General features: G+C 60.5%; 84 protein-coding genes and 5 tRNA genes. 41 read left to right on the top strand and 48 right to left on the bottom strand.

Translation table 11 applies throughout. The annotated features are described in order from the left end of the window. The first annotated feature begins 600 nt into the window (after positions 1–600). Positions 601–1215: a PEP-CTERM sorting domain-containing protein gene (locus tag DES49_RS11810; RefSeq protein WP_133736626.1), complete on the top strand. Its 615-nt coding sequence runs from the start codon at positions 601–603 to the stop codon at positions 1213–1215. Positions 1216–1312: 97 nt separating this feature from the next. Here DES49_RS11810 and prpD read toward each other — a convergent pair whose 3' ends face one another. The 12 genes from prpD to DES49_RS11750 all read right to left on the bottom strand — a co-directional run bounded on the left by prpD (position 1313) and on the right by DES49_RS11750 (position 13664). Further along, a complete protein-coding gene (gene prpD, locus DES49_RS11805; RefSeq protein WP_133736625.1) occupies positions 1313–2800 on the bottom strand; it encodes a 2-methylcitrate dehydratase in 1488 nt (495 codons plus the stop codon). A gap of 211 nt (positions 2801–3011) precedes the next feature. Then, positions 3012–4136, bottom strand: coding sequence for a bifunctional 2-methylcitrate synthase/citrate synthase (gene prpC, locus DES49_RS11800; RefSeq protein WP_133736624.1), 1125 nt, complete (start codon positions 4134–4136; stop codon positions 3012–3014). A gap of 29 nt (positions 4137–4165) precedes the next feature. Beyond that, on the bottom strand, positions 4166–5047 hold the full coding sequence (gene prpB / locus DES49_RS11795) for a methylisocitrate lyase (protein WP_133736623.1): 882 nt from the start codon (positions 5045–5047) through the stop codon (positions 4166–4168). Positions 5048–5117: 70 nt separating this feature from the next. Further along, on the bottom strand, positions 5118–6152 hold the full coding sequence (murB, locus tag DES49_RS11790) for a UDP-N-acetylmuramate dehydrogenase (protein ID WP_133736622.1): 1035 nt from the start codon (positions 6150–6152) through the stop codon (positions 5118–5120). Further along, on the bottom strand, positions 6149–6634 hold the full coding sequence (locus tag DES49_RS11785) for a low molecular weight protein-tyrosine-phosphatase (protein ID WP_133736621.1): 486 nt from the start codon (positions 6632–6634) through the stop codon (positions 6149–6151). The genes murB and DES49_RS11785 overlap by 4 nt, the downstream gene beginning before the upstream one ends. A gap of 27 nt (positions 6635–6661) precedes the next feature. Continuing rightward, positions 6662–7429, bottom strand: a complete 768-nt coding sequence (kdsB, locus tag DES49_RS11780) for a 3-deoxy-manno-octulosonate cytidylyltransferase (RefSeq protein WP_133736620.1) — start codon at positions 7427–7429, stop codon at positions 6662–6664. A gap of 16 nt (positions 7430–7445) precedes the next feature. Then, on the bottom strand, positions 7446–7637 hold the full coding sequence (locus DES49_RS11775) for a Trm112 family protein (protein WP_133736619.1): 192 nt from the start codon (positions 7635–7637) through the stop codon (positions 7446–7448). Further along, complete coding sequence (gene lpxK / locus DES49_RS11770) at positions 7630–8655, bottom strand: tetraacyldisaccharide 4'-kinase (protein WP_133736618.1); 1026 nt, start codon at positions 8653–8655, stop codon at positions 7630–7632. The genes DES49_RS11775 and lpxK overlap by 8 nt, the downstream gene beginning before the upstream one ends. 16 nt (positions 8656–8671) lie before the next feature. Next, on the bottom strand, positions 8672–10444 hold the full coding sequence (msbA, locus tag DES49_RS11765) for a lipid A export permease/ATP-binding protein MsbA (protein ID WP_133736617.1): 1773 nt from the start codon (positions 10442–10444) through the stop codon (positions 8672–8674). Further along, a complete protein-coding gene (locus DES49_RS11760; protein WP_133736616.1) occupies positions 10431–10859 on the bottom strand; it encodes an ExbD/TolR family protein in 429 nt (142 codons plus the stop codon). Before DES49_RS11760 ends, msbA begins: the two co-directional genes overlap by 14 nt. Then, the gene (locus tag DES49_RS11755) at positions 10856–11491 is read right to left on the bottom strand and encodes a MotA/TolQ/ExbB proton channel family protein (RefSeq protein ID WP_133736615.1); all 636 of its coding nucleotides are present in this window, start codon (positions 11489–11491) and stop codon (positions 10856–10858) included. Before DES49_RS11755 ends, DES49_RS11760 begins: the two co-directional genes overlap by 4 nt. A 67-nt stretch (positions 11492–11558) precedes the next feature. Then, on the bottom strand, positions 11559–13664 hold the full coding sequence (locus DES49_RS11750) for a ComEC/Rec2 family competence protein (protein ID WP_166646070.1): 2106 nt from the start codon (positions 13662–13664) through the stop codon (positions 11559–11561). Between the two features lie 56 nt (positions 13665–13720). Between DES49_RS11750 and DES49_RS11745 the strand changes: the two genes are divergently transcribed. Further along, a complete protein-coding gene (locus tag DES49_RS11745) occupies positions 13721–14257 on the top strand; it encodes a DUF2062 domain-containing protein (protein WP_208297036.1) in 537 nt (178 codons plus the stop codon). Here the strand turns inward: DES49_RS11745 and DES49_RS11740 are convergent. Together DES49_RS11740 and DES49_RS11735 are read right to left on the bottom strand one after the other, a co-directional pair. Further along, complete coding sequence (locus tag DES49_RS11740) at positions 14235–14927, bottom strand: ABC transporter ATP-binding protein (protein ID WP_133736613.1); 693 nt, start codon at positions 14925–14927, stop codon at positions 14235–14237. The two genes, DES49_RS11745 and DES49_RS11740, sit on opposite strands and share 23 nt — an antisense overlap. Continuing rightward, the gene (locus DES49_RS11735; protein ID WP_133736612.1) at positions 14920–16164 is read right to left on the bottom strand and encodes a lipoprotein-releasing ABC transporter permease subunit; all 1245 of its coding nucleotides are present in this window, start codon (positions 16162–16164) and stop codon (positions 14920–14922) included. Before DES49_RS11735 ends, DES49_RS11740 begins: the two co-directional genes overlap by 8 nt. Positions 16165–16394: 230 nt before the next feature. Here DES49_RS11735 and DES49_RS11730 point away from each other — a divergent pair, with 230 nt between their 5' ends. The 8 genes from DES49_RS11730 (at position 16395) to DES49_RS11695 (ending at position 23013) form a co-directional block, all read left to right on the top strand. Further along, the gene (locus DES49_RS11730; RefSeq protein ID WP_133736611.1) at positions 16395–16751 is read left to right on the top strand and encodes a hypothetical protein; all 357 of its coding nucleotides are present in this window, start codon (positions 16395–16397) and stop codon (positions 16749–16751) included. A 50-nt stretch (positions 16752–16801) separates the two neighbouring features. Beyond that, positions 16802–17857 (top strand): agmatine deiminase family protein, encoded by a 1056-nt coding sequence (locus DES49_RS11725; protein WP_279591382.1) that lies wholly within the window; start codon positions 16802–16804, stop codon positions 17855–17857. After that, the gene (locus tag DES49_RS11720) at positions 17850–18752 is read left to right on the top strand and encodes a carbon-nitrogen hydrolase (protein WP_133736610.1); all 903 of its coding nucleotides are present in this window, start codon (positions 17850–17852) and stop codon (positions 18750–18752) included. Before DES49_RS11725 ends, DES49_RS11720 begins: the two co-directional genes overlap by 8 nt. Positions 18753–18757: 5 nt before the next feature. Next, positions 18758–19669: an AAA family ATPase gene (locus DES49_RS11715; protein ID WP_133736609.1), complete on the top strand. Its 912-nt coding sequence runs from the start codon at positions 18758–18760 to the stop codon at positions 19667–19669. A 68-nt stretch (positions 19670–19737) separates the two neighbouring features. Then, positions 19738–20682 carry a thioredoxin-disulfide reductase gene (trxB, locus tag DES49_RS11710; protein WP_133736608.1) on the top strand — a complete coding sequence of 315 codons (945 nt, stop codon included), beginning with the start codon at positions 19738–19740 and terminating at the stop codon, positions 20680–20682. A 9-nt stretch (positions 20683–20691) separates the two neighbouring features. Then, entirely contained in the window at positions 20692–21405 is a 714-nt protein-coding gene (gene aat / locus DES49_RS11705; RefSeq protein ID WP_133736607.1) for a leucyl/phenylalanyl-tRNA--protein transferase, read from the top strand. After that, positions 21402–22112: an arginyltransferase gene (locus DES49_RS11700; RefSeq protein WP_133736606.1), complete on the top strand. Its 711-nt coding sequence runs from the start codon at positions 21402–21404 to the stop codon at positions 22110–22112. Before aat ends, DES49_RS11700 begins: the two co-directional genes overlap by 4 nt. Positions 22113–22164: 52 nt before the next feature. Beyond that, positions 22165–23013, top strand: a complete 849-nt coding sequence (locus tag DES49_RS11695; RefSeq protein ID WP_208297035.1) for an EAL domain-containing protein — start codon at positions 22165–22167, stop codon at positions 23011–23013. Here DES49_RS11695 and DES49_RS11690 read toward each other — a convergent pair. The 4 genes from DES49_RS11690 to DES49_RS11675 form a co-directional block, all read right to left on the bottom strand. After that, positions 22991–24292, bottom strand: coding sequence for a tetratricopeptide repeat protein (locus DES49_RS11690; protein ID WP_133736604.1), 1302 nt, complete (start codon positions 24290–24292; stop codon positions 22991–22993). The genes DES49_RS11695 and DES49_RS11690 overlap by 23 nt on opposite strands. A 105-nt stretch (positions 24293–24397) precedes the next feature. After that, positions 24398–24865 (bottom strand): hypothetical protein, encoded by a 468-nt coding sequence (locus tag DES49_RS11685; protein ID WP_133736603.1) that lies wholly within the window; start codon positions 24863–24865, stop codon positions 24398–24400. 56 nt (positions 24866–24921) lie between these two features. Next, positions 24922–25611 (bottom strand): anti-sigma factor family protein, encoded by a 690-nt coding sequence (locus tag DES49_RS11680; RefSeq protein ID WP_166646069.1) that lies wholly within the window; start codon positions 25609–25611, stop codon positions 24922–24924. A gap of 13 nt (positions 25612–25624) precedes the next feature. Beyond that, positions 25625–26215 carry an RNA polymerase sigma factor gene (locus tag DES49_RS11675; protein ID WP_208297034.1) on the bottom strand — a complete coding sequence of 197 codons (591 nt, stop codon included), beginning with the start codon at positions 26213–26215 and terminating at the stop codon, positions 25625–25627. A 285-nt stretch (positions 26216–26500) separates the two neighbouring features. Between DES49_RS11675 and DES49_RS11670 the strand changes: the two genes are divergently transcribed. The 4 genes from DES49_RS11670 to infA all read left to right on the top strand — a co-directional run bounded on the left by DES49_RS11670 (position 26501) and on the right by infA (position 33402). Next, positions 26501–29614 carry a hypothetical protein gene (locus DES49_RS11670; protein ID WP_133736600.1) on the top strand — a complete coding sequence of 1038 codons (3114 nt, stop codon included), beginning with the start codon at positions 26501–26503 and terminating at the stop codon, positions 29612–29614. An 82-nt stretch (positions 29615–29696) separates the two neighbouring features. Next, a complete protein-coding gene (locus tag DES49_RS11665; protein WP_133736599.1) occupies positions 29697–31604 on the top strand; it encodes a DUF1302 domain-containing protein in 1908 nt (635 codons plus the stop codon). A 33-nt stretch (positions 31605–31637) separates the two neighbouring features. Continuing rightward, positions 31638–32993 (top strand): DUF1329 domain-containing protein, encoded by a 1356-nt coding sequence (locus DES49_RS11660; RefSeq protein ID WP_133736598.1) that lies wholly within the window; start codon positions 31638–31640, stop codon positions 32991–32993. A gap of 190 nt (positions 32994–33183) precedes the next feature. Next, positions 33184–33402 (top strand): translation initiation factor IF-1, encoded by a 219-nt coding sequence (gene infA, locus DES49_RS11655; protein WP_077531475.1) that lies wholly within the window; start codon positions 33184–33186, stop codon positions 33400–33402. Positions 33403–33469: 67 nt separating this feature from the next. On the opposite strand, the gene clpA is transcribed toward infA, so the two are convergent. Beyond that, complete coding sequence (gene clpA / locus DES49_RS11650) at positions 33470–35752, bottom strand: ATP-dependent Clp protease ATP-binding subunit ClpA (RefSeq protein WP_133736597.1); 2283 nt, start codon at positions 35750–35752, stop codon at positions 33470–33472. A gap of 13 nt (positions 35753–35765) precedes the next feature. Continuing rightward, the gene (gene clpS, locus DES49_RS11645; protein WP_133736664.1) at positions 35766–36143 is read right to left on the bottom strand and encodes an ATP-dependent Clp protease adapter ClpS; all 378 of its coding nucleotides are present in this window, start codon (positions 36141–36143) and stop codon (positions 35766–35768) included. Positions 36144–36406: 263 nt separating this feature from the next. On the opposite strand from clpS, the gene DES49_RS15720 reads away from it, so the two are divergent. Next, complete coding sequence (locus DES49_RS15720; RefSeq protein WP_133736596.1) at positions 36407–36733, top strand: cold shock domain-containing protein; 327 nt, start codon at positions 36407–36409, stop codon at positions 36731–36733. Between the two features lie 146 nt (positions 36734–36879). Here the strand turns inward: DES49_RS15720 and icd are convergent, their stop codons facing one another. After that, positions 36880–38139, bottom strand: coding sequence for an NADP-dependent isocitrate dehydrogenase (gene icd, locus DES49_RS11635; protein WP_133736595.1), 1260 nt, complete (start codon positions 38137–38139; stop codon positions 36880–36882). 144 nt (positions 38140–38283) lie between these two features. On the opposite strand from icd, the gene DES49_RS11630 reads away from it, so the two are divergent. The 6 genes from DES49_RS11630 to DES49_RS11605 all read left to right on the top strand — a co-directional run bounded on the left by DES49_RS11630 (position 38284) and on the right by DES49_RS11605 (position 44545). Continuing rightward, positions 38284–38724 (top strand): NUDIX hydrolase, encoded by a 441-nt coding sequence (locus DES49_RS11630; protein WP_133736594.1) that lies wholly within the window; start codon positions 38284–38286, stop codon positions 38722–38724. A 258-nt stretch (positions 38725–38982) separates the two neighbouring features. Continuing rightward, on the top strand, positions 38983–40137 hold the full coding sequence (gene mnmA / locus DES49_RS11625; RefSeq protein WP_133736593.1) for a tRNA 2-thiouridine(34) synthase MnmA: 1155 nt from the start codon (positions 38983–38985) through the stop codon (positions 40135–40137). Positions 40138–40149: 12 nt separating this feature from the next. Beyond that, complete coding sequence (hflD, locus tag DES49_RS11620) at positions 40150–40776, top strand: high frequency lysogenization protein HflD (RefSeq protein WP_133736592.1); 627 nt, start codon at positions 40150–40152, stop codon at positions 40774–40776. Positions 40777–40845: 69 nt separating this feature from the next. After that, the gene (purB, locus tag DES49_RS11615) at positions 40846–42237 is read left to right on the top strand and encodes an adenylosuccinate lyase (protein ID WP_133736591.1); all 1392 of its coding nucleotides are present in this window, start codon (positions 40846–40848) and stop codon (positions 42235–42237) included. 167 nt (positions 42238–42404) lie between these two features. After that, positions 42405–43589 carry a cupin domain-containing protein gene (locus DES49_RS11610; protein ID WP_133736590.1) on the top strand — a complete coding sequence of 395 codons (1185 nt, stop codon included), beginning with the start codon at positions 42405–42407 and terminating at the stop codon, positions 43587–43589. Further along, on the top strand, positions 43586–44545 hold the full coding sequence (locus DES49_RS11605) for a GNAT family N-acetyltransferase (RefSeq protein ID WP_133736589.1): 960 nt from the start codon (positions 43586–43588) through the stop codon (positions 44543–44545). The genes DES49_RS11610 and DES49_RS11605 overlap by 4 nt, the downstream gene beginning before the upstream one ends. Here the strand turns inward: DES49_RS11605 and DES49_RS11600 are convergent. Next, positions 44542–45552: a LysR family transcriptional regulator gene (locus tag DES49_RS11600; RefSeq protein WP_133736588.1), complete on the bottom strand. Its 1011-nt coding sequence runs from the start codon at positions 45550–45552 to the stop codon at positions 44542–44544. The two genes, DES49_RS11605 and DES49_RS11600, sit on opposite strands and share 4 nt — an antisense overlap. Before the next feature lie 186 nt (positions 45553–45738). Here DES49_RS11600 and DES49_RS11595 point away from each other — a divergent pair, with 186 nt between their 5' ends. After that, on the top strand, positions 45739–48069 hold the full coding sequence (locus DES49_RS11595; protein WP_133736587.1) for an ATP-binding protein: 2331 nt from the start codon (positions 45739–45741) through the stop codon (positions 48067–48069). Here the strand turns inward: DES49_RS11595 and msrB are convergent, their stop codons facing one another. Further along, entirely contained in the window at positions 48070–48462 is a 393-nt protein-coding gene (gene msrB, locus DES49_RS11590; protein WP_133736586.1) for a peptide-methionine (R)-S-oxide reductase MsrB, read from the bottom strand. A gap of 54 nt (positions 48463–48516) precedes the next feature. On the opposite strand from msrB, the gene DES49_RS11585 reads away from it, so the two are divergent. From DES49_RS11585 to htpX, 3 genes are all read left to right on the top strand, one after another. Beyond that, complete coding sequence (locus DES49_RS11585) at positions 48517–49734, top strand: pyridoxal phosphate-dependent aminotransferase (RefSeq protein WP_133736585.1); 1218 nt, start codon at positions 48517–48519, stop codon at positions 49732–49734. 13 nt (positions 49735–49747) lie between these two features. After that, positions 49748–50194, top strand: a complete 447-nt coding sequence (locus DES49_RS11580; RefSeq protein ID WP_133736584.1) for a hypothetical protein — start codon at positions 49748–49750, stop codon at positions 50192–50194. Positions 50195–50283: 89 nt separating this feature from the next. Continuing rightward, positions 50284–51168 (top strand): protease HtpX, encoded by an 885-nt coding sequence (gene htpX / locus DES49_RS11575; RefSeq protein ID WP_133736583.1) that lies wholly within the window; start codon positions 50284–50286, stop codon positions 51166–51168. Here the strand turns inward: htpX and DES49_RS11570 are convergent. From DES49_RS11570 to DES49_RS11560, 3 genes are read right to left on the bottom strand one after another with little or no spacing between them, the layout of a single operon-like run. Beyond that, a complete protein-coding gene (locus DES49_RS11570) occupies positions 51146–52312 on the bottom strand; it encodes a 4-phosphoerythronate dehydrogenase (RefSeq protein WP_133736582.1) in 1167 nt (388 codons plus the stop codon). The two genes, htpX and DES49_RS11570, sit on opposite strands and share 23 nt — an antisense overlap. Next, positions 52312–53547 (bottom strand): DEAD/DEAH box helicase, encoded by a 1236-nt coding sequence (locus DES49_RS11565; protein ID WP_133736581.1) that lies wholly within the window; start codon positions 53545–53547, stop codon positions 52312–52314. The genes DES49_RS11570 and DES49_RS11565 overlap by 1 nt, the downstream gene beginning before the upstream one ends. A 32-nt stretch (positions 53548–53579) precedes the next feature. Then, entirely contained in the window at positions 53580–54146 is a 567-nt protein-coding gene (locus tag DES49_RS11560) for an elongation factor P hydroxylase (protein ID WP_133736580.1), read from the bottom strand. Positions 54147–54272: 126 nt separating this feature from the next. Here DES49_RS11560 and dsbD point away from each other — a divergent pair, with 126 nt between their 5' ends. Both dsbD and DES49_RS11550 read left to right on the top strand, forming a co-directional pair. Continuing rightward, on the top strand, positions 54273–56153 hold the full coding sequence (dsbD, locus tag DES49_RS11555) for a protein-disulfide reductase DsbD (protein WP_133736579.1): 1881 nt from the start codon (positions 54273–54275) through the stop codon (positions 56151–56153). Next, complete coding sequence (locus DES49_RS11550) at positions 56150–57013, top strand: DMT family transporter (RefSeq protein WP_133736578.1); 864 nt, start codon at positions 56150–56152, stop codon at positions 57011–57013. The genes dsbD and DES49_RS11550 overlap by 4 nt, the downstream gene beginning before the upstream one ends. Positions 57014–57030: 17 nt before the next feature. Here the strand turns inward: DES49_RS11550 and tusA are convergent, their stop codons facing one another. After that, a complete protein-coding gene (gene tusA, locus DES49_RS11545) occupies positions 57031–57267 on the bottom strand; it encodes a sulfurtransferase TusA (protein ID WP_133736577.1) in 237 nt (78 codons plus the stop codon). 117 nt (positions 57268–57384) lie between these two features. Between tusA and DES49_RS11540 the strand changes: the two genes are divergently transcribed. After that, positions 57385–57687, top strand: a complete 303-nt coding sequence (locus DES49_RS11540) for an antibiotic biosynthesis monooxygenase family protein (RefSeq protein ID WP_133736576.1) — start codon at positions 57385–57387, stop codon at positions 57685–57687. Here the strand turns inward: DES49_RS11540 and rlmM are convergent. Both rlmM and DES49_RS11530 read right to left on the bottom strand, forming a co-directional pair. Next, a complete protein-coding gene (rlmM, locus tag DES49_RS11535; RefSeq protein ID WP_133736575.1) occupies positions 57671–58774 on the bottom strand; it encodes a 23S rRNA (cytidine(2498)-2'-O)-methyltransferase RlmM in 1104 nt (367 codons plus the stop codon). The two genes, DES49_RS11540 and rlmM, sit on opposite strands and share 17 nt — an antisense overlap. Beyond that, positions 58771–59418 (bottom strand): alpha/beta family hydrolase, encoded by a 648-nt coding sequence (locus DES49_RS11530; RefSeq protein ID WP_133736574.1) that lies wholly within the window; start codon positions 59416–59418, stop codon positions 58771–58773. The genes rlmM and DES49_RS11530 overlap by 4 nt, the downstream gene beginning before the upstream one ends. Before the next feature lie 99 nt (positions 59419–59517). Between DES49_RS11530 and ccoN the strand changes: the two genes are divergently transcribed. The 10 genes from ccoN to hemN all read left to right on the top strand — a co-directional run bounded on the left by ccoN (position 59518) and on the right by hemN (position 69530). Further along, positions 59518–60960, top strand: a complete 1443-nt coding sequence (ccoN, locus tag DES49_RS11525; RefSeq protein WP_133736573.1) for a cytochrome-c oxidase, cbb3-type subunit I — start codon at positions 59518–59520, stop codon at positions 60958–60960. Then, positions 60957–61565 (top strand): cytochrome-c oxidase, cbb3-type subunit II, encoded by a 609-nt coding sequence (ccoO, locus tag DES49_RS11520; RefSeq protein WP_133736572.1) that lies wholly within the window; start codon positions 60957–60959, stop codon positions 61563–61565. Before ccoN ends, ccoO begins: the two co-directional genes overlap by 4 nt. A gap of 3 nt (positions 61566–61568) precedes the next feature. Beyond that, positions 61569–61769 carry a cbb3-type cytochrome oxidase subunit 3 gene (locus tag DES49_RS11515; protein WP_133736571.1) on the top strand — a complete coding sequence of 67 codons (201 nt, stop codon included), beginning with the start codon at positions 61569–61571 and terminating at the stop codon, positions 61767–61769. Then, positions 61762–62670, top strand: a complete 909-nt coding sequence (gene ccoP / locus DES49_RS11510) for a cytochrome-c oxidase, cbb3-type subunit III (RefSeq protein WP_133736570.1) — start codon at positions 61762–61764, stop codon at positions 62668–62670. The genes DES49_RS11515 and ccoP overlap by 8 nt, the downstream gene beginning before the upstream one ends. Before the next feature lie 21 nt (positions 62671–62691). After that, entirely contained in the window at positions 62692–64071 is a 1380-nt protein-coding gene (gene ccoG, locus DES49_RS11505) for a cytochrome c oxidase accessory protein CcoG (protein WP_133736569.1), read from the top strand. A gap of 22 nt (positions 64072–64093) precedes the next feature. Continuing rightward, on the top strand, positions 64094–64624 hold the full coding sequence (locus DES49_RS11500) for a FixH family protein (protein WP_133736568.1): 531 nt from the start codon (positions 64094–64096) through the stop codon (positions 64622–64624). Beyond that, the gene (locus DES49_RS11495; RefSeq protein WP_133736567.1) at positions 64608–67106 is read left to right on the top strand and encodes a heavy metal translocating P-type ATPase; all 2499 of its coding nucleotides are present in this window, start codon (positions 64608–64610) and stop codon (positions 67104–67106) included. Before DES49_RS11500 ends, DES49_RS11495 begins: the two co-directional genes overlap by 17 nt. Continuing rightward, positions 67021–67233, top strand: a complete 213-nt coding sequence (ccoS, locus tag DES49_RS11490; protein ID WP_133736566.1) for a cbb3-type cytochrome oxidase assembly protein CcoS — start codon at positions 67021–67023, stop codon at positions 67231–67233. The genes DES49_RS11495 and ccoS overlap by 86 nt, the downstream gene beginning before the upstream one ends. Then, positions 67230–67925: a sulfite exporter TauE/SafE family protein gene (locus DES49_RS11485; protein ID WP_133736565.1), complete on the top strand. Its 696-nt coding sequence runs from the start codon at positions 67230–67232 to the stop codon at positions 67923–67925. The genes ccoS and DES49_RS11485 overlap by 4 nt, the downstream gene beginning before the upstream one ends. Positions 67926–68138: 213 nt before the next feature. Then, positions 68139–69530, top strand: coding sequence for an oxygen-independent coproporphyrinogen III oxidase (gene hemN, locus DES49_RS11480; protein ID WP_133736564.1), 1392 nt, complete (start codon positions 68139–68141; stop codon positions 69528–69530). A 163-nt stretch (positions 69531–69693) separates the two neighbouring features. Here the strand turns inward: hemN and ttcA are convergent, their stop codons facing one another. Beyond that, a complete protein-coding gene (gene ttcA, locus DES49_RS11475) occupies positions 69694–70554 on the bottom strand; it encodes a tRNA 2-thiocytidine(32) synthetase TtcA (protein ID WP_133736563.1) in 861 nt (286 codons plus the stop codon). Between the two features lie 145 nt (positions 70555–70699). Here ttcA and DES49_RS11470 point away from each other — a divergent pair, with 145 nt between their 5' ends. Both DES49_RS11470 and DES49_RS11465 read left to right on the top strand, forming a co-directional pair. Further along, entirely contained in the window at positions 70700–71317 is a 618-nt protein-coding gene (locus DES49_RS11470) for a DNA-J related domain-containing protein (RefSeq protein ID WP_166646068.1), read from the top strand. After that, positions 71314–72372 carry a polysaccharide deacetylase family protein gene (locus DES49_RS11465; protein WP_133736561.1) on the top strand — a complete coding sequence of 353 codons (1059 nt, stop codon included), beginning with the start codon at positions 71314–71316 and terminating at the stop codon, positions 72370–72372. Before DES49_RS11470 ends, DES49_RS11465 begins: the two co-directional genes overlap by 4 nt. A gap of 2 nt (positions 72373–72374) precedes the next feature. Here the strand turns inward: DES49_RS11465 and DES49_RS11460 are convergent, their stop codons facing one another. The 15 genes from DES49_RS11460 to DES49_RS11390 all read right to left on the bottom strand — a co-directional run bounded on the left by DES49_RS11460 (position 72375) and on the right by DES49_RS11390 (position 86325). Further along, complete coding sequence (locus DES49_RS11460; RefSeq protein ID WP_166646067.1) at positions 72375–73262, bottom strand: MalM family protein; 888 nt, start codon at positions 73260–73262, stop codon at positions 72375–72377. A gap of 119 nt (positions 73263–73381) precedes the next feature. Continuing rightward, entirely contained in the window at positions 73382–74998 is a 1617-nt protein-coding gene (locus DES49_RS11455; protein ID WP_133736559.1) for an OmpP1/FadL family transporter, read from the bottom strand. 37 nt (positions 74999–75035) lie between these two features. Continuing rightward, positions 75036–76016, bottom strand: coding sequence for a transporter (locus DES49_RS11450; RefSeq protein WP_133736663.1), 981 nt, complete (start codon positions 76014–76016; stop codon positions 75036–75038). Positions 76017–76125: 109 nt separating this feature from the next. Next, positions 76126–76926 (bottom strand): C39 family peptidase, encoded by an 801-nt coding sequence (locus DES49_RS11445; RefSeq protein WP_133736558.1) that lies wholly within the window; start codon positions 76924–76926, stop codon positions 76126–76128. A 238-nt stretch (positions 76927–77164) separates the two neighbouring features. Beyond that, on the bottom strand, positions 77165–79003 hold the full coding sequence (locus DES49_RS11440) for a SurA N-terminal domain-containing protein (RefSeq protein ID WP_133736557.1): 1839 nt from the start codon (positions 79001–79003) through the stop codon (positions 77165–77167). Between the two features lie 95 nt (positions 79004–79098). Further along, positions 79099–79175: transfer RNA gene (locus tag DES49_RS11435), tRNA-Asp, on the bottom strand. Between the two features lie 27 nt (positions 79176–79202). Continuing rightward, a complete protein-coding gene (hupB, locus tag DES49_RS11430) occupies positions 79203–79475 on the bottom strand; it encodes a nucleoid-associated protein HU-beta (RefSeq protein WP_133736556.1) in 273 nt (90 codons plus the stop codon). A gap of 232 nt (positions 79476–79707) precedes the next feature. Further along, entirely contained in the window at positions 79708–82128 is a 2421-nt protein-coding gene (gene lon / locus DES49_RS11425; RefSeq protein ID WP_133736555.1) for an endopeptidase La, read from the bottom strand. Positions 82129–82335: 207 nt separating this feature from the next. Beyond that, positions 82336–83619 carry an ATP-dependent Clp protease ATP-binding subunit ClpX gene (clpX, locus tag DES49_RS11420; protein ID WP_133736554.1) on the bottom strand — a complete coding sequence of 428 codons (1284 nt, stop codon included), beginning with the start codon at positions 83617–83619 and terminating at the stop codon, positions 82336–82338. Positions 83620–83706: 87 nt separating this feature from the next. Next, complete coding sequence (clpP, locus tag DES49_RS11415) at positions 83707–84342, bottom strand: ATP-dependent Clp endopeptidase proteolytic subunit ClpP (RefSeq protein ID WP_424955233.1); 636 nt, start codon at positions 84340–84342, stop codon at positions 83707–83709. Positions 84343–84460: 118 nt separating this feature from the next. Continuing rightward, entirely contained in the window at positions 84461–85768 is a 1308-nt protein-coding gene (gene tig / locus DES49_RS11410; protein ID WP_133736553.1) for a trigger factor, read from the bottom strand. 149 nt (positions 85769–85917) lie between these two features. Continuing rightward, positions 85918–86002 (bottom strand) — tRNA-Leu (locus DES49_RS11405). A gap of 45 nt (positions 86003–86047) precedes the next feature. After that, positions 86048–86123 (bottom strand) — tRNA-His (locus DES49_RS11400). Between the two features lie 33 nt (positions 86124–86156). After that, positions 86157–86233: transfer RNA gene (locus DES49_RS11395), tRNA-Arg, on the bottom strand. Between the two features lie 15 nt (positions 86234–86248). Beyond that, a tRNA-Pro gene (locus DES49_RS11390) sits at positions 86249–86325 on the bottom strand. A 173-nt stretch (positions 86326–86498) separates the two neighbouring features. On the opposite strand from DES49_RS11390, the gene folD reads away from it, so the two are divergent. After that, positions 86499–87353, top strand: a complete 855-nt coding sequence (folD, locus tag DES49_RS11385) for a bifunctional methylenetetrahydrofolate dehydrogenase/methenyltetrahydrofolate cyclohydrolase FolD (protein WP_133736552.1) — start codon at positions 86499–86501, stop codon at positions 87351–87353. A 183-nt stretch (positions 87354–87536) separates the two neighbouring features. Here folD and DES49_RS11380 read toward each other — a convergent pair whose 3' ends face one another. The 3 genes from DES49_RS11380 to DES49_RS11370 form a co-directional block, all read right to left on the bottom strand. After that, on the bottom strand, positions 87537–89717 hold the full coding sequence (locus tag DES49_RS11380) for a malate synthase G (protein ID WP_133736551.1): 2181 nt from the start codon (positions 89715–89717) through the stop codon (positions 87537–87539). A gap of 213 nt (positions 89718–89930) precedes the next feature. Then, complete coding sequence (cysS, locus tag DES49_RS11375; protein ID WP_133736550.1) at positions 89931–91310, bottom strand: cysteine--tRNA ligase; 1380 nt, start codon at positions 91308–91310, stop codon at positions 89931–89933. 176 nt (positions 91311–91486) lie between these two features. Further along, positions 91487–93163 carry a glutamine--tRNA ligase/YqeY domain fusion protein gene (locus DES49_RS11370; protein ID WP_133736549.1) on the bottom strand — a complete coding sequence of 559 codons (1677 nt, stop codon included), beginning with the start codon at positions 93161–93163 and terminating at the stop codon, positions 91487–91489. Positions 93164–93275 lie beyond the last annotated feature (112 nt).

Here is a 93275-nt window from a genome sequence, read left to right as displayed (position 1 = left end):
GACCGCAGCCGAGGGTGTCCATGAGGCAGTTGCGGGCGGTGTCCCAGGCTTCTTTGTTCTTGATTTTGGGTTTGAGGACGTAGTCGGCGATTTTCTGGATGATGTCGTCGTAATCGGGGCGGATGTTGGTTTCTACGTTGGCGCTCATTGTGGTTCCTTCGGGTTTCGTTCCAGATTGATGATGAAGTGCAGGAATCAGGCGGGCGGTACTGCTTCCCGGGAATCGCTATAAATGCATCCCTGGACGCTGCGCCTCCGCCGTCGGATTATATGATGCACATCCGTACAGTGGTTTGATGCTCTCCCGTCCCAGGCCTTGGGGCGGGCATCTGCTGTACACAGTCCCATGTCCAGTTATTTTCCACTTGCCGATTCCAGGGTCCGGATGCGCTCCTGGTGTTTTGAGTGTTTTTAAGCTCTATGGTATCCGGTCAATGCATTCAAAGGCCTTCAAATATGTCCATGAACTCAGGGACCTGCGTCATCCTTCCAGAGATCTAGGATCCGCTCTGCCATAGGGTACCGTGAAGGACTGCAAGGGATGGCTTGATATATGCAGGACTCACCCCGAGGACAAAATCAAACATACAGGAGGTAGTTATGAAAATTCGGGCGGCCGTTATCGCATTGTTTCTATTACCAGCTATCGCAAATGCGGCATTGGTAAGCTGGGAATTCGACAATACGCTCATCGGCTCCACGTCACCTGGTGACCTCGACTTCTATGACCATGTCGATGGCCTATTACTTTGGGAAACTGATGGGAGCAACTTTGACCTTCTGGGCGCATCCTTTACCGGCGACGAATTCGCTTTCACCATGCATCAAGGGTCTGGGGCTGTGAACCTGAATTACGGAAAGGGTTCTCCCGGGTCTTTGTACATGTGGAGTGGACAGGCAGACGCGAACGGTGAAATCACCAATTGGCGGGGGAATGCAGTAAACATCCCCGCAAGCTTCGGGCTTAACCTTGAAAGTGATAACATTTCAGAGCCTGGTGATCCGATAAAGGATCAGATCTGGACAAACATTGATAACGATGGCTTTTTCGGTTTCGACGTTGAGGGCGTCAGGGCTTCCTTGGGATTTTGGTCTGTGCCCGAAATAACGGTCTTATCAAAAGATCCAGAATCCGCAAAAGTTCCAGAACCCGCCACATTAGGCCTCCTGGCTATCGGCTTGGCCCTGATCGGACTCCGCCGTCGGATTATATGACGCATATCCGTGCAGTGATTTGATGGTACGGCATCCTCTAACGAAAACGGCACCCCTGAAGGTGCCGTTTTTCGCTATCCTATAGCCTCAAATTCATTCAACAGCCTTCAAACAGATTCATGAACTCATGAACCGGGGTCTTCTCCAGCGTCTTCTGCTCCCTGCACAGCTCGAAAATGGTCTCCGCCCTGCCCTGGGTAAACCGTGTGGCCAGGTTGTTGCGGAATTTCTTCTCCAGAAGCGGGATACCGTCCTTGCGCCGGCGGCGGTGCCCGATGGGGTATTCAACCGCGACGTTCTCCGTGCTGCTGCCATCCTTGAAGAACACCTGGATGGCATTGGCGATTGAACGCTTGTCTTCCTCGAGATATTCCCGCGTATAGCGCTCGTCTTCCTGGACCTCCATCTTGCCGCGAATCTCGTCGATGACCGGGTTGTTGGCGTGGAAGTCGTCCTCGTAATGGTCGGCGGTCAGGTTGCCGAAGATCAGCGGCACGGCCGTCATGTACTGCAGGCAGTGGTCGCGGTCGGCGGCGTTGGCCAGGGTGCCTTCCTTGGAGATGATGCGGATGGCGGATTCGTGGGTGGTGATCACGATCCGGTCGATCTCGTCCAGGCGGTCCTTGACCTGCGGGTGCAGGGTCACGGCGGCCTCTGCGGCGGTCTGGGCGTGGAATTCCGCCGGGAAGGAGATCTTGAACAGCACGTTCTCCATCACGTAGCTGCCGAAATCCTGCGGTAGGGTGAACTGGCGCTGGTTCTCGGGCTTGACCTGCTGGTCGCGGTTGGTCTTGCTGAACAGCACGTCATAGAAGCCCCACTGGGGTGCGCTGAGCGCGCCCGGTATGCCCATTTCCCCGCGCAGGGCGATGTCGGCCAACCTTACACCCCTTGAGGTGGCGTCACCGGCGGCCCAGGACTTGCGTGAGCCGGCGTTGGGGGCGTGGCGGTAGGTGCGCAGGGACTGGCCGTCGACCCAGGCGTGGGAGAGCGCGGTCATGATCTCTTCGCGGTTGGCGCCCATGAGCTTGGCGGTGACGGCGGTGGACGCGACTTTTACCAGCACGACGTGGTCGAGGCCGACGCGGTTGAAGGAGTTCTCCAGCGCGAGCACGCCCTGAATCTCGTGGGCCATGATCATGCCTTCGAGGACGTCGCGCATGGTCAGCGGGTCCTTGCCTTCGGCGACGCGCTTCTGGGACAGGTGGTCGGCCACGGCGAGGATGCCGCCGAGGTTATCCGACGGGTGGCCCCACTCGGCGGCCAGCCAGGTGTCGTTGTAGTCCAGCCAGCGGATGATGCAGCCGATGTCCCAGGCGGCTTTTACGGGGTCGAGGCGGAAGGGGGTGCCGGGGACGCGGGCGCCGTTGGGGACCTGGGTGCCTTCTACGATGGGGCCGAGGTGTTTGGTGCATTCGGGGAAGCGCAGGGCCAGGAGGCCGCAGCCGAGGGTGTCCATGAGGCAGTTGCGGGCGGTGTCCCAGGCTTCTTTGTTCTTGATTTTGGGTTTGAGGACGTAGTCGGCGATTTTCTGGATGATGTCGTCGTAATCGGGGCGGATGTTGGTTTCTACGTTGGCGCTCATTGTGGTTCCTTCGGGTTTCGTTCCAGATTGATGATGAAGTGCAGGAATCAGGCGGGCGGTACGGCTTCCCGGGAATCGCTATGAATCCATCCCTGGACGCTGCGCCTCCGCCATCCATGGCTCCGGAGCTTCCCGGGAAGCCGTACCGCCCGCCTGATCCCCCAGATATTGTGCTGGCCGCCGCCAGCCTCGAAACCTGGGGTGGTTGTCGTTATCGTTCGTCGATCGGCAACCACTCCTGGTGTTCCGGGCCGGTGTACTCGGCGCTGGGGCGGATGATTCGGTTGTTGGCTCTCTGTTCCTTCACGTGGGCGGTCCAGCCGGAGAGGCGGGACATGAGGAAGATGGGGGTGAAGAGTTTTGTTGGGATGTTCATGTAGTAGTAGGCCGAGGCGTGGAAGAAGTCGGCGTTGGGGAAGAGTTTCTTTTCGCGCCACATGACTTCTTCGCAGCGTTCGGAGATGTCGAACAGGCTGGTGTCGCCGTAGTCTTCGGCCAGGGCGCGGGACCATTTCTTGATGATGGCGTTGCGGGGGTCGGCTTCTTTGTAGACGGCGTGGCCGAAGCCCATGATTTTCTCTTTGCGCTCCATCATGCCCAGCAGTTGCTGTTCGGCGTCGTCGGAGTCCTGGAAGCCTTCGATCATGTCCATGGCGGCTTCGTTGGCGCCGCCGTGGAGGGGGCCCCTGAGGCTGCCGATGGCGCCGGTGACGCAGGAGTGGATGTCGGAGAGCGTGGAGGCGCAGACGCGGGCGGTGAAGGTGGAGGCGTTGAATTCGTGCTCGGCATAGAGGATAAGCGAGACGTTCATCACTTCCGCGTGCAGTTTGCTCGGTTTGCGGTCGTGGAGCATGTGCAGGAAGTGGGCGCCGATGGTGTCGTCGTCCTGGTTGGTGTCGATGCGCACACCGTCGTGGCTGTAGCGGTACCAGTAGCAGATGACGGCAGGCAGGGCCGCGAGCATGCGGTCGATGTGCTCGTCCTGTTCGTCGAAGCTCTCCTCGGTTTCCAGGTTGCCGAGCATGGAGCAGCCGGTGCGCATGACGTCCATGGGGTGCGCGGAGGCCGGGATGCGCTCGAGGACTTCCTTGAGGGTGTCAGGAAGCTGGCGCTTTTGTGAAAGGCGTTTCTTGTAAGCGTCGAGTTCACGGTGGTTGGGCAGGTGGCCGCGCAGCAGCAGGTAGGCGACTTCCTCGAACTGGGCGTTGTTGGCCAGGTCGGTGATGTCGTAGCCACGGTACGTAAGGCCGGTGCCGGTCTTGCCCACGGTACACAGCGCGGTTTCGCCGGCGACCTGGCCGCGGAGGCCGGCGCCTCCGGATGGTTTCTCGCTCATGGTGTTACCCTCTTACCTGTCAGTACTGGTTACTTTTTCTGGGCGAAAAGCTCGTCGAGCTTCGCCTCGAAGTCGTGGTAGTCCAGGAATTCGTAGAGTTCCTGGCGGGTCTGCATGTCGTCGACCACGGCTTTCTGGTCGCCGTCGTCCAGCAGGTGCTGGTAGACGTTGAGCGCGGCCTTGTTCATGGCCCGGAAGGCGCTCAATGGGTACAGGATCATGCCCACGCCGGTCTCGGCCAGTTCCTCGCGGTTGAACAGCGGCGTCTGGCCGAACTCAGTGATGTTGGCGAGCACGGGTACGTCCAGCGCGGCTACAAAGGCGCGGTAGTCGTCCAGGTCCGCCACAGCCTCGGCGAAAATACCGTCGGCGCCGGCTTCGACACAGGCCTTGGCGCGGGCGATGGCGGCTTCCCTGCCCTCCTGGGCGAAGGAATCCGTGCGCGCGATGATGAAGAAATCCGGGTCATGGCGGGCGTCGGCAGCGGCTTTGACGCGGTCGACCATTTCCTCGCTGCTGACGATTTCCTTGTTTGGACGGTGGCCGCAGCGCTTCTGGGCCACCTGGTCCTCGATGTGCACGGCTGCAACACCGGCGCGTTCCATTTCGCGGATGGTGCGGGCAATATTCAGGGCGCCGCCCCACCCGGTATCAATATCCACAAGCAGCGGCAGGTCCGTAGCCGAGGTGATGCGCCGTGCATCCTCGACCACGTCGTTCATGGTGGTCATCCCCAGGTCCGGAAGGCCGAAAGAGGCGTTGGCCACGCCCCCGCCCGAGAGGTAGATGGCCTTGTGGCCGGTCTTCTCGGCCATCATGCCGCAATAGGCGTTGATGGCCCCGACGATCTGCAGGGGCTGTTGGGCCAGTGCGTCACGGAAGCGCCTTCCGGGTGAAGCTGTGTTGTTCATGAACCCACCTTAGGTTGTCATCGATTAATGGTGTCGAATACTCGGCATTCGCCAAACAGCTGTCAACAATTCACTCGTTGCCGACCACCCGGGGTTCCATCTCCAGGATTACGCCGAAACGCTTTCTCACATCTTCGCGAATCCGTTCCGCCAGCTCAAGCAGTTCATCACCGGTGCCGTTGCCATGATGGATCAGTACCAGGGCCTGGCGGGAGTGCACCCCCACATGGGATCCTCGGTACCCTTTCCAGCCGCACTGGTCGATGAGCCAGCCGGCAGCGAGTTTGTAGTTGTCGTTCTCGGGATAGGCCACCAGCTCCGGCCAGGTTTTTCGCAGGTCGGCAACCGTCTCTGGAGAGACTACCGGGTTCTTGAAGAAACTGCCCGCATTGGGCAGAAACGAGGGATCCGGAAGCTTGCGGCGGCGGATGTCACTGACGGTTTTCGCCACTGCCAGCGGTGTCAGTTCCGAATCCGGATCCTTGAGGTGACCGTACTCCTCGGCCAGCTCGCCGTAACTGAGCTGGAAGGACCTGTGCCGGGAGAGCGTCAGGCGTACGCGTGTAATCACGAAGCGCTCCGGGTCCTGCTTGAAACAGCTGTCCCGGTAACCTAAACCACAGTCGTCGCAGGTGAAGGTACGGAAGCGCGACTCCCGGCGGTCCCAGGCCTCCAGGTTGTGTAGAACCTGGCTGAGCTCCGCCCCATAGGCCCCGATATTCTGTATGGGAGCGGCGCCAACGGTTCCGGGGATGAGGGCAAGATTCTCGATACCCCGATACCCGGCCTTGCAGGCGTAGAGGACAGTTTCGTGCCAATTCTCTCCGGCCCCCAGCGTCAGCCGGGCGGTGTCGGAATCCAGCATCGCCCAGTGGCGTTCGCGTATTGCCATGGCGAGCACCAGACCCCGGAAACCGGAGCGCAGCACGATGTTGCTGCCACCACCGATGACCAGCACCGGCAAGCCCTGCTCCTCAGCCCAGCTGAACAGCTCCGGTATGGCTTCATCCTGCCGGACGCGCGCGAACCAGGTGGCCTGGCCGGGCAGTCGCAGGGTATTGCGCGCCTGCAGGTCGACCCGTTCCTCGATGACGGCGCGGTTCATTCAACCAGCCGGGTGCGCAGGTCGCGGATCAGGCCCTCGCTGGCATCGTTGATCAGATCCAGGACCCGGGAGAAACCCGAGGCGCCGCCGTAATAGGGATCCGGAACCTCATCCACGTCCGCATGCCGGGCATAGCTCAGGAAAAGCTCAACGCGGGCGCGCGAACCTTCGGGCGCCATTGCCTGGAGGTCCGCGAGGTTGGCGCGGTCCATGGCCAGAATCCGGTCAAAGGCCTCAAAGTCCGCCGGTGTAACCTGGCGGGCACGCTGGACCCCGAGATCGACTCCCTGCCCCGCCGCCACCTCGGTGGCTCGGGGATCGGGCGGATGGCCGACATGCCAGCCGCCGGTGCCGGCGGAGTCAACGCGGACCTGGTCGACAAGGTCCGATGCGGCAAGCTGTTTCTCGAAAATACCCTGGGCCGTCGGCGAGCGGCAGATGTTGCCCAGGCAGACAAAGAGGATGGAGGTGGTTTCTGCCATTTTCAGTTCACTCCGGAAAAGGGTCTTTCATTGGCCGGCAACGGCCTTGCGCACACGTTCAAGGTCCTCGGGGGTATCCACCCCAGCCGGCGGTGTATCACGGGCGACGGCAACCTGGATCCGGGCCCCGTGCCAGAGCGCCCTGAGCTGCTCCAGCGATTCTGTCTGCTCCGGGGGCGCCGGGTGCCATTCAACAAACTGGCGAAGCAGGCTGACCCGGTAGGCATAAATGCCGATGTGCCGATAGTAGTCCGTGGTGTCCGGCAATTCATCCCGGGCCTGGTCGTTGTCAAATACGCCCCGGGCCCAGGGAATGGGCGCGCGGGAAAAATACAGCGCCCTGCCCGCCTCGTCCATCACCACCTTCACCACATTCGGGTTGAACAGGTCTTCGGCACTGGTGATGCGCTCGCAGAGCGTGGCGATGGCGGCATCCGGGTTCTCTTCCAACGCGGCTGCCACCTGATTGATCAGCGTCGGCGGAATCAGGGGCTCGTCGCCCTGGACGTTCACCACGATGGCGTCGTCGTTCAGGGCGAGGCGGCGCACCACCTCTTCCAGCCGGTCCGTTCCCGAGGCGTGGTTCGCATCGGTCATCACGGCCTCGGCCCCGAAGTCCGAGCAGCGTGCCAGAACCTCCTCGGAGTCCGTTGCCACCACCACCCGCTCGGCGTCGCTTTCAGCCGCCCGGTTCCACACGTGGCGGATCATGGGGTGGCCGCCAATATCAGCAAGCGGCTTGCCGGGCAGCCGGCTGGAGCTGTAGCGCGCCGGTATGATGACGGTAAATGCCATGATGCCTCCCTGTGGCTCAGCGAACGGGTGTCAGTCGTTCATCGGTGGTCAGGGTGCGGGCCTCCTCGGACAGCATCACGGGAATCCCCTCCCGGATCGGAAAGGCCATGGCGTCGTTGCGGCAAATCAGCTCCATGGACTCAGGGTCGTACACCAGCTTGCCGTGACAAACGGGACAGGCCAACAACGCGATCTGACGTTTATCCATTCGATGCATTCTCCATCAGGGCTGCAAGTCGTTGTTCGAGAAGCGTTTCAAATCCTTCATCGGGCTGGGCGATCACATCAAGGATCCAGACTTCGGCCCCCGCGATGTCCATACATTTTACGGCATCCTTGGCGGTCATCACGACAGGGCCGTGGATGACACTCAGATCTTCCGTCTCAAAGCGGTGATGATCGCCGTAGGCGTGAGGAATCACCCGGGCACCCAGTTCGTTCAGGGTATCGAAAAACCGGTTCGGATGCGCGATCCCGGCGACGGCGTTAACCACCCGTCCGTTGAGCCACTCCAGGGGGCGCATTTCATCATCCACGAGCCGGCGCAGGCCTTTCGGCACCAGGCGTATCGCGTGCCATTGGCGTTCATTCAGTGGCGGCTGGTTGAATGCCGGATGGCTCGGCGTACCGGTACTCAGGCAGAAATCCACGGTGCGTACCCGGTCCAGGCTCTCCCGCAGTGGCCCTACCGGCAGCAATTCGCCGTTGCCGGGGCCGTTGGTGCCGTCAAAGATGCAGAACTCAAGGTCACGCCCCAGTGCGTAGTGCTGCAGGCCATCGTCGCAGATCAGTATGTCCCCGAGGTCCTGTTGCTCCGCGTATTGGGCCGCCCTGGCGCGCTTCGGGTCCACCAGCACACAGAGGCCGGTCTGTTGGGCCAGCATGACTGGTTCATCACCACAATCCACGGGATCGGAGTCCGCCACTACGAGGAATGGGTAATGGTCCGGCTGGGCGCCATAGCCACGACTGAGGATGACCGGACGCCAACCCTGGCGGCGCAGGTAGGCAGCCAGCCAGGCGGTGAAGGGGGACTTGCCGGTTCCGCCCACTGTCAGGTTGCCGATCACCAGTACGGGGAGTCCGGAACGGTACACGCGCCTGTGCCCATTCCGGTAAGCGTTGCGTCGGCGTGCCGAGAGCCAGCCAAAGAGCCGCGCCAGTGGCGCCAGCCAGCGCAGGGGCTTGGTGCTTGTGTACCAGAGGCGTGTAATACGCTGGCTCATGGGCGTGGTGTTCCTGTCAGGTTGGTGCCTGTTCTTCCGAGAGCTGCATCTGGTGCAATGCGGCGTAGGCTCCGCCCGCCTTGAGCAGTTCCTGGTGCGTGCCGATTTCCGCCAGACGCCCACCGTCCAGGACCGCGATCCGGTCGGCGGATTCAATGGTCGACAGCCGGTGGGCAATCACCAGGGTCGTCCGCCCACGCATCACCACTTCCAGGGCTTCCTGGATATAGCGCTCAGATTCCGTATCCAGTGCCGAGGTGGCCTCGTCCAGGATCAGAATGGGGGCGTCCTTGAGCAGGGCCCGCGCAATGGCCAGGCGCTGGCGCTGGCCGCCGGAGAGCAGCACGCCGTTATCACCGACGACGGTGTCAAAGCCCTCCGGAAGCCGGTCAATGAACTCCAGCGCGTGGGCCTTGGCGGCGGCCTCGCGGATGGCTTCGCGGGTCGCGCCCCGGGTCTCGCCGTAGGCGATGTTGTTGGCGACGGTATCGTTGAACAGCACCACGTTCTGGGTGACCAGCGCGATCTGGCGACGCAGGGCCTCAAGACTGAAATCCTGGACAGAGACGCCATCAATCAGGATGTCGCCATCGGTAAGCTCGTAGAACCGTGGGAGCAGGCTCGCCAGGGTCGATTTACCGCTGCCCGAACGGCCCACCAGTGCCAGGGTTTCCCCGGCGCTGATGTCCAGGTTGATGCCGTTGAGCACGTAGTCGTACTGGTCCTGGTAGTGGAAATACAGATCCCGGACCTGAACCTCACCGGAGACGCGGCCCGGGTCATAGCTGCCGGTATCCTGCTCGGGCGGATAGTCCAGGCTTTCGAAAATGCTGTGGGAGGCGGCAATGCCCTTCTGGATCTTGGCGTTGACCGAGGTCAGCTGGCGCACCGGCTTCGCCATGGTGGAGGCGGCGGTGATGAAGGCCACGAACTGGCCGGTGGTCATCTGGTCCCGGAATTCCGGCGACAGCGAGACCCAGATCAGCAGCCCGATGGAGAAGGCAACGATCAGGTGCACAACGGGCGTGCTGACCGCCTGGGTCATGGCCATCTTAAGGCTTTGGCGCAGGTTGTCACGGCTGACCTTGCGGAAACGGCCGGACTCGTGATCCCCACCGCCAAAGGTGCGCACCACCCGATAACCGGTGATCGCCTCGGACGAAACATGGGTCACATCCCCCATGGAATACTGGATCTTGCGGCTGATGCGCCGGAACCGCTTGCTGACATAACTGATGATCCAGCCAATGAGCGGCCCGACCGCCAGGAACAGCAATGTGAGCTTCCAGTTGATGTAGAACATGTACCCGAGGAGGCCCAGAACGGTCAGACCCTCGCGCAGAACAATGGTTATCGCATCCGTGGCGGCGTCCGTGACCTGTTCGATATTGAACGTGATCTTTGACACCAGGTGGCCCGAGGATGTCTGGTCGTAGAACCGGCAGGGCAGCTGCATCAGGTGGTCGAACGTCTGGATGCGCATGGTGTTGACGATGTTCCGCCCCACATAGCTCATGAAGTACTTGCTGAAGAAGAACCCAAGACCCCGGATCCCGAAGACGCCGACAATCAACAGGGGCAGGAAGAGGCGGTTTTCCTCGGTGGGGTTTTCCAGCGCTTCAATAACGAATTCCATGGACGCCGCCATGCCGGTGGAGGCGCCGGCATAGACGGCGTTCCCCAGGGTCGCGATCAGGAACGGCACCCATAAGGGAATCGCGTAGGCCAGCAGGCGTCGGTACACCTGCCAGTTGGTCATGTCACCGGCAGCGGCGTCATTCGTTGTCATTGCTGGGCGTTCGCTGGGTACTGATGCTCAGGGCCGAGAAGCCGAGGGTGCCTGCAACGTCCATGGCCCGGACCACCAGTTCATGGCTGGTCTTGGCATCCGCGGTAATCACGAAGGGAATGCTGGTGTCGTCCCCGGCCACCTGGCGGATTCGTTCCAGCAGCGCGTCACGATCGCTGCTGTCCAGGCGCTGGTCATTCACCGAGTATTGCCCTTCCGCGTTGATCTCCACCTCCACGTGATCGGCCGGTTGCTCTGCCTCCTTGCCATCAGCTTCCGGCAGGTCTATCTCGAGTTCCGTCTTCTGCGTGAAGGTGGTGGAGACCATGAAGAAGATCAGCAGCAGGAAGACCACGTCGATCAGGGGCGTCAGGTTGACCGACACCTCCTGGTTGGTCTGGCGCCGGAATTTCACGACTCTGAATCCTCGTTGACCACGATGTCACGATCGCCATGAACCACTTCGACCAGCTTCATGGCTTCCTGCTCCATGTTGACGACCATCTCGTCGACACGGCGAATGAAGAAACGGTGGAAGATCAGCGCCGGTATGGCGACAGTCAGGCCGGACGCCGTGGTGATCAACGCCTCCGATATGCCGCCTGCCAGTACGCCGGGATCGCCCACACCGGCAAGCTGGATCTGGGCGAAGACCTTGATCATGCCGATAACGGTGCCGAGCAGGCCCAGCAGCGGCGTAATCACGGCAATGGTGCCCAGCGGGTTGAGGAAGCGCTCCAGCTCGTGGACGACCTGGGAGGCCTCGTGCTCGATGCTTTCCTTCATGATGTCGCGGCCATGCTTGGCGTTGGTCAGGCCCGCGACCATGATGCGCCCGAGGGGCGAGGATTCCTGTACAAGCCGCAGCTTGCGGGAGTTGAGTTCCTTTTTCTTGATCCAGCGCCACAGCTCATTGGTGGTCGCCGGGGGCGCCACACGATTCACGCGCAGCGCGTAAAAGCGCTCGATGATGATGGCCAGCGCCAACACGGAACAGATCAGCAGCGGAATCATGATGAATCCGCCGGGCCTAAGAAGCTCTAGCACGCAGTCTCTCCCTGCCATTGAACAAGCGCCGATACTTTAGCACAGCCTGGGTGCGAACGGGCAACGATCAGGGCGCCGGATGCCAGGGGCTGGTTGATCGTGCCTTTGTAAGCCTGGGCGCATCATCACCCAGCGAGACGACGACCTCGCCGGTTTCCGCGCTCACCAGTGGCGCCACACCCGCCTGGCGGTAACGCTCGGCCGCCGGCGGCGATGGGGACCAATCCGCCGGACTGAGTATGGCCCACCTGGGGTCCAGGGCCTCGATCAACCCGCGCTGGGAGGAACGCCCTGCTCCGCCCCTGGGGGCCAGCAGCAGCTCAACGGCATCCGGCTTATCCAGGGAGGCCAGCAACCTGCGTTCACCGCTGCGTCGGATCGGCCCGAAGAGTACGGCCCTGAAGCCCTGAAGCCGGACAATCAGATTGCACGCCTGCTCCGTCCGGGTCAGCGCGTCGCCCCGGGGATCCCGCCAGGCATTCAGGACCACGCCATCCAGCTCGAGCTGCTCACTCTGTCCACAGGCATGAGCCTGAATCAGGTCCCGCACCACCGGTCCCTGGCTGAAATTCCAGTGCACCTCCGGCCGGACACCAGGGTGACTCAGGATTACCGCCTCCAGCCGCTCCACCCCCAGAGAGGACAGCCAGGGGAAGATCCGGTCCCGCGTCCGCTCGCGATAGCCAGCAACCGGAGCGCGGGCATCAAACAGCACCGCCCTGTCGTCGAGCCGAACTAATGCCACGGGGCCGCCGACCCCATCCGGGAAACGCAGCTCGATACCCGGATCCGGCGCCGTATCCTCAAGGACCGGCACCGTCAGGACCACCAGGGCCGCCCCGGCGATCGTGCCTCGGTAGCGCCACCCCACCGGACCAAGGGCAACCAGTATCCCAATGGCCAGGAGAATCGCGGCACCGACGCTGATCCCCGAAAAGGACCATTCCAGCTCCGCCAGTGAGGTAAGCAAACCCCAAAGGAGACGGAAGATCAGATCCAGCCCGGGCTCCACCCAGTCCGCCGTGGAGGGAGCCATCAGAACCAGGGGCGCCGCCAGCAACAGCAGGGGCATGACCACGAGGCTGAGCATTGGGATCGCAATGAGGTTCGCCGGCAACGCCAGCAGCGAAGGCTGGAGCCCAAAGCCGAGCATCACCGGCATCAGCCCGGCAACCACGGCAAACTGGGCAATCAACAGGGAGCGGGCCGGGCCCGTACCCGCCTGCCGCGAGCCAAACGCGAGAATCAGACAGGCCACGGCTCCGAAGGAAAACCAGAAGCCCATTCCAAGCAGGGCCCTGGGCTCGAGCGCAATGACAAAAACTGCCGCCAGCAGCCAACCATCCCAGAGCCGCCACTGCCGACCGCCACTGACCAGCACCCCGGTGACGGCAACCATGACCAGTGCCCTCTGGGTGGGTACCGTGAATCCGGCGAGCAGCGCGTAACCCAGCGCGCCCACAAGGACCAGGCCAAGGGGCAGCCAGCGCCCGAGACGGGGGTAACCCGGGGAAGTCCGCGCTGCCGGAGCAGCCAGCACGCGGCCAACGAGCATCGCCACCAACCCAAGATGAAGGCCGGAAATGGCGACAAGATGCTGGGTACCGGTAGCTTCAAGCACGTCCCAATGGGACTCCCCCAGTCGGGCACGGCTGCCGAGCAACAGCGCCTCGGCCAACTCAGGGTGTCGCATCCGCGACAGGTGCCGCTCAAGCCGGTGAATGAGCTCAATGCGCCACTGGTGGTACTGGCAGGCCAGGCCGCAGTGGTCCGCCAGTGGCTGCCGATCCACCAGCTCCGCCGTGGCCTGGATGCGCTGCTGATAGAGCCAGCGCTCGTAACCACCGCCGCCTGTATTCAGTGGCGCGATCGGTGGTTCCAGACGAAGCGTAAGGCGCATGGCGCCGGCGATCTCATGACGCGAGAGGTTGCCATCCGTGGTGACCCGGACGGCCCCGGTGCGAAACCAACCCCGTTGCTGGATATCGGGACCCGCCGGACAGAACAGAAAACTGAGGCGCCCCCCGGAATCCGCCGTGGCGGGGGCGCAGACATACCCCTCAAGGATCTGCTGGCCGCCCTCGAAAGCCGCTTCGGGCAGGTCGGTTAGCGGAGGGGCGGTCAAATCCAGTATTATTGCGCAGCCGGCGAGTGCGAGCATCCATGCGCGCATTGCTGTATCTCCCATTCATCCCTGGTGATCCGCTCCGGGCGGACTGACGACGTGCTATGGACAAGCGGTTCATCAAACGCTTTATCCCGAACCCGGAAAAACTCCGCAGAACCCGTTCGTTGCGGTTCCTGGGCGCGTTGATTCACGAACCCAACCTCTGGCACATCAACCGGCACTCCGTCGCAAGGGCCGTCCTGCTTGGGGTGTTCTGGTGCATGATTCCCATGCCGTTCCAGTCCGTGCCCGCCGCACTCACCGCCATCTGGTTCAACGCCAACCTGCCGCTGACCCTGGTCACCCTCTGGATCAGCAACCCGATCACCATGCCGCCGCTGATCTATCTTGCCTACGCCATCGGCACCCTGGTACTGGGGCGTCCCGAAGAGGCAGAAACCTTCCAGCTCAGCTGGGAGTGGATCAGCGAGCGCCTGATCGAGGTGGGCGTGCCACTTTACATCGGCTCCCTGATACTGGGGGTGACTCTTTCCGTGTCCAGTTACCTGCTTATCCAGTATCTCTGGCGCCGCCAGGTTCGCCACAAGTGGCACAAGCGCGTTCGCGAGCGCGAGCTCAGGTGTCAGCCACCGGAGTGAGCCCGCCATGCTCCAGGCGGCAGACGCGCCCCATGGTGCCCGCCAGTTCGGGATCATGGGTGACGACCACAAAGGCGGAGGCCACCTGTTCATTGAGTTCGCGGATCAGCGCCTGGATCTGCTCGCCCGTGTCGTCATCCAGGTTGCCCGTGGGTTCATCCATGAGCACGCAGCGCGGTTCGTTGACCAGGGCCCGGGCAATGGCCACCCGCTGGCGTTCGCCACCGGACAGGGCGGAGGGCTTGTGCGTCAGGCGCTCACCCAGCCCGACGCGTTCAAGCAGGTGGCGCGCCCTGTCCCGGGACTCCCGCAGTGAGCGCTGCCCCAGGGCCGCCGGCAGGGCCACATTGTCCAGCGCCGTGAATTCCGGCAGCAGGTGGTGGAACTGGTAGACGAAGCCCAGGGCACTGTTGCGGAAACGGCACCGGTGGCGCTCCTTCATGCCGTGGATATCCTCACCGCCGATCAGTACCTCGCCGTCACTGGGGCGGTCCAGCCCCCCCAGCATATTGAGCAGCGTGGTCTTGCCCGATCCGGAGGTGCCAATAATCGCCATCGTCTCGCCCTGGGCAACGCTCAGGTCCACCCCGGAGAAAACGGTCAGGCTCGAGCGCCCTTCCCGGTAGGTCTTGGTGAGGTTCCAGCACTGGATGATGGGTGTTTCACTCATAACGCAACGCCTCCGCGGGCTGTACCCGTGATGCCCGCCATGCGGGGTAGATGGTGGCCAGAAGACTCATGACGAGGCCGGCGCCGCCGACAATCATCACGTCGTTCCATTGGAGTTCCGACGGCAGGTAGCTGATGAAATACACGTCCGCGCTCAGGAACTGCATGCTCAGAACCGACTCAACCCACTCGATGACGCCGCTGACGTTCATCGCCAGCGCAATCCCCAGGAGGGTGCCGATGATGGTACCCCCAACACCGATCACCGCCCCCTGGACCATGAACACGCCCATGATGCCCCGGGGCGTCATGCCCATGGTGCGCAGTATGGCGATGTCCGCTTTCTTGTCGGTCACCACCATTACCAGCGCAGAGACAATGTTGAAGGCCGCCACCGCCACGATGAACATCAGCAGGAGACCAATCATGGTTTTTTCCATGCGGATGGCCTCGAAGAGATTGCCGTGGGTGTGGGTCCAGTTGGTAGTGCGGTAACGGTTCCCTGGCAGCTCCTGGGCGATGCGATCCGCGACCATGGGCGCCTTGAACAGGTCATTGACCTTGATTCGGATCCCCTGGGCCTTGTCGCCCAGACGCAGCAGCTTGGCGGCATCCTGGTAGTGGACCAGGGTGTAGCTGCTGTCCAGCTCCGCGCCAACGCTGAAGGTGCCCGCCACGGTGAAGCGTTTCAGGCGCGGCAACACCCCGGCGGGCGACACCGAGGCCTCCGGCAGCACCAGGGTTACCCGGTCGCCCTGGCCTACCCCGAGCCGTCGAGCCAGCGAGGTCCCGATGATGATCTGGAAGCTGCCCGATTCCAGATTGGCAAGACTGCCGGTGACCATATGGTTCTGGATGATGGAAACATCCACTTCCTTCTGCGGATGGATGCCATTGATCATCACGCCCTGGACCTGGCCACGCCCCGTCACCATACCCTTGGCCTGGGTATAGGGGGCAACGCCCACCACATCGGGATCCTGGGCGGCGATATCGGCAACCGATCGCCAGTCATCAAGCCCTTCCCGGGACTCAACCACCGCGTGGGGCACCATGCCCAGAATCCGTTGCTTGAGCTCACGGTCAAAGCCGTTCATCACCGAGAGCACGGTAATCAGCACCATCACCCCCAGGATCAGACCCAGCATGGACACCAGCGAGATGAAGGAGATGAAGTGATTGCGGCGTTTAGCGGCCGTGTAGCGCAGGCCGATGAAGACGGAAAGCGGTCTGAACATGAATGGTCTATCCGGTTATTGGGCCGGGCATCATCGCCCGCCCTGCAAGTTATGAAATCGCTGTTACACTTTGATTGACTGGACTCAGGAGGAAGTCGTGCGGATTATGGCCTTTCAGCAAAAGCCCTTGCAAGACAACCGGGAAAACGACGAGTGACTCGACGCACGCCAACCTTGCGCTATAGTGACAGACAGGAACAGTTCATGCCGGATCTTTGGAAGTGACAACCATGCCGCAATTATCGCCAAACCTTTTATCAACGCGCCTGACCGGATTCATCGCCGGCGCCCTGCTGACGGCCGTGTTCAGCACCGCCACGGTGGCCCAGAACACGGGAAGCGCCGAAAGCATGGAGCGCCAGCAGGCACAGCCGCTCTCCCTGAAAATCCACAAGGACTACAACCTGCGCACGCCGCGCCGCGGCGAAGCCATGGATTCCGTGGAGCGGCGCTTCGGTGCTCCGGAATCGGTCCGTGGTCCCGTGGGGGAACCGCCCATCACGCGCTGGGAGTATCAGCGGTTTGAAGTCGTCTTTGAGAGTGACCGGGTTATCCATACCGTCATTGAACCTGACACGGACGGCTGAACCCGCTATCCTCGCGCTTTTCACCCTTGCTGCCTCCGGAGTGATGCGCATTGGCACCACAATTCCGACTTGCCGCCGAGTGGGCACGCCAGGGCGCCGTCCTTATGGCCTGGCCCCATTCCGACTCGGACTGGGCTTCCAGGATGGAAGAGGCAGAGCCCGTTTTTCGGGGCATCGCATTGGCTGTTCTGGCGGATGAAGACGTCATAATCTGCTGCAGGAATCCTTCTCAGGGTTCTGAAATAAAACGATTCCTGACACTTGAATCCGCCAGCCGGGGTGGCACGGGCACTGTTCATATCGTAGCGGTGCCCACCAACGACACCTGGGCAAGGGATTTCGGCCCCCTCACCCTCACCGATGGAACCCACCACCGGCTCGTGGATGCCCGCTTCAATGCCTGGGGCGCCAAGTTCGACAGCGCCCTGGACGATCAGGTCAACGGGCACCTGCACAGCGGCGGGCTCTTCGGAAAACTACCCCTCAATCCCATGAACCTGATAGTTGAAGGCGGTGCCCTGGAAACCGATGGCTGCGGCACCCTCCTGGCCACCCGGCACTGCCTGCTCAACCCGAACCGCAACGGCGATGTGAGCACCGAGTGGATGGAGACACAGTTGCGGGCCCACCTCGGTCTGGACCGTTTCCTCTGGCTGGATCATGGGGCGCTTGAAGGCGACGATACCGATGGCCATATCGATACCCTGGCCCGCTTCTGCAGCGACGACCATATTGTCTACCAGGGCTGTGACCAACCGGCGGACAGCCATTACTCCGAACTGCAGGCCATGGCCCGGGAACTGGCCGGGCTGGAACGTCGCGACGGCACGCCCTACCGGCTCACGGAACTGCCCTGGCCCGACCCGCTTTACACGCCGGACGGGCGCCGGTTACCGGCCACCTATGCGAATTTCCTGATCACCAACCACGCGGTGCTCGTACCTGTCTACGGGGTTCCCCAGGATGACGAGGCGTGCGAGACGCTCGACGCCTGTTACCCCGGCCGTCGGGTAACGCCGATCCAGTGCCGCCCATTGCTGGCACAGGGGGGTAGCCTTCACTGTCTTACCATGCAGTTGCCACCGGGAGTTGGTCTTCATGAATAGCAGAAACGCGATTCCCTGCGCCGCAATACAGCAGCAGTGCGGTGCCGACCGCGAGGCGAACCTGGCCGCCACGGCGGAACTCATCGAGCAGGCCGCCGGTCGTGGCGCGCGGCTCGTTGTGCTCCAGGAGCTCCATGGGACCCCCTATTTCTGCCAGACCGAGGATGTGGCTGTTTTTGACCTGGCAGAGCCGGTTCCGGGCCCGACCACCAGCCTTCTGGGGGAATTGGCCGCCCAGCACGATATCGTGATTGTGGGCTCCGTTTTCGAACGGCGTCTCAGCGGCGTCTACCACAACACCGCGGTTGTGCTGGATTCCGATGGCAGCCTTGCCGGCCGTTACCGCAAGATGCACATTCCCGATGACCCTGGCTTCTACGAGAAATTCTACTTTACGCCGGGCGACGGCTCCCCGGAGTCGTTCCGACCGATCGAGACCAGCGTCGGCCACCTGGGCGTTCTGGTGTGCTGGGATCAGTGGTACCCGGAGGCGGCCCGCCTGATGGCACTGGCCGGCGCCGAGGTTCTGATCTACCCCACGGCCATCGGCTGGGACCCGAACGATGACGCCGGTGAGCAGGCACGCCAGCTTGATGCCTGGGTCACCGTCCAGCGCAGCCATGCCATTGCCAACAACCTGCCGGTGATCGCCGCCAATCGCCACGGTCACGAGGATGCCCCCTCCGGCGACGGTCCGGGGATCGATTTCTGGGGCCACAGCTTCATCTGCGGCCCACAGGGGGAATTCCTCGCCCGGGCAGATGGCCAGGGGGACCAGGTGCTGCTGGCAACCATCGACCCTGCTCGCACCGAGAGCGTCCGGCGTATCTGGCCCTACCTGCGCGACCGGCGCGTTGATGCCTACAGTGAACTGACCAGAAGGGTGCGAGACTGATGTCCATGTCGGAACAGATTCAGCAGGCGGTATCCGTGCTCAACGGCATACTGCTGGGCAAGAACAACCAGGTGCGCCTCGCCATGTGCAGCGTCCTGGCCCGGGGCCACCTCCTGATCGAGGATATTCCCGGCATGGGCAAGACCACCCTCTCCCATGCGCTGGCGGCCACCCTGGGCCTGAGTTACAACCGTATCCAGTTCACCAGTGACCTGCTGCCGGCGGACCTTCTGGGCTTCTCGCTCTACGACAAGGAAGCCGGCGCCCTGATCTTCCACCGGGGCCCTATCTTTGCGCAGGTCATCCTCGCTGACGAGATTAACCGCGCTTCCCCGCGAACCCAGAGCGCGCTACTCGAGGCCATGGAGGAACACCAGGTCTCGATTGAGGGGGAGACGCGCCCCCTGCCCGAACCCTTCTTTGTGATCGCCACCCAGAACCCACTGGACCAGGGCGGCACCTTTCCGCTGCCGGAAAGCCAGCTGGACCGCTTCCTGATGCGCCTGCAGCTGGGCTACCCGGACCGGCGCGCGGAACGGGAGCTGCTCATGGGCCGGGACCGGCGCGAGCTGACAGCGGCGCTGGAGCCCATACTGGACCCCGACACGCTCGGCCAGCTGCAGACGGCGGTGAATGAGGTCGCCACCTCCGATGCCCTGCTCGACTACATCCAGCGCATCCTCGCCTACAGCCGCGAGATTCCCGGTGTGCTCTACGGGCTGTCGCCCCGTGCCGGGCTCGGGCTCCTGCGCGCCTCCAGGGCCTGGGCTCTGATGGAGGGACGGGACCATGTGCTGCCGGAAGACCTGCAGGCGATCCTGCCGAGTGTCGTCGAACACCGGCTGGTGGACAGCCACCACAACCGCCAGGAGCTTCTCTCGCAGCGGATTCTGCGGGAAGTCCCCGTTATCGAGTAGCGCCGCCGGGGGCGTGGCGTTACCATAGTGCGCAGTTTCCATTTCCCACGTTTCAACAGAGGGGCACCATGAGCCAGACCAACCATCACGGCCTGATCATCCTCGGTTCCGGTCCTGCCGGATATACCGCCGCCGTCTACGCCGCACGCGCCAACCTCCAACCGACGCTTATCACCGGCATCGAAGTGGGCGGTCAGCTGACCACCACCACCGATGTGGAGAACTGGCCCGGCGACATCGAGGGACTCCAGGGGCCGGACCTGATGGAACGCATGAAGGACCACGCCCAGCGATTCAATACGGAGCTGGTCTACGACCACATCAATGGCGCCGACCTGAGCCAGCGCCCCTATACCCTCACTGGAGATTCCGGCACCTACACCTGCGACGCCCTGATCATCTGCACGGGCGCCAGCGCCATGTACCTGGGCCTGGAGTCCGAAGAGAAGTTCATGGGCCAGGGCGTGAGCGCCTGCGCCACCTGTGACGGCTTCTTCTACCGGGGCCAGGATGTGGCCGTGATCGGTGGCGGCAATACCGCCGTCGAAGAAGCGCTTTACCTGTCGAACATCGCCAACAGCGTGACCCTGGTCCACCGCCGCGACCAACTGCGCGCCGAGAAGATCCTGCAGGACAAGCTCTTCGCCAAAGACAACATCGAGATCATCTGGGATCACACCCTGGATGAGGTCCTCGGTGACGGCACCGGTGTGACCGGCGCGCGCCTGCGCAGCAAGAACACCGACGAGACCCGGGACCTGACCGTTGCCGGGGTATTCATCGCCATCGGCCACAAACCCAATACCGACCTCTTCGAGGGGCAGCTGGATATGAACAACGGCTACATCATCATCCGCAGCGGCCTGGAGGGCATGGCCACGGAAACCAGCGTGCCGGGCGTGTTCGCCGCCGGGGACGTGGCCGACCACGTTTACCGGCAGGCGGTCACCTCGGCCGGTTTCGGGTGCATGGCGGCGCTTGACGCCGAAAAGTACCTGGACGGTCTTGCCTGACGCTGCCCCATGACCGCACTCCCCTGGCTGGACACCACCTCCCACTGGTTTCCGGATCCGGAAACCGCGCTGGATGATCCGGACGGCCTGCTCGCCATTGGCGGCGACCTGCATCCGGATCGCATCCTTCGGGCCTACAGCGAGGGGATCTTCCCCTGGTTCTCCGACGACCAGCCCATCCTCTGGTGGTCCCCCAACCCACGCTGTGTCCTCTTTCCATCCCGGGTGCATATTTCCCGCAGCCTGCGCCGCAAGCTCAACCAGAAGCGGCTGCGGATATCCGTGGACTGCGCCTTCCGGGAAGTGATCCATGCCTGTGGCGCCCTGCGCGCCGAAGGTACCTGGATCACCCAGGACATGGAGAAGGCCTACTGCCACCTCCATGAGCTTGGACATGCCCACTCCTTCGAGGCCTGGACGCCGGAAGGGCAGCTCGTGGGCGGCCTATATGGGGTCGCCATCGGCAAGACGTTCTTTGGCGAGTCCATGTTCAGCCTGGAACGGGACGCCTCCAAGGTGGTGTTCGTGCACGTGGCCCGCCAGCTTGAACGCTGGGGCTACCGCCTGATGGACTGTCAGGTGGAAAACACCCATCTTCTGAGCATGGGCGCCGAACGCATTCCACGCAGCGACTTTTTGTCTATAATCAGGGAAAGTGTTCGATGCCAGCCTGGTCACGAGTGGCGCATGGACTGGCACTGGGGCGCGGAGGCGGACCCATGAGCAGTCTCAAGACCCTGATTTTCTTTGCCACGCCAGAGCACCCCTGCAGCTATCTGGAGGGCCGCCAGGCCACGACCATGTTCGTCGATCCCCGCGCACGCGTGGACAAATCCCTCTACTCCCAGCTTACCGAACTCGGTTTCCGCCGCAGCGGCTCCCATTACTACCGCCCACATTGCCGCGGCTGCAATGCCTGCATCCCGGTTCGCATCCCCGTGGAGCGCTTCCAGCCGGATCGCTCCCAGCGGCGCATCCGCAAGGCAAACCAGGATCTGGACCTGACCACCACCCCGGTGCGTTTCGACGAGGAGATCTACAACCTCTACGAGCGCTACATCAATGAGCGCCACCACGACGGAGATATGTACCCGGCAAGCAGGGAACAGTTCACGTCCTTCCTGATCGAGGGCTCCATTGATGGCTTTTTCCTCGAGATGCGCAGGGAGGGTCATCTGATCGGCGTCGCGGTGGTGGACGTGCTGGATAATGGCCTGTCGGCGATCTATACCATTTTTGAGCCGGGCGAGGAAAAACGCAGCCTCGGCACCTACGCCATCCTCTGGCAGGTGGAGGAAGCCTGTCGCCGCGGCCTGCCCCACCTGTATCTGGGCTACTGGATCCGCCAGTGCCGGAAGATGAACTACAAGACCCGTTTCCGTCCTCTCCAACAGCTTGTAAACGGACGCTGGGTCGACCTGGTTTCCTGAAACCGGTCACATTCCTGTCAATCTTTTTTGCCCGATCCGGGAACCCTTTCCCGTGGACTGTCGTGTTCAGGATAACGACGAATTGTTTGCCTTCTCCACGAATCGGGGTTTCGACATGCTGTATTCCTCAATGGAAGATATCGAACTCACGCGCACGCCCATGCATCTCCAGGATATCCTGGATAACGAACGCTTCCGCCCGGTCTACCAGCCCATCCATCGACTCAGCGATGAACAGCTTGTTGGCTTTGAGGCCCTGACCCGCTTCACCACATCTGCTGCCGGGAAGCCGGGGTACTGGTTCAACCAGGCGGCGCTGGCCGGTCTCACGGAAACCCTGGAACACGCGGTACTCGAGCGCGCACTCAGGGATACCCAGAAGCTAACCGGTAACCGGTACATGTCCCTGAATATATCGCCATCAACGATTCTTGACGGGACTGTGACGGAAATACTCTCGAACTACCCGCTTGAAAAGCTGGTGCTCGAGATCACCGAGCATGAGGCCATCCAGAACTACAGGCCGCTGCTGCAAATACTGGCCCCCCTGCGCGAGGCCGGATTGCGCATCGCCATCGATGACGCGGGCTCGGGGTATGCAAGCTTCCGCCATGTGCTGGAATTCCAGCCCGAGATCATCAAGCTCGATCAGTCCCTGGCCCGTGACATTGACGCCAACGCCAACAGCCAGGCACTGATCAGGGCCATGACCGGTTTCGCCGTTGAAACAGGCTGTCAGTTACTGGCGGAAGGCGTCGAAACCCGGGGCGAGGCGCAGATGCTGAGGCATCTTGGCATCGATGCGGTTCAGGGCTATTACTTTGGCGCACCCGAGCCTCTTGGGCGCCATGCTGAAGGCTGGCGGCAGGAGGTGCGCGTTACAGGCGATAGCGAAGGCTGAGCTGGAATCGGCGACTGCCGTAGTCGAAACGCTCGAGTGAGCTGTCATTCCGGGTGTAGATGGCTTCACCCTTTAACCGCACCGCTGCCCCCAACGCCCAATCGGCGGTGAATCCCAGCTCGTACCGGTGATCCCACCGATGCCCCGAGGCCGTGGAGCCGAGCCTGAAATCATCCGGGTAATTGCTGTAGCGGTAACCAATCTCCCCGCCCAGCGAAAGCTGGCTGAACCCCTGGTACGCCAGCTCCGAGAACAGACCGTGACGCCGCGGGGAGTGGCTGATGAAGATCCTGTCCGTCTCGAGATCCTTGCGCTCATTGAGTTCCGCACGGTAGCGCAGACTGCCTTCCCAGTTGTTACGCCGCTGCTTATAGGAGGCGGTGGCGCGGTAGCGCTCGCCCTCACGCGAGCTGAATCCCGTATAGGGCGTAATGTGGGTGCCTTCCAGGTTCAGGGTGCAGCGGTCGGAAGCCGTGGTCAGGCAGTTGTTGAGGCGGTAGTCCATTTCCAGCGTACTCTGCCACTGCCTGGATTCCCCGCCGAAACGCAGATACGCCTGCTTCAGGCCAATCCGGGTCTGTCGTTCCCCGCTCTGATTGACCCACGCAAGCCCCAGGCGGCCGAAATCCGCGCTGTAGTCGGACTCTGAATGGTAATGGCGACGGTAGGCTGCGGCGGAAACCTCAAGCGCAGAAAGCTCTCCCCTGAGGGCAAGGAGTGCGTCGCTGAAGCTGTCGGAAAGCTGGGACGGGCCGGTATCGGGAAGTCGGGAGATATTGTCCTCGTGCCCCGCCGAGAGGGACACAACCCCTTGCAGGGGGGGCGCCGGCTTCTCCGGGGCCTTCTTCTCTTCCCGAGTGTCGAGCCGTGAGTGGGCCAACCGCCTGAGTGCGTCCCTCTCCGCCTCCTCGGCAACCTGCCGGAAATAGGCCCTGGCCTTGGACTCCCGGCTGTCCGCCCTGGCCACAAGCCCGAGGTTGTAAAGCGCCAGATCCCGCTGGGAAGTGTCCAGGAGCCGTCCAAAATGGGCTTCAGCACGCTGGTACTCGCCCAGCTTGTAATACACAACGCCCAGGTTGTAATGAAGGGCCGTTGTATCCACCCCTCCTTCCCAAGCCGCTTCGAGCAGTGCACGGGAACGCTTCAGTTCGCCCGCCTGGAACGCCTCAACGCCGGCCCGGAACCGCTCCTGCGGACTCAACCGATCAGCCTCTGACGCGACAACCGATGCCGAGGCCAGCAGCCCCAGCATAAGGAAAAATCCAAGCAGGCGTGACAAAGCTTCCCCTGATCATTGCGTGTTCAAGCGTTCAGTACGATAGACTGAGTGTAGCACGCACAGGGAAAGCGGGATCGAGCTGTAAGGGTTCCGTAACGCGGGTACTCAGCGATCCAGGGTCTCCTCAAGCTGATCCGTTGTTTCGTCAGTTGTATCCTCGAGTTCGTCCGCCGAGTCCTCAACGCCGTCCTCAAGGTCATCGGTGGTATCGCCCAGGAGGTCCTCGCTGTCATCAATGGCGTCATCAATCGGAACCGAGATATCCCCTTCCTCATCGATGAACCCTTCTTCGACGTCACCCACCTCTTCGGCCAGTTCATCGTCACTACCGGTAATCACGTCCTCGGAGAAATCCTCCTGCAGGCCCTCGGTTTCATCCCTGACCCCTGCTTCCAGCTCATCCAGGTTATCGGCTTCATCCAAACCCGCTTCGGAATCCATACCAACCGGCGCAGTCAGCTCGATCTCCCGCATCATCTCGCCGGAGAGCTCATCCTCATCAGTCACCATCTGCATGGTGACGTCATCCATTTCCTCGTCGGACTGTGCCAGTGCCGGTAAACCAATCATCATAAGGCCGATGGCCAGCGGCAGCCTGATGCATGTGCTCCGAATTCGCTCCCGATACCTCATAAGGCCGGCTCCTGACTCTCGTTGGCAAGTTCAGGCAATGGCGCCACAAAGGTTCGCCGTTTGGAGCCCTTGCCCAGATGCGCGACAATTTCGCCACCCTCGGGATACGCAATCCGCAGTGGCAGTGCAATGACGTTCTTGCCCGGTTCCATATCCACCTGCCAGGTCAGCTTCCGGTGTCCCGGGAACCGTGTGACTTCCACGTGGGGCGGCAGTTCGATGGTCAGGCTGACATCGTCGAGGCGGGCCTTGGTGTCGAACGCCAGCTTGACGGTCTCTTCCCGATTCCAGACCGGCTCCGCCTCCACGGTTTCCACCCTTTCAGGCGACGGCACCGACTTCTCGCTCCCCTGCATCCCGGTGCCAACGAAGATCCCGGCTACAAGGGCGGCGGCCACGGCTCCGCCAATGATGGAGCGCTGTTTCCAGGCACCGTTTGTCGCGCCGGCCCCGGCCCTGTTCCTGCCTGTCGCTGCCGCCAGCACGCGGGACTCAAAATCCGCGGATGGATCCGGTATGTCCGATTCCTCCTGCACGGCCTGCTGAACGCGCTCTTCCCAGCGCAGGCGGCGCGCACAGTCCGGGCAGTCGCGTACATGGGCCTCAACGGCCTCGCGCTCCTGCTCGTCCAGTGCCTCGCCAGCAGCGTAGGCAATCAGTTGGTCTCGGATATTCATACACGTCATAGTCGTCAACCCCTCAGTCCTTGAGACGTAAGTCATCAAGAAAAGGTTCCAGCTCTTCGCCAAGTTCCGCCCTTAATTTTCGACGGCAGCGATGCAGCCTGGATTTTATCGTGCCCACGGCCGTATCCAGAACCTGGGCAATGTCCTCCTGGCGCCAGCCATCCACGTCATGCAGCAGGAGCAGTGTACGCTCATCCGGTGCCAGTCCGTTCAGAGCGGATGCCACCGCCTGCCTGAGCCGGTCGCCGCTCATGGCGGACTCCGGGTTATCGTGGGAGCGGAGCAGGGAATCGAAAAAGTCCTGGGCGTATTCCTCGGAGACCACGTCGGAGGCCACACGCTCGGCGTGCCAGGCCCGCTTGCGGGTCTGGTCGATGAACTGGCGGTACAGCACCTGCTTGAGCCAGGGGCCCCGGTGGTCGACGGCAAGCACCTCGTCCGCCTTGGGATAAAGCCGGGTAAGCACTTCCTGGACCAGGTCCTCGGCGTCTTCCTGCCTGCCGGTCAACCGATAGGCAAAACGGTACAGGGTGGTCAGGTGGGGTTTTACAGCCTCCTCGAACTGCATCTCCCGTGACGGTTTCCTGAACGGAATAATGGCCACTACAACAACCCTGAAAGCTTGGTCACTCGCACGACAACCCTTATTCGCGGGGGACGGAAAATACCTGATTAAGGATAGCCTATTACCGCGTGGCCATGAAAATACTGCTCCGGCGATTTATTTTGTGATGTACATCGCACATTGTAACGCTCGACTCACTTCCGGAAACCTTCCGTAACTTTTTTTGGAACCCTTTTTTCCCTCCTCCCGTTTCAGTCCCCGACTCACGAACCAGCAGCATCGCTGCCCGTTCAACGCGACAAGACAACAAAAGGTAGTTGAGTTATGCGTACTTACAACAAAACGCTTATCGGCGTTGCCCTGACGACCCTGGGGCTTGCCGGTTGCCTGGAGAGCGGCGGCCCGGCAGGCAACGCCAATACCCAACCGGACATCGAGACCTCGGGACCTACCGCCATTGAAGAGGGCCCGCATCCGGTGTTCAAACCCCTGGATTCGCAGTTCCCCCTGCCCAGTGACGCGCTGCTCTTCCTCAGTGAAGAGGAGGACGGGACGATGCTCAACGGGAATTTCGTGGACCCGGAATCACCGGACTACAACCCGGTAACCGCGGGCATCGGGTACCTGGACGGCAACTCCGTACTGGAACCCTTTGATATCCGCATCAGCGACAGTATTGATCCGGAGACCCTGGACGCCCGGGATTTCATTGAACGCGATGACGAAGTGATTCCCAATCCGGAACAGAGCGTATTCCTGATTCCCTTGACCCAGCCCAGCGGTGACAGCCGCTTCCCGCTCGAAGACGAGGTGGCCGGCATTTCCCGCATGGACCGGTATGAGCGCGCCCAGCGTCTTCTGGACAGCGACGACGAGGCGGACCGTACCGAAGCCAACGAGCTCCTTCAGGGGCTGGTAGCCGAGAATCAACGTATCCGGGTGGAAGTCATCAGCCTGGATGGCGGCACGGACAACACCATCCGGATTCTGCCCCTGGAGCCACTGCGGCCCAACACCAAGTATGCAGTGGCTATTACCAATGACATCAACACCCAATCCGGCAAGGCCCTGGTCGGTGCGCCTAGCTACCAGACGGTCGCTGACCCCGAGCGTACCCTCTCCAACCCGGCCCTCCAGCCTTTCCGGGATGCCACGGTGCCTGCGCGCCGGATCGCCGCACGCTATTTTGACCTCAAGCGCAGTGCGATTAGCGATGACGCGTCAATTCCTGATTTCGAGGACGTGACTTTCTCAACCACCTTCACCACTACGGGTGTGGATGACGTTCTTCTTGCCAACGCGGCGCCCCAGACCCACTTTGAGGAACGCGTGCGTACCAGTGAGCGCAAGCAAGCGCTGGAGAAGCTCCTGGATGGCACCTACAACCTCAGCGGCGTGCCCCTGGACGACGGTGCAAGCGACCGCGACAAGGCCATCAACCAGAAGCTGTTCGAGCTGCTCTCGCAGGAAAGCGATAGCGCCGATCCACTCCTGTTCCACGAGGAGGACGTGCCGCTTTTCGATCCGGCACTGGCACAGCTCCTGATCGAGGCGCGGGATAACCGCCAGAAGGTGACCTACCAGGATATTGCCCTTGATACGGACGGCTCCCTGGCCCCGGATACAGCCCTGATCGCCCAGGCTGCGGCCGTGCGGGCGGTTGATCTGGTACGCGCCACGGCCATTTCGGACAAGGCCACCAGCCTGGCCGAGGCCGCTGAGCAGCAACTGGATACTCCCAAACCCCGGGATGTGCGGTTCTTCAGCCAGAAGCTTGGACGCGAGATCAATCCCTCCCTTGGTCAGAGTGGGGAGGTTCTCCTTGGTGTCGAGGCTGATGTAGACATCCGGGTGTACGAGGGCGAAATTACGCTGCCCTATTACGGTGGCATACCGGCGGATGAATCCGACGGCAGCACCATCCAGAACAGCAACTGGACGGCCGCCGACTTTGGTTCGGATGTGGACCTTCCCCTGGCACCGACGGACCGCGTGACCAGCGAATTCCCCTTTGTCCGCAAGACCGGTGAAACCAAGGTGCCCCTGGTCGTCACGGCCCCAGACACCAGCGCCGCCTTTGAAACGGCAGCAGGGACCGACAACACCACGGAATTCCCGGTCATCATCTATCAACACGCCGCCACGACCGACCGCTCCGCGATCCTGCCCATGGCCACGGCCACCGGCCTGCTGTGTGCCCAGGATGCCTCTGAATGCTTTGTCACCGTCGGCATCGACATGCCTCTGCACGGGATCTTCGATGAAGGCGTGGCCAGTGCGCGGGATGAGGAGAATGGCGTCCCGGGCATGATCAACATCAACGAACAGGAAGGCGCTTCCGGGGACGCTATTGAGCGGCATTTCGGTTTCGCGGCCAAGGCCACCGGCGAGCCGGCGGTGCCCGCGGGGCAGCTGGAAAACCCGGAGTCGGGCACCACCTACCTGAACTTTGCCAACTTCCCGAACACTGCGGGCAACATGCACCAGGTGACCATGGACCTGCTGAATGTGAGCAGCTCCATTCCCGCGATCAAGCAGGCGATCACGGACTGTGTCAATGAGGGGCGTTGTGCCGGGCAGCAGGAAAGTGACGATTTCAATATCGATCCGGAGCGCATTTACTTCCTGACGCACTCGATCTCAGGTTCCGGCGCCGTCGGTTTCCCCCATATCAACAACGAAGCGCTGGCTGCCGGCAACGATAATCTCTCCGGCATTGACGGCTCAGCCTTCCTGAATACCGGGGGCCACTTCACGCGGCTGCTGGAGAATTCACCCTCCCAGGGTCCGACTCTGCTCCAGGGCCTAGACGAGCAATCCGATGGCCTGCTCGCCCAGGGTAATACCGAGCTGAACATCTACTTCAACGTCTTCCAGAGCCTGATCGACTCCGTGGACCCGTCTGCCTACGCCGGCTTCTACGAAGGCGATGATGTGTTGCTGACCGAGATCGTCGGTACCCCGGGCAATGAGGACCTCATGCGGGACCAGACCGTGCCGAACGCAGCCGATGCGAACGTGCATGACATTGGCGAAGACTTTGATCTCGGCCCACTCGAGCTCGTAACCGAGGACACCGGATTCCAGGTCGACAGCGAGCCAGCACCACTGGCCGGCACGGAGCCGCTTGCCAATGCCATAGGCGCTGAATCAACACCGCTGGCCGGCAGCGTTCCCGTCATTACCCGCTTCCTCGAAGGCGCCCACGGCAACCCGGTTTCCGCCGGTCAGGAGGAGGCCGAAGCAGGCAGCTCCACGCCGGTCTTCAACGAAATGGCCCTGCAGACGATGGAGCTGTTCAGCAACGGCACCGTCAACACCAACAGCTGCGTGGTGAAGGACACCGGTGATGACTGCTCAGAACCTTCGAGTGACGGTTCCGGTGGCGATGGCGGCACTGACGGCGGTGACGACGGCGGTCTGATCGACTTCCTCTAGCTCCCCTTGAGCAACCTGATTCGAGTCGGTGTGGCCACAAAAAGGGCCACGCCCCGACCCAACTGTATCCGGAGTAAGCCCAATGACAGTCAACAACAAGACAACCAGAGCTACCACAACCCTGGCCCTCGCCCTGGCAGGCGCCGTTTCCACGCCCACGCAGGCGACAACGGAGTTCAACCTTGTGGGCATTGAATTCAGTTCGGACAACCAGCTGCGGGCCGGCGTCGGTATGCGGGCCAGCGAGCAGGAAAAGGATTTCATTGCCCAGGGCAACCTGGGCCCGGAGTTCGCTTTCAGCAACACCGGCTCATCCACCAATAACGGCGATGACGGTAACCTGAATTTCGAGCAGGGGGACTTCTTCTCCCAGTCGCTGAGCGCGCGCACGGAGCTTTCGGCGGAATACAATACAAACAGTCCGACCTTTACGACGTTCGGTGGCGAGTTCAAGTACCGCTATTCCCACGACTTCAAGCTGCGCGAAGACGACTTCGCCACGGACCCCGTCGGGCAGAAGCGCCACCTCACCGACGAGGGATACGACAACGCCTCCTCCGGCCAGATACTCGATGCCTACGTCTACAGCGACATGTGGCTCGGCAACGTGCCGGTGAGCGTCCGCTACGGGAAGCAGGTGGTGAACTGGGGGGAAAGCACCTTCATCCTCGGTGGCATCAACCAGACCAACCCCATTGACGTCGCCGCGTTCCGCAAGCCTGGCGCCGAGGTCAAGGATGTGCTGCTGCCGGCGGAAATGCTGTTTGTCTCAGCGGGTGTTACCAATAACCTGACCGTGGAGGGCTACTTCCAGACCAAATGGGAGCCCTTTGAGATCGAGGACTGCGGAACCTTCTTCTCCACAGTGGATGTGGTTTCCGACGGATGTGGCCCGCTGCTGTTGGCCGGTCAGGCGCCGGACTCGCAGGCCCTGGAGGATGGACTTTTCGCAGCCCGGGAAGCCGACCAGGAGCCGGATGATACCGGCCAGTTCGGCCTCTCGGCTCGGTACTTCCTGCCGGACTCGGGGATTGAGCTGGGTGCGTACTATCTGCGGCACCACAGCCGTCTGCCGCTGCTCAACGTTCGTGCCAACAATCCGGAAGCCGGCAACACCACGGCCAATGTTGACTACGACCCCAACAAGGACAGCACCCGTTTCCCGAACTACTTCGTGGAGTACCCGGAAGACCTGGAAATCATGGGGCTGAGCCTGAACACCACCATTCCCACGGGGACCTCCGTGGGCGCCGAATACAGCTTCCAGCCAGACAAACCCGTCCAACGGAACAGCACGGACGTGATCTTTGCGGGTCTGCAACGACGCGGCCCCAACGGCGAGATCCTGAGCAAGACGGAACAGGCCCGCCGGGAAGCCAATCCCGATAAGAACTTTGCGGGTGAAGTCATTCAGGGTTACGACCGTTTCGACATCTCCCAGCTCCAGAGCACCTTCATTCACTTCTTCGACCGGGTCATGGGCACGGACCGCTTCATTGTTGTGGGCGAGGTCGGCGGCACCTACGTGCACGGCCTGCCGGACAGCAGCGAGGAGCGTTTCGGGCGCAGCGCCACCTTTGGGGCCGGCCCACTGCCCGTTGACGGCGAAAACTTCACCGGTGACTTCTGCCGGGAAGGTCCTGACGGCGATCCGGGCGCCAATATCAATCCATCCAACTGCCGCAGTGACGGCTACGTGACGGACTTTTCCTGGGGCTATCGGGCGCTTTTCGCCTGGGACTATTCGAGTTTCTACATGGGCTGGAACTTTATGCCTTCGATATTCGTTTCCCATGACGTGAGCGGCTTCGCCCCCGGCCCCGCCGGCAACTTCACGGAAGGCAGCAAACAGGTCGGTCTGACTGCCGCCGCCAGTTACCAGAACCGCTGGAATGTGGAACTCAGCTACACCGAGTTCTTCGACGGCGAACCCTACAACGAGATGAAGGACCGGGATTTCCTGTCCGCCAACATTTCCTACTCATTCTGAAACCAACGCCAATAAATACTTGAGGAGAAACTCATGAAAACTCGCAAGAACCTCATATCAACCGCCATCCTGATGGCGTCACTGTGTTCGGGAAGCGCCCTGGCCGCCGTATCGGAAGAGGAAGCGGCGCGTCTGGGTGACGATCTCACGCCCATGGGCGCGGAGAAGGCCGGCAACGGGGATGAAATCCCTGCCTGGGACGGCGGCCTGACCACCGCACCCGACAATTACGAAGGGGATCACCGCTATGTCGACCCATTCCCCCAGGATGAGGAAAAGTTCCGCATTGACCAGAGCAATGTGGATGAATACGAAGACAAGCTGACGCCCGGTCAGGTCAGGATGATCAAGTCCTATGACGACTACTTCATCCCGGTCTACAAGACCCGCCGGACCGCCGCGGTGCCCGAGTCCATCATGGATCAGACGCAGGAGAACGCCACTACGGTTGAGCTGGTTGAAAGCGGCAACGGCCTGAAGAACTACGACAAGGCCACGCCCTTTCCGATTCCCCAGAACGCCCTGGAGATCATCTTCAACCACACCACCCGTTATCGTGGTGGTGCACTGAAACGCAACGTGGTCCAGGTCACGCCCCAGACGGATGGGGCCTTCACCGAGGTCCAGTTTGAAGAGGAAATCGTGCGCCCCTGGGAGCTGTCGGATTACGATGCGGGCGCGGACGAGCACGACAATATCCTGTTCTACTTCAAGCAGACCATCAAGGCGCCATCACGGCTTTCAGGCAACACCCTGCTGGTGCACGAGACCATTAACCAGGTCGAGGAGCCGCGCAGGGCCTGGCTCTACAATTCCGGCCAGCGCCGTGTCCGCCGCGCCCCCCAGGTCGCCTATGACGGACCGGGCACAGCCGCCGACGGACAGCGGACCTCGGACAACCTGGACCTGTACAACGGCGCACCGGATAAGTACGACTGGGAAATCGTCGGTAAAAAGGAGAAATACATCCCGTACAACTCCTATGAGATGGCTTCCGAGGACCTGTCGTACGACGACATCATCAAGGCCGGTCACGTGAACCAGGAGCACGCGCGTTATGAGCTGCACCGTGTCTGGCACATCCGCGCAACGCTCAAGGACGGTGAACGCCACATCTACGAGACCCGTGATTTCTACATCGACGAGGACAGCTGGCAGATCGCCGTCGTGGATCATTACGACGGTCGTGGTGAGCTCTGGCGCGTGGCTGAGTCGCACATGCTGCAGGCGTACGACGTGGATATCCCCTTCTACGCGTTTGAGACGCTGTACGACACGAGATCCGGCCGCTACCTGGTGATGGGCATGACCAACGAGGAATCGAAGCCCTACACCTTCGGCATCAATCGCCGGTCGCGTGAATTCACTCCCTCCGCACTGCGTCGCTGAAACACCGCGACCATGGCATGGCCAGTCCGCTCTGGCCATGCCATCTCCCCTTATCCAGCCTCAAGGCTTTGCCTATTAACGTCGATTAAGGCAAAATTGCGCCACTTTGCCTTCATGGGCATTTTATAAGCATTGAACATCACTGTAAGATTCATCCGAACGAATACCGAAGGTACGGAGAGAGAGCTGAATGGCAAAATCAGATGCCGTTGAAATGGAAGGCGTTATTGTCGACACCCTTCCCAACACCATGTTCCGCGTCGAGCTGGAAAACGGACACACCGTGACGGCCCATATTTCCGGGAAAATGCGCAAGAACTACATCCGGATTCTCACGGGCGACAAGGTGAAGGTGGAACTGACCCCCTACGACCTCAGCAAGGGCCGCATCACCTACCGGTACCGTTAAACAAAAAAATGCCCCGGCGCCAGAATGACACCGGGGCAATGGCTACCGCTTCCCTGTTACGCCAGGCCTATTCAACAGGTTCCGGCTGCTCGGTCTCGAACTCGAACGCCAGGTCATCGTTGCTGACCTTCACGTGGACTTCACCGCCACCCTGGGACAGGCGCCCGAAGAGGATCTCCTCGGCCAGCCCCTTCTTGATCTTCTCCTGAATCAGGCGACCCATCGGACGTGCGCCCATGTTCTCGTCGTAGCCGTGCTCGGCCAGCCAGAGCTTGGCCTCGTCATCCACGTGCAGTACAACCTGCTTCTCATCCAGCTGCGCCTGCAGCTCGGTGAGGAACTTGTCCACCACATGGGTAATGACTTCGGCATTGAGCGCGGAGAACTGGATGATGCCGTCCAGACGGTTCCGGAACTCCGGCGTGAAGGTCTTGTTGATGATCTCCATGCCATCGGTGCTGTGGTCCTGGTTGGCGAAGCCGATCGAGCGGCGCGTCAACTGCTCGGCGCCCGCGTTCGTGGTCATCACCAGGATCACGTGCCGGAAATCCGCCTTGCGTCCGTTGTTGTCCGTCAGGGTCCCGTGGTCCATGACCTGCAGCAGCAGGTTGAACACGTCCGGGTGCGCCTTCTCGATCTCGTCGAGCAGCAGCACGCAGTGCGGCGTCTTGTTCACGTTCTCTGTAAGCAGTCCACCCTGGTCATAGCCCACGTAGCCCGGAGGCGCTCCAATCAGGCGTGACACGGTGTGCCGTTCCATGTACTCGGACATGTCGAAGCGCACCAGCTCAATGCCAAGCTGCTTGGCCAGCTGGCGGGTCACCTCGGTTTTGCCCACACCGGTGGGGCCCGAGAACAGGAAGGCGCCTTCCGGCTTCTCCGGAGACTTGAGCCCGGCCCGGGCCAGCTTGATGGCCGTGGACAGGGACTCGATCGCCTGGTCCTGCCCGAAAACCACCATCTTCAGGTCCCGCTCGATGTTGCGCAGCAGGTCCTTGTCGGACGTGGACACATGCTTTGGTGGTATGCGCGCAATCGCCGAGACAATCTCCTCGATGGCGTTCTCGTTGATCACCTTGCGACGCTTGGACACCGGCAGAAGCTGCTGACGCGCGCCCGCCTCGTCGATTACGTCGATGGCCTTGTCCGGGAGATGGCGGTCGGTGATGTAGCGTCCCGCCAGTTCCGCGGCGCTGCGCAGCGCCTTGTCGGTGTACTTGAGGTCGTGGTGCTTCTCGAAGTGCGTCTTGAGCCCCTTGAGGATCAGGTAGGTGTCCTCGATGCTCGGTTCGTTGACGTCGATCTTCTGGAAGCGCCGTGCCAGGGCGCTGTCCTTCTCGAAGATGCCACGGAATTCCTGGAAGGTGGTCGATCCGATACAGCGCATCTTGCCCGAGGCCAGCATGGGCTTGAGCAGGTTGGACGCATCCATGACCCCGCCGGAAGCCGAGCCGGCGCCGATGATGGTGTGGATCTCGTCAATGAACAGGATCGCGTGTTCGCGCTTTTTCAGCTCCGCGAGCAGCGCCTTGAGACGTTTCTCGAAATCGCCCCGGTACTTGGTGCCGGCCAGCAGCGCGCCGAGGTCCAGGGAGAACACCTCCCCGTCCTTGATCACATCCGGCACATCGCCATCGACGATCTTCTTGGCCAGGCCCTCGGCAATAGCAGTCTTGCCCACGCCGGCCTCACCCACCAGCAGCGGGTTGTTCTTGCGGCGGCGCACCAGGATCTGAACGACGCGCTCCACTTCCTTCTCGCGCCCGATCAGCGGGTCAATATGGCCCTGGGAAGCCTGTTCGTTCAGGTTCTGGGCATAGGCCTCAAGCGGGTTGGAGGACGTGCCCTCTTCAACCGCCTCTTCCTGCTGCTGCATGGATTCCTGTTCGCCGCCGTCCTTTTCTTCAGGACCGGAGACCTTGGAGATGCCATGGGAAATGAAATTCACCACGTCGATGCGGGCAACGTTCTGCTTCTTGAGCACGAAGACGGCCTGGCTTTCCTGCTCACTGAAGATCGCGACCAGCACATTGGCGCCGGTGACTTCCTTCTTGCCGGAAGACTGCACATGGAAAACCGCGCGCTGGAGCACCCGCTGGAAGCCCAGGGTCGGCTGGGTTTCACGCTCGCTGTCGTTGGATGGAATCAATGGCGTCGTGGAGTCCACGAAGTCATTGAGTTCTTCGCGCAACCGCGACATATCGGCACCGCATGCCTTCAGAACCCTGACCGCGGACTCATTATCGAGCAGCGCCAGAAGCAGGTGTTCCACCGTCATGAACTCATGACGCTTGTCGCGTGCGTTGCGAAATGCCTCGTTCAAAGTCAGTTCGAGGTCTTTACTGAGCATGGGCCACCCCGATTCAGTCAGCTCGTTCAATCTCACACAGCAGCGGATGATCATGCTCGGAAGCGTATTGATTCACCTGGGCTGCTTTCGTTTCCGCTATATCCCGAGTATAGACGCCACAGACAGCTTTGCCCTGAGTGTGTACCGCAAGCATGATCTGCGTTGCCTTCTCCTCCGTCATGGCGAAGAACGTCATCAGGACATCCACTACAAAATCCATTGGCGTGTAGTCGTCGTTCATCAGTACCACCTTGTACAGCGAAGGGCGCTTAACTTCCGGCTTTTCGGGAGCTACCGCCGTCCCATCGTCCTGACCGGGTTCCTCTTCGCCCTCCTGATTCCATATTAGTAGAGGGGATTCCACTTTTACGAACCTATCTTCTCTAATCATGTGTTGCTGCACCGGAATTACAAGCCATGCTCTGGAATTTGTTGTCATCCGCATTTTATCACGTTCCCCGCGGCACACGCCCTCCCCTTGAGAATTAACCAATCCTCATATTCAGTGCGCGCCCCTTGACTCTGAATGAAATTTCGTCAACAGTTCCCGGTATAGGTTTTACAAAGCGTTACATTCCGTGACGAAACGTGCCAGATACGCAGTCGGCATTTAGCAATACCGGGCCCTACGAGACCTGAAACAAGGAGGAGGCAATGCACCAGGGCAAGGTTAAATGGTTCAACAATGCCAAGGGGTATGGGTTCATCATCGAGGAAGGCGAGAGTGAGGATCTGTTTGTTCACTTCTCCTCGATCCAGATGGAAGGCTACAAGACCCTGAAAGCCGGCCAGCGTGTCGAATTCGAAAAAGAGCCCAGTGCCAAGGGCATTCACGCGGTTAATATTATTCCGCTTGAAACGCCCCCCAAGAAGTCGGCACAGGACACTGAAGACGACGCAAAAGGTCAGAACCAGGACCAGAATCAGGATAGCCGGGAAACCGGTACGGCCGAACGCAAGCGGGATCACGTCACCGTCTGAGGAATGGCTGTTTCCAGCGGCTACTCCGCGTTCTCTCTGTCGTGCAAGGCGACCGACGGACCGGAGTGAGCCAGGGCTCACGCAACATCTACGCACCAGAGCCCGCCTCGGTAATTCCGAAGCGGGCTGCGCCCCCCTACCGCAACTCAATCCATATTATCGATGACCGCATCACCGAATTCGGAGCACTTGAGCAGTGTGGCGTCGGGCATGAGACGCTCAAAGTCGTAGGTGACCGTCTTCGCGGCAATGGCCCCTTCCATGCCCCGAACCACAAGATCCGCAGCTTCCGTCCACCCAATGTGGCGCAGCATCATCTCTGCCGACAGGATAATGGACCCCGGATTGACCTTGTCCTGGCCAGCATACTTGGGCGCCGTGCCGTGAGTTGCCTCGAACATGGCCACGGAACCGCCGATATTGGCGCCCGGCGCAATACCGATACCACCAACCTCGGCCGCAAGGGCATCGGAAATGTAGTCACCATTGAGGTTCAGTGTGGCAATGACGCTGTAGTCATGGGGACGCATCAGGATCTGCTGCAGGAAGGCATCGGCGATGACATCCTTGATAACGATCTCGCGCCCCGTGTTGGGGTTTGTCATCACGTGCCAGGGCCCGCCGTCCAGGGGCTCGGCGCCGAACCGCTCGTGGGCGATTTCATACCCCCAGTCCCGGAAGGCCCCTTCGGTATACTTCATGATGTTGCCCTTGTGGACCAGGGTTACCGAAGGCCGGTCGTTTTCGATCGCGTAGTGGATCGCCTTGCGGACCAGCCGCTGGGTACCTTCCTTGGAAACCGGCTTGACGCCAATACCGCACTCCTGGGGAAAGCGGATGTTGGTTACGCCCATTTCGTTCTGAAGGAACTGGATCAGCTTCTTCGCCTCGGCGGAGTCCGCCTGCCATTCGATGCCGGCGTAGATATCCTCGGAGTTCTCGCGGAAGATCACCATGTCGGTCAGCTCCGGGTGGCTGACCGGGCTGGGCACCCCTTCAAACCAACGCACCGGACGGATGCAGGCATACAGGTCCAGGTCCTGGCGCAGGGCGACGTTCAACGAGCGGAAGCCCTCTCCCACCGGCGTCGTCAGAGGCCCCTTGACGCTGACCGAGTATTCCCTGAGCGCTTCCAGGGTTTCATCGGGCAGCCAGTTGTCCGGCCCATACACTTTGGTAGCCTTTTCACCGCAGAACACTTCCATCCAGACAATGGAACGTTTGGAGCTGTAGGCTTTCTGCACCGCCGCATTGACGACTTTCATCATAACGGGCGTAATATCCGCGCCGATCCCGTCGCCCTCGATGTAGGGGATGACCGGGTGATTGGTCACATTCAGGGACAGGTCGGCGTTGACCGTGATCTTATCGCCGTCTTTCGGCACGCTGATTTTCTCGTATCCCATGCTTTTCTCCGTATTGAGTCACAGCCGCTCGATTCGCCGCCCATGATAGCGTTTCAGAGGGATTTTTTGTAGTTTTACTACCGTATCACCAAGGCAGATCCTGGATCTCGTAAATTTACTACACGGCATAGAGGTAACTGACAGATGATCTGGAAACCCCATGCGACGGTGGCCGTTGTGGTGCCGGATGGCGATGCTTTTCTTGTGGTTAAGGAGGAAAGCGAGGGGGCCATCGTGCTCAACCAGCCAGCGGGCCACATCGAGGAGCGCGAGTCGGTATTTGAGGCGGCTTGTCGCGAGGCGTTGGAGGAGACGGGTTACCGGGTGGAGCTGACGGGGTTTCTGGGGCTTTATATTTTTCGGTCACCGCACAACGGCGTGACCTACCATCGGTATGCGTTTATCGGGAAGGCTCTCGAGAAGGTCACGAATGAACTGGACGACGGCATTATTGAATCGCAATGGCTTACGGAATCTCAGCTGATTGAGAATAAGGGGATGCTTCGCAGTCCCTTGGTGCTGCAGTGTGTTCAGGATTATAAGGCAGGGAGGGAGTTTCCTCTGGATATTATTCGGGAGTTTTGAGGTTGGGTGCAGTGGTTGTGAGCGGGGAGCCCTTTCCGGGAACCGCCACGAGTACATCCCTGTAGGCTGCCCTCCGCCATCCATGGCTCCGGAGCTTCCCGGAAAGGGCTCCCCGCTCACAACCACCTGAATTTCGCGCAGACCGCCAATTCATCACCGCCAGTTTTGTGGAAGCCCACGAAAATTTGGGCGTTTCAGGTGGCACCCTATACAATATGGGCTTTCGAAGTCCGTCCAGGTGCATAGCAACTCTATTTTATGACTACCTCCGCTCATCAATCCGATAACAGCGCACCCCGGGTCATTGTTGGCCTTTCCGGCGGCGTTGATTCTTCCGTGGCGGCTCTGCTTTTGAAGGAGCAGGGGTACCGCGTGGAAGGTCTGTTCATGAAGAACTGGGACGAGGCGGATGGGACGGAGCATTGTACGATCATGGAGGATCTGGCGGATGCGCAGGCGGTGGCCGGTAAGATCGGAATCCCGCTGTATACGGTCAGTTTTTCCGGGGAGTACTGGGATCGGGTGTTTGAGCATTTCCTGGCGGAGTACAGCGCCGGAAGGACGCCGAATCCGGATATTCTGTGCAACAAAGAGATCAAGTTCCGGGCCTTTCTCGACCACGCCGTGGAGATGGGAGCGGATTTTATTGCCACCGGGCATTACGCGCGGCGATGTGTAAGGGGCGAAAACAGTGCCCAGCTTCTGCGTGGAGTGGATCCGAACAAGGACCAGAGCTATTTCCTGCACGCGGTGTCCGGCGAGCGGATTGCACGTACGCTGTTTCCCCTGGGGGAGCTGCACAAGACCGAGGTCCGGCGGATTGCTGAGGACGCCGGGCTGGTGACCCATGACAAGAAGGACAGTACGGGGATCTGTTTCATCGGTGAGCGGCGGTTCAGTGATTTTCTCCAGACCTATCTGCCGGCGCAGCCGGGGCCGATTGAGACGCCGGACGGGGATGTGATTGGCCAGCACCAGGGATTGATGTATCACACCATCGGGCAGCGCCAGGGTCTTGGTATTGGCGGGCTGAACGGTTACGGCTCGGATCCCTGGTTTGTGGCGGAGAAGGATCTGGAGCGCAACGTGCTCATTGCCGTCCAGGGCAAGCAGCACCCCCTGCTCTTCGGTCGCGGCCTTTATACCTGGTCGATTGACTGGGTCGATGAGGTGCCCGCTCTGCCCCTGCGCTGCGTGGCCAAGACCCGCTATCGCCAGCCGGACCAGAGCTGTCTGCTGGAAGCCACCGAGGAAGGATACCGCGTCACCTTTGACGAGCCACAACGTGCCGTGACACCGGGCCAGTCGGTGGTGTTCTACCAGGGTGACGTCTGCCTCGGCGGCGGAGTCATCGAACGGACCTTTCGTGATCTGCCCGCCGACCATCACTCATCCAACGTGGCGAGCGCCTGAGGGGCCGACTGTTTGAACCAGAACCTTGATGACCAGACGCTCGCGCTGGCTGGCCTTTTCCAGGCCGTGAGTCTCGTGCATCAGACCGCAACGCGCGGCCAGTGCCTCCAGGATCCTCTGGAAACCACGATCAAATCCCTGTTTGAGACCAACCCTGAGAGAACCCTGGATGTATACGGGGACCTTTACGGGTTGAGGGAAGGCCTGAAGGTGCTTTCGCGCTGCTTCGGCAACCAGGCGGGCCAGGCCGAAGCCCAGATGCTGCGCTATGCGCTCAACCTGGTTCAGCTTGAGACCAGACTCCACAAGCAGCCGGAGATGCTGGACACCATCGGCGAACGGATTGAGCAGGCCCGGCGCAGTGTTGACCATTTCGGGTACACCCACCCGAACGTGATCAGGAACCTGGCCGGCATCTACCAGGATACCATCAGCACCTTCCGGATCAAAATCAACGTGAACGGTCACCGCCAATTCCTTGAAATTGAAGATAATGCGGCACGAATTCGCGCCTGCCTTCTGGCGGGCATCCGCTCGGCCATGCTGTGGCGGCAGGTCGGCGGGCGGCGCTGGCAGCTGATCTTCCGACGGGGCAAGGTGGTCGACAACGCCAACGCAATGCTCCGCAGCCTGGAATAACCTGCCCCTGCGTGATCCGCGCCGGCTCATGTATAATCACCGCTTTCAGAATTCTCAGAGAGGCTTTCCATGAAACTCAATGCCCTGACGGCCGTGTCGCCGGTGGACGGTCGCTATGGCGACAAGGTATCCCAACTGCGCGGTATCTTCAGCGAATACGGACTCATCCGCTCACGCGTGACCGTCGAGGTCCGCTGGCTCCAACACCTGGCCGCCGAGCCGGGGATCCCGGAAGTTGCGCCCTTCTCCGACGCCGCAACCGCCTTCCTGGACAGCATGGTCACGGACTTCAGCCTGGAAAACGCCGAGACCATCAAGGCCACCGAGCGAACCACCAACCACGACGTCAAGGCCGTGGAATACTTCATCAAGGAGCGCTTTGAGCAGGTGCGCGACGAACTGCCCGAACTAGCCGCGGTCTCCGAGTTCGTCCACTTCGCCTGCACCTCCGAGGACATCAACAACCTCTCCCACGCGCTGATGCTCCGCGAAGGCCTGGACCAGGCCCTGCTACCGGCCATGGACGAAATGGTCGCCAAGCTGGAAGACGCCTCCGAAGAACACGCCGACCAACCCATGCTCTCGCGCACCCACGGCCAAACGGCATCGCCGACCACCGTGGGCAAGGAACTGGCCAACACCACCTACCGGCTGCGCCGCCAGCTCAAACAAATCCGCGCCATCGACCCCATGGGAAAGATGAACGGCGCCGTGGGCAACTACAACGCCCACCTCTGCGCCTATCCGGAGCTGGACTGGGAAGCCCTCAGCCAGTCCTTCATACACAGCCTCGGCCTGGAATGGAACCCCTACACCACCCAGATCGAGCCCCACGACTACATCGCCGAACTCTTCAACGCCATCGGCCGGTTCAACACCATCCTCACCGACCTGGACCGCGACCTCTGGGGCTACATCTCCCTGGGCTACTTCAAGCAGGCAACGGTCGCCGGCGAAATCGGCTCCTCGACCATGCCCCACAAGGTCAACCCCATCGACTTCGAGAACTCCGAAGGCAACCTCGGCATCGCCAACGCCGTCATGGACCACCTGGCCACCAAACTGCCCATCTCCCGCTGGCAGCGCGACCTCACCGACTCCACGGTGCTGCGCAACCTCGGCGTCGGCTTCGCCCACAGCCTCATCGCCTACCGCTCCACCCTCAAGGGCCTGTCCAAGCTGGAAGTAAACCCCCAACGGCTCGACGAAGACCTCCAGCAGAGCTGGGAAGTCCTGGCCGAACCCATCCAGACCATCATGCGCCGCTACCAGGTGGAAAAGCCGTATGAGAAGCTGAAAGAACTGACCCGCGGCAAGGAAATGACCCCAGACCTTATCCACCAATTCATTGATACACTGGATGTCCCGGATGAGGCGAAGAAAGAACTAAGGTCGCTAACCCCCTCAAACTACACGGGTAATGCCGCAGCACAGGCCAAAGCAATACGCACCCGTAACTGAGGCTATAGGACGGCAAACACAAAGCTCGAAGAGCGAGGGCGGGTGGTGCTTTCCGGGAAGCTCCGGAGCCATGGATGGCGGAGGGCAGCCTACAGGGATGTACTCGTGGCGATTCCCGGAAAGCACCACCCGCCCTCGCTCCCCCCGAAACCCAGGAGCCACACACAATGTCAGTACTCGGACCCCACTCCATAGAAGAATTCCTAAAAACCTACTGGCAAAAGAAACCCCTGGTAATCCGCAACGCCTTCCCGGACCTGGAACCCCCAGTCGACGTCGATGAACTGGCCGGCCTGGCCTGCGAACCCAACATCGAATCCCGCCTGGTCTTCGAAGAAGAAAACGGCAACCCCTGGCAACTCCACAACGGCCCCTTCGACGAAGAAAAACTCCAGAGCCTCCCCAACAGCCACTGGACCCTCCTGGTCCAGGGCCTCGACTACTGGATCCCCGAAGCCGCCGATCTATTGGACGCCTTCCGCTTCATCCCCAACTGGCGCCTCGACGACATCATGGCCAGCTTCGCCCCCCAGGGCGGCAGCGTCGGCCCCCACTACGACCAGTACGACGTCTTCCTCCTCCAGACCCACGGCCACCGCCGCTGGAAGATCGGCCACGTGCACGACAACAGCTCCCCCCGCGTCCAGGGCACCCCACTGCACATACTGGCCGACTTCGAAACCGTCGAGGAATACGTCCTCGAACCCGGCGACATGCTCTACCTGCCCCCCGGCGTCAGCCACTGGGGCATCGCCGAGGACGACTGCATGACCCTGTCCATCGGCTTCCGGACCCCGAGCCACGCCGAGGTGGTCACCGGTGTGGCTGAATACATCTCGGATGACCCGCAACTGGGCAAGCACCTGGAAGATCCGAAACCGCATCAGCCGGACAACCCCGGACGAATTGATGACCACATGATCAGCGAGTTACAGCGGATTGTTAAAGACAATATCAACAACCCCGAAGCCATCGCCTCCTGGTTCGGCCAGGCCATGACCGAACCCAAACACGACGGCGTCATCCAGCCCCCGGAAGAACCCATGACCAGTGCCGCCCTCAGCGCTGCGCTAAACAGCGGCCAGGACCTGCTCTGGAACGAAGGCAGCCGATTTTCGTTCTATGATGGTAGTGACGAGGACGGTGACGTACGACTGCTGTTTGCCGACGGCCAACGCTTCCGGCTGCGCGGTGACGCCACAGGCATCGCCGAGCTGATCTGCGCCGGGCGCCATCTACCTGCCTCGGATCTGGCACCCTGGCTTGAGGAGGGGGCATTGCTTGAGCTGTTGGTAACCCTCTGCAACCAGGGCAGCCTCTATATCGGTGACAGCACTGAGGAAGAGGAATGAACACAGAACGCTACGGCTGGGACCAGCTCCCCGACGCCATTACGCAGCTGCGTCAGACGGTATTCACACAGGAACAGCAGGTACCGCCGGAACTGGAATGGGATGAAACCGACCGCATCGCGACCCATTACCTGGTTCGGGATGATTCGGGCACGCCCCTTGCCACGGCTCGGCTCTACCCGGAGGAGGACGGCGCCGGCGGTATCGGGCGCATGGCCGTCAGCCGGGAGCAGCGCACCCTGGGCGTCGGCACGGTGCTGTTGCGCGAGATGATGCACGATGCCTTCAGTGAATACGACTACCTCGTTCTCAGCGCCCAGGAAGGGGCCGTGGACTTCTATCGGCGACTGGGGTTCTATGTGGTATCAGATACCTACATGGACGCCGGCATCCCCCATCGCGCCATGCGCTGCACAGCGCCAGGGCTGCTGCTCGACCAGGAGCCCGAGACACGCTGTCCCTTCCTGCTCGCCTCGGACACCACCAGCTGGCAGATCAAGGGCGAGACGGATCAGCTGCAACTGGTGCGGGCCCTGGCCGACCAGGCCACCCGGCGTTTCTGGCTCTACGACACCACGCTCAGCCACGGTCTCTACGACGACCACTTCCTAACCGAAGCCCTGTCACGGCTTGCCCGCCGCAGCCGCCACAGCGACATCCGCTTCCTGATCCACGACGACTACCCGCTGGTGAAGAGACGCCACCGCCTGGTCCAGCTTATGCGCCGCCTTCCCAGCCGCATCTCGCTGGGGCTGGTGAACACCACCTACCCGCACGGCGACCGCCCCTGCGTCATTGCTGACGACAGCGGCGTGCTGATCCGTCATGATTTCGACCACATTGAGGGCTTTGCGAACTTCTCGGCGCCACGGCGGGTAAGGCCCTTCGGGGAGGATTTCGCGCGGGCCTGGGACTACAGCCGCGAATCCATCGAACTCCGTCAGCTCCCGTTCTAGCGCTCCGAAGCCTGGCCCGGCTCTGGCCCCTGGGGAATGAAATCCCGGGCAAAGGGCTCGAACTCTTCGTTAAGTTCCTCGGCCACATCCGAGATGCACCGCCGCAACCACTGGTGATCCGGGTTGTGCTGAAGCAGGGGGCTCCACGCCATCTTCAGCTCAATGGGCGGGATCGTGAAAGGTGGCGGCTTGGCCACCAGCCCCGGGTTGTCCTTCTGCAACCAGGCGGCCCGGCATGGCAGCGTGGCCATCACGTCGTGCTGTTCCGCAAGCAGCATCGCCACCTGATAGTGCCGTGTAAATACCGAGATCCGGCGCTTGCGCCCCAGCTTGCCCAGCGCCTCATCCACCCAGCCGAGACGCTGCACATCCCTGGGATTCACACCCACGCCCACTCCGACACCGGTTTTGCTGACCCAGATGTGGTTGGCCTGCAGGTAGGTATCCAGGGTGAAGGGTTCCTGGAGTATTGGGTTGCCAGTGCTCATCAGGCAGGCGAAATGGTCCTTCCATAGAATGCGCTGGTGAAATGACTGGGGGATGGTGTCAAAACGATTGATGGCCATATCCACCCTGCCCTGTTCCACATCCAGGAAGCTCACGTCCGAGGGCGTCAATACGTCCAGCGTCACGTGGGGCGCCTGCTGGCGGATCAGCCGCAGGACGCGGGGCATCAGTGTCGATTCCGCGTAGTCGCTGGCCATGATGCGGAAAACGCGCTGGCTGGCCCCCGCGTCAAAGGAGCGGGTCGGCTGCACCGTCTTCTCCACCTGCGCCAGGATCTCGCGGACGTTCGGCTGGAGCTGGGTCGCCAGTTCGGTAGCGCTCATGCCCTCGCTTGTGCGCACCAGCAAGGGGTCGTCAAACAGTTCTCTCAGGCGCCGGAGGCCATTACTCATCGCCGGCTGTGTCAGGCCCAGGTAGCTGGCCGCGCGGGTAACGCTCTTCTCGCGCAGAAGCACGTCCAGGTACACCAGAAGATTCAGATCAACACGGGACAGATCCATGCCGGGCAAACCTCGTGAAACAGCATCAATGGCGCATTATGGCGATTGTTGACGGCACGATCCAGACAACGCCGGATACTACCCATCATTCATGCAGTTAAGGCCACTTTGATCTATAATTGAAGCGGTTCTACGCGGAGGGCGTAGTAAGCCCATGAATGACCTGTAAAGGAAAGGCAGGGACCATTGAAATCGGATCTTTCAAGACGACTCTCGTTCAGACTTACCCGCAACGTCGTGCTCTCCGCGCTGACGCTCGGCTTACTGCTGAACCTGGCGGTTGTGACCGCAGACTATTTCAACGCCCGCAGCACCATGGATTCCGAAGTCTCGGCGCTGATCGAGATCAGCCACAGCCCCGCTTCCCAGATTGCCTACAACATTGATACACGTCTGGCCGAGGAACTGCTCGATGGCCTCCTCCGTCACCCCGCCATTATCAAGGCGCGGATCGAGGACTCCCGGGGGCGCATCCTGGCATCCCGGGAACGGGAACTACGGGATGGTCCCTATCGCTGGCTGAGCGACTACCTTTTCGAACCCGAGAAGCGTTACCAGAAGGAGCTCCATGTCTCGCAGCTGGAGGACATGGATCTCGGGAACCTGATGATCACGGTGGACACCTACCCCTTTGGCAGCAATTTCCTGCAGCGTGCGGGCTACACCCTGTTGAGCGGATTCATCATGAGCCTGGCCCTGGCGGTCCTGCTGCTGTTCATCTTCTACACCATGATCACCAAGCCACTGCTGCGCATTGTCAACGGGCTCAGGGACGTGGACTCGGACAAGGCCGAGAAGGCACGCCTGCCGACACCACGCCGGCATGAAGAGGACGAGATCGGCCTTCTGGTGCGCATCACCAACGACCACCTGGACACCATCGACAACAGCCTCCAGAAGCTCCGCCACGCGGAAGGGCGACTCAAGGAATACAACGACAAGCTCGCCCAGATCGTGGAAGCACGGACCTCGGAGATCCGCGACAAGAACGAGGCCCTGCAGCGCTCCAACCGCGCTCTGATCGACGCGCGCGAGGAAGCCCTTGAGATGGCCCGGGCGCGCGCGGACTTCCTCGCAAGCATGAGCCACGAGATCCGCACACCGCTCAACGGCATGCTGGGCATGTTGCGCCTCACACTCGAGGGAGAACTCTCCAACACCCAGCGCGAACGAACCGAGGTCGCGCTCAGTGCCGGTGAAAACCTGGTCTCTCTGGTCAACGACATCCTGGACATCTCCAAGGTGGAGGCCGGGAAACTCACGCTTGAGAACATCAGCCTTGATCTGGGGGCTCTCGCCGAAGAATGCGCAACCCTCTTTGCCCAGCAGGGAGTCCAGGGAGGCCGCGTAGACATCGTCACCCGCATTGCCCCCGAATTGCCCCGTTATTACCGGGGTGATCCGACCCGCCTGCGCCAGATCATCAACAACCTGATGGGCAATGCCATCAAGTTCACCTCCGAAGGCCAGGTGGAACTGATTCTTGAAGCAACAGAGGAAGGCGTCTGCCTGCAGGTGCAGGACAGCGGCATCGGCATGTCCCGGGACGCCCAGAAAACCATCTTCTCGGCGTTCTCCCAGGGGCACTCGGACACCACGCGCCGCTTTGGCGGAACCGGTCTGGGCCTGACCCTCTGTCGACAACTTGTGGACCGCATGGGGGGCACGATCCGTGTGGCATCCGAGGAGAACCGGGGAACACTGATCACCGTTGACCTGCCCCTGGAAACCGATCCCGAGGCGGAGGGATACAGCGGCGAGGAGGACTTTGCGGATATGCAGGTGCTGCTTCTGGCCTCGCCCGCCAACCGGCATGTCGAGCCGCTGGAGCGTTACCTGGAGTACTGGGGGGCCGTTGTCACGCGCCGGGAAAAAGTGATCTCCGAGCCGGGCGACCTGAACGCCCGTGCCTTTGATCTGATCATCACCGATGTGCGGGAACCCGGCTGGTTATCGCTCGTGAAACGCCTTGAGCGCCATCCTCCCCTCGTGCACCTGGGTCGTAACCTTGAAGACCCCCCCATCTCGGAAGTTATCCAGTTGCCACTGGCCCGGCGCCAACTCGTGAATACACTCCGGATCAACACCGGCCTGAGAGGCCTGAGCTCGGAAGCGGTGGACCTGCCCAGTCAATCCACGACGCGCCTGAAAGTACTGCTGGTGGAGGATAACCGCGTCAACCAGCTTGTCGCCAGCGGCATGGTGCGCAAACTGGGCCACAGCGTGGAGCTGGCTGAGAATGGACAGGAGGCGCTGAGAACCCTTGAACAGGGCCACTATGACCTTGTTCTGATGGACTGCCAGATGCCGGTCATGGATGGCTTTGAAGCGACCCGGCGAATACGCGGCACACCCGCAATTGCCTCCATTCCCGTGATCGCGGTAACCGCGAATGCGATGCAGGGCGACCGTGAAGGCTGCCTTGAGGCGGGCATGGACGATTACCTCACCAAGCCCTACAGCCTGGACGCCATGAGGACGGTGCTGGAGCGCTGGGTGCCCGGAGACGGAACCTGATCAGCGTTCCTCAAGCTCCAGCGCCGCGGAATTGATGCAGTAACGCAGGCCCGTGGGCTCTGGTCCGTCCGGAAAGACATGTCCCAGGTGAGCATCACAGGCGCTGCACAGAACCTCGGTACGGACCATGCCAAGGCTGCTGTCCGAGTGTTCCTCAACAGCCTCACCGGAGGCCGGCTGCCAGAAGCTGGGCCAGCCCGACCCGGAGTCAAACTTGTGGCCGGCGTCAAAAAGCGCCTGACCACAGCAGATGCAGCGGTAGACACCGTCCTTCTTGCAGTCATTGTATTCGCCGGTAAAGGGCCGTTCCGTTCCGCCCTGCCGCGCAACCCGATAACTCTCGGGTGAAAGCTGTTGCTGCCACTCGGTTTCCGAACGCTCGACTTTTGTCATTACGCAGCCCTCCGCTACAATGTTGTTTGCGCTAACTCAGGGGTTTATATCAGCATGCAGCAATTTGAGAAGTCCGCCAAGCTCGAGAATGTCTGCTACGACATTCGCGGTCCCGTCCAGCAGGAAGCCCATCGCCTTGAAGAGGAAGGCCACCGCGTCCTTAAGCTGAACATCGGCAACCCCGGTGCCTTTGGCCTGGATATCCCCGAGGAGATCCAGCAGGACGTGATCCACAACCTTCCGGAAGCCCAGGGCTACTGTGATTCCAAGGGGCTGTTCTCGGGCCGCAAGGCGGTCATGCAGTACAGCCAGGCCCTCGGCATTCCCGACGTGGATATTGACGACGTCTTCCTTGGCAATGGTGTCAGTGAGCTGATCGTCATGTCCATGCAGGCACTTCTCAATACCGGGGATGAAGTGCTTATCCCGGCGCCGGACTACCCGCTCTGGACCGCGGCCGTCACCCTTTCCAGCGGCCGCCCTGTCCATTACGTCTGTGATGAACAGCAGGATTGGTTCCCGGATATCGACGACATCCGCAGCAAGATAACGTCACGCACCCGCGCGATTGTGCTGATCAACCCGAACAACCCCACGGGCGCGGTCTATTCGGCGGACCTGCTCGAGCAGGTCATCGAGCTGGCCCGGGAGCACGACCTGGTCGTCCTGGCGGACGAGATCTACGACAAGATCCTTTACGACGGCGCTCACCACGTACCGGCGGCATCGCTGGCCGACGACATCCTGTTCTTCACCTACGGCGGCCTTTCCAAGAACTACCGGGCGGCGGGTTACCGCGCCGGATGGATGATCATCAGCGGCGCCAAGCACCGGGCCAACGGACTGATCGAGGGCATCAACATGCTGGCCTCGATGCGGCTTTGCGCCAATGTGCCGGCGCAGATGGCCATACAGACCTCGCTGGGTGGCTACCAGTCGATCAACGACCTGGTGGTTTCCGGCGGGCGGCTCTGTGAACAGCGGGACCTGGCGTGGAAGATGCTGAACGACATCCCCGGCGTCAGCTGCGTCAAGCCCAAGGGGGCGCTTTATCTCTTCCCGAAACTGGATCCGGAGCGCTACCCGATCAAGGACGATGAGAAGATGATCTTTGACCTCCTGGCGCAGGAGCGCATCCTGCTGGTCCAGGGCTCGGCCTTCAACATGCCGGATCGCCAGCATTTCCGGGTTGTCTTCCTGCCACGCGTGGAAGTTCTGGAGGATGCCATCGGCCGGCTTGGCCGCTTCCTGCAGCGCTACCACCAGGGTTGACCGGGGGCTATCCATGGCCGATATCCACATCGAGGATTTCTACCAGGACGTGGCACGGATCCTGATCCACCTCTACAACCGCTTTCCCCGCAAGGGAGCGGTGTTTGTGGAGGATATCGCGGGTGAAGATGATCCGGATGAATTCGGCCTTCACAGTAGCCGCCACATGGCCTGTTTCGGGACCATGCTCTGGCTTTCCGATGAAGGCCTTCTGCGTTATGAATCCGTGATCAGCCAGGATGCCATTGACCAGGCGGTGCTGACCGGCATCGGTTTCAACCGTCTGTCCACCCTGCGCACGGACCTCCCGGTCACCCCCGAGCCGGAGACCTCGGGCATACTGGCAAGGGAACCCGCCATTGCCATTAACCACATCCGTCGGACCATGCGGGAAGGCACCTCGACCGAACTCAGTGAGACTGTGCACCGTCTGCTTTTCGAGCCCGCGCCCGGCGGCTGAAACTTCGTTAATGTAAGCCCTCGACTGTTGAAAGCCCCGGGGCGAACCCTTATTAAGACCAGAGAATTCCGCTCACGAGGATGATGCGAATGCGCATACTGCTGTTTTTGGCAACCAACCTTGCCGTCATCATACTGGCCAGCGTCACACTCCGACTGCTTGGTTTTGATAGTTACTTTGAGGAACAGGGGCTGAACTTTACGGCCCTGCTGATCTTCGCTGCGGTCATTGGTTTCGGTGGCGCCTTTGTTTCGCTGTTCATCTCCAAATGGATGGCCAAGCGCAGTACAGGTGCGAAGGTCATCGAACAGCCCTCCAACCCGGCGGAGCAGTGGCTGGTCGAAACCGTGCAGCAGCTTGCCCGGGAGGCCGGCGTCGACACGCCGGAAATCGCCATTTTCCCGGCCCAACAGTCCAACGCCTTTGCCACTGGCTGGAACCGGAATGCCGCCCTGGTGGCGGTGAGCCAGGGGATGCTGCAACGCTTCGACAAGGAAGAGATCCGCGCCGTCCTGGCCCACGAGATAGGCCATGTGGCCAACGGGGACATGATAACCCTGACCCTGATCCAGGGTGTGGTGAACACCTTCGTGATCTTCCTGGCGCGGGTGGTCGGCTCCTTTGTGGACAGGGCGGTTTTCAAGAACGACAGTGGTCACGGACTTGGCTTTTTCCTGGTGACCATTGTCGCCGAGATCGTGCTTGGCATTCTGGCCAGCACCATCGTTTTCTGGTTTTCCCGGTATCGCGAGTTCCACGCGGACGCAGCAGGTGCCCGGCTGGCCAGTAATGACGGCATGATCTCGGCACTGCAGCGCCTCAAGAACGAGGCCGGCATGCCGGATGAAATGCCCGACAGCATGCAGGCCTTCGGCATTACCAGCGGTGTGCGCTCGGGAATCAAACGGCTCTTTGCCAGCCATCCGCCGCTCGACGAGCGCATTGAAGCGCTCAGGAGCCGAGCTTACCAGTAACGGCCGCAAACCCGGCAGCGGTCAGCAAACTCGCTGCTGCCGGGTCTTTCACCCCCTCCGGGAGCAGGTAGCCAAATTCGCGGCGCACCGGATACGTCTTTCTCAGCCGATCAAACGCCACCTCTCTGTCCGACGCATCCCCGGACAGGGTCCTTTTGAGCTCGACCGAATCGAGAGCCGGGTTGTAGGCGGCCAGCAGTGCCTGGGTGAGCGCCGGAAACGGCCTGACATGGTCCACCCCATCCACCTTCAGCCCCTGGGCAGGGGGCAACAGCGGCTCCATGGAGCGCTTGGATTGAACCCCTAGGTGCCGGCACAGGGCGTCATGAATCATGGCCGTACCCCGCAGCTTGCCCTCCAGGCTGTAGCCCGCAATGTGGGGCGTAGCAACAGAGACCCGTTGGGCCAGGTCCGCATTGATACCGGGTTCATTTTCCCACACGTCGAGCGCTGTCCATGGCCCGCCATCCGGAGCCTTGAGGCGTCCATGCAGAGCCTGGTTGTCGACCACCGCACCTCGCCCCGCACTGATCAGGATCTGATCCGACCGCAGTGCCTCGATCCGGTTCGTATCCAGAAGATAATGGGTCGACCAGGGTCCCTGGCTGACCAGTGGGGCATGAAGACAGATCGCATCACAGGCCAGCACCTCATCAAGGGAACTGAAACCCGAGTCACCGGCCGCCTCCCTTGGGGGGTCATTGGCCAATACCGTCAGTCCAATGTCGGAGAGGCGCTGCTGGAGCCCTCCCCCGACATTGCCGCAGCCGACAATGCCCACGGATAGCTGCTCGAACGACCGGTTTCTGTCGGTGGTCGCCAGGGCAAGGCAGGAAAGGACATAATCGCCCACCGCCAGGGCGTTGCAGCCGGGCGCCGAGGCCCAGTGGATACCGGCGCTCCGGAGGTACTCCGTATCCAGGTGATCCGTGCCAATGGTCGCCGTGCCCACAAACCGGACGGGTGAATCCTTCAGGAGGGCTTCATCGACCCGGGTTACAGACCGCACCAGCAGCACATCAATCCCGCGCAGATCCGAAGCCTGGATGGCGCGGCCCGGCAGGGTGCGAATGCTGCCAAGCGGCTCGAAAAAGTGCTCGAGCCCGGGTATGTTCTCATCCGCCAGAATCCGGAGGCCGTTCATTACTCCGAGCCGGTTTCCTGTTCCGTTTCAGTGGATTCCGAGCGCGCCGTCCTGGCGTCGGAAATCTGAGTCATGAGGTCATCAGGCGGGCGTACAAAGCTGAGTTTCTGGTCGAGGTAGGTTTCCAGTTCGGGGAGCACGAAACTGTCATCCTCACCGGCCAGGGTTACCGAGGTGCCGTAGGCCCCCGCCCTGCCCGTGCGGCCAATGCGATGCACATAATCCTCGGGGTTGTCCGGCAGGTTGTAGTTGAACACGTGGGAGACGTTTTCCACGTGTATCCCCCGCGCAGCGACATCCGTTGCCACCAGGACGCGGACCCGTCCGGACTTGAAGTTGTTCAGGGTCTTGAGCCGCTGGTTCTGGGCAATTTCACCCGAGAGCAGCGCGGAACTCACACCCCGCTGGCGCAGCCCCTCATCCAGCCGGCGCGTCTGGTCGCGCCGGTTAGCGAACACGATGGCGCGCGACACGTCGTGGCGGTTCAGGTAGTTGACCAGCACCTTGAACTTGTCGTTGTCACCGACGGTGTAGAAATGCTGCTCAACCCGCTCTGCCGCCTTGGTCTCGGGTTCGATCTCGATGAACTCGGCGTTCTCGCTCCACATGGACGCAAGATTGAGCACGTCCTGATTGAAGGTCGCGCTGAACAGCACCGTCTGGCGCCGCTCCCGCGGCGTACAGTGACGGATGATCTTCTTCACGTCCGGGATGAAGCCCATGTCGAGCATGCGGTCGGCTTCGTCCAGGATCAGGAGATCAAGCTGGTCCAGGAACACATCCTTGCTGCCCAGGAAATCCAGGAGGCGCCCGGGAGTGGCCACCAGTATATCGATGGCTTCGTGGCGGATCTGCTGGCGCTGGCGGTCGTAATTCATGCCGCCTACCGTGGTCACCACGTTGTGGTTGCTGAAACGGGTCAGTGCCTCCGCATCGCGGGCAATCTGGAGTGCCAGCTCCCGGGTGGGCGCCAGGGCCAGCACCCTGGGTTCGCTGGCGTAGCGCTGCTCATGGGGGATTGGGTTTTCCAGCATCCGCTGGATGGCGGTAATAAGGAACGCGGCCGTCTTACCGGTGCCGGTCTGGGCCTGCCCGATCAGGTCATGCCCTTTGAGCGTCTTCGGGAGCGCTTCACCCTGGATACCGGTGCAGTGCTCAAAGCCAAGCTCGTCAATGCCACGCTGGAGTTGTTCATCCAGGTTGAAATCCCGAAAACGGGGCTGCGTGTCCGTCATTCTCTGCTCCTCGACTACCCAATTTGCAGCCCTCAGAGCAATTGCTCGGGACTGAAAGCATATTCCGCGAATGCGCCCCGGCGCCCGTACCAGTCGAGCAGCGCCTGGCGGAAGCGTTCGGCGCGCGCGGGCAATCCGTTTTCAAGATACCGCCGTGCATGCCGATGCACCTCCGCCGCGAAGCGTTCGCGCTGGCCCGAGTCCTCGCCGTCCAGGTTATCCAGACTGAGATGGAAGCGTCGCCCCGCGGCAACGGTCAGTATCCACTCGAGAGCCTGGGGCCGCGACTCCACCTTTTCAAACTGGGTCTGTTGTTCGGCGGAGCGCCCATCCGGCTGGTACCAGTAACCGTAATCATACTGTTTACGGCGCTCAGCACCCGCGATGCACCAATGGCTGATCTCGTGCAGGGCGCTGGCGTAGAATCCGTGCGCAAATATTATCCGATTCCAGCGGCAGTGCCTATCCGCAGGCCGATACTCCGGGTCAGCATCCCCGGCGACAAGCACGGTGTTTTGGGTCGGCTGAAACAGCCCGTTGAACAGGTAGATCGGATCACGGTAATCGTCCGGCTCGCGCGGCTCTGGTATCGTATGCATGGCGCGTAGTCTACGGCATGTGCCGCATCGTTCAACCAATCCGTTATAATAGCGTGCGTAACATCGCGCCGTCTCGATACTCAGTATTCAGGCAATCCCAATCACCAATTCAGGTCCGGCTTTTTGATGACGTTTCCGCTGGCACACAACCGGATTTTCGGACTCCTGGCCCTCCTCCTTCTGCTGGCGAGCCCCGCTTCCGCCCAGGACCCCTTCTCTGGATCAGGTAATGGCGATTTTCCGCCGGTCGAGCAGGCATTCCCGTTCACGGCCTATGTGGATGACGGCGACCTTATCCTGGACTGGGAAGTCACTCCCGAGTTCTACCTTTACCGGGACCGGATTGAGATCAGCGCAACCCCCGAGGGCATTGTTGATACGTCGCCCGCCTTTTCCATTGAGAGCAAGGAGAAGGATGACCCCTATTTCGGGAAGGTGCAGGTTTTCTACGAAGACGTCCAGGCACGGCTCACCGCCAACGGGGAGAGCAACGAGCCGGTCACGGTAACCGTCGAGTGGCAGGGCTGCGCGGAGGCGGGTCTGTGCTATACCCCACAGACCGAAACCATCCAGTTCACACCCGCCAGTGGTGAGGTCCTGTACCCGGCCCCAGAGGATACAGCCTCTGACAGTAACGGGAACCGCGCGCCTGCCACCACGACCCAGGACAAAGGTGCAGCACAGGAGTTGGGGTCACGGGACCATCTCCAGCGGCTGCTTCAGAGTGACTCCCTGCTCCTGGGTGCCCTGATCTTCTACGTGCTGGGGCTGGGGCTGACCTTCACCCCCTGCGTGCTGCCGATGATTCCCATCATCACCGCGGTGGTCGCGGGTCAGCGTCAGCTGTCCACGCTCCAGGCTTTCTACCTGTCCGTTGCCTACGTCCTGGGCATGGCGGTGATGTACACCATGGCGGGGGTTCTGGTTGGCCTACTTGGCGCCAGTTTCAACCTCCAGGTGTACCTGCAGTCGCCCTGGGTACTCGGGATCTTCGCGGGCCTCTTCGTGCTGTTCGCGCTGGTGATGTTCGGGCTCATTGAAATGCGGATTCCCAAATCCCTCGAACAGCGCCTGACCGCTCAGAGTCGCAAGCTCTCCGGGGGGAATGTCGCCAGTGTCGCGGGCATCGGCGCGCTCTCCGCGCTGATTGTCTCGCCCTGCGTGACGGCCCCGCTGGCTGCGGCACTCGTTTATATCAGCGCCACCCAGGATGCGCTCATGGGTGGTCACGCTCTCTTCTGGCTCTCGATGGGAATGGGGACGCCGCTGATTCTCATCGGTACCGGCGGGCGCCGGTTCATGCCCCAACCCGGCCCCTGGATGAACCGGATCAAGGCCGGTTTCGGCATCATGATGCTCGCGGTTGCGATCTGGTTGCTGGAACGGGTTATTCCCGCCCCCCTCACGCTTGGACTCTGGGCGGTGCTGCTTGCCGTCACCGGGGTTCAGCTGGGTGCCTTTGAGCCCGTGGAAGCGGGATGGCCACGAACCCGTAAGGGAGCCGGACTCGTCCTGGTGCTTGCCGCCGCCATGCTTCTGGCTGGCGCCCTGGGCGGAGCCACCGATCCCCTGAGGCCTCTCGCCCCGTTCCAGGCGGGAGCGCAACAGAGCGCCAACGCTGGCGGGGATCATACGTTCAAGCGCATCGACAACAGCGAAGCGGTACCGGAAAGGCTCGCCCAGGCGCGTCGCGATGAGGTGCCCGTCATTCTGGATTTCTACGCGGACTGGTGCATCAGCTGCAAGGTGATGGAGCGCAACGTTTTTTCCGCCCCCGAAGTCCAGAGGGCCATGTCGGATTACAGGCTGCTCCAGGTGGACGTAACGGAGAACACTCCCAGTGACCAGGCACTTCTCGACCGCTATGGACTCTTCGGCCCGCCCACGGTGCTTTTCTTTGATGCCTCCGGCGAGGAACTTTCCGATGCTCGTATCCTGGGGGAAATGGACCGTGAAGAGTTCCTGCAACACCTCGACCGGGTCAGTGAGCGCATCGGCAACGGATGAGACACCTGATACCGGATTCCCCGCTTTACCGGGGAGCTGCCTGCGTTCTCGCCGGGGAGCTGCTGCTCGCGTTCATGGGGGCGCTGATCAAGTCGCTGTCACCCGAGCTGAGCAGTGCCATGCTCGTTTTTGGCCGCAACGCGCTGGGGCTCGCCCTTATCCTGCCCGTCATGCTGATCCGTGAAGGTCCCGACTGCCTTCGGACAAAGCACCTGCGTTTCCATGTGGTGCGTGGTGTGGTCGGTGTTTCGGCGATGTACTGTTATTTCTTCAGCCTGAGTGGACTGGCGCTGACCGACGCGGTACTGCTCAAGCTTACGTCCCCGTTTTTCATCCCTGTCATTGCCATGCTCTGGCTCGGGGAGCGCACCTCCCTCTACACCCTGATGACCATCGCGTTCGGTTTCTGCGGTGTCGTGGTGCTGCTGCAGCCCGGTCATGCGGGCTATGAGGATGTCCTTTTCGTTACTGCCGGCGTCTCGGGGGCGCTGCTGGGCGGCACGGCCAAGGTAACCATAAGGCGCATGGGCGTGGCTGAACCCAGTGCCCGGATCGTGGTCTACTTCGGTATCGTGGCCACGACGGTATCGGCCCCGGCAGCCCTGCTCAACTGGCAATGGCCCACCACGCTCCAGTGGCTGGCCCTGGCAGCCGTCGCCGCCTGCGCCACCGTCGCCCAGCTGCTGATCACCACGGCATACCGGATTGCTCCCGCCGGGCGCATTGGCCAATTCACCTATTCTTCGGTAGTCTTTGCAGCCCTGCTGGGATGGTTGATCTGGTCGGATCCGTTCACCCTGCGCCAGGCCCTGGGATGCCTGTTCATTGTGGGGGCGGGTCTGCTGAATATGCGCCGATAGGACTGCGGCTGCCCTGACTAGCTGGTCCGCTCGATCCAGTAGACAAACTGCGATTCGCCAATCTCCTGATCGAGCAGGGTGTGGCCGAGAAACTTGCAGAAACGGGCGATGTCACGCTCAGTGGAAGGATCGGTTGCGATAACCCGGAGCACGCCGTTGACGGGAACATCCGCAATGCGGTTGTGGAGCAGCATAACGGGTTCCGGGCAGACCAGGCCTGTTGCGTCCAGGGTTGCGTCATATCCGGTGGTCAATGGGTAATCCTCCCTAGGGCATTAACGCTGGATTTCTGCCAAAATAGGACCAAAATATACCATAAAAGCCCGATTTCGCGGAATTGGGCACAAGAATGAAAGGTCGTAGAGGTCGTTATGATTCGCGTGATTATCGAACGCCAGATCGCTCAGGAAATGGAGCGCACCTATGAAGAGCATGCCCGCCAGGCCCTGAAGAATGCCATAGAAATTCCCGGTTTTGTTTCCGGAGAATCCCTCAAGGACGAGCGTGACCCCAATCATCGAGTCATTCTCTCCAGCTGGCGTTCGGCCGCGGACTGGTATCGGTGGCAAAGCTCCCCGGAACGCCGGGAAATGATGGGACGCATACGCCCCATGCTGGAGACCGACGAACGCATCGTGGTCCTGGATTACGCCCTGCCTACCGGGAATCTGTGACGCGCGATTCAATAAAGCAGGTGATTTCCTCCCGGTCATGGTAGAGATGGCGCGCCCTGATGCGGCCGGGGTTGCCTGCGCTGGAGAGCTTTTCCTGGAGTTGGTCCCGGTAAAGCTCCCAGCTCTCCCAGCGCTTCTTCATGGGCAGCTTGAGGTTGAAGATGGCGTAGCGGAACGCGTCAGCCTCGATCCAGTCCCCGATCAGGTCAACAACGCGCCCGGGGCGATCCACGATATCGCAGACCAGCCAGTCGACCCGCTTCCGTGGATGCCAGCTGAACGCATCCTCCCGCCAATGGGTGACCTGCCCTGTCTCCATCAGCCCCTCATCCATGGGTCCGTTGTCCACGGCATCCACATGCATCCCGCGACGCACCAGTTGCCAGGTCCAGCCACCGGGGGCGGCACCCAGGTCCACGGCACTCTGTCCGGCCGCCAGCAGAGTCTCCCATCGGTCCCCGGGGATAAACACCTGCCAGGCTTCCTCGAGCTTGAGCGTTGAGCGACTGGGCGCCTGCCGCGGCATGCGAAGCCTTGGAATCCCGGCAACATGGGGCGAGCCATTGCCGGGTAAGCCGGCCGCGATAATGGCTTTTCCGAAATCCGGCAGCAGAATTTCCAGCGTGGGCAGCTCTTCAGAAGGACTTTGCCCATCCCCCGAAAGCCAGCCCTTGGCGCGCAGGGCGCGTGCCAGGGGCGCAGTCCACTTGCGGGCAAAGCGCGCCAGATCCGGGGCGGCGCCCTCGGTCGGGGTATGGATTTCAAGGCGTCGGAATACAGTCTTTTCCGAAAGCGTGTCCAGAGTGTCGAGTACCGCGCCAACACGGTCGGCCTCCGGGAGCGGGTCCACAACGGCAACTTCCCCGAGCCAGTCACGTACAAAGACAAGATCGCGCCAGTTCAACCGCGGGAAAAGGTGGGCATCCAGGTCCTGGCCGGGAGCCTCAAACCGGACCCAGCCCGCCGCGGCGGAAGGAGCAAAATACCCGTAGACCCCCGCTTCGGCCGCCCGTGTAACCAGCTCCTGGCCGGCATCTGTCTCAAAACCGGGTCGGCAGAGCAGCCAGACTCCCTGGGATACTGTCAAAACCCTCCCTCCAAACACTGTTGTCCAAAATCAGCCGCCGCGCTGGCCGCCTCTGCAAGAAGTGAATCCTGGTCCAGACCACTGCGACGGGTCGGCAGGAAGTCATGGTCGCCATTCGCCACCCAGTGAACTCGAACCGGCGCCCTGCCCCAGTCAATATCCGCCAGCTCCTGGCGCTTTCCGAAAGGATCACGTTCGCCCTGGGCAATCCATAGCGGCCTCTCAAGACGGGGAAAATGATCAATCCTCCACCGGTCGAGCTTCCCGGGCGGGTGAAACGGATAACCGAACACCATGGCGCCCGCGACAGCCTCGGGGCACTCCTCTGCCAGGATATGGGTGGCCATCCGCCCGCCCATGGATTTACCGCCAATGAAAAGCCGCTCGCCCGGCTCGCAGGCATCCAGCACCTGATCGATACAGTCGCGCCAGGCCCGCAGGAGGGTCTTCATACCATCCGGCGGACGCTTGCGGCCATCCTGGCGGCGTTTCATCATGTAGGGAAACTCAAAGCGCCCCACTCGGAATCCCGCCGCGACCAGCGCCGACGTTATCCGGTTCATTGCACCACTGTCCATGGGAGCGCCGGCCCCGTGAGCAAGGAGCACCAAGGGCCCCTCGTGGCCATCATAGAGCATATCCATCAATTATTAGGTTAGCCTTTTTTGATATTTATCATTGAGCCATAATAAGCCAGCATCTAAGCTTCGACTGATTTTTCAAAGGACCCGGAAGAACTCAAAATGCATACAGAAACCCCTGCGGAAACCTACAACTACAAGGTTGTACGACAGTTTGCCATAGCGGCCGTAGTCTGGGGGATTGTTGGCATGGGACTAGGGGTATTCATTGCCGCCCAGATGTTTCTGCCACAACTCAATTTTGACCTCCCCTGGACCAGCTTTGGGCGGCTGAGACCGCTGCACACCAACGCGGTGATCTTCGCGTTTGCCGGCAGTGCGCTTTTTGCCACCTCCTATTACGTGGTCCAGCGGACCTCGCAGGCACGCCTGGTCTCGGACGAAGCTGCCGCTTTCACTTTCTGGGGATGGCAGGCCGTGATTGTGCTTGTCGCTATTACCCTGCCGCTGGGTTATACGACAACCAAGGAATATGCGGAACCGGAATGGCCCATCAATATCCTCATCGCCGTCGTATGGCTGACCTATGCCTACGTGTTCTTCGGAACCATTGCACGGCGGCGGGTTAAGCATATCTATGTGGCGAACTGGTTCTACGGTGCCTTCATCGTGACCATCGCCATTCTTCACGTGGTCAATAACCTCTCGATCCCGGTCAGTTTCTGGAAGTCCTATTCCATCTACCCCGGCACCATCGATGCCATGGTCCAATGGTGGTATGGGCACAATGCCGTCGGCTTCTTCCTGACCGCCGGATTCCTTGGCATGATGTATTACTTTGTGCCGAAACAGGCCAATCGCCCGATCTATTCCTACCGGCTGTCGATCGTGCATTTCTGGGCGCTGATCGCGACCTATGTCTGGGCTGGCGGACACCATCTCCATTACAGCCCCCTCCCGGAGTGGGCGCAGACCACCTCCATGATCATGTCGCTGATCCTGCTTGCACCCAGCTGGGGCGGCATGATCAATGGCATCATGACCCTGTCCGGCGCCTGGTACAAACTGCGCACGGACCCGATACTACGCTTCCTGATCGTGGCAGTGTCATTCTATGGCATGTCGACGTTCGAGGGGCCGCTGCTGTCCATCCGTACCGTCAACGCCCTCTCCCACAGCACCGACTGGACAGTCGGTCACGTGCACTCCGGCGCTCTCGGCTGGGTGGCAATGATCAGTTTCGGGGCCCTGTATCATCTGTTCCCGCGCCTGTACGGGCTGAAGGAGATGTTCAGTATTCCGGCCATCAATCTCCATTTCTGGCTGGCGACGCTCGGCGTAGTGCTTTACACGGTCTCGATGTGGATCAACGGACTGCTCCAGGGCCTGATGTGGCGGGCCGTCAACGACGATGGCACCCTGACCTACAGCTTTGTTGAATCCGTTGAAGCGAGTTATCCGGGTTACGTGGTCCGATTCATCGGCGGCGGGCTCTTCCTTGCAGGGGTTCTCGTCATGGCCTGGAACGTCCGGCGCACCATCCGCCAGAGCGAAACCGGAGCCCTGGACAATTCCACTGACGCAGTGCAGGGGGCAAGCGCATGAAACACGAAATTGTTGAGAGAAACCTTGGCCTGATGGTCGGTCTGATCATTGTGGTTGTCAGTCTCGGTGGCCTTGCGGAAATTGTTCCCCTGTTCTTTGATTCAGAGGTAACGGAGCCCATTGAAGGCCTTGAGCCGCTGTCGGCCAAGGAACTCGAGGGACGTGATATCTATATCCGGGAAGGCTGCCACGTCTGTCATACCCAGAAGGTGCGACCTTTCCGGGCAGAGACCGAGCGTTACGGTCATTATACCGTTGCGGGCGAATTCGCGTATGACCACCCCTTCATGTGGGGCTCAAAGCGCACCGGACCTGACCTTGCCCGAGTCGGTGACCGTTACTCGGACGCCTGGCAACGGCTGCATCTGTACGACCCGCGCTCGGTTGTGCCGGAATCCAACATGCCGGCCTACCCCTGGCTTTTCGAGCAGAAGGTCGACCCATCGTATACCGCGGATAAGATGAGAGCCCTGCGCACACTCGGTGTCCCGTATACGGATGAACAGATCGAGAATGCAGCGGAGAACGTGCGCGGCACCTTCGAAGTGGAAGCCTTGATCGCCTATCTGCAACAGCTGGGTACAGCCCTGCCGGAGAAGAGGTGAGCGATGGACTGGGGAACCATTCTCAGCCAGTTTCGCGGGATTCATACCCTCATCATGATCGCGATCTTCGTGGGCATCTGCATCTGGGCCTTCAGCCCGAAACGGAGATCCGAAAACGACAAAGCGGCGCACCTCGTCTTTGAGGACGAGGAGATCGACGCACGCACTCGTGAACAGCAACGGGGAAGCAAAGACGATGAGTAGTTTCTGGAGTATCTGGATCAGCGCTCTGACGCTGATCGTGGTTTTCGGGTGCTGGTGGCTCCTGTGGACGGTCCGACGGAACCAGTCCTCGGACAAGGTCGAGAACAAGAGCATGGGCCACGAGGTGGACGGCATCGATGAACTGGACAACCCCCTGCCGAAATGGTGGGTTTGGATGTTTGTTCTGCTGATCCTCTTCTCGCTGGTGTATCTCGTTCTGTATCCCGGCCTGGGCAACTATCAGGGCCTCCTTGGCTGGAGTCAGGTCAAGCAGTACGAACAGGAGGTGGCCGCCGCCGAGGAGGAATACGGGCCGCTCTTCGCGCAGTATGCGGAGACGGAAGTCCCCAAACTGGCCCGCAACGATGAAGCCATGAAGGCAGGCCAGCGCCTGTTTTCCAACAATTGCGCGACCTGCCACGGCTCGGCGGGGCGCGGCGGCTTCGGTTTCCCCAGGCTGACGGATGACGTATGGAACTGGGGCGGCGATCCGGAAACCATCAAGGAGACGATCACCAATGGCCGCCAGGCGAACATGCCGGCCAGGGGCGTCAATCCCAACCTGAGTAATGAGCAGTTGGGCGACATCGTCGAACACGTGCTGGCGCTTAATGACCGCAGTGAGGATTCCGACGCGGCGGAGCGCGGCGAAGAGCTGTACCAGAACGCCTGCGCAAGCTGTCACGGCCCCGAGGGCAAGGGTAACCAGGGGATGGGAGCGCCCAACCTCACCAACGATACGTGGCTTTACGGTGGCGACCGGGAGACGCTGATGGAAACCCTGCAGCTCGGGCGTGCTGGGCACATGCCGGCACAGACCCAGCTCTCGGAAGACCAGATCCATCTTCTGGCCGCCTATGTCTATCGCCTTTCCGGGCAACACAGAAAGGCGGAACAGTAACCAGCAAATAAAGAAGGCTGAATGAAATCAATTCCCGTGCGTCAGGTGGAGCCCGATAAGGGCTCCGACAAAATCTACGTCCGCAGTGCCACGGGATTTTACCAGAAGATAAGGACCGTCTCGCTCTGGGCACTGATGGGGCTTTACTTCGCGGTCTGCTGGATTCAGGTTGATGGTCGACCGCTGATCCATTTTGATCTGCCCGACCGGCAGTTCCACCTGTTCGGGGCCACCTTCTGGCCCCAGGATTTCTTTATCCTAACGCTCCTGCTGATCATCTGTGCGTTTGGGCTTTTCTTCATCACCACCCTTTTCGGCCGGATATGGTGTGGCTACACCTGTCCACAGACCGCATGGACTTTCATCTTCATGTGGCTGGAGGAGAAGGTGGAAGGCAGCCGCAATCAACGCATGAAACTTGACCGCAAAGGGAGCCTGCGGGAATGGCTGCCGCGAAAGGTTGCAAAACACGCGCTATGGCTGGGCGTCGCGTTCTGGACCGGCGTGACCTTCGTGGGGTATTTCTATCCCATCCGGGAGCTGGTGCCCGACATTTTCACGCTCAATCTCACCACCGCCTGGGCGGGATTCTGGATCGGCTTTTTCACCCTGGCCACCTATCTCAATGCAGGCTGGCTGCGCGAGAAAGTCTGCCTCTATATGTGCCCTTATGCCCGCTTCCAGAGCGTTATGTTCTCTCCGGACACCCGCACGGTCACCTATGATTTTAACCGGGGCGAACCCAGAGGCCCCCGAAAGAAGGATGCGGATCGCGCCGAGCATGGACTGGGAGACTGCATCGACTGTGGCATCTGTGTGCAGGTGTGCCCAACGGGGATCGATATCCGTAACGGGTTGCAGTACGAATGCATCAATTGCGGCCTCTGCGTGGATGCCTGCAACGAGGTGATGGACAAGATGGGCTACGATCGCGGGCTCATCCGATATGCAACGGAAACCGAAATAGAGAGCGGTAAGAAGCACTGGTTCCAGCCGCGCACACTGGGCTACGGCATTGCCATGGGCTTAATGATTGCAGCCGCGGGCTGGATGCTGACCAGCCGGGCCCCTGTTGAGCTTGAGATCACCCGCGATCGCGGAGGTCTCTATCAGACCGGAAGTGGAGGAACCATTGAGAATTCCTATACGCTCAAGATCACCAATCGGGAGTCCGAAGCCAATACCTATCGGGTAACGCCGCTGGGCCCAGACGGTATTGAACTGCTTGAGCCCATTGAGACCCGGATCGATAGCCTGGATTCCCGGACCCTGCCGGCGGTTGTGCAGATTCCGCGTGACCAGATCGATGAGGTGAGTACTCCGGTCAAGCTCCGCGTTGACGCGGTCAACAGCGAGTCCAGCGCAACCTCGGAAACAACCTTTATCGGGCCGGGACGTTAGTTTTCCCGGCTGGAGGCAGACAATGAAAGACGACGACAAGCAACGCCCCTGGTATCGGGAGCCCTGGCCCTGGGTCCTGATTGCCATCCCGGCGGCAGCCGTAATCTGGAGTATTTTCCTGATCATCGTGTCCTTCAATTACCAGGTTTCCATGGTTGAGGATGATTACTATGACGAGGGGATGGGGATTAACCGGGAACTGAGCCGGGATGTGGAGGCCGCCAGTCTTGGGCTGACCGCGGAAGTGGATGCCAGTGCGGGTAAACATCTGGACATTACCCTGAACTCTGAACAGCAGCGTAACTGGGATAAGCTCAAGATTGAACTTCTCCACCCCACCCTTGGCGACCGCGACCAGAGTGTCACCGCACAGCGAACCGGTGCCGGCCAGTACCGGGCACGGATCGATGAGCTCAGTGAGGGACGCTGGTACCTGGATATCCGCAACGCCGACAACGAATGGCGTCTCAAAGGCGAGCTGGAGCTTCCCAGGGAAGAGCCACTGGTTCTGAAGCCCATCCGCGAGGCCCGTGCCAATGACCGACCCGGGTAAAGCCTGCTTTCACTGCGGTGAACCCCTCCCGGATGAGAGCCCCATAAGCGCAACGGTGGCAGGTGCCAAACGGTACTTCTGCTGCTATGGCTGCCGCGCGGTGAGCGACATCATCCGCAACGAGGGGCTGGAACAGTTCTACCAGCAGCGCGAGGCACCGGCGGTTACGCCGGAACCATTGGATGAGCGGGTGCGCGAGGAATGTCTGAACTACGACTCCGAACTGCTCCAGTCGGAAGTGGTTCAGCAACGGGAGGACGGTCTCAGCGAAACCTGGCTCATGGTCGAAGGCCTCACCTGCGCGGCCTGCATCTGGCTCATTGAGCGCCACCTTGAAAAGGTTCCGGGGCTCGAGAGCATCAGCATCAATCACAGCACACAGAGAGCCCACCTTGTCTGGGATCCGGACACAACCAGCCTGGGTCAGCTCCTGCTGGGCATCCGCGAACTTGGCTTTTCAGCCGCTCCCTTTCGCCCCGGTGAATGGGAAAACCGGATCAAGGCGGAACAGAAACGGGCCATGATCCGCATCGGCATTGCCGGCATTGCAAGCTTCCAGACAATGATGCTGGCCTACCCTCTGCAGTTTGGCCTTACGGCGGGAACGGATACCGCCATGATCCAGCTCTTTCGCTGGGCCAGCCTGCTCATCGCGACGCCGGTGGTCCTGTACAGCGCCTTGCCTTTCTTTTCCGGCGCCCTGCGGGATCTGAAGCAGCGCCATCCAGGCATGGACGTTCCCGTCTCCATCGCCATTGCGGGGGGTTACCTCGCGAGTACCTGGGTAACCCTGTTCGGCGGTGAACACGTCTACTTTGAGTCCATCTGCATGTTCACCTTCTTCCTTGGCCTGGGGCGGTTCCTGGAGGCCCGTGCCCGCTATCGGGCCGGCCTGGCCAGCGTGTCACTGATCAACGCCATGCCGGGAACCGCGTTGCGCATCGAGGCCGATGGAGACCACGTGGTGCCCTCCCGGAGCCTGTCGCCCGGAGATGTGATCCGGGTAAGGCCGGGCGATACCCTGGCCGCTGACGGCACCGTTGTAAACGGCCAATCCGCCATTGATGAGTCCATGCTCACCGGCGAGTACCTGCCCGTGTCCCGTCACCCCGGTGACGCCGTCTCGGCTGGTACCCTGAACACGGAGAGCCCACTGGAGGTGCGCGTGGACAAGGCCGGTAATGAGACCCGCCTTTCCGCCATCACGCGCCTCCTTGATCGTGCCCAGGAGGAGAAGCCAGCCACCGCCGTCGCAGCGGACCGTGTGGCCACCTGGTTCGTGACTGGCGTCCTTATTGCCGCCGCCCTCACCTTCATCGCCTGGAGCCTGATCGAACCGGAACGTGCATTCGCCATTGCCCTGGCCGTTCTGGTGGCAACCTGCCCCTGCGCCCTGTCTCTGGCAACGCCAACGGCGCTGACCGTGGCCACCTCCGCGCTGCGCGAAAAAGGCTTCCTGCCAACCCGTGGCACGACGCTGGAAGCGCTCTCAACAGTCGACACCCTGGTTTTTGACAAGACTGGCACCCTCACCCAGGGACGGCTCAATATCACCGGAGTCCAGCTTCTGGGTGACCTTGACGAAACCCAGTGCCAACAGCTGGCCGCCGGCCTTGAGACAGGTTCTGAGCACCCGATTGCGCGGGCGTTTTCAGGAATCGCCGCCAAGCCCTTTTCCCAACTGACCAACACGCCCGGGGAGGGGCTCACCGGCACCCTTGAGGGTAAACGCTACGCCGTTGGCTCAGAGCCCTTTGTGCAGCGCACCCTGGGCCTGGATAGGGCCGTCGCGGAAAGCGATGATGGACAACTGGGTATCTACCTGGCCCGTGATGATGGTTGGCTGGCGCGGATCACGCTGAACGACCAGCCGCGCGCAGACGCCCGGGAGACTCTCGCCGATCTTCGCCGTATGGGGTACCGGGTGATCATGCTCAGCGGGGATCAGTCTGCGCAGGTTACAGAAACGGCTCATGCACTGGGCCTGGATGAATGGCAGGGCCGATGTTCACCGGAGGGCAAGCTCGCCTTCATTCGGAGCCTCGAGGAACAGGGCCATAAAGTAATGATGGTGGGTGATGGCCTCAACGACCTGCCGGTCCTCGCAGGTGCCCGACTATCCGTGGCAGTAGCCGGTGCCAGCGACATCGCGCGGCTGAGAGCCGACGCGATCCTGCTCGGCGAATCACTGCACCCCCTGCGCACCGCGCTGACAATGGCGCCCGCCACGCGACGTGTCATACGACAGAACCTGGGCCTGTCACTCCTTTACAATATCACCATCCTGCCGCTGGCCATGGCTGGACTGATCGTTCCCTGGCTGGCCGCCGCCGGTATGTCCGCCAGTTCGGTTATGGTGGTGATGAATGCCCTTCGCCTTGGACGGATGAAACACCATGGAAATCCTCTACATCCTGATACCACTCACGCTGATCCTGCTTGGCATCGCCGTGCGCGTGCTGATCTGGGCGGTACGCAATGACCAGTTTGACGACCTGGAAGGCCCGGCCCACAGCATTCTTTTTGACGATGACGAGGACCGTATTCCCCCCGAAGCCCGCCAGAAGAAGAAAAGCGATGACACAGAGGATGAGGACGAACACCAATGACTGAATCCCTGCTCGCCACCCTTGCCTCCGCCTTTGCCATAGGCCTGGTGGGAAGCACCCACTGCCTGGGCATGTGTGGCGGCATCGCCAGCTCCATGAGCCTGGCGCTGCCCGTCGGCCCCGGTTACCGCCGCCGCCAGGTCTCTCTCCTCGCCGGTTACAACCTCGGCCGCATCACCAGCTACGCCCTGATCGGACTGCTCGCCGGACTCCCCGGCGCCGCCCTCACCGACGCCACGCCCGCGGCCGGTATGATCCTGAGAACCATCGCCGGCATCATCCTGATCCTGTTGGGCCTGGCCATCGGCCAATGGTGGCAGGGCGTCATGCGCCTGGAAAACATCAGCGCCCCCCTGTGGCAACGCATCGCCCCCCTGACCCAACGCTTCATGCCCGTGGACCGCCTCTCCCGCGCCCTCCCCATGGGCCTGCTCTGGGGCTGGCTCCCCTGCGGCCTCGTCTACAGCACCCTCGCCTGGGCCCTGACCCAGGGCAACGCCGGCCACTCAGCCCTGATCATGTTCTTCTTCGGCCTCGGCACCCTCCCCGCCATGCTCGCCACTGGCCTCCTGGCCCGCCGCATCACCGAACTCCGCCAATCCCGCAGCTTCCGCTCCATTATGGGCATCGCCCTCATCCTTTTCGGCATCTGGACCATCCCGATGGTGCAGCAGCTTTTCCACGGCCACTGACCACGCGTTTGAGTTTGGTCAAGAGCCCCTGACTGCAAAACGGATATAATCCAGTAACGGCGGGAGCGGGTGGGAGTATTGTCAGGGAAGCTCTGAGGCCATGGATGGCCGAAGCGCAGCGTACATGGACGTATTCAAAGCGTTTCCCTGACAATACTCCCACCCGCTCCCGCCGTTACTGGATGGCGAAATGAATCGGTGCGGAGAAAGCCAATGGGGACCGAACGCAACAACCTGCTCTGGAACGAATCCCTGATCCAGCGCTACGACCTGGCGGGCCCACGCTACACCTCCTACCCAACGGCCCTGTCCTTCACCGAAGACTTCACCGTCAGCGACCTGGAAACCGCCGCCACCGAAAGCCGCCAATCCGACCGCCCCCTGTCGCTCTACATCCACATCCCCTTCTGCGCGCACCTCTGCTACTACTGCGCCTGCAACAAGATCGTCACCAAGAAGCGGGAAAAAGCCGCCCCCTACCTCGAACGCCTCTACCGGGAAATCGAGATGAAAGCCCAGCTTTTCGGGGGAACAGAACGCCAGTCACTACAGCTCCACTGGGGCGGCGGCACCCCAACCTTCATCAGCCACGATGAAATGCGCGAACTCATGGGCGTGCTCCACCAGAACTTCAACCTGGCGACGGACGACAGCGGCGACCACTCCATCGAAATCGACCCCCGCGAATGCGGCCCCGACACCCTCGCCGTACTGCGGGAAATCGGCTTCAACCGCATCAGCCTGGGCGTCCAGGACTTCAACCCGAAAGTCCAGAAGGCGGTCAACCGGATCCAGCCCTACGAAATGGTTGCCAACCGCCTGGAAGAAGCCAGAAAACTCGGGTTCCGCTCCATCAACATGGACCTCATCTACGGCCTGCCCCACCAGACCCGCGAATCCTTCCGCGAAACCCTGGACCAGGTCATCGCGCTGCTCCCGGACCGGCTCTCCGTCTTCAACTACGCCCACCTGCCGGACCGCTTCATGCCCCAGCAGCGGATCCGCCAGGAAGACCTCCCGTCACCGGCGGAAAAACTCGATATCCTCCAGGACGCCATCAACCGCCTGCTGGAAGCCGGCTACGTCTACATCGGCATGGACCACTTCGCACGCCCCGACGACAGCCTCGCCATTGCCCAGCGCAACGGCGAACTGCACCGCAACTTCCAGGGCTACACCACCCACGGCCACTGCGACCTCATCGGCATGGGCGTCTCCTCCATCGGCCAGACCGAAAAAGCCTACTTCCAGAACCACCACGACCAGGCCGCCTGGGAACTCGAAGTCGACTTCAACCGGCATCCGCTCAAGAAAGGCTACACCATGACCCCGGAGGACGAACTCCGCCGCTGGGTCATCATGGCCCTCATCTGCCATTTCACCGTGGATAAGAACCTCTTCCGGGAAACCTGGGGCGAATCCTTCGACACCCACTTCGCCGACTGCCGCGAAAGCCTGAACACCATGGAAGCCGACGGCCTCCTCCAGGACACCCCCGACCGCCTCGACGTCCGCCCCCCGGGCCGAATCCTGATCCGGGCCATCTGCCAACTCTTCGACGCCCACCAACAGGCGCAGTCGCAGCGATTTTCAAAGATTATCTAGCGACAGGGAAAGACGCAGATCAGGGCGGAGCAGGGAGGCCTTTCCGGGAAGCTCTGAGGCCATGGATGGCCGAAGCGCAGCGTACAGGGACGTATTTATAGCGGTTCCCGGAAAGGCCTCCCTGCTCCGCCCGTCGGCACTACGCTAGCAATCTAGGGATAATTCAAAGGTTAACGATCTCAACCCGCCCATACCCAGGATCCGGCGACACCACCTCCGGCTCCCCAGAGGAAACCTCACCCCCGAAATCGAACAACTTAGGATCCGCCAGATGCGACGGCGCCACATTCTGGATCGACCGGAACATATTCTCGATGCGCCCCGGAAACCGATGATCCCAGTCATTCAGCAGATCCTTCACCATCTGCCGCTGCAGATTCTCCTGTGACCCACAGAGATTACAGGGAATGATCGGAAACTCCCGCAGCTCCGAATAGGCCTCAATATCCTTCTCCCGGCAATACGCCAACGGCCGGATCACCGTATTACGCCCATCATCACTGAACAGCTTCGGCGGCATCGCCTTCAATGTCCCCCCATGGAACATATTGAGCATCAGGGTTTCCAGAATATCGTCCCGATGATGCCCCAGGGCAATCTTGGTGACGCCCTGCTCTTCCGCAAAGTTATACAGAATGCCGCGACGCAGCCGCGAGCAGAGCCCACAGGTGGTCTTACCCTCCGGCACCTTCTCCTTGACGATGCTGTAGGTATCCTTCTCCAGCACATGGAACTCAACACCCTGCTCGGCCATGTAGTCCGGCAGCACATGTTCCGGAAAGCCTGGCTGCTTCTGATCCAGGTTCACCGCAATCAGCTCGAAGCTGACCGGCGCGCGATGCTGCAGGATCTGGAGCATATCCAGCATGGTGTAGGAATCCTTACCCCCACTGAGACAGACCATGACCCGGTCGCCGTCCTCAATCATGCTGAAGTCGGCGATGGCCCGCCCTGTTTCGCGCTGCAGCCGCTTCTGGAGCCTGTTCCGCTGGTCCTTCGGCGACCTGGTTGCCTTTTCCTGCATGAGCCCATCAACGTGCCGTGAATTCGCGCGAATTATACCGGAATCCGGACCGACTCAACCAGTCGCCAGCACTGCGCCGGGTTTGCATAATTGCGTCCGCCAACTCATAGTAATGGGCATGGAAGCCCCCACAAGACCTGGACCAGTGAAGCCGGCACAGCAGTCACTGAACGAGCTGCTGTCACGCCTTGCCGAGGCGGTTGAGGCCATACTACGCACCCATCCCGACGGGCTGAGCGAGCTGGCACTGCTGCGCGCACTCCAACGCCCCCCATGGAGCGTACTGGGCGAGATTGATTTCAACACACCCGCAGCGCTGTATCCCGTCCACTTCCTCCTGTTCCATACGCTGTACCAGTGGCGCAAGGAACTGGTTACGGAAGGCCGGGAAACACTTGAGATCAATGCCCTGTCCATCCGGTTACGACCGCTGACGGGCGGGGACAGCCGACAGCCGGATCAGGCCGATCCGCTCCAGGCATTCTACCTGGACCTCTCGAACCATGACCTGGGCGAGGCGACCATCAACCGGATGCTGGATGACTTCTGGAACGGGATCCAGCGCCCGCTGGAGAGCGAACTGAACGCCGCCTGCAGCCTGCTGGACATTGAATGCCCGCCGCCAGACCTTGGCACCGCCCAGAAACAGTTCCGGCGGTTGGCCATGACCCATCATCCGGACCGTGGCGGCTCCAAGGAAAGGCTCCAGGACCTCAATCACGCCATTGCAACCATCAAGCACCATTTTCGAGGTTCATCATGAAAGCAAGCAGTATACGCACCTCCTTCCTGGCCGCGGCCATTGCCCTACTCGTCCCGGCTTCAGCCCTGGGCGATGTGTCGATACTGGCCTACCATCACGTATCCGATGACACCCCGCCCTCGACCAGCACCACACCGGACCTGTTCCGGGACCAGCTTGAGGTCATTGAAGGGCTGGATATGGAGGTGGTCCGGCTCAGTGAGAAGACAACCCGGGCAGCGCTTGACGGGCACGAGGATAAGCGTCTGCGCGTGGCACTGACTTTCGACGACGCCTACGAGAGCGTCTATACGAAGGCATGGCCGATACTCAAGGAACGAGGAATACCCTTTACCATCTTCGTCATGACCGATGCGATCGACGACGGCATCAACGGTTACATGAACTGGGATCAACTCAGGGAGCTGGCAGACCATGAGTTGGTCACCATCGGGAACCACACGTCGGATCATGCCTCGCTGCTGAGACGTGAAGGCGAATCCGTAAAACGGCAGACCGAGCGTGTCGCCGCAGCCCTGGATGATGCCGCGGAACGGCTTGAGGAAGAGCTTGGCATTGAGCCCCAACTCTTTGCGCACCCCTACGGCGAGTTTTCAGAAAAGGTTGACCAGTTGCTTGCAGAGCGTGGGTGGTATGGCTTCGCCCAGCATTCGGGGGTACTGGGGCCCGCCTCAAACCCCTACGCGATTCCACGCTTCCCGGTCGCCAACGCCTTCGGGGGTATTGATACACTCAAGGACAAGCTGCGCGCCCGGAACTTCCCGGTGCCCTATAAGAAACTCCCTTCCCCGGTTATCGGAAAAACCAATCCTCCAGCTCTGGAAATGCCCTTACCCGAGGACTGGCGTGCTTCCAGCCTGAACTGTTTTGCTTCCGGCCAGGGTCGGATGGATGTTCAGGCACTGGAGCCTAACGGGGGAACTGTTGCCCGGGTGCAGCCCGAGGCAGCGCTCGAGGGTCGTCGTTCCCGATACAACTGCACTTATCCCGCAACCGAGGGCCGTTTTTACTGGCTTTCCCAGCCCTGGTTCAACCGGGATGCACCTGAGGGCTGACTTCAGGGGATGGTTACCTGGAGGCTGCCGGTGGGGCTGTGATCCACGATTGTCGTGCCGTCAGCCCCATCGGTAATGGTGGTGGTTCCCTTGAGGTCCCGCTCCCGGGTAAAGATCACCAGCCAACGCTCACCGGCCTCTTCACGGAGGGGCACAAAGGCTTCCAGGAACCCGTAGCGGCTCCAGGTTTCTGGGGAAAAGTCGAAAGCAATATCGGTAACCAGCCGCACCGGTTCAAAATTCGCATCCAGGAAGACCAGGTTTGGAAGGAAGGCGCCGTCACGGACGAAGGACTGTACCCGCAGAAGACCCTCCGTATCGGTCCGGGGAAGGCGGATCAGCGCAAAGCGGCTTTTCCCGGTGCTGAACCGGTGGATCGCGCTATCCGCTTTCAAACGGATTCCAACGCCCTGATCCGCCGTCAGCGGAAATGTCTCGATTCGCGGCAATTCTGAACAGCAGTTGCCGGCGAACCTTTCCAGGCGTCCGGCCGCACCCTCAAGTCCAAGGATCCGTTTTGCTTCCGCGCTGGGATTGTAGTCAGGCGCGTCGGCGTCGTCCTTTCGGGTAACCCGGGCGTTGGAGGCCGTCTTCTCTTCCTTTTCCGGCCTGCTTACCCGGGCAATCTTTTCCTCGGATAGGGAATAAGGAGTGTTATGGACCCGGCCTTCGGCATCACGCCAGGTGTAATAGAGTTCCTCGTCTTCCTGGGCGACCTCGTCGGCGGCTGGAAAATTCTCGAGGTTATAGACCGGATGGGACGGCGGCTTCTCCTTTCCCTCGTTCCCGGCCGTATCCTGGGTTTCAGGGGATTTCTCTTCACGCTCCGGTTTCTTCTCCGGCAAGGGGCTGTAACGAACCTGGCCGCGTTCATCGACCCAGGTTCGCATCCCCGCTTCATCAGGTGAAGTCCCCCTGGCACAGCCAGCTAGAATCACCAATACGGCCAGGATGACCCCTATGCGACTAGCAAACATCAACGCTCCGGGAACAGCAAGCAGCGCCTGGATCAGAACCGGCTACGAACAGAGATACCCAATAACTGCGCATGTGTCTCGGCATAAACGTCAAGCCCGGCATAGGGATTGTCCACAATATTGGTAATATTGTCACAGTTGATGCTGCAGCTGGAGTCCGCTGGAATCTTTTTGCTGGATTTCAGCCAGCTGGCATGCATGTCGATATGAGTGTTTTGAGACCATTCATAACCAAGACCAACACCATACAGGTTGGCATCCCAGAGCGGTCCAGAGAGGTTCTCTCCACCCTTTCTGATCGCATTGTTCCGATGCTGGACACCCGCCCGCAGATCAAGCCGGCTGGAAACATGGAACTCAGCTCCATAACCCAAACTCCAGACGTCCTTCTTATTCCGCTCCAGGCGGAGCGAGGTGGGCGTTACCTGTTCGGGGGCAAGGATGCGCGCGGCATTGAGGAATTCCAGCTCACGATCAAACTTTATATCAATGAATTCCTGGGAGTTCATATCCACATAGTCCACATCCGTGTTAATCGTGAGCCAGGGCAGAACCCGCGCACTTATCCCGGTTGAGAAATGCTGGGGATGGGTTTCCTGGAGGCTGATATTCGCCTGTTCCTTTGGGATACCAGAGGGCAGGCTCAGGATCGCCGAACCGATCGCCCCCAGAACAGAACTGTTCACACTCTGCCAGAACCCGCTCCAGTCCTCGGTGTAATCGATCCCCAACTCACCACTGAGACTCATATCGTCCCCCGAACTGTACTGGGCGCCCCAGGTGAACCAGTCCGTCGGCTCCCAGAGAACCCCGAAACGGTAGCTCGGCGAAAGGGTCTCCTCCACTTCAAGCTCAAGGACACCAATGTCCTGCCATGGACCGATCTTGCCCCCGCACAGGGCCAGCCAGGGCGCCAGGGGCTCATTCTTTTCCTCGTCACACCCGAACGCATCCTGGAGCGTGGCGCCGACACCAACCAGCATGTTTGGAGTACGCAAATCCTGAGTGGCGCCAAACGCGTGGTGGGAGAAATTGATACCGGCACCGATGGACCAGTTGTCGTTCACCTGATAGGCAACGGTCGGCGCAAAGTATGTGAACCGTTGCAGGGCAACGTCTTTGATCTGATACCGGCCCGGGTCGTCATCGTCCTTTGAAAAACCAGCATACACCTCCATCCAGGCGCCATTACCAAAGGTGAGTTTCGAGCCGGGCGGCTGGACACTGAAACCTGCGTGGGTCGGTGCCCCGTCAAAGGGCGCTTCTTTCGGTAACTTGACCAAGCCTACACCGGGTACGAACAGCGCTCCCCGGGTCGCGCGACTCTTTGAGTTTGCTGCGGGGTCATGCTCAGCACATTCCATTCCAAAGATATCGCAACCTTCATCCGGCACACTGAATTCGGCTTCAAAGACCGTACGCGCAGCGACAAGTCCAAACTCCCACTGGCGGCCCTCCAGTCTTGAGAGGCCCGCCGGGTTGCGGCGCAGCGCCATTATGCCGGGCGGATCCGCAGTGACCGCATTGCCCAGTGCTGAGGCCTTGGGGTGGACCAGCAGTTGGAACTCAGCCTGGCCGAAGGCGCCCATCGACACAAAAGCCAGCACGATCGCGCCCAGTAACCGTTTGCCCGCGCCTGTTGCTCGCATCAATCGCTACTCCTTGTCGCCTGTTCCCATCCCCTCATCACGATTCAGAAAGGCCTGAAATGTTGATGGGCATGGAAAAGCCGACCGAGAAATCCGGTGCGCCCCGTGTAAGGCCAAAACCGACACTGGTATTGACGATGGTGGTATCGCTGACCCGCGTACCCAGCGACATGTTGATCAACCCCGACATCTGATCACTGGCCGCCGCTTCCGTGCCGTCATTGAAGCGCAGAACGGTCTCATCGCTATAGGTGAGCTGTACCGACATGCTCAGAGAGATGTCATAGGACAGCGAGTAGGAAAAGCCCCCGGAACTGGAGAGTGTGAAACCGGGATCCACCTCCTCGAGCAGGCGGGCGCCGCGAACCTGATTGAGGTCCTTGACGGTATGGTTGTAGCGCAGGCTGCCGGAACCAAACAGTACCACCGGGTCCAGGACTTTAGAGACGCTCGCACCACCAGCGATTGAATAATAACCACTGCCCGTCGAGAGCTGCCGGTTCACGTCAATCTCAAACGGGCTGACCCCGGTTTTCGTACTCAGCGTGGAGAACAGCGTTGTCGACATAGTGCCGGGGACATGCGGATTCGGTTGCCACCGCGTGGTAACCGAGATATCACCTACCCCGTTGGCGTTGAGCTCCTCCTGGGTGTCGAACTTGCTCACCAGGGGGATGCGGGTCCCGATGGTCAGGTTATCCTTGAAGCCGAAATCGTAGCTGAACGAGTTGGTGAAATTATGGGTTGCGCTGGGTGTTACATCCAGATTCCGCACCTGACCATTAACCACTTCAAGGTCCAGACGCTGATCCCCGGAATACGAATAGTTAAAGGAGTAGTTGAGAGAGTGCCGTCCCGCTTCCAGAAGCGAATAGTTCTGCTCTGCCGCCTGGAAGACTTCCTCAAGCTGCTCTTCAGAGCCCTCATCATCTTCCTGTTTGGAGAGCGCTTCACGCGCTTCATCAACGCTTGCACCGTTTTCCTGTGCATGGACTGACGTAGCCATTGCAAAAACCATCGCGATGATTAGGATCAGGGCACAGCCCAGTGGCTGATTCAGACCCGCTTCCTTGTGTTTTTTATGACGCATAACCCCACCAATTGCTTTGCGTTCCGGAAACATACCGTTAACGACCCCTGAAATAGAGCCGTTTCCGGGTATTTTCCACACTTCCGTCCGGATTATTTTTCAGGCGTTCAAGTTCGTTCTGAATATCGCGCTCAAGTGATTCATGAAAGGCTGGAAATTCCTGCCTTGCCTGCAGCGTGAGCGTCTGGTCCTCAATGAAGCGCATATCCTCTTCCTTGAGGGCCAGGTTGTTCAGGGGTGCTTCCTCACCGGGGAAAACGATGAAAAGAACATTGTCACTCCACTTCTGCTTGAAATCATGCAGGGTGAACGACAGGTTGCCCGCAGACGGATCCGCAACAAAAACGCGACCCTCGCGGATATCCCGGACAACCACGAAGTGTTCAAACCCCGCATGCTGGATTGGAACAATCGCAGGGTGGTCCAGTTCCGCCAGATCCGACATCTCCGCCCGGAACCCGCCGGACGGGAAGCCGAGCTCGCTCACCAGCCGCTTCATATCCAGCATGGAAAACGCGCGCCGCTCCACTATCCGTTCACTTTCACCAAACTGAAGCAGCCCCTCCATCACCTGCTTTTCACCCAGATTCTGACCCAGGTAGTGCTGGAGGATGGTAGTCAGGGAAGCGGCCCCGCAACTGTAGTCAAACTGTTGGCGAACAACGTTGCGAAACTTCTGTGCACGGAGGGGCTCCACGGTGTAACGGTGAAGAAGCGAATCCGGGCTTTCATTGTAGTGTTGTTCATAGATGAAGTTACCGCGTGGATACGGTTCTACCTCGGCGACTTCCTGGAGCATCGTGAAACTCAGCAATGATCCGGCCAGAACAAAAAGCATGACGCGCTTCCCTTTCGATAACCGACAACGGGCGGTGTGGGACAAAAGATACCTAAATTGCCGTAACCTTAAAGATAACTGGTCCGCAATTCTCGAGCTGATAAGCCCTTGCAATTCGGGGTCTTGGATTACGCTACCTATTTTGTGAAACAGGTTGGGCCCCTGTTTCCGCCCACAAAAAGAAAGGGCCCCCGTGGGAGGAGGCCCTTTTCAGATCAGCGTGTTCCTGCACTACGGATCAGTCGCGGCTGATCTCGGCCTCGGAACGGAGCTGTTCAAGGTAATAGTAGTAGGCGCTCTGGCCATGCCTCTGGCCGAGTTGCGACTGGATGTTTTCGGCCATCATTGCCGCGGTGTTGTCCTCGGAACCGGTAATGCCAGTCAGCCTGATGAGCGCCATGCCGTCGGGAAGTTCAACAACCTCCGTGCTGAAACCGTCTTCCGGAGGGCGTGGCATCCCGAACGCGGCATCACGGATGATGGCAGGCGCCCCCAGGTCGCCCTGCCGGCCGACATCCTGATAGGTTTCCCACTCAACGCCGAAGGTGCCAGCAATGGACTCGGAATCGGCACCTTCGCTCAGGCGCTGCTCGATCATTTCACGTGCCTTCCGCTCAGTCACGAGCTCACGAATCTGCTCACGCACGGTGTCCAGTTCCTTCTGTTTCTCGGGGTGATATTCACGCACCCTGGCAACAACCGCCCGGTCCTGACTGACTTCAACCAGTTCCGTGTTGAACCCGCCTTCCCGGACGTCCTCGCTGAACAGCTGCTCTTTCAGCTGGGGGTGATCAAAGGGAGCCCGATTGCCGTCACGCGTCACCCCATCACGGGTCTGGATTTCCGCATCGATGAGCTCGCTTGGCGCCTTAAGGTCATACTCGGAATAGGCAATATCGGCCAACTCCTCGCTCAGCTCAACAAACCGGTTGCCGGCCTGCTCCTGGGCAATCTCCTGGCGCAACTCGGATTCCATGTCGCTGAAGGAAGGCGGATCCTGTTTCTCAGTGTCGAGAAGCTTGATGAAATGGGTACCAAAGGAGGTTTCAACAGGGCCGGCAATCCCTCCCTTTTCCTCAATCGAGAACAGCGCCTCCGAGAACGGTTCCGCAAACGCATTCCTGCCGGAGAGCCCCAGCTCGCCCCCATCCTCGGCGCTTGCCGTATCGTCGGAATATTGCCGGGCCAGCTCGCCAAAGTCGGCCCCTTCATCAAGGGCATTACTGACCGTCTCAACCCGGTCAGCATCATCCGCAATCAGAATATGAGCCGGATTTCGCTTCTCTGTCTGGCCCATTTCATCAATCCGCTCCCGGTAACGCGCTCTCACCGTTTCCTCGTCGATGGAATCCGGATCGACCAACTGAGCCTGGTCGAGGGTAATCCAGGCCACGTCAACGGACTCTTCCTGGCTGAACATCGCCTTATTGTCCGCATAGAAGGACTCAATCTCGGATTCACTGACCGTCACGTCATCCATAACTGCCGACAGCGGCACTTCGAGAACATCAAAGTCCCTGGTCTGGGTAAGGAGCCGCGCGATTCGCTTACTCTCAGTTTCCGTCGAGAAGGCGCTGCCCTGGATGACCGCCTGGAGAACCCGGGTCAGGTGATCGCGCTCAATCATTTCCCGGAAACCCTCAACCGTCATGCCCTGATTACGAACCGCCCGGGTGAAGCGCTCCTGACTGAAGGCCCCGTCGACCCGGAACTGTTCGGCCTGAGTGATCATCCGGTCGATGTCCTGAGCGGTCAGCTCCAGACCACGCTCGCGGATATCCTGCTCGATCAGCTTTTCGCGAATCAGCCGATCCAGCACCTCCTCATTGAGCTGGTCCGTATCAATCCTGGAGGAGTCAGGGGTGTCCATCTCCTGCAGGCGCTGCTGGCGAGCGATACGGACGCTGCGCTCAAACTCGCGCTCCGTGATTTCTTCGCCATTGACGGTGGCTACACTGGCCTCACCACTACCTCCGACAATCGAATCCAGCCCCCAGACTGAGAGCGACAGGATCAGAAGCACAATAATGGTTTTCGCAATCGTGCCCTGGGCATTTTCACGGATGTTCTGGAGCATGCCTTCCCTACCTTAACCGGCGCCGTGATGCACGACGCTCCTTGGGTTGAACGTAAAAGGGCGCATCCCTTAACGGCATGCGCCCGATAATGTGCTGGCGGAGCGGACGGGACTCGAACCCGCGACCCCCGGCGTGACAGGCCGGTATTCTAACCAGCTGAACTACCGCTCCGTCGGGAAACGCAGAACGTGCCAGCTGTTACTGGACAGCGTCCTTGAGGGCCTTACCGGCCTTGAAGCTGGGCACCTTGGAAGCGGCGATCTTGATTTCCTGGCCAGTCTGCGGATTCCGACCGGTGCGCGCGGCGCGCTCCTTCACGGAAAAAGTTCCAAAGCCAATGAGGGTTACCTGGTCGCCTTGCTTCAGCGAGTCGGTAATGGAGCCAACCATGGCGTCAAGCGCGCGGCCTGCTGCAGCCTTGGAGATATCGGCAGAATCTGCGATAGCGTCGATCAGTTCGGACTTGTTCACACTAAACCCCTTTTCTTTCCGGTTCCATGTTTTACGTTGTGGTTTTTCTTCGGCGCCACTGACTATGGCACACGCCATCGGAGAATTCCATGGCCGCAGGCCGATGAAGCGCTGATCTGGTTCACAACCCTTCACGCTTACCCTGCGAGCCCTGACAGGGTCGCCCATGGCTCCGCTGTGAGGCGAAATACGTTATACCAACGGCCTCAAAGCGGTGTCAATGATGGCCGGTTCAGTGGGTGTTCACACGCTCACTGTTTTCCGCGTCGTCATCCCGTCCGCCGGCAGGACGCTCGGCCTCCTCGACCGGCAGCGGTTCCGGCTGGTGGGTCAGCGCTATATCGAGTACCTGATCGATCCATTCCACCGGCCGGATATCGAGCGACTCCTTGATGTTATCTGGTATCTCCTTGAGATCACGCACGTTTTCCGCGGGGATAATGACTGTCTTGATGCCGCCACGGTGCGCAGCCAGCAGCTTTTCCTTGAGGCCGCCGATCATCAATACCCGGCCCCGCAGGGTAATCTCACCGGTCATGGCAACGTCCGCACGAACGGGAATACGCGTCAGCGCGGAAATAAGCGCAGTACACATACCGATGCCCGCGCTTGGGCCATCTTTCGGCGTCGCACCTTCCGGAACGTGGATATGAAGGTCGTTCTTCTCGTGGAAGCTTGCCGCAAGCCCCAGGCCCGCGGCACGGCTGCGAACGACCGTGAGCGCCGCCTGAATGGATTCCTGCATCACATCGCCCAGGGAGCCGGTCTTGACCACCTTGCCCTTGCCGGGGCTCACAGCGCACTCCAGGGTCAGCAGTTCGCCACCCACCTGGGTCCAGGCGAGCCCGGTGACCTGCCCAATCTGGTTCTCCTCCTCAGCAAGTCCGTACTTGTGGCGACGCACGCCGGCGTAGTGCTCCAGATCCTCCGGGCCGACTACCAGCGACTTGCGCTCACCCGCCTCAACGTGTTCACGCACCACCTTGCGGCAGATCTTGGCGATCTCCCGCTCAAGATTACGCACCCCGGCCTCACGGGTGTAGTAACGGATGATGGCCTGGAAGGTCTCATCCGGGATCTGCAGTTCTTCCGCCTTCAGGCCATTGGCCTTGAGCTGCTTGGTCAGCAGGTACTTGCGGGCAATGTTGACCTTCTCATCCTCGGTATAGCCCGGAATGCGGATGATCTCCATCCGGTCCAGCAGCGCCGAGGGAATGTTCATGGAGTTGGAGGTGCACACGAACATGACGTCGGACAGGTCGTATTCCAGCTCCAGGTAGTGATCGTTAAAGGTATGATTCTGTTCGGGATCCAGGACTTCCAGAAGCGCTGAGGAGGGATCCCCGCGATGGTCCATACCCATCTTGTCCACCTCGTCCAGGAGGAACAGCGGGTTCTTGACGCCCACCTTGGACAGCTTCTGAATGATCTTGCCCGGCAGCGCGCCGATATAGGTGCGCCGGTGTCCCCGTATCTCGGCTTCATCCCGGACACCGCCCAATGCCATACGGGTGTATTTGCGATTGGTTGCGCGCGCGATGGATTGGCCCAGTGAGGTCTTGCCCACACCGGGAGGCCCCACAAGGCAGAGCACCGGGCCCTTGATCTTGCGCACCCGGCTCTGCACGGCCAGGTACTCGAGGATCCGTTCCTTGACCTCGTCAAGGCCGTAGTGGTCCTCATCCAGGATATCTCTGGCACGGTCAATATCATGGCGTACCCGGCTGCGCTTCTTCCAGGGCACCGCCAGGAGCCAGTCTATGAAGCCACGCACGACCGTTGCCTCTGCGGACATGGGGGACATCATCTTGAGCTTGTTCAGCTCCGCCTCGGCCTTCTCACGGGCTTCCTTGGGCATGCCGGAGGATTCAATGCGCTGCTCCAGGTCCTCGAAGTCCTGGCCACTGCCATCGCCAAGCTGCCCCATTTCCTTCTGAATGGCCTTCATCTGCTCATTCAGGTAGTACTCGCGCTGACTGCGCTCCATCTGTTTCTTGACCCGACCGCGGATGCGCTTTTCCACCTCGATCAAATCAATCTCACTGTCGAGCTTACCGAGAAGCGTCTCAATCCGCTGGCGCAGATCCACCTGTTCCAGCAGTTCCTGCTTTTCCGGGACCTTGAGCTCGAGATGGGAGGCCATGGTGTCGGCAAGGCGGTCCAGCTCCTCAATGCCGGTCAGGCTGTTGCTGACTTCGGAGGGGACCTTCTTGGAGAGTTTGGCAAACTTCTCAAACTCTTCCATCAGGGTGCGCACCAGCACCTCTTCCTCACGCTCATCGACACCGGTCTCAGCAAGCTCCTGGGCCTGGGCCCCCAGGAAATGCTCGCCTTCCGTCAGGGAATCAACCGATGCACGGGCACTCCCCTCAACGAGCACCTTGACGGTACCGTCCGGGAGCCGAAGCATCTGCAGAACCGTGGCGATCGTCCCAATACGGTAAAGGTCGCCGTCGCCGGGATCATCCGTCTCGGCGTCCTTCTGCGCCACAAGCAGAATCTGTTTGTTGTCTTCCATGGCCGCTTCAAGCGCGTTGATGGACTTCTCGCGACCCACAAAAAGCGGGACAACCATGTGCGGGAAAACCACCACGTCGCGCAGCGGCAGCATGGGGAGTTCATAAAGGGTCTGGCCCTGGGGCTGATCTGTCATGCTGATTCCTCTGGGCTGGGATACTGACGCCAGCATCCGTAACTTGACTGGACCGGTGCGCTGCAAAGCGGGCACCGGCATCTGTTCTAAAGATGGGGGTTCCGGGAGCTGTATTCAACCCATACAAAAAAGGGGCCTGTCTTCAGCCCCTTTTTCGATCGCAATGATACAACCGCAAAGCCCCCGATGGGGCCTGCAAACCCGGAATCAGTCTTCCGGGACCGCCCTGGCTGTCTCCTGGTTGCCATAGATCTTGATGGGGGCAGAGTCTCCGTTGACCACGCTCTCATCAATAACAACCTTGCAGACGTCCGGCTCCGAGGGAATCTCATACATGGTGTCGAGCAGGATACTCTCCATGATCGAGCGCAGCCCACGAGCACCGCTCTTGCGCTCCATTGCCTTGCGAGCCACAGCGCGAAGCGCGTCATCGCGGAAATCCAGCTCCACATCCTCAATATCGAACAGCTGCTGATACTGCTTTGTCAGCGCATTCTTCGGCTGCGTCAGAATCTCGATCAGCGCATCCTCGTCCAACTCCGAGAGTGTCGCCACAACCGGCAGACGACCCACGAACTCCGGGATCAGCCCATACTTCACCAGATCCTCGGTCTCGACAGACTTCAGGATCTCCGAGGTACTCTTGTCATCCGTCTGACTGACCACCTTGGCCGCAAAACCGATACTGGTTTTCTCGGAGCGGTCACGGATCACCTTATCCAGCCCGGCGAATGCACCACCGCAGATGAAGAGCATCCCGGCGGTATCCACCTGCAGGAACTCCTGCTGGGGATGCTTTCGCCCTCCCTGAGGTGGAACCGACGCGACAGTGCCCTCAATAAGCTTCAGAAGTGCCTGCTGGACGCCCTCGCCGGAGACGTCCCGGGTGATCGAGGGATTATCAGACTTGCGCGAGACCTTGTCGATCTCGTCGATATAGACGATGCCACGCTGGGCCTTGTCCACATCGTAATCGCATTTCTGCAGCAGTTTCTGGATGATGTTCTCAACGTCCTCACCGACGTAGCCCGCCTCTGTCAGCGTTGTGGCGTCGGCAATCGTGAAGGGAACATTGAGCATGCGCGCAAGCGTTTCCGCCAGCAGCGTCTTGCCGCTGCCGGTGGGCCCGATCAGGAGTATATTACTCTTGCCGAGTTCGACTTCCGGGCGGGACTCACCAAAGCGCAGGCGCTTGTAGTGGTTATACACCGCTACGGACAGTACGACCTTGGCCCGATCCTGGCCAATCACGTACTCATCCAGGGTTTCCTTGATCTCGTGAGGCGAAGGCAGACGATCGCTCGGCTCTTCCTGCGTCGTTTCCTGGATTTCTTCCCGGATAATGTCGTTGCATAGATCAACGCATTCGTCGCAGATAAACACGGAAGGCCCCGCGATCAGTTTCCGGACCTCGTGCTGGCTTTTGCCGCAGAACGAACAATACAGCAGCTTGCCGTTATCGTCGCCCCTGCCGCTACCTTTCTCTGCCATTGATTTACCTCTGTTTTCTTTCTGAAAACCGCTTTTCCCCGCCCCACTCGGGGCAGGAGGCGGCAAAAACGGGAATTGCTACCAGTATTATGTATTACCCGCGCGTTTATCAAGTACCGAGTCGACCAGCCCGTACTCAGCGGCCTCATAGGCATCCATGAAATTATCCCTATCCGTGTCCTGGGCAATCCGCTCGTAGGACTGGCCGGTATGGTGCGCCAGAATCTGGTTGAGCTTTTCCTTGGTCTTCAGGATCTCACGGGTATGAATCTCAATGTCGGATGCCTGGCCCTGGAAGCCACCCAGCGGCTGATGGATCATCACCCGCGAATTCGGCAGGCAGTAACGCTTGCCGGGAGCACCGGCACCCAGAAGCAGCGCGCCCATACTGGCTGCCTGACCAACACAGAGCGTGGAAACATCGGGCTTGATGAATTCCATGGTGTCGTAGATGGCCATGCCCGCTGTTACTGCACCGCCGGGGGAGTTGATATAGAAGTGAATATCCTTGTCCGGGTTCTCGGACTCAAGGAACAGCAGCTGCGCCACGATCAGATTGGCCGTATGGTCTTCGACCGGGCCAACCAGAAAGATCACCCGTTCCTTGAGCAGGCGGGAGAATATGTCGAAAGACCGTTCCCCCCGGGCCGTCTGCTCAATCACCATCGGGATCAGGCCGCTGTTGGTGATGTCACTGCCGCCTTCGGACATTGAGTTACTCATGATCGTGGTCGTCTCCCGGTTTGTAACCGTTTTGCTGCGTCACCACAGCAGTATTTCACATTGATTGACTCGGGAGAGTGTAGCCGATTCTCCCGAATCTGCAGTGGCCCTGTTGACGTTAACCCGCTGCCTGGTTGGGCGGCTGCACCGCATCCTCGTACTTGTATTTCTTCTCCTTGACCTTGGCCTGGTCAAGTACATGATCAACAACCTGATCCTCAAGGACGGCAGACTCAATCTGCTGTTTCTGGTCCGGGTTGTTGTTGTAATGCTCGACGACTTCGTCCGGATCCTGATAGGTGGAAGCAATATCACGGATACGCTCGTCGACCTTCTCCGGATCGGGTTCAAGGTCATTATCCTTGACCAGCTGCTGGAAGATCAGCCCTGTCTTGATCCGGCGCACGGCCTGGTCCTGGAAGAGCTCCGAAGGCAGCTGTGACGCATCCATCTGGCCGCCGAACTGCTGTACGGCTTCCTGCTTCATCCGGTCGATTTCCTGATCGACCATGGACTGCGGAACTTCAACCTCGGTAACTTCAAGCAGCCCGTCGATTACCTGCTGCTTGACGCGGTTGTTGATCCCGTTCTTGAGCTCGCGCTCCATGTTCTTGCGGACTTCTTCCCGGAACTCTTCCTCGGTCTCCGCCTGGACACCGAACTGCTCGAAGAACTCTTTCTCAAGCGCCGGTAGCTGAGGCTCTTCCACTTTCTTGATGGTGACCTCAAACTGCGCCTGCTTGCCCGCGAGCTCTTCGTTCTGGTAGTCCTCGGGGAATGTCACATCAAGCGTGTGCTCCTCCCCTGTCTTGGCGCCGACGAGCTGATCTTCCATGTCCTTGATCAGCTGGCCCTCACCAAGCGTAATCTGCTGATCTTCCGCGCTGCCTCCTTCAAAGGCTTCACCATCCATTGTGCCCTTGAAGTCGATGGTCATGACATCCTTCTTCTTGGCCTTGCGCTTCACTTCCTTGTACGTTGCCTGTTGGCGGCGCAGATTATCGATCATCTTCTTGATGTCTTTGTCCTGCACCTCGGACACGGGCTTCTCAACGCTGATCTTGCTCAGGTCCCCCACTTCGAGGTCAGGCATAACTTCAAACACGGCAACAAACTCGAAATCCTTGCCTTCTTCCACGGTCTTGGGCTCGAAGCGTGGCTGACCAGCCGGCTGTACGTCTTCCTGCTGGATCGCCTCCATGTAGGAGTTGCGCATCACTTCACCCAGCACCTCCTGGCGAACGCCCTGCCCGAAGCGCTTGCGCACAACCTTCAGCGGGACCTTGCCCGGACGGAAACCGTTCAGCCGAACGGACTTGGCCGCCTCCTGGAGGCGCTTATCAACTTCCTGTTCAACCTGTTCGGCGGGCACGCCAATGGTCATCCGACGCTCGATATTGGACGTCGATTCAAGAGAGACTTGCATGGATTATCCTCAGTTATTGCCGTTCTGATTCAATGTAAAGCCGGGGATCATAGAAACGAAAAGCCTTCTTGGCAAGACCGCAAGAGGCAGGTCGACGATTCTATCACGTTAAGACGACACGGGGGGAGCGGTTGCATCAGCGGGAAATCTGGTGCGAAAGGAGAGACTCGAACTCTCACGGGTTGCCCCACTGGAACCTAAATCCAGCGCGTCTACCAGTTCCGCCACTTTCGCACGTCATTGGAAGGGTCATTATCCGGAACGCTGGAATCTGGAAAATGGGGTGGACGAAGGGGATCGAACCCTCGACCGCAGGAGTCACAATCCTGAGCTCTACCAACTGAGCTACGTCCACCACTAAAAACTTCACCATTGCCGTCGTCAAGGTTGGCGCGCCCGGTAGGACTTGAACCTACGACCTACGGCTTAGAAGGCCGGTGCTCTATCCAGCTGAGCTACGGGCGCATTCTGTATAATGTCTGGTCGGGGTAGAGAGATTCGAACTCCCGACATCCTGCTCCCAAAGCAGGCGCGCTACCAGACTGCGCTATACCCCGTTAAAACTCACCTGCGCCGGCTCTCAGCGAAGTTGGAGCGAATCATACCGGCCGCTTTTAACAGCGTCAATACTCTGTTTCCGAGACTCGCCCCACAACCGGAATAATTGGCGGCGGCGGGTAAAACTGCGACAATTATGCCTTTTACAGAATCGCATTCACAGGCCCGATACATGACAGCGCAGATTATCGACGGCAAGAGCATTGCCCTGGACATTCGCAGGGAAGTTGCGGAGCAGGTTCGCCAACGAACAGCCAGCGGTAAACGTCCTCCGGGGCTCGCCGTGGTGCTCGTGGGCTCCGATCCCGCTTCCAGCGTCTATGTGCGCAAAAAACGCGAAGCCTGTGAGGAAGCCGGCTTCCACGCCGAGGACCATGACCTGGATCCGAACACGACCCAGGAAACGCTGAATGCCCTCATTGAGCAGTTGAACGAGGATCCGGCCATTGATGGCATCCTGGTCCAGCTTCCCCTGCCGGACCATCTCGACGCGGATGAGATGCTGCTACGCATTCGCCCTGACAAGGATGTGGACGGCTTCCACCCCTACAACGTGGGGCGCCTGTGTCAACGCAAGCCTGAGCTGCGCCCCTGCACCCCGGCAGGCATCATCCATTTGCTGGACGCCATTGGCACACCCTACAAGGGTCAGCACGCGGTGATCGTGGGTGCTTCGAATATTGTGGGGCGCCCGATGACCATGGAACTCCTTTTAAAGGGCACCACGGTGACCGTGACCCATCGCTTTACCGGCGACCTGCCCCGCTTTGTGGCCGACGCGGATCTGCTGATTGCCGCCGCAGGCAAGCCGGGGCTGATTGACGGCGAATGGGTGAAACCCGGATCAACAGTGATTGACGTAGGCATTAACCGGACCGAATCCGGCAAGCTGATCGGAGACGTGGGCTTCGACGCAGCCTCACGGCGTGCGGGCTGGATTACGCCGGTGCCTGGGGGTGTGGGGCCGATGACGATTGCAATGCTGCTCCGTAATACCCTGGAGGCTGCTAACAACCACGACGGCTGAGTTCGTGCATGTTGCGAAGGAGGGATCGGGGACCGCTTTCCGGGATTGTCTGGAGCCATGGATGGCGGAAGCAAGCGTACAGGGACGTATTCACAGCGTATCCCTGAAAGCGGTCCCCGATCCCTCCTTCGCAACCTCTGGCATCCTGCCAATAAAAAACCCCGCCGAAGCGGGGTTTTCTGTTTACTGGCCGTATTTAGCCTTGGCCTTACGGCGGTAGGCATGGAGCAGCGGCTCCGTGTAACCACTGGGCTGCTCGCGACCCTTGAAGATCAGGTCGCAGGCTGCCTGGAAGGCCACGTTACCTTCGAAATCATCCGCCATGGGGATGTAACTCGGGTCGCCCTCGTTCTGACGGTCCACAACCTTCGCCATGCGCTTGAGCGTCTCCATCACCTGCTCTTCCGTGCAGATGCCGTGGTACAGCCAGTTGCACAGCAGCTGGGAGGCGATCCGCAGGGTGGCGCGGTCCTCCATCAGCCCCACATCGTTGATGTCCGGCACCTTGGAACAACCCACGCCCTGCTCGATCCAGCGCACGACGTAGCCGAGGATGCCCTGGGCGTTGTTATCTAGCTCCTGCTTGATCTCGTCCTGGCTGAGGGACTTGGGATCCTTCATCAGCGGGATCGTCAGGATGTTGTCCAGGCTGGCGCGCTCGCGCTTGGCCAGTTCGTCCTGGACCGCCATCACGTTGACCTGGTGATAGTGGATGGCGTGCAGCGTTGCCGCCGTGGGTGATGGGACCCAGGCGCAGTTAGCGCCGGCCTTGGGATGACTGATCTTCGCTTCCATCATGGCCGCCAGCTTGTCCGGCATGGGCCACATGCCCTTGCCGATCTGGGCGCGGCCCTTGAGGCCGGTTTCCAGGCCGATGTCCACGTTCCAATCCTCGTAGCTGGTCATCCAGGGCGCCTGCTTCATCTCGCCCTTACGGATCACGGGGCCGGCTTCCATGCTGGTGTGGATCTCGTCGCCGGTGCGGTCCAGGAAGCCGGTGTTGATGAAGATGATCCGGTCCTTCGCCTCGCGGATGCATTCCTTGAGGTTGACGGTGGTCCGGCGCTCCTCGTCCATAACACCAACCTTCAGGGTGTTGCGGGCGATGCCCAGGGCGTCCTCGACGCGGCCGAAGAGCTCGTTGGTGAACGCCACTTCTTCCGGGCCGTGCATCTTGGGCTTCACGATGTAGACGCTGCCGGTGCGGCTATTGGCGACCTTGCTATTGCCCTTGAGGTCGTGGATGGCGATCAGGGAAGTGACCATGCCGTCCATGATGCCCTCGGGCACTTCGTTGCCGTCGCTGTCCAGGATGGCGTCATTGGTCATCAGGTGGCCCACGTTGCGCACCAGCATCAGGCTGCGGCCCTGGAGGCTCAGCGGCTTGCCATCGGCACCGGTGTAATCGCGGTCGGCGTTCATCTTACGGGTAACGGTCTTGCCGCCCTTCTCGAAGCTCTCCTCGAGGCTGCCCTTCATCAGGCCCAGCCAGTTGCGGTAGACGCCGGTCTTATCGTCGGCATCAACCGCCGCAACCGAGTCCTCGCAGTCCATGATCGTGGTCAGGGCGGATTCCGTGGCCACGTCCTTGACGTGCGCCGGGTCGTCCTGGCCGATCGGATGGCTGGCGTCGACCTGGATTTCCAGGTGCATGCCGTTGCGCACCAGCAGTACGGATTCGGGCTCGGACTCGCTGCCCTTGTAGCCGACGAACTGGGCCGGATCCTTCAGACCGGTTTCGGAACCGTCCTTGAGCTTCACGACCAGCTTGCCGCCATCGACGCGGTACAGGATGGAGTCGCTGTGGCTGCCCTGGGCCAGCGGTGCGGATTCATCGAGAACGCCACGGGCGTAGGCAATGACCTTTTCGCCGCGAACCGGGTTGTAACCGGGGCCTTTGTCCGCGCCGCCCTCTTCCGGGATGATGTCGGAGCCGTAGACAGCGTCGTAGAGGCTGCCCCAGCGGGCGTTGGCGGCGTTCAGCGCGAAACGTGCGTTGGAGATTGGCACGACCAGCTGGGGGCCGGCGACCCGCGCGATCTCGTCGTCGACGTTGGCGGTGGTGGCGGTGAAATCCTCGCCTTCCGGCTTGAGGTAGCCGATGTCCTTGAGGAAGCCTTTGTAGCTCTCCAGATCGATGGGCTGGCCCTTGTTTTCGCGGTGCCAGTTGTCGATCTTGGCCTGCAGGTCTTCCCGGAACTTGAGGAGGTCGCGGTTGCGCGGCGCCATGTCGGCGACGATGCGGCCGAATTCGTTCCAGAAGTGGTCCTGGTCGACGCCGGTGCCGGGGATGGCTTCGTTGTTGATGAAGTCGTAAAGGAGTCGGGCGACCTGCAGGCCCCCTGCGTTCACGCGTTCCGTCATGTTGTTTGCCTCGGATTGCTTTTGGTAAATCTCGGGTTTGGTGCTTTGGCGGGTGGGGGAGCCCGTTCCGGGAATCGCTGTGAATACGTCCGTGTACGCTGCCCTCCGCCATCCATGGCTCCGGAGCTTCCCGGAACGGGCTCCCCCACCCGCCTTCTAAATTCGTGCGCGTATTCTACGGCAAACTAGCTCTGAATTTACAGGCCGAGTGGTTTACTCGCGTCGCCAGGTGGTTCCTTCCCGGCTGTCTTCTAGAACGATACCCTGCTCCAGGAGTTCATCCCGAATGCGATCAGCTTCACCGAAGTCCTTGTTTTTCTTGGCCTGACGCCGCTCTTCGATAAGCCCTTCAATGCGGTCCGCATTCAGGTCGCCGGTGTCGGCCTGGAGGAAGGAAGCCGGTTCACGTTCGAGAACGCCCAGCACACCGCCAAGACGTTTGAGAACACCTGCCATGGCGCTGGACTGTTCGGTTTCGCCCGCTTTCTTGCACCGGTTAAGTTCTGCCGTGACCGCGTGCAGTACCGCTGTGGCTTCGACAGTGTTGAAGTCGTCGTCCATGGCAGCCATGAAGCGCTGGTCGTGCTCGGTTTCTGCCGGGTCCTTTGCGGGCTCCACACCATCCAGGGCCTGGTAGAACTTCATCAGTGCGGACCTCGCATCCGCGAGGCTGTCCGGGGTGTAGTCGATCTGGCTGCGGTAGTGGCTGGAGATCAGGAAATAGCGCACCACTTCCGGGTCGTGTTCCTGGAGGATGTCGCGGATGGTGAAGAAGTTGCCCAGGGACTTGGACATCTTTTCGTGGTTCACCCGCACCGCACCGGCGTGCATCCAGTAGTTCACGAACGGCTGCTCATGGGCGCACTCGGACTGGGCGATCTCGTTCTCGTGGTGCGGGAACATCAGGTCCGGGCCGCCGCCATGGATGTCGAAGGTGCGCCCGAGTCGGGAGCGGGACATAGCGGAGCACTCGATGTGCCAGCCGGGCCGGCCCTCGCCCCAGGGCGACGGCCAGCTGACCTCGCCGGGCTTTGCGGATTTCCAGAGCACGAAATCCGCCGGACTGGCCTTGGCTTCCTGAACCTCAACCCGGGCACCGGCAACCAGATCCTCCAGCTTCTTCCGGCTCAGCTTGCCGTAGTCATCAAAGGTCGAGACGGCAAAGTAAACATCCCCATTGTCCGCCGGATACGCATGCCCCTTATCCACCAGGGTCCGGATCATGTCGATCATCTCGTCCATGTACTCGGTAGCGCGCGGCTCTTCGTTCGGCCGCAACACCCCGAGCGCCCCCTCATCCACGTGCATGGCTTCGATCATGCGGTCAGTGAGCACATGAAAATCCTCACCGTTCTCCCGCGCACGATCCAGTATCTTGTCGTCCACATCGGTGATGTTACGCACATAATGAACGTCGTAGCCCCGATGCCGGAAATAGCGCGTGATCACATCAAACGCCACCAGTACCCGTGCGTGGCCCAGATGACAGTAATCATACACCGTCATGCCGCACACATAGATCCCAACCTTCCCTGGTTCAATCGGCTGGAAAGTTTCCTTTTTGCGACTGAGCGTACTGTATAGCTGGATCACACTATCTCCATTTCCTGACATGATTAACCAACCCCGTAGCCGGAGGATCAGCGGCCGGGGAGGACTTTCCGGGAAGCTCCGGAGCCATGGATGGCGGAGGGCAGCGTACAGGGACGTATTCACAGCGATTCCCGGAAAGTCCTCCCCGGTCGCTGATCCCGCACGACACTACCAGACTACTGACCACTGACCTTGGCCCAGGAATCCCGCAACGTCACGGTCCGATTCAGAACAATCCGATCCCCATCACTCACCTCGGGATCAAAGAAGAAATACCCCTCCCGCTCAAACTGGTAAGCAATATCCCGCCGAGGTTCCGCCAGATTCTCCTCGCCCTTGCACCCATAAAGGGTCACCAGATTCTCCGGATTCAGATCCTCAATATAATCCCGTTCCTTATCCGCTCCAGGATTCTCTACCCCAAACAGGCGGTCATAGAGCCGCAACTCCAGATCCACCGCCGTCTCCGCCGACACCCAGTGAATCACCCCCTTGGGCTTGTACCCCTCCGGATTGACCCCAAGCGTAGCCGGATCGTATTCCGCATGAATCTCCGTAACATTGCCTTCATCATCCTGCACAAAATCCGTACAGGTAATCACATACCCTCCCCGCAGCCGCACCGCATTACCCGGGGAAAGCCGCTTCCACTTACGCGGCGGCACTTCAGCGAAGTCGTTCTGGTCAATATAGAGCTCCCGGGTCCAGGTCACCTCCCGGGTACCCATGGATTCATCCTGGGGATGCACCGGCACGGTCAGGCTTTCCCGCTGTCCTTCCGGGTAGTTAGTCAGCACCAGCTTCACCGGGTGCAGCACACACATGGCCCGGGGTGCATGCTTGTTCAGATCATCCCGAATGGCGTGCTCCAGCATACCCAGGTCCACGGTTCCACCGGTCTTGTTGATGCCCACCATATCGCAGAACTGGCGAATGGACGCCGGCGTAAAGCCACGCCGGCGCATCCCGGAGAGCGTCGGCATGCGCGGGTCATTCCAGGCGTCCACGTAGCCCTCGTTCACCAGGCGCATCAGCTTGCGCTTGCTGGTGATGGTGTAGTTCACGTTCAACCGGGCGAACTCAATCTGCCGAGGCCGGCACGGCGGCGTCACGTTCTCGAGGACCCAATCATACAACGGACGGTGATCCTCGAACTCCAGGGTACAGAGCGAGTGGGTCACCCCCTCTTCCGCGTCGGACAACGGATGGGTGAAATCGTACATCGGATAGATGCACCACTTGTCGCCGGTCTGGTGGTGGTGCAGGAAACGGATCCGGTACAGGATGGGATCACGCAGGTTCATGTTCGGTGAGGCCATATCGATCTTCGCCCGCAGCGCGTGTTCACCCTCGGCGAACTCCCCGGCCCGCATGCGACGGAACAGGTCGAGATTCTCCTCGACCGAGCGATCCCGATACGGGCTGTTCTTCCCGGCTTCCTTGAGCGTCCCCCGGTAGGAAGCGGCCGTTTCCGGATCCAGACTGCAAACGTAAGCGTGACCGTTGCGAATCAGCTCTTCAGCGTACTCATAGAGCCGGTCAAAATAATCCGATGCAAACCGGACCGGGCCTTTCCATTCATAGCCCAGCCACTCAACATCCCGCTTGATGGAATCGATGTATTCCTGGCTTTCCTTCTCCGGGTTGGTGTCGTCAAAGCGAAGTGTGCAGTCACCCCCAAAGGCTTCGGCCATCCCGAAATTCACGAAGATGGACTTGGCGTGGCCGATGTGCAGGTAACCGTTGGGCTCCGGCGGAAACCGGGTCACAATGTGGTCGTGACGGCCCTGCTCCAGGTCGTCCTGGATGATGGTTTTGATGAAGTTACCGGACTGATTTGCTTCTGCGCTCATAGAATTCCTGACACCGCCGGAGTGGAATGTGAAAATCGGCCATTATACGCACTGCTTGCAAGGATCTCATGCACCCGGATGATGGATGCCTTACAATACGCCCCGTTTGAAT

It is taken from the genome of Halospina denitrificans, assembly GCF_004364635.1.
Taxonomy (GTDB): domain Bacteria; phylum Pseudomonadota; class Gammaproteobacteria; order Pseudomonadales; family Oleiphilaceae; genus Halospina; species Halospina denitrificans.
The sequence above is the reverse complement of the archived record's forward strand: the minus strand, read 5'-3'. Positions and strand labels throughout refer to the sequence as shown.

Coding starts and splice junctions, on each gene's coding strand:
- DES49_RS11560 (WP_133736580.1), bottom strand. CDS start 54,146: ATGCATACGATACCAGAGCCGCGCGAGCCGGACGATTACCGTGATCCG.
- DES49_RS11550 (WP_133736578.1), top strand. CDS start 56,150: ATGAGACACCTGATACCGGATTCCCCGCTTTACCGGGGAGCTGCCTGC.
- DES49_RS11745 (WP_208297036.1), top strand. CDS start 13,721: ATGGACAAGCGGTTCATCAAACGCTTTATCCCGAACCCGGAAAAACTC.
- DES49_RS11465 (WP_133736561.1), top strand. CDS start 71,314: ATGAAAGCAAGCAGTATACGCACCTCCTTCCTGGCCGCGGCCATTGCC.
- purB (WP_133736591.1), top strand. CDS start 40,846: ATGAAACTCAATGCCCTGACGGCCGTGTCGCCGGTGGACGGTCGCTAT.
- DES49_RS11380 (WP_133736551.1), bottom strand. CDS start 89,717: ATGACGGAACGCGTGAACGCAGGGGGCCTGCAGGTCGCCCGACTCCTT.
- DES49_RS11565 (WP_133736581.1), bottom strand. CDS start 53,547: ATGACGGACACGCAGCCCCGTTTTCGGGATTTCAACCTGGATGAACAA.
- clpP (WP_424955233.1), bottom strand. CDS start 84,342: ATGAGTAACTCAATGTCCGAAGGCGGCAGTGACATCACCAACAGCGGC.
- DES49_RS11810 (WP_133736626.1), top strand. CDS start 601: ATGAAAATTCGGGCGGCCGTTATCGCATTGTTTCTATTACCAGCTATC.
- ttcA (WP_133736563.1), bottom strand. CDS start 70,554: ATGCAGGAAAAGGCAACCAGGTCGCCGAAGGACCAGCGGAACAGGCTC.
- msrB (WP_133736586.1), bottom strand. CDS start 48,462: ATGACAAAAGTCGAGCGTTCGGAAACCGAGTGGCAGCAACAGCTTTCA.
- ccoN (WP_133736573.1), top strand. CDS start 59,518: ATGCATACAGAAACCCCTGCGGAAACCTACAACTACAAGGTTGTACGA.
- DES49_RS11440 (WP_133736557.1), bottom strand. CDS start 79,003: ATGCTCCAGAACATCCGTGAAAATGCCCAGGGCACGATTGCGAAAACC.
- prpD (WP_133736625.1), bottom strand. CDS start 2,800: ATGAGCGCCAACGTAGAAACCAACATCCGCCCCGATTACGACGACATC.
- dsbD (WP_133736579.1), top strand. CDS start 54,273: ATGACGTTTCCGCTGGCACACAACCGGATTTTCGGACTCCTGGCCCTC.
- icd (WP_133736595.1), bottom strand. CDS start 38,139: ATGGGATACGAGAAAATCAGCGTGCCGAAAGACGGCGATAAGATCACG.
- DES49_RS11540 (WP_133736576.1), top strand. CDS start 57,385: ATGATTCGCGTGATTATCGAACGCCAGATCGCTCAGGAAATGGAGCGC.
- ccoP (WP_133736570.1), top strand. CDS start 61,762: ATGAGTAGTTTCTGGAGTATCTGGATCAGCGCTCTGACGCTGATCGTG.
- infA (WP_077531475.1), top strand. CDS start 33,184: ATGGCAAAATCAGATGCCGTTGAAATGGAAGGCGTTATTGTCGACACC.
- DES49_RS11515 (WP_133736571.1), top strand. CDS start 61,569: ATGGACTGGGGAACCATTCTCAGCCAGTTTCGCGGGATTCATACCCTC.
- DES49_RS11660 (WP_133736598.1), top strand. CDS start 31,638: ATGAAAACTCGCAAGAACCTCATATCAACCGCCATCCTGATGGCGTCA.
- clpS (WP_133736664.1), bottom strand. CDS start 36,143: ATGATTAGAGAAGATAGGTTCGTAAAAGTGGAATCCCCTCTACTAATA.
- DES49_RS11455 (WP_133736559.1), bottom strand. CDS start 74,998: ATGCGAGCAACAGGCGCGGGCAAACGGTTACTGGGCGCGATCGTGCTG.
- ccoS (WP_133736566.1), top strand. CDS start 67,021: ATGGAAATCCTCTACATCCTGATACCACTCACGCTGATCCTGCTTGGC.
- htpX (WP_133736583.1), top strand. CDS start 50,284: ATGCGCATACTGCTGTTTTTGGCAACCAACCTTGCCGTCATCATACTG.
- DES49_RS11460 (WP_166646067.1), bottom strand. CDS start 73,262: ATGCGAACCTGGGTCGATGAACGCGGCCAGGTTCGTTACAGCCCCTTG.
- DES49_RS11530 (WP_133736574.1), bottom strand. CDS start 59,418: ATGGATATGCTCTATGATGGCCACGAGGGGCCCTTGGTGCTCCTTGCT.
- DES49_RS11445 (WP_133736558.1), bottom strand. CDS start 76,926: ATGCTTTTTGTTCTGGCCGGATCATTGCTGAGTTTCACGATGCTCCAG.
- kdsB (WP_133736620.1), bottom strand. CDS start 7,429: ATGGCATTTACCGTCATCATACCGGCGCGCTACAGCTCCAGCCGGCTG.
- DES49_RS11730 (WP_133736611.1), top strand. CDS start 16,395: ATGCCGCAATTATCGCCAAACCTTTTATCAACGCGCCTGACCGGATTC.
- DES49_RS11740 (WP_133736613.1), bottom strand. CDS start 14,927: ATGAGTGAAACACCCATCATCCAGTGCTGGAACCTCACCAAGACCTAC.
- DES49_RS11570 (WP_133736582.1), bottom strand. CDS start 52,312: ATGAACGGCCTCCGGATTCTGGCGGATGAGAACATACCCGGGCTCGAG.
- DES49_RS11370 (WP_133736549.1), bottom strand. CDS start 93,163: ATGAGCGCAGAAGCAAATCAGTCCGGTAACTTCATCAAAACCATCATC.
- lon (WP_133736555.1), bottom strand. CDS start 82,128: ATGACAGATCAGCCCCAGGGCCAGACCCTTTATGAACTCCCCATGCTG.
- hemN (WP_133736564.1), top strand. CDS start 68,139: ATGGGGACCGAACGCAACAACCTGCTCTGGAACGAATCCCTGATCCAG.
- DES49_RS11735 (WP_133736612.1), bottom strand. CDS start 16,164: ATGTTCAGACCGCTTTCCGTCTTCATCGGCCTGCGCTACACGGCCGCT.
- clpA (WP_133736597.1), bottom strand. CDS start 35,752: ATGCTCAGTAAAGACCTCGAACTGACTTTGAACGAGGCATTTCGCAAC.
- murB (WP_133736622.1), bottom strand. CDS start 6,152: ATGAACCGCGCCGTCATCGAGGAACGGGTCGACCTGCAGGCGCGCAAT.
- prpB (WP_133736623.1), bottom strand. CDS start 5,047: ATGAACAACACAGCTTCACCCGGAAGGCGCTTCCGTGACGCACTGGCC.
- DES49_RS11450 (WP_133736663.1), bottom strand. CDS start 76,016: ATGGTTTTTGCAATGGCTACGTCAGTCCATGCACAGGAAAACGGTGCA.
- DES49_RS11630 (WP_133736594.1), top strand. CDS start 38,284: ATGATCTGGAAACCCCATGCGACGGTGGCCGTTGTGGTGCCGGATGGC.
- DES49_RS11715 (WP_133736609.1), top strand. CDS start 18,758: ATGTCGGAACAGATTCAGCAGGCGGTATCCGTGCTCAACGGCATACTG.
- DES49_RS11485 (WP_133736565.1), top strand. CDS start 67,230: ATGACTGAATCCCTGCTCGCCACCCTTGCCTCCGCCTTTGCCATAGGC.
- DES49_RS11585 (WP_133736585.1), top strand. CDS start 48,517: ATGCAGCAATTTGAGAAGTCCGCCAAGCTCGAGAATGTCTGCTACGAC.
- mnmA (WP_133736593.1), top strand. CDS start 38,983: ATGACTACCTCCGCTCATCAATCCGATAACAGCGCACCCCGGGTCATT.
- clpX (WP_133736554.1), bottom strand. CDS start 83,619: ATGGCAGAGAAAGGTAGCGGCAGGGGCGACGATAACGGCAAGCTGCTG.
- msbA (WP_133736617.1), bottom strand. CDS start 10,444: ATGACAACGAATGACGCCGCTGCCGGTGACATGACCAACTGGCAGGTG.
- DES49_RS11775 (WP_133736619.1), bottom strand. CDS start 7,637: ATGGATAAACGTCAGATCGCGTTGTTGGCCTGTCCCGTTTGTCACGGC.
- DES49_RS11605 (WP_133736589.1), top strand. CDS start 43,586: ATGAACACAGAACGCTACGGCTGGGACCAGCTCCCCGACGCCATTACG.
- DES49_RS11580 (WP_133736584.1), top strand. CDS start 49,748: ATGGCCGATATCCACATCGAGGATTTCTACCAGGACGTGGCACGGATC.
- DES49_RS11495 (WP_133736567.1), top strand. CDS start 64,608: ATGACCGACCCGGGTAAAGCCTGCTTTCACTGCGGTGAACCCCTCCCG.
- aat (WP_133736607.1), top strand. CDS start 20,692: ATGACCGCACTCCCCTGGCTGGACACCACCTCCCACTGGTTTCCGGAT.
- DES49_RS11720 (WP_133736610.1), top strand. CDS start 17,850: ATGAATAGCAGAAACGCGATTCCCTGCGCCGCAATACAGCAGCAGTGC.
- lpxK (WP_133736618.1), bottom strand. CDS start 8,655: ATGAGCCAGCGTATTACACGCCTCTGGTACACAAGCACCAAGCCCCTG.
- DES49_RS11665 (WP_133736599.1), top strand. CDS start 29,697: ATGACAGTCAACAACAAGACAACCAGAGCTACCACAACCCTGGCCCTC.
- DES49_RS11610 (WP_133736590.1), top strand. CDS start 42,405: ATGTCAGTACTCGGACCCCACTCCATAGAAGAATTCCTAAAAACCTAC.
- ccoO (WP_133736572.1), top strand. CDS start 60,957: ATGAAACACGAAATTGTTGAGAGAAACCTTGGCCTGATGGTCGGTCTG.
- DES49_RS11700 (WP_133736606.1), top strand. CDS start 21,402: ATGAGCAGTCTCAAGACCCTGATTTTCTTTGCCACGCCAGAGCACCCC.
- DES49_RS15720 (WP_133736596.1), top strand. CDS start 36,407: ATGCACCAGGGCAAGGTTAAATGGTTCAACAATGCCAAGGGGTATGGG.
- ccoG (WP_133736569.1), top strand. CDS start 62,692: ATGAAATCAATTCCCGTGCGTCAGGTGGAGCCCGATAAGGGCTCCGAC.
- prpC (WP_133736624.1), bottom strand. CDS start 4,136: ATGAGCGAGAAACCATCCGGAGGCGCCGGCCTCCGCGGCCAGGTCGCC.
- DES49_RS11600 (WP_133736588.1), bottom strand. CDS start 45,552: ATGGATCTGTCCCGTGTTGATCTGAATCTTCTGGTGTACCTGGACGTG.
- DES49_RS11685 (WP_133736603.1), bottom strand. CDS start 24,865: ATGATGATTGGTTTACCGGCACTGGCACAGTCCGACGAGGAAATGGAT.
- DES49_RS11750 (WP_166646070.1), bottom strand. CDS start 13,664: ATGCGCGCATGGATGCTCGCACTCGCCGGCTGCGCAATAATACTGGAT.
- DES49_RS11785 (WP_133736621.1), bottom strand. CDS start 6,634: ATGGCAGAAACCACCTCCATCCTCTTTGTCTGCCTGGGCAACATCTGC.
- tig (WP_133736553.1), bottom strand. CDS start 85,768: ATGCAAGTCTCTCTTGAATCGACGTCCAATATCGAGCGTCGGATGACC.
- DES49_RS11500 (WP_133736568.1), top strand. CDS start 64,094: ATGAAAGACGACGACAAGCAACGCCCCTGGTATCGGGAGCCCTGGCCC.
- folD (WP_133736552.1), top strand. CDS start 86,499: ATGACAGCGCAGATTATCGACGGCAAGAGCATTGCCCTGGACATTCGC.
- DES49_RS11670 (WP_133736600.1), top strand. CDS start 26,501: ATGCGTACTTACAACAAAACGCTTATCGGCGTTGCCCTGACGACCCTG.
- trxB (WP_133736608.1), top strand. CDS start 19,738: ATGAGCCAGACCAACCATCACGGCCTGATCATCCTCGGTTCCGGTCCT.
- DES49_RS11680 (WP_166646069.1), bottom strand. CDS start 25,611: ATGACGTGTATGAATATCCGAGACCAACTGATTGCCTACGCTGCTGGC.